We start from the raw sequence: 111,675 nt of genomic DNA on the forward strand, positions 1-111,675 counted from the left end.
CACGCCACAAGCGTGTCGGGTTCGATTTCGTCACAGATAAAAACAAACAGGTGACGCATGACCGTTGTAAAAACGCTGAATTCCTGGTGCCTGCGCTGGGGTTTGATCGGCGCTGCTTGAGATCCGATTCGAGCGGCAACGTCTAACGAACATCATCAAACCTTGCGTGAGACCCTTTTCATGAGTGGACAAAACTCGCATTCGGGCGAGCTGAAACGCGGCCTGAAAAATCGCCACATTCAACTGATCGCCCTCGGTGGCGCGATCGGTACCGGACTGTTCCTCGGCTCGGCGGGGGTGCTGAAATCAGCCGGCCCGTCAATGATCCTTGGCTACGCCATCTGCGGTTTCATCGCCTTCATGATCATGCGCCAGTTGGGCGAAATGATCGTTGAAGAGCCGGTGGCCGGTTCCTTCAGCCACTTTGCCCATAAGTACTGGGGCGGTTTCGCCGGTTTCCTCTCGGGTTGGAACTGCTGGATTCTCTACATCCTGGTGGGCATGTCCGAGCTGACTGCAGTCGGCAAGTACATCCATTACTGGGCCCCGGACATCCCGACGTGGGTGTCGGCGGCGGCGTTTTTCATCCTGATCAACGTCATCAACCTGGCCAACGTCAAAGTCTTCGGCGAGGCCGAGTTCTGGTTTGCGATCATCAAGGTCGTGGCCATTGTCGGCATGATTGCCCTGGGCAGCTATTTGCTGGTCAGCGGCCATGGCGGGCCGCAAGCGTCGGTGACCAACCTGTGGTCCCACGGCGGGTTCTTCCCCAACGGCGTCAGCGGCCTGGTGATGGCCATGGCAATCATCATGTTCTCGTTCGGTGGCCTGGAAATGCTCGGTTTCACCGCCGCCGAGGCCGACAAACCGAAAACCGTGATCCCCAAGGCCATCAACCAGGTGATCTACCGGATCCTGATTTTCTACATCGGTGCGCTCGTGGTGCTGTTGTCCCTGACGCCTTGGGACAGCCTGCTGACCACGCTCAACGCTTCCGGCGATGCCTACAGCGGCAGCCCGTTCGTGCAGGTGTTCTCGATGCTGGGCAGCAACACCGCGGCGCATATCCTCAACTTCGTGGTGCTCACCGCCGCGCTGTCGGTGTACAACAGCGGCACCTACTGCAACAGCCGTATGTTGCTGGGCATGGCCGAGCAGGGCGATGCGCCTAAGGCCTTGTCCAAGATCGACAAACGCGGCGTGCCGGTGCGTTCGATCCTCGCCTCGGCGGCGGTCACACTGGTGGCGGTGCTGTTGAACTACCTGGTCCCGCAGCATGCGCTGGAGTTGCTGATGTCGCTGGTGGTCGCGACCCTGGTGATCAACTGGGCGATGATCAGCTACTCGCACTTCAAGTTCCGCCAGCACATGAACCAGACCCGCCAGACGCCGCTGTTCAAGGCGCTGTGGTACCCGTACGGCAACTACATCTGCCTGGCGTTCGTGGTGTTCATCCTGGGCGTGATGTTGTTGATTCCCGGCATCCAGATATCGGTCTATGCGATTCCGGTGTGGGTGGTGTTCATGTGGACGTGCTACGTGATCAAGAACAAGCGCAGTGCCCGGCATGAACTGGCTGTGGCGGCTGCTGCCAAGTAAGCAAGCCTGAAATACAACAAACCCGGCCAAGTGCCGGGTTTGTCGTTTCAAGCCAGGCACAAATCCTGTGGAAGCAAGGTCTGTGGGAGCACGGCTTGCCCGCGATGCAGTCACCGCGATTTGTCGATAGACCGCATTGTCGTTCATCGCGGGCAAGCCGTGCTCCCACAGACCAGTTCCACAGACCAGCTCCATAGGTCGGGCTCTCACAAGCCTCATTCCAGCGGTTTCGGTTATCCTGTGGGTCCTGATACCGGACACTTTCCATGCTGGCGATTTCCAACACCGTGCACATCCCGGACGCCGAGATCGAGCTGACGGCCATTCGCGCCCAGGGGGCAGGGGGGCAGAACGTCAACAAGGTCTCCAGCGCCGTGCATTTGCGTTTCGACATTCCGGCCTCGTCGCTGCCCGAGTTCTACAAGGAGCGGCTGCTGGCCCTGCGCGACAGTCGCATTACCAGCGACGGTGTATTGATCATCAAGGCCCAGCAATACCGCACGCAGGAACAGAACCGGGCCGATGCCCTGGAGCGCCTGACTGAACTGATCCTCAGCGCCACCAAGGTCGAAAAGAAGCGCCGCCCGACCAAGCCGACCCTGGGTTCGAAAAAGCGTCGCTTGGAATCCAAGACCAAACGCGGCTCGATCAAGGCCGGGCGCGGCAAGGTGGACTTCTAGCTTTTCTCCCGTTCCTGGCGATGCCTCGGCGCCTGTCGGTACAGGTAGACGCTCAATGCCAACCCGCCCAAGGCCGCCAGTGCGGCGAACAGAAAGATCGAGGCAAAGCCGAAGCCCGCGGCAATCGCACCGGCCAGCGGTCCGGTGATCCCCAGCGACAAATCAATGAACAGCGAATAAGCGCCCACCGCCGCGCCGCGGCTGGAGGCCGGCACCAGGTTGACCGCTTCCACGCCCAGCGCCGGAAACACCAGGGAGAAGCCCAAACCGCTCAACGCCGCGCCCGCGAGGGCCCAATGGGCATCCGGAGCGAGCCACAACAGCAGCAGGCCCAGGGCTTCCACCGACAGGCAGGCAATCGCCACGCGAAAGCCGCCCAGACGGTTGATCAGGTTGCCGAACAGCAGGCGCGCGCCGATGAAGCTGGCGCCGAACAAGCTCAGGCACAGCACGGCGTTGTCCCAGTGCTGGGTGGCGTAGTACAGGGTGATGAACGTGGCGATGGTGCCAAACCCGATGGAGCCCAGGGCCAGGCCGCAGCCGTGTGGCAGCACACGTCCCAGCACGTGCATGAACGGCAGGCGTTCGCCAATGACGATGGGCGCGGCGGTTTTGCGCCAGGCCAATGCCAACCCCAGCAAACCGAGCAAGATAATGCTCACGCCCATGCTCCACAGTCCCAGCGCATTGACCAGCCACACCCCCAGCGGTGCGCCAATCGCCAACGCGCCGTAACTGGCGATACCGTTCCAGGAAATCACCTTGGCGGTATTCGCCGCGCCGACCCGGCCGATGCCCCAGCCAATCGAACCGGAGCCCACCAGGCTTTCCGCGCTGCCGAGCACCAGGCGACCGATCAGCAGGCTGATCAGGCTGAACGTTGGCAGGTGGGCTGTCCAGGCAGACACCAGCATGAACACGCCGCTCAGCCCGCAGCCGGCGAGGCCGAACATCACCGCACGCTTGCTCCCCAGGTTATCGATGATCCGCCCTGCATAAGGACGACTGAGCAGGGTGGCCAGGTATTGCACGCTAATCACCAACCCGGCGATCACCGCGCCGAAGCCCAGTTCGCCGTGGACGAACCCGGGCAACACGGCCAGGGGAATGCCGATATTCAGGTAGCCGATAAAGGTGAACAGGACGATGGAAACGACTTGCAGCGTGACCGCCAGGGGGCGCTGGGAATCTGACATGGGAAAGAGGTCCGCGGAGCAGCAGGATAGATAGGCTGCTTATGATAACGGCGAGCGCGGGGTCAAGGCGGGGAAAAGTAAAACTATTTGCCCAATGGTGGCTCAGCTGTCGCTCTCACCGCTGACCAAGTGTGTGGTGACCAGTGCGGCGATGGCGTTTTCTTCGCTGCCAAAGCGCGCCAGCAGGGCCGCTTGTTTCTCGGCCGGAAGGCGGGTCCAGATCTCGACCATTTTCTCGGCAGTGCCGATCAGCACACTGGCCTGGGCTTCGCTGAATGGAGGGGTGTCATTGGTCATAGAGGGCTCGGGATTCAGGCAGTGTGGAAAACGCATCTTAGCGCTTTCCACACGGTCTGGTGGTGCGGGTCAATCAGTCTTCGCTGTCGGCCTGGCGGCGTTCAGTGGCTTCTTTGGGCTCGGGTTGCTGGACGTCTGCTTGCCCCCCGGCTTGTAGCGTGGTCGTCTGCTCAGTGTCGTGCAGGCTAGGGAAGGGGAGATTAGGGATCTCATGCATATCGCGCTCCTCGCAAAGTCTGTGGATAGATCTGGTAGATCCGCGCTTTTACAAAGCCTTTGCAGGATACAGCAGGAGAAATGACAAAAAGACTTTTAAATCCCGTCGGGCCGACAAAAGGGATTGTCTAGACACGTCATGTTCAATAGTCACGTCGCTTGCGAAATGCCCAGCGGCCGGCAATCAACGTGAAGGTCGCCACCAGTGCCACCAGGATCCAGAAGCCTTCGGGATCGCTGGCCAGCGGTACGCCGCCGACGTTCATGCCGAAGAAACCGGCAATGATGTTGATGGGCAACGCCAATACCGTCACCACTGTCAGGGTGAACAGGGTGCGGTTGCTCTGTTCGTTGAGGTTGGCGGCGATTTCTTCCTGGAGCAGCTTGATCCGTTCGCTCAACGCGGTGAGGTCGTTGATGATCAGGGCGAACTCCTCGGTGGATTTGCGCAGTTCCTTGACGTCTTCTTTCTGCAACCATTGCGGCGGACGGTTGAGCAGACGTAGCAATGAACCCGGCTCCAGGGCCAGCAAGCGCTGCAGGCGCACCAGTACCCGGCGGTTGCTGCCCAGCTCGGCGCGGTTGGTGGACAGCCGCGAGGACAGCAACTGATCCTCGACCTGGTCGACACTCAGGCTGGTCTTGCGCACGATCTGGGTCAGCACTTCGCCCTGATCGCGTAGCAAGTGCACGAGTAACTCCACTGGCGAGCGAAAGCATTCGCCGGCCTTCACCGACGAGCGCAGCTTGTCGACCGAGTGCAGGGGTTGCAGCCGCGCGCTGACGATCAATCGACTGTGCACGCAAACCCATAATGTGGAGACATCCGAGGACACCAGGTTGCTGAGGTTGAACACGACATCGTTCACCACGGCCAGCAACGCCGAGTCGACATGCTCGATGCGGGTCGAGCGCGAGCCTTCGTGCAAGGCTTCGAAAAACTCCTGGGGCAGGGCCAGGTGACTTTTCATCCAGCGCTCGCAGGCGGCATGAGCCAGGTTCAGGTGCAGCCAGAGGAACTCATCCGAGTCTTGCGGGTGTTGCAGGCACCGTAAGGCCTGGGCCGAATCGATCTCCTGCCCGCGTGCGCCGGGGCGGAAACGAAACCCGTAAAGCAGGCCAAACAGGTCCGGATCACGGTGGCTTTGGTCGATGCTGTGGTTCATGACGTCTCGCTGGCGGGAAGTGCCCGTCGCGCCTACAGGCTCACTTGAGCGCCATCTTCGCAAGTTTTCTTGATGGTTTTGTGACCGTTCCATTCGCACCGCCAAGCTGGCGCTACCGGCAGTCGCCAAGGTTCAAGAATGTCCCAGGCAGGCCGATGGTATGTGCGTACCCCTCCCTGCGATGCGGTGTGTTGCGACATGGAGGTCGGGACGTCGTTCCGTTGTTTTTGCTTAGAGATTGCTCCCTATGATTTTACAGAAGTCCCTTAGAGCCCAGATTCTTGCCCTGTTGAGCGGCAGCCTGCTGGCGATGTTGCTGATCGCTCTGGCGTCCTTTCATTTCCTTTCCAATGGTGTCCAGAACTATCGCAACCTGATCGATGGACCATTGCGTGCCTCGCAGTTGATTGACGAGGCCAACCTACAGTTCAAGGTGCAGGTGCAGGAATGGAAAAATGTCCTGCTGCGCGGCAAGCAGACGGCGGACCTGGATAAATACTGGAGGCAGTTCGAGGAACGTCAGCGTGAGGTCCAAGACATCCTTGGCCAATTGAGCGGGCATGAAGGTGTGCCGGCGCCAATCAAGACCCGCATCGTGGCCCTGCGCGATGAGCATCGTCAGTTGGGCGCGGCCTACCAAAAAGGCCGTGACGCATTTGTCGCCTCCGGTGGCGATTCGGCGGCGGGCGATGCGGCGGTAAAGGGCATGGACCGTGCTGCCAGTGAACAGATGAGTGCGCTGGTGGTGGAGCTGCGCAAGCTGGGCATCGAGGAGTCGACGCTGATCAGCGCCGGCGCCGATCGCACGATTATGCTGGGCACCGTGATCATGCTGGTGTCGGGCGTGCTGATTGGGTTGTTCAGCCTGTGGCTGGTCAATCGCAACCTGGTTCAACCGATCCGTAAACTGATCGACTACGTGACCCGACTCAGCCATGGGCATTTCGCCGAGCGTGTGACGAGCAACCGTCAGGACGAGCTGGGCAATCTGGCGGTAGCGGCCAACACGTTGCGCGATTTCCTTGCCGAAACCTTTAGCCGCCTGCAACGCAGTGCCACGGAACTGGACGGTGCCAGCGGTGAGCTCAATGCCATTGCCCGCTTAATGGGCCAGGGCACCAGCGAGCAATTCGAACGCACCGATCAGGTGGCGACGGCGATGACCGAAATGTCCGCCACAGCCCAGGAAGTGGCACGCCATGCCGTCGATGCCGCGCAGGCGGCCGATGATGCCGATCAATCGGCGCAGCAGGGCGGGAAGGTCATGCAGGGGACCATCCACACCATCACCCGGATGCGCGGCGAGATCGCCAACACGGCCAAGGTCATCCGTCAGTTGGAAACCGACAGCGGGCGCATCGGCAAGGTGTTGGAGGTGATCCGCGGGATCGCCGAACAGACCAACCTGTTAGCCCTCAATGCTGCCATCGAAGCCGCGCGGGCCGGGGAGGCGGGGCGCGGTTTCGCGGTAGTCGCCGATGAGGTGCGCAGCCTGGCCCAACGCACGGCCTCGTCGATCATCGAGATCAACCAGATTATCCAGACCGTACAAACGGGTGCGGTGGACGCGGCCCATGCCATTGAGAGTGGGCAGTCGCGCAGCGAAGAAAGTGTGGAGCAAGTGACCCAGGCCGGTGTGATGCTCGAACGCATCACCCAGGCTGTCGAAGCGATTCGTGACATGAACCGCCAGATCGCCACCGCAGCCGAAGAGCAGACTTCCGTGGCCGAAGACATTTCCCGCAACCTGACTGAAATCACCTGCATTGCCAGCACTAACCTGGACAATGTGCAGCGCACCGAAGCCGCCAGTCGGGATTTGCACGGTTTGTCGGGACAGTTGAATGAAGTGACGGCGAGGTTGAGTGCCTGACGGTCGTTCGCGACAGGTATCGATAAATGCAAAAGAGCCGCGCAACCCTAAGGTTGCGCGGCTCTTTTTTACTGATGGATCAAGTGTCTTGCTTGTTGCTCAAGACTTTGCCGGTCGAGGCATCGAAATCAACATCGAACTCTTTGCCGTCGGCTGTTTTCAATTCGACTTCATATTCATAGCCGTTGAAGTGGTTATCCAGGTCGGTGTCGGTGATGGTGGCGCCCGGGTGCAACTTCAGGGCTTCTTCGTTCATCGATTCAAGGGACTTGATCTTGTCGTCCTTGACCAGTTGAGAAATTTGATCGACGCGAACATCCGCCTGGGCCAGGCCAGCAGTCAGGGTCAAGGCAACAGCGGTAAACAGGGCAGTCAACGTTTTCATGAGATCTTTCCTTGGTGTCGTTAAGGGTGAGTCGTTTTAAGTGGGTTCAGATTAACTGTGGCAACTTAATTCACCCTTAATTCGAAAAAACCTGAAGCAAGTTGCCTGGCAACTGTCTTGCGACTCAGTAGCCGTTCTTTTCCAATAGTTGCACCACGCTGCCTGTCTCGGGACGCTGGAGGTACTTGAGCAGTTCACTGGCACGGTTGGTGAAGATGCCATCGACGCCGGCATCCATCACTTTCTTGAAGTCCACAGGTTCATCCGCGGTGTAGACATGTACCAGCAAACCTTGGTCATGGGTGTACTGGTTCATCCATGGCTGCACCAGGTCCGCGTAACTCTGGCTGCCGCCGTGGGTCAACATCGCCGAAGGACCGGTGCCGATGGCGCCGTGGGCCTTGGCATACTGGACCCACTGCTCGAATTCAGCCTTGTCCTTGGGTTCTTGCTTGGCGTAATAGGCGGCCTTGTCCGTTTCGCCGGACTGGGCAAAAGGTACCTTGGACTTGGGCTCGATGTTGCCTTCGCCCACCCACAACAGCAGGATCTTCGGCACCTTTGGCATCTCTTTGTGCAGCAGTTCGAGACTGCTCTTTTCAAAGGTCTGCAAGACCACTTTGCCCTTGCCCTGGCCGACCCCCGTGGCCCGCTTGGCCAGTTTTGACCCGGCCGGGCTCAGCCAACCACGGTCCTGCAATTTGTCCTTCAGGTCGCGCTCGATATCGGGGAACAGCTTCGGCTCCTTGGTTTCGATGTACAGCCCGGGTTTTTGCTGCGGGTTGCCCTCGGCGATATTGATCACTTCATCGAGGGTCAGGATTTTCAAGCCCACGAACGAAGGCCGCGCGCGGTCCGGGTAAGCGGTGTTGAACCAACTGCCGGCATCGAGGGTTTTGAGCTCCGCCATGGTGAATTCGTTGGCGGTGCTGTCCTTGCGCTCGGGGAATTTGACCGCGACATCCGTGGTGCGCAGCAAGCTGTCGTCATGCAGGACGAACAGCACGCCGTCCTTGCTGCGTTGCAGGTCCAGTTCCAGGTAGTCGGCGCCCAGGTCGCGGGCCAGCTTGTAGGCGGCAGCGGTTGCTTCCGGCGCGTCGAACGAGGCGCCGCGGTGAGCGATCACGGCGGGATGAGGAATCCCCTGGAGGGCCGCCAAAGCCTTGGGGCTCGGGGCCTCGGAGGCCTGTGCCTGACCGAAGCCGAGCAACAGGCTCAGCATCAACGCACTGCGGATGAAGGTGACAGGCATGCTCGAGATCCTTTCGTAGGTTTTGCAAAGAGCTATCTTTTAGCAACTGAACGCAGGCGGCGCTATCGTCATATCGACATAAATATGTGTAAAGCAGATTTTTCCCACGCATTTTCGGGATGCTTTGCAGTACCCTTGGCGCACCAGTTTCCCCGGCAGAGGGAAACCTGAAACCATCGTTCACTTGCCTTGTGTGTAAACCATTGATCAGACGTCCTGCGAGACGCATCCGTGAGGTTTACCATGCGCACCACTTCGACATTCATCTGCCAGGCCGCCGACCAGCTCAAGGGCTTTGTTGGCCTGAACCGCAAGACCGGCCAATACATCGTACGTTTCAGCGAAGACGCCTTCGGCATGGACGTGGCCGACGACGGCATCATCCCTACCTGCGAATTTGTCTGGGCTCCCGTGGCGGACGGCACCATGGCCCTCAAACGCGAGCGGATCCAGTTGCTGCTGGACCAGCACATCGACGACCGGATCAACCTCTGCGAACCCTTGCGGGTGTACATGGCCCGCAGCGACCTGCCGGAAATCGTGGCGGTGCGGCAGTTGGTGGCAGGCTGAGCCTCAATCTTGAATTGAACAGAGATCCTGTGGGAGCGAGATTCAGTGTGGGAGCAAGGCTTGCCCGCGATGGCGGCGGCACATTCAACATCGCAGCAAGCTGACCCACCGCTATCGCGAGCCAGCTCAGCTCCCACAGGGGATTTGTGGTAACCGCCGGCCCTCCACAGGTTTTGTATCCTGGCATCAGGTTTGGCGGCGGAACGCATAATCGCGTTCGACCTTGCACACCCTCGTGTGGCAATGGGCATACCAGGTGGAGCGGCCGCGCTCGCGGATCGCGCTGTGTTCGGGATGCTGCTTCCAGGCCAGGATCGCTGCTTCGCTGTTCCAATAGGACACGGTGATGCCCAAGCCATCTTCGCCGCGCGCCGATTCGACGCCGAGAAACCCCGGCTGCTCTCGAGCCAAGACCAGCATGCGCTCGGCGGCTTCGGTGTAACCTTGGTCCCCCTCGGTGCGCAGGGAGGTGAAAATCACGGCGTAGTAGTGGGCGCTCATGGCGTTGTCCTGGCGCATGCTTTGACAAACGCGCTGACCAGCGGCGGCACGCGCCCTTCCAATGCGGCACGTTCAGGTTGGAACAGCGTGGCGACAAAGAACGGATGGCCCTGCAGCTCCACTGCGCGCAGGCCGCCGGCGGAGTCCCGGGCCACGGCGTGCAGGCGCTGATTGAGTAAGTCCTTTTCAAAATCCGGGTTGACCCCGAAGCGGCAATGGTAGCCCTCGAATACCATCTGGGTTCCATAAGCCTTGGTAATCAACGAGTCCGCATCGAGCTGGAGACTGTCGATGGTTTCGATCAAGGCACAGCTCAGCGGCGTCAGCAACGCCCGTTCAGCCTCGGGATCGTTTTCGCCATGGGCGGCATCGACCCACCCCCTCACGTTGCGGGCGTATTCCAGCACGGCATGTTGAAAACCACCGCAGGTGCCTAGGAAAGGGCGACGCTGTTCGCGGGCAAAACGAATCGCCTGCAAGGCGCCGGTTTCGTTTTGGTAGGGACTGCCCGGCACGCACCAGATACCGTCGAAGCCCTCTAGCACAGCGTTGTCGGCGATCAGCGGCGTTGCCAGCCAGTGGACGCGAATGTCATGGCCGGTTTGCCCACCGGCCAGTTCAAGTGCGACGGGGATCGCGCGGTGAGCGGTGATGTGTGGGTCGTGGTCGCCGACCAGGGCGATGTGTAAAGGACGCTGTTTTTCCATGAGAGACTCGCCGCTTGTTGATTCCTGGTCGCCACTATAGATTGGCGTTCACGCAATCAATATTGGCGTTTATCCAAGTGATCAATGCAGCAGCGCACTATCGTCTGGACTATTCCGACTTGTCCCTGATCCTGGCACTGGTCCGTGGTGGCTCACTGGCCCGGGCCGCTCGGTTGCTGCAGGTAGACGTGTCCACGGTATTTCGTTCGGTACGTCGACTGGAGGCGGCCCTGGGCCAGCCCTTGTTTGAAAAAAACCGTTCCGGGTACTTGCCCACGAGCCTGGCCCAGGCACTGGCCGAACAAGCCGAGCGCGCCGAACAGGCGTTGGAGGCGGCGCGGGTGGGTGTGGAGCAGGGCGGTGAGGTCATCAGCGGGACGGTGCGCCTGACGTGCAGTGACTCGGTCCTGCAAGCCTTGTTGCTGCCTGCACTGGCGCGCTTCATGCCTGCGTATCCGGCGCTGGCCCTTGAGCTGAGCACCTCGAACGACTTCGCCAACCTGAGCCGCCGCGATGCCGACATTGCATTGCGTCTGACCCGTACACCGCCGGAACATCTGGTCGGTCGAAATCTGGGCAATGTGGCTTACCGGGTATGTGCCAGTACCACGTATCTGCGCTCGGTGGATGCGAATGACCTGGCCGCCATGACGTGGATCGCACCGGACGATTTCCTCCCGGATCACCCTACGGTAGCCTGGCGCCGCCAGCATCTACCCGGCGTGGTGCCCGCCTATCGCTGCAACAGCATGCTCTCGGTCACCGAACTGGTGCGAGCCGGCTTGGGGGTGGCGGCGCTGCCGGACTTTCTGGTCGAGGAACACCAGGGCCTGATGCCCTTTGGCGAACCGCTGGAGGGTTATGACACGGCCCTGTGGCTCCTGACCCGTCCGGACTGCCGGGCCTTGCGTTCGGTGGTGACCTTGTTCGAGGAGTTGGGGCGCAATCTGCGGTGGGGCTGACCCTCAGACTTGGTAACGGCTCAGGAACATGTCGAGGGCAGATTCGATCACCCGAGTCTGCTCATCCTGGGGCAGGCTGGGTTGCCCCATCGAAACCTGCGGCCAGAAGGCGAACGTCTTGAGCAGCCCATGCATTTGCTGGGCGGCAAATGCCGGCTCCCCGGGTTTCAACCGGCCATCGGCCTGGGCTTGGCGAATCCAGGCCGTCAGGCCTTCTTCACGCTGGCCCATGCGCGACACCATGTCCTGGGCTCGCTCGGGGGAATGAATGGTCGCGGCGATGGCGATGCGCGCCAAGTCGAGAAAGTTCTCGTCCGCCAGCATGTTCAGTTTGGCTTGCAGCAACGTTTGAAGCTGTTCCCGCAGCGGCTTTTGCGGGCTGTAGGGCATGTCCTGTTCTGCGGTAATGCTGTTCCATAACCGGTTGAGAATTTCGGCAAACAACGCTTCCTTGCTCGGGAAATGGTTATACACCGTGCGCTTCGATACGCCGGCAGTCGCCGCGATCTTGTCCATGCTGGTGATCTCGAAACCGCTGCTACGGAATTCAGCAATCGCGGCCTGGAGGATGGCTTCGCGTTTTCGCTCGGTAAGGCGCTGCGGTACGGTCATGGGCAATTCGTCGGTTGAGATGATAGAGCTTACACTCGGCAGTTTACTTGCTCCCGGGATTCATGCAATCTAGAAACTACACCGAGTGGTGTAGTTTTTAGTCCGGCGGCTGAGCGTGCATGCAACGGCCATCCAGCGTCCCACAACGGCGAAGCGCAATTGCGCCGACGCCCTTGGAGTTATCGCACCATGACCATTCCCTCTCTTTCGACCGACAATCCGTCCACCCAGGACGCATCCCGGCATGAACAGGGCAAGTATCGCAATCATGCCTTCACCCCTCGGGAAGGCTTTGGCACCACCCTGCGCATCATCTGGAACATGATCTTCCACAAGCCGCGCACCACTCGGCCTTCGGGCGCCATCGAGGTTCAAGCGCTGACGCGCGCCGCGCTGCTGGCGGCGCCGAACAACAGCGTATTCCGTCTCGGCCATTCCACTCTATTGCTCAAGCTGCGGGATAAATTCTGGCTGACAGACCCGGTGTTCTCCGAGCGTGCCTCACCTGTGCAGTGGGCCGGCCCTAAGCGTTTTCATCAGCCGCCCATCAGCCTGGAGGAATTACCGCCGATCGAAGCAGTGATTCTTTCCCACGATCATTACGACCACCTCGATCGTCAGGCCATCCTCAAGCTGGCGGCCAAGACTCGCCACTTCCTGGCCCCCCTTGGCGTGGGCGACACCCTGATCAAATGGGGCGTCGACGCCAACAAGGTACGTCAGTTGGACTGGTGGCAAGGTACCGAGGTGGACGGTATCGAGTTCGTTGCGACACCTTCCCAGCATTTTTCCGGGCGCGGCCTGTTCGACAGCAACAGCACCTTGTGGGCCTCATGGGTGATGATTGATGGCGCCACACGAATTTTCTTCAGCGGCGACACTGGCTACTTCGACGGTTTCAAACGCATCGGCGAACGATATGGCCCCTTTGACCTGACGCTGATGGAAACCGGTGCCTATGACGTCGATTGGCCCCACGTCCACATGCAGCCAGAGCAGACCCTGCAGGCTCATATCGATCTCAAGGGCCGTTGGCTGCTGCCGATCCACAACGGTACGTTCGACCTGGCGATGCATGCCTGGTATGAACCTTTCGATCGCATCCTGGCCCTGGCCTGGGAACGCAATGTTCACATTGCCACGCCGCAAATGGGCGAAGCATTCACCCTGACGCAGCCGCAACGTGGCCGCGCCTGGTGGCTAGACGTGGAGCCCTCGGCGTACCAGGATCAGGCCGGTATCGCCTAGCACTCACAGGGTTGGCGTTATTCAATCATTGCGTAGTCGGAGCGCCCCATTGGGTCCGGTGTCGCGCCCTTGATGTTCATGCCCCGCCCTGGTGCGAAGCCGGGGAAGAACACCAGGCCCTCGGCCTCCAGGCGAAAGGCCAGGGCCAGGCGAGTGACATCGAGCAACTCGCCACCGGTCTCGAAGCGGCGGATGGCCTGGACCGAAACGCCGGATTGGTGGGACAGTTCCTCGACACTCCAGCCCAGCATGGCTCGGGCCTGTGCACTGTGAGCAGGGGTGAATTGATAGACAGCGATGCGTTCCAGGGTGGTTTTGATTGCGAGAGAGGCCATGGGGTGCTCCAAAGCTGTTGGATTTAAAAATACTGTGTTTTTGTACAGTTGTTTTGAATCCCGATCAATCTCATTTTTTGATCAATGACCGGCGGTCTTCTCCAGCCAGGCGCTCGGGGCGTGACCCAGTACGCGACGAAACATCGTGGAGAATGCCGCGGGGCTGTCGTAGCCCAGATCCAGGGCTATGCGCGTCACCGAATCCCCTTCGGCCAGACGGGCCAACGCCGCCATGACACACGCCTGCTGCCGCCACTGGCTGAAACTCAGCGTGGTTTGCCGACTGAACAGGCGATTGAATGAGCGCAAGCTGACAGGTAACTGCGCCGCCCATTGCACGGGCGAGGCATGGGCGTCTGGGCGTTTCAGAAATGCCTGGCACAGACCGAGCAGGCGCGGGTCTTGGGGCAGTGGAAGGTGCAGGGGCAGATGGGCGCTGCGCAGCAGCTCGTGCAGCAGCAGATCGATCAGCGCACAATCGCGCCCAGCCTCGTCGTAATCCGGTGCAAGTTCCACGGCTTCCATCAGCAACTGGCGCATCAGGGGCGACACGCTGATGACCTGGCAACGGGTGTCCATGGCCGTTACGGCGGCCGGTTCGATATACAAACTTCGCGTGCTGACGCCCAGCATCAGCACCTCATGGGCAACCCCAGGCGGGATCCACACCGCCCGTTGCGGCGGCACCACCCAATTGCCGTCCGCGGTGCTGACCTGCATGACTCCGGTGGCGCCGTAGAGCAACTGCGCACGCCGGTGGGTATGGCGCGGCAACCGATGACCGTCGGGGTAATCCGTGCCGATAGCCACCACTGGCCGTGGCGTGTCGTCCAGCAGGTCAATCGAAACATTGCGCATCGAGCGGTATCCAACGATTGGCGTAAACGCAAACATTATTGGCTTACTTGCTGAAGCAGGCCAAGCCCCATCGCTCTATCGTCGGCCTCTCTCAATTAACGGATGCTGCGCGATGTTCTACCTCTTGCTGGCACTTTTCGGCTGCATGACTGGCGTCACCGCCGTGTTGTTCGGCTTCGGCGGCGGATTCGTCGTGGTGCCCTTGCTATACCGCATGCTCACCGCCAGCCACGGCGCTGACGACCCTATCGGCCAATCGGCGATGCACATCGCCGTGGCCACCTCGACCTGCGTGATGATCGTCAACGCGCTGATCGCCACCGCCAAGCATCACCGCGCCGGTAACCTCATTCGCCACTACCTGTGGCCGTTGGGCGGCTTCATCGGCCTGGGCGCTATCGTCGGAGCTGTTGCCGCGATGTGGGCGAGTAGCGAAGTCATTCGCTATGCCTTCATCGTTTATCTGGGCGTAGCCATTCTGGACTGCTTGTTCAGACGCGGTTTTCTGACACAGTCTGACGCTGTAATCCCACGGCGATTGGGCAGGGCAGAGGTATCAGCAGGCGGCATCAGCATCGGCGCCATCGCCACTTTTCTGGGCGTGGGTGGAAGTGTCATGACGGTGCCATTGTTGCGCCGTTGCGGGCTGAATATGTCGCGCGCAACGTCCATGGCTAACCCGCTGAGTTTGCCGGTTGCGGTGGCCGGGACGTTGACTTACATGGCCATGGCCGGGTTTACCGAATTTGATTTGGGGCCGTGGTTTGTCGGTTACGTCGACTTGATGGCCTTCGCTGTGCTGACACTCGGCGCGTTAGTGGGGATTCGTCTGGCAACGCCATGGATCGGACGGATACCGGATGGGCTTCACGCTTGGGTCTATATTGGATTGTTGGTCAGTGTGATGCTGGGCATAGCTATAAAATAAATCGCTGCATGGTGTTGCTCGATAGCGCTACAGCTAGCCTGAGGCGAAGTCACTTATCGGCCAATCCCGGGGCCTCCCGAATAATAAAGTGATCCAAGTTCTCGATATTGGCACTGAACACCCCGAACGTTTCTTCGGGGTTCTTCTTGCTCGGCACCTGCTTGAACTCCGGCGTCACGCCATAAAAGAAGCAATACAACGGCGCGTCACTGTCGACGGCATGCTTGATCTCTTCCAGGAACGCTTTGCGCTTGCGGTAGTTATCGATCAGCTTCTTGCTCAGGTAAACGTTGACCGAGTAAGGCTTCTTCTTCGCCTCGTCCGGTTGTTTGAACCAGACCTTGGGTTCGAAATCGATGCGAAAGCTTTGCGTGTAATCCTTGATCTCCTTGATCTTGCCCCAGTAGATCAAGCCCTTGTTGTCCTGCAAATACTCGATCTTCTTGAAGAACGATCCATAGGGCGCCGTGTGTTCGACAATCTTCAACAGCTTGCGCTTGAGCAGGTCCTTGTCCGCGAAGTTCGACACAAAACACTCCACCGGGTGGGCGAAGACGCTGGTCTTGTCGGGTGTCGAGTCTTGGACGGAATGAGCGTCATCACCGTGGGACGATAGGGTGGGCGACGTAGGCCGAGTCGCTGTTTCAACATCCTTCGGCAGATCGGACGGTTTACGCACGTACTGACGTCGAGTCAGCAACAGCTCCGATGGAAAATGCTCTTCACGGTCGTCATCCGTTTCCACCTCGCCACTCTGCGCACCCAACCCCGGCGTTTTCGGACTGACGTAAGGACAGCCCTCGATATGCCGGGTAGTTGGCTGATTCTTGAAATGTGGCGTGCGGATGTAATTGACGTTCTTGGCGTTGAACGTCGTCAGCCGATTGTCCTCATCAAACGCCGCCCGACAGGCATCGTTGGGGCACTGAAAGCGCTCCTTGACCGAATCGAAGGCCATGGTCTCGTCGAAATTCAGATCCCGAACGTCATAGATCGAAAGCTTGGCATCGAGGCTGAGGCAGTAGGCGGTGTCGAATTTCATCGGGGCTCGGGTCCATGAGAGGAAGTGTATTAATACCGAAGGACGCGGCGGGCTGCACCCAAAGTTTCAACACACCACAAACCCCCTGTGGGAGCGAGCCTGCTCGCGATTCCCAAAACCAACCCCGCCATCAAGCCTGCCACCCACCTGCGCCCTGATATCAACCTGTGGCGGGGGGCTTGCTCCCGCTGGGCTGAAGCAGTCCCCGTTCGCAGCCGTGCAGGTCTCGTCGAACGCTCGCATAGTGGCCTTGTCGATAGCGCTGATTTTCAACAGCGCTTCAACCTGGTAATGACGGCCTCGATCCAGCATCAAAGCACGCAGTCATAGGTGCGGATGTTCTGCCTCAGCGCCGCCAGAAACGAGAAGGCATTTTCCACCCGCTCGCCCTGGAACCCGTGGTAATAGTTTTCCGGCGTCAGTACGGTGCCGGCGCCGCGTTTGTTGTCGGGGTGCAGGCAGTAGGGGATCGAAAGAAAACTGCTGTCGAAGGCGCCGAGCAGGGCTTCGGACAAGTTGCTGTCGTGGGCCAGCGCGCCTTCGATCAGGCGTTTCGCGCCGCGCAGGACGCGCCCGTGTTCCTGGGAGTCGAACGGAATCTGTGGTAAGACGCCGTCGGTGTTCAGGCAGTAGTCGCAGTACTCGAGCGCCGCGATATTTTCCTCTATCCGAGGAATGCGCCTTGATTCCACCGGTGTCTTGATGATCACGCGCTGCACACCCGTGGCGCGGATCATGGCCAGCGCATCGCCAGTGATTCGGCAAAAACCGCCAAGCGAGCGCGGGAAGAACCCCATGAACACATAACCGACAAAGTGATAGCTGCCCGGTGCAAAATATTCGGCCGCGAGTTGTTGGAGGGCCGTCACCGCCGCACGATCCTGCACCGGCGAGGTGCCTTGAGCGTAGGAGAACGACAGCGTCTTGATGCCATGGGCGCGCAAGAACAACCCTTCAAGAATATTGAGCGCCACCAGAATCACTGGGTCGCACATCTGCCCCATCATGCAGCCGGCGAAGCTTTCGATGTGACTGTTGTCGACGCCGCTGGACAGCACCTGACAGGCTTTCTCCCAGTGACCGAACGCCTCGCGCAACGGCGTGCGACTGTACGGCAGGCAATAGGAAATCGGCCCGCCCTCGGTGGTGGGCAGACCGACTTCGACCATGCGCTTGAAAATGTGCAACGGGTCGGGTGAACCATGACGAACCTGCACCGGCAGGCGGTAGTGCGCATCAATCTGATCGATCATGGCACGGGTCTGCGCCAGCGGATGGTTGACGATCGGATAACCGTTGAGCATCGATTCGCTGTCGATGGCCCGTTGCGCGGCCTCAAGATTGTTTACTCGGGTGAACGCATCAAGCGTGATGGTGCACACTGTATTCGCCCGGCTCGCTGCGGTGGCTTCCAGACCGGCTTGCATCCTGGCTGGGTCACTGAAGCCCATTCGCGGCTGGAGCACCGGGCCATGCGCGTTGAAGCGTTCAAGAACATGGGTGTTGAAATCGATCATCCTGATCTGCCTTTGTCTGCGAATCGGTAGGGGCTACGGGTCAGCGAGCGACCCGTTTCTCCACGTAATGTTCTGGATACAACTGGGCAGACACCAGTTCCTGAAAGGCATCGAAGCTGTTGGCCACGCTGTCGTCGAACACCTCATCGAAACCTGCGGCGCGCAGTGTGTCGCTATGTCGGGCAATGGTCTGGGGATCGTTTTCGGTGCAGATCTTGCCGCCGATATACACCCCGTCGGTGTGTTTGGTTTCGCTACGAATACGCCGCGCGAGTTCAGCGCCTTCGATGTAGCCATGGCCATTGACCGTGCTGACGACAACCATGGCGCTGGCGTGGCGGTTGAGCCGCGCGATCACCTCATCCATGGGCGTGTTCGGTCCCAGGTTCTCGACGTTGTAGCCAATGTCGGTGAGCAGGAACTCCATGAACACCAGATTCCAGCTATGGGAGTCCGAAGGTGCGGTGGTGAGCAGAGCGGTTTTGCTGAAAGTCATCGTTAAATCCCTTTTAAGTGGCTGTCCTGGTTGCGTAGTACGGGAGCGCCCGCTGAAAGTTGCGAAAGTTGGTGGTCACCGAGTTGATGTAGCCCCAGTTGTCGGCGTAGTTCGTGGGAAAGGGTTTGGAACCTTCGATCCTGTCGCGTTCGCGGGCAGTAATGTAGTTCGGCCAGTCTTTGGATCGTGGGCGCCGATGATGAAAGTCGTGGCACGGTGTATCGCCGACCATCACAAACATCCGGACAAACAAGTGGAACGCCAGCATCTTGATCAGCCAGACGCTGATATGGGCGAAGCGTCGAACAGTTCCCGCACCTTCGGGTATGCGCAGTTCTTCGCCGATAAATACGCCGGTGGTGCTCTCGCAAATGAAGTCGATGCCGCGTCGTTCCAGCACGTCCACGCTGGGCCAGGTGTGCTCGGCCGCCAGGCGAAATGTGGTGCTGATGTGGTAGCCGGCGAAGATCGGAATCACCCACGCCACGATGAACAGATCGAAATGCCCCAAGGCTGCCGACAGCAGCGCAAGGCCCGCCCAGAAGACCAGCGTCAATCCTGCAACTCGGCGGTTTGCAGCCGTGGCGGTGCCTTTCAATCGGCCCCAGCACGAGCGCAGCACGGCCAGTGGCGACAGCGCGGTCGAGACCAGTTTGGTCCACAGGGTGGCGATGCTGTCGGACGGTTTTAACCCCACCACACTTTGCAGGTAGGAGAGGGTGTCATCGTCATCGGTCAGCAGCGTTTTCGAACTGTGATGCAGAGCGTGTTCGCTCTTGTAGATATCGAAGGGTTTGAGCATCAGGACGCCGGAAATGATCCGGCCGACGGTCATATTGGTCTCGCGCGATTCGAAGACCATGTCATGGGCGCAGTTGTGGCAGATCATCACTTGCATCTGCTTGATGCCACCGGTGGCCAGGACAAAGCCCAGCAGCCACAGCGCAATGCTGGCCTGCGAATAACCGATACCGGCCAAGAGCGCGCCGCCGGCTATTAATCCCGCCGACACAACGATATGGTGGAACGGCTTCAGAGGACGGACTTTATCGAGATCTTCGGGCAGAGGCTTGGCTGTCAGCCAACTCAGAAACGGCTGCATGAACCCTGGAAGGGCGCGCATTGAGTTACGTATCATCCATGTTTCCTCTAGGGTTTTGCTCCATGCAAAAACTGTAACGTGGCCTCTGGATATTTCGAATAGAAATAGGTGGGGATTGACTTTCCATTTTTGGGTATGTCATCGACATGGATTGGGATGATCTGAAGGTTTTTATCTTCGTCGCTAAATCGAACAACGTGACCGAGGCCGGAATCTCGCTCAAGGTTTCGGCCTCGACGGTGTCGCGCAAGATCGCGGCGCTTGAGGAATCGCTCGGTACGGTATTGTTTTCGAAGAAGACTAACGGCTACTTCCTGACTGAAGCGGGAAGGGCATTGTTGCCATTGGCACTGGAAACGGAGGAGCGTTTCAAACTGATCGAGCGGCAGATGTCGCAACCGGGTGATCGGATGGCGGGACAGGTGCGCATTGATTGTCCGGAACTCATGGGCACGCACTTGATCATTCCGCAACTCGCGGCATTTCATGATCAGCACCCCGAGATCAGCTTCGACTTCATTAATTCGGCGGTGTCGTCGAAACTCACACAGAGCCACAGCGATATCATTATCCGCTTGCGCAGACCGGAGAACGGTAACTTCACCATGCGTCGGGTCGGGACACTGATGCAGGGGCTTTTCTGCTCCCAGGCTTATGCCGATGCCAACGGTCTGCCGGCCGAACCCGCCGACCTCAAGCACCACAGCCTGATCGGCTGGACCGAAGAAATGTCGTATATGCCGCTCGCCCAATGGTTGAACGAAATGGCCGGAGACCAGAGGCTGTGGATGCGCGTTTCAAACCTGAATGCGCAGCTCAAGGCCGTCGAGGCCAATCTGGGGATTGCCGCGTTACCCGTCTATGTCGGACATCAGTCCGGTCTGTGCCAGGTATTGGCCAATCGCCCTGCGCGTAGCTCGGAAATCTGGTTGCTGCGCAATCAGGCGACCCAGGGTGTGAGCCGCGTTGATCGAGTGGTGGAGTATCTGACGGAGCTGTTTCACGGCAAAGCGGTCGCCTGCACTGACGGCCGTCTTACCGCCAGGTCATGGCACCAGAATCAATGAACCCTGGGTTTGGCGGTATTGCATGACGCAGTGGGTCTGGGCAGCCAGCACGAGGGGAAAGTGCGTTATTCGCGGCAAACGAATCGCGCCGCTGGACACCGCTTGCAGCACCCGCGCGGCCGCGCGGGTCAATTCAGCGTTGTCGCCGATGTAATGCTTCAACGACGGCCGCGTCACATGCAGCGAGCCCATTTGCCCGAGGCGGGACAGGTTGAAATCCGTCACGTCGCCCGAAGCATTGCCAAACAACACGAGGTGGCCGCGCGGGCGCAAACTCGCCAATGACAGCTCTACGGTATCTTTGCCGATGGAGTCGAACACGACATGGGCGCCTTTGCCACCAGTCAATTCACGGATCAATCCAAGTGTATCTGGCGCTTCGGCGTCGAGGGCCGCGATGCACCCCGCATCCAGAACCTGGCGGCGTTTGGCTTCGGTCGAAGCGAGACCTATCACGCGCACCCCGCGAGCGACCAGCCAGCTTGTGGCAATGCTGCCCACGCCGCCCGCCGCCGCGTGCCATACCACAAAGTCACCAGGCGCCAGCGGCACGCAGCGATGCGTCAGATATTCGGCCGTCAGCCCTTTGAATACGACGCCTGCCGCGACTTCGCTCGGCACGTCATCGGGCAGGCGTATCGCCCGCGAAGCGCGAACGACCGCGTGACCGGCGTAGCTGCCGGTCGAGCTGTCGACGAAGGCCACTCGATCACCAATGGCCAAGCTTTCCACCTGCGATCCACATTCGACGACACGCCCCGCACCTTCCATGCCCAAGCCCCTGGGGAAGGCTGAGCCATCGTCCAGCGCGCCGGAGCGCCGGTGCAGGTCGATGAAATTCACGCCGGCGGCCTCGATGGCCACAGTGATTTCTTCAGGGCCGGCAGTACGCAGCGGGTATTTGCGCAATTCCATGACGTCGGGTGTGCCGGGGGCGGCGAAGACAATTCCGTGGGTCTGGGTCATGGGAGCCTCCTTAAAGCGGGCCGATGCGCAGGAAAATCCATACAGCAACCGCTATCAGCATCAGGCCGAACGCAGCGTTCTGAAACATCAGCCATTTGGGGCGCGATTGGATCAGTTTCTGTACGGTCGACCCCATCGACACCCAGATGACGTGCGAGAAGAAGTTCAGCGAAATCAGCGCCGCACTGAGGATCAACACGACAGTGCTGCTGGTCTCGCCGGAAGGCATGAACGTGGAAAACATCACCAGCAACATCACGATTCCTTGCACGTTGCCCAGTTGTACAACAATGCCGTCCCGAAATTGCAGGTGCATGGCCTTGTCGGTGGGCGCCTTCAGTGGACGACGCAGCATGCGCACACCGAGCCACAAGATGTAGAAACTGCCCACCACTTGCAGCGCCCATACCAGCGTCGGATTGTTAGTCAGCGTGTGATAAAGGCCTAAGCCGACCAGTACGGCGATCAGGAAGTAGGTCATGTCGAGCCCGACGATAAACCGCACCGAACGACGCACACCGCTTTGCGCACCCGACGTCGCCACCATCAAGTTGCCAGGGCCTGCACTCAGGGTCAGCGGCACCATGGTCGATAGCCAAAGCAACCAGTTGATGCTGAAAATTTCTTGCATGTTGTCTTCCTTGAATCAAAACGCGGATTTAACTCCAGCAAGTCTAATTCGCAGTTGCTCCTAAGGTTATAGCGAAGAGCGCAAGGCGGTTTCTCATAAATGGGGGAAGGGTGGTAGGGAGGGGGGTGAGCTGCTCGCGATTCCCAAAAACAACCCAGTCATCAAGCCTGCCACTCACCCGTGACGAGGGGATTTATCCCCGCTGGCTGCGGCCCCTTTTACGGTTCCAGCCTGAAGTAATCGGTATCATAATGCCGGTTATAGCCTGGCCTTCCAGCTAACCGGCAATATATTGCCGAAACAACCAATAGAGTTTCGATGAAAGAGAACACGGGTGAACGACGCAGGGTGATCATCGACGACATCGTCATGCAACATGTGACATAGCGGCGCGAGCCCGACGTAGAGGATGTAAGAAAAATCCCAACTAGCTATTTCTCCACACAGAGTTGCAAATGTCCTTAGACAGTACGCGGTTCTATGTTCGGCGGTTAGCTACTACGTTGGGCGTTTCTTAGGCACCTGCGACTAAGATAAGTAACGAGGCGATACGGCGTCAATGCGGAAAGATTCTGAGTTTTTCGTAGGGCAGAGGTGGCGTGCCTGTCCTGAAGTTAAACGCGGCTTTGGTTCCGTTGAATACAAAAAACCCCGTTTTCACGGGGTTTTTAGTTACGCGTGGAGCCTAGGATTTTTCTTTCGAATCAATCCCAGCTCAAAGCCCCACCCGTCTGATACTCAATCACGCGCGTCTCAAAGAAGTTCTTCTCTTTCTTCAAGTCCATGATCTCGCTCATCCAAGGGAACGGGTTAGTCGTCCCTGGGTACTCTTCCTTCAACCCAATCTGCGACAAGCGACGGTTAGCGATGAACTTGAGGTAGTCCTCCATCATCGCCGCGTTCATGCCCAACACGCCGCGAGGCATGGTGTCGCGGGCGTATTCGATTTCCAGTTGGGTCCCTTGCAGGATCATCTGGGTCGCTTCTTCCTTCATCTCGGCATCCCACAGGTGTGGGTTTTCGATTTTGATCTGGTTGATCACGTCGATGCCGAAGTTCAGGTGCATGGATTCGTCGCGCAGGATGTACTGGAACTGCTCGGCGACGCCGGTCATTTTGTTGCGGCGGCCCATGGAAAGGATCTGGGTGAAGCCGCAGTAGAAGAAGATGCCTTCCAGGACGCAGTAGTAAGCGATCAGGTTGCGCAGCAGCTCTTTGTCGGTCTCCGGGGTGCCGGTTTCGAACTTCGGATCGGAGATCGAACGGGTGTATTTCAGGCCCCAAGCGGCTTTTTTCGCGACCGATGGGATCTCGTGGTACATGTTGAAGATCTCGCCTTCATCCATGGCCAGCGATTCGATGCAGTACTGGTAGGCGTGGGTGTGGATCGCCTCTTCGAACGCCTGGCGCAGGATGTACTGGCGGCATTCCGGGTTGGTGATCAGGCGGTACACGGCCAGGACCAGGTTGTTGGCAACCAGGGAGTCGGCGGTGGAGAAGAAGCCCAGGTTGCGCATCACGATGCGGCGCTCGTCGTCGGTCAGGCCTTCCGGGGTTTTCCAGAGGGCGATGTCGGCGGTCATGTTGACTTCTTGCGGCATCCAGTGGTTTGCGCAGCCGTCCAGGTACTTCTGCCAGGCCCAGTCGTATTTGAATGGCACGAGCTGGTTGAGGTCGGCGCGGCAGTTGATCATGCGCTTTTCATCGACGGCGACACGGGCGGAGGCGCCTTCGAGTTCGGCGAGGCCTTCGGCAACGTCGAGTTTGTCGAGGGCGGCCTTGGCGCGAATGATCGCGGCCGAGTCGCTGGCCGTCACGGCCCGTGCTTCGAGGGCGGCGGCACCGCCGGCGCTGTCGAGGCGGTCCATGTTGGCTTCAGAAGCGTGGCCGGCGTTGGCGCCTTTTACAGCAACTTCGCCGTCTTCTTTGTCGAATTCGTCCCAGCTCAGCATGACGTGTCGTCTCCTGCGTGAGGGCCAGATGCCCGATAAAGGCCTACTGGCCGCGGTGGATCTTGGAAAAATCGTTTGTTGCAGCAGCTGACGCAGGCAATAAACAGAAAAATGTACGGGTCATTCCAGAGCGGCTGTGAACGCGAGGAGGCGATTGGCCTCTGCGTGGGCTCCAGGTTGGCGTGACCCCCTGTAAGGGGATATTGCAGGCCCGTTTAAGGCGGCATTATAAGGACTTTTTTGCCTACGTGCTGCGGCGAAATGGCTCACAGAAGGGCGAGTGGGCGGCATATCCGCGTGGGAGCGAGGGTTTACAAGGCTTTGGCCGCTGAAGATTTTTTTTGTATGGGTCGGATCTCGATTTTTTTTGATCAAAAAACGAGCATTTTCTGCATGTTTACACTACATGTTGTGTTTGCGGAGGGTTTTCGGCAGTTATAGACACAACCAGGCCCGGTCGAAACCGGGTGCTGGAAAATGTCAGTAATGATCAAACGATGCGGGCTGAGCGGGTGCGATCGTAGCCATCGGCGGCAAAGGTAGCAGAACCGGTGCGGTCGTAGCCGTCTTGCGTGACGGTGGCGGAGTCGGTGTGGTCGTAACCGTCTTCAGCGACTGCGCTAGCGGTGCGATCAAATCCGTCGGCGGCGAAGGTGTTGGTGGCCAGCACGGACAGGGTCAGGGCCAGGATCAGTTGGGTTTTCATGGTGGTTGCTCCAAATTCCGTTATCAAGTCAATCAGCCGTTGGAGCAGCCGTTGCCCATGACGCTGTAGCGCAGGATGTGGCGCTGGCCCTTGGAATCGTCGTATTCCATCTTCGCCGGGACCACTTCGCAGACGTTCGGGATCTCGCTCATGGAGATGACTTTGGCGATGTCCAAGTGGGTGGAGTAGGTGTACTCCTCAATGGTCGGTTTTTGCTGTGCGACATCGGCCGGGGCCTCGTCTGCCATCGCGGTGGCGCAAAGGCTGCCGAGGACCAGGACCCATAAAACTTTCATCTAATTCACCTTTCTTGAAGTCGAGAGGGGGCACGCAACCTTTTTGGGGTTGCGTGTAGAGCTGATTTTGGAAGTTTGATTAACGGCCTTCGTGGGGGCTGTGTTGCGCTAATCGTGTTTGCCGGTTGGCGAGGTGGATTTTAGGAGGTGAGGGTGAGGGTAAACAGGCTCGGTTTTGATAAACACTGTTGGTTGATCTGGTAATAATCGTCGTAGGAAGCGGTGGCTGGCTGTTACATCAAGCATTGATACTGACTGACATACCGCCATCGCGAGCAAGCTCGGCTCCCACAGGTTTGGCTCTGACGCAGGAACATGCTGGCAGGCAGGGCCTGCACGTTAGTACCGACATTTTGTAGGGCCTTGTTACTACCATCGTCGAATGGTTCTATAGGCCCGCCCCGGGCTACAACGGGACCATACAAAAACAACTATTCACCGAGGTAAGAAAGATGAGTGCGGCTTCTGTGTATCCCGTTCGTCCCGAGGTTGCGGTCAATACGCTGACTGACGAGGCGACCTACAAGGCCATGTACCAGCAGTCGGTCGTCAACCCGGACGGCTTCTGGCGCGAGCAGGCCAAGCGCCTCGATTGGATCAAGCCTTTCACCACGGTGAAGCAGACTTCCTTCGACGATCACCATGTCGATATCAAGTGGTTCGCCGACGGCACCTTGAACGTTTCCTACAACTGCCTCGACCGTCACCTGGCCGAGCGCGGCGATCAAATTGCGATTATCTGGGAGGGCGATGACCCTGCCGAGAGCCGCAACATCACCTATCGCGAGCTGCATGAAGAAGTCTGCAAGTTCGCCAACGCCCTGCGCGGCCAGGACGTGCACCGCGGCGACGTGGTGACCATCTACATGCCGATGATCCCTGAGGCCGTGGTCGCGATGCTGGCCTGTGCCCGGATCGGTGCGGTTCACTCGGTGGTGTTCGGCGGTTTCTCGCCTGAGGCACTGGCCGGGCGGATCATCGACTGCAAGTCCAAAGTGGTGATCACTGCCGACGAAGGCGTTCGCGCCGGCAAAAAGATCCCGCTCAAGGCCAACGTCGATGACGCGCTGACCAACCCGGAAACCAGCAGCATCCAGAAGGTTATCGTGTGCAAGCGCACCGGTGGCGGCATCAAGTGGAACCAGCACCGCGACATCTGGTACGAAGACCTGATGAAGGTGGCTGGCACCGTTTGCGCGCCGAAGGAAATGGGCGCCGAGGAAGCGCTGTTCATCCTCTATACCTCCGGTTCCACTGGCAAGCCCAAGGGCGTGCAGCACACCACGGCTGGCTACTTGCTGTACGCGGCGCTGACCCATGAGCGGGTGTTCGACTACAAGCCGGGCGAGGTCTACTGGTGCACCGCTGACGTGGGTTGGGTCACCGGCCACAGCTATATCGTCTACGGCCCGCTGGCCAATGGTGCGACCACGCTGCTGTTCGAAGGCGTGCCGAACTACCCGGATATCACCCGGGTGGCCAAGGTCATCGACAAGCACAAGGTCAGCATTCTCTACACCGCGCCGACCGCCATCCGCGCGATGATGGCCTCGGGCACCGCCGCTGTCGAAGGCGCTGATGGCAGCAGCCTGCGCCTGTTGGGTTCGGTGGGCGAGCCGATCAACCCGGAAGCCTGGGACTGGTACTACAAGAACGTCGGCAAGGAGCGTTGCCCGATCGTCGACACCTGGTGGCAGACCGAAACCGGTGGCGTGCTGATCAGCCCATTGCCAGGCGCTACGGCATTGAAGCCAGGTTCGGCCACGCGTCCGTTCTTCGGTGTGGTGCCGGCGTTGGTGGACAACCTCGGCAACCTGATCGAAGGCGCTGCCGAGGGCAACCTGGTGATCCTCGATTCATGGCCAGGCCAGGCGCGTACGCTGTACGGCGACCATGACCGTTTTGTCGACACCTACTTCAAGACGTTCAGTGGTATGTACTTCACCGGTGACGGTGCGCGTCGCGACGAGGATGGCTATTACTGGATCACCGGTCGGGTGGATGACGTGCTCAACGTGTCCGGCCACCGCATGGGCACGGCCGAGATCGAGAGCGCCATGGTCGCCCACCCGAAAGTCGCCGAAGCGGCGGTGGTCGGTGTGCCGCATGACATCAAGGGGCAGGGCATCTATGTCTATGTCACCCTCAATGCCGGCGAAGAAACCAGCGAGGCCCTGCGCCTGGAACTGAAGAACTGGGTGCGCAAGGAAATCGGTCCGATTGCTTCGCCGGATGTGATCCAGTGGGCGCCGGGGCTGCCGAAAACCCGCTCCGGCAAGATCATGCGCCGCATCCTGCGCAAGATCGCCACGGCGGAGTACGATGGGTTGGGTGATATCTCCACCCTGGCCGACCCGGGCGTGGTGGCGCATCTGATCGAGACGCACAAGACCATGAACGTTGCCTGACAGTAGCGTGTAGCACTGAAAAGCCCCGCCCGGCATTTGCCGAGTGGGGTTTTTTTATGTGCTGAGTGGCATGCACCTTTGTGACTAGGAAGCTTGCTCCCGCTCGACTGTACCTTGTAGGCGCAATGTAGGCGCTATGTAGGAGCTGTCGAGTGCAACGAGGCTGCGATCTTCCCCCAGGCACTTGAGTCGCAAGCGAAAGATCAAGATCAAGGTCAAAAGATCGCAGCCTTCGGCTGCTCCTACCCCCCCAGCGGGAGCAAGCGTTCTCACCACAGATTCGGCGGATGAATAAATATCGGCGTTTAAAGTAGGAGGTGTCTGAACGTTACCGGTGTTTCGAAATGTGTAACCAAAGGCGCCGCAACGGGGCGATGTGAAACGCCAAGCCCCGTTACAGGGCCGCTCCAGGTCTCTCTCAAAATAAGCCGACACGCTGTGCTTGCCGGATTAGAAGGGTTTGCGAATAATGGGCCCGCTATTTGCAGCATGGATCGGTTTCCCTTCTTTTGCTCTTGCATGATTTTGCGGGGCTGTCAATGCGTTCGGGCAGCTTTCTCGGTGCTTCTGTAATTTGTTGTCGCATTGAAGAAATATCGGCTTCGGGCCTGTCGTTAGAATGCCGATCACTCGCTCGTCGTGGCTTGCGTTGAATTAACCGTGAGCTTCCTAGGACGCAGTACCAACGTTCGTTTCACTCATTCGCATATTGGGCTGTTGCTCACTCTGCCGTTTTTGCCCTTTACCGATGGAGTCCCAAGATGAAGAAACTTGTGCTGCTTGGCGCCCTGGCACTGTCCGTGCTGTCGCTGCCGACATTCGCCGATGAGAAGCCCCTGAAGATTGGTATCGAGGCGGCTTACCCTCCGTTCGCCTCGAAAGCTCCGGATGGCAGCATCGTCGGTTTCGACTACGACATCGGCAATGCGCTGTGCGAAGAGATGAAGGTCAAGTGCGTGTGGGTCGAGCAAGAGTTCGACGGCCTGATCCCGGCGCTCAAGGTCCGCAAGATCGACGCGATCCTGTCGTCCATGTCGATCACCGAAGATCGCAAGAAGTCGGTTGATTTCACCAACAAGTACTACAACACCCCGGCCCGTCTGGTGATGAAGGCCGGTACCCAGGTCAGCGACGGCCTGGCCGAGCTCAAGGGCAAGAACATCGGCGTGCAGCGTGGTTCGATCCACGAGCGTTTCGCCCGTGAAGTCCTGGCCCCGCTGGGTGCCGAGATCAAACCATACGGTTCGCAGAACGAGATCTACCTGGATGTGTCTGCCGGCCGCCTCGACGGCACCGTGGCAGACGCTACGCTGTTGGATGACGGCTTCCTCAAGACCGATGCTGGCAAGGGCTTCGCATTTGTAGGTCCGGCCTTTACCGACGAGAAATATTTCGGCGACGGTATCGGTATCGCGGTTCGCAAGGGCGATGCCCTGAAAGACAAGATCAATGGCGCGATCACCGCCATCCGCGAGAACGGCAAGTACAAGCAAATCCAGGACAAATACTTCGCTTTCGACATCTACGGCAAGTAACGACGTCCCGCCACTCGTGCGAAATGGCGCAAGCAACAGGATCTCTGCGGTTTGCGCCATTTTTTCATCCCACTTTCGAGGACCTGAATCATGTTGAAAGGCTACGGGGCTGTCATCCTCGATGGCGCATGGTTGACGCTTGAGCTCGCCTTGTCGTCCATGGCCCTGGCCATCGTTCTGGGGTTGATCGGCGTTGCGTTGCGCCTCTCTCCGGTGCGTTGGCTGGCGTGGCTGGGTGACCTGTATGCCACGGTCATTCGCGGTATTCCCGACCTGGTGCTGATCCTGCTGATTTTCTACGGTGGCCAGGACCTGCTCAACCGCGTAGCGCCGATGCTCGGCTATGACGACTACGTCGACTTGAACCCGCTGGCGGCCGGTATCGGCACCCTGGGCTTCATCTTCGGCGCGTACCTGTCGGAAACCTTTCGCGGTGCCTTCATGGCGATTCCCAAGGGGCAGGCTGAAGCAGGCATGGCATACGGCATGAACGGGTTCCAGGTGTTTTTCCGGGTGTTGGTGCCGCAGATGATTCGCCTGGCGATTCCGGGCTTCACCAACAACTGGCTGGTGTTGACCAAGGCTACCGCGCTGATTTCGGTGGTGGGCCTGCAAGACATGATGTTCAAGGCCAAGCAGGCGGCGGATGCCACGCGCGAGCCTTTCACCTTCTTCCTCGCGGTGGCGGCGATGTACCTGGTGATCACCAGTGTCTCGTTGCTGGCATTGCGTCACCTTGAGAAGCGCTACTCGGTAGGCGTAAGGGCGGCTGATCTATGATCTTCGACTACAACGTCATCTATGAAGCCTTGCCGCTGTATTTCGGTGGCTTGCTGGTCACGCTGAAGCTGTTGGCCCTGTCGCTGTTCTTTGGCCTGCTGGCGGCATTGCCCCTGGGGCTGATGCGGGTGTCCAAGCAGCCGGTCGTCAACATGACCGCCTGGCTCTACACCTACGTGATCCGCGGCACGCCGATGCTGGTCCAGCTGTTCCTGATCTATTACGGGCTGGCGCAGTTCGCGATCGTGCGCGAAAGCTTCCTCTGGCCGTGGCTGTCCAGTGCAACCTTCTGCGCGTGCCTGGCGTTCGCCATCAATACCAGCGCCTACACCGCCGAAATCATCGCTGGCAGCCTGCGGGCCACGCCCAACGGCGAGATTGAAGCGGCCAAGGCCATGGGCATGTCGCGCTACAAGCTGTATCGCCGGATCCTGTTGCCATCGGCCTTGCGCCGGGCGCTGCCGCAATACAGCAACGAAGTGATCATGATGTTGCAGACCACCAGCCTGGCATCCATCGTGACGCTGATCGACATCACGGGTGCCGCGCGCACGGTGAACGCGCAGTACTACTTGCCGTTCGAGGCCTACATCACAGCCGGCGTTTTCTACCTGTGCCTGACCTTTATTCTGGTGCGCCTGTTCAAACTGGCCGAGCGCCGCTGGCTGGGTTACCTGGCCCCGCGCAAGCACTGATAACGCATCGATCCGATCGACTGCTCAACGACTGACGTTTTGTGAGAACCGACCGCATGTACAAGCTTGAAGTCCAAGACCTGCATAAACGCTATGGCAGTCACGAAGTGCTCAAGGGTGTGTCCCTGAAAGCCGCCGCTGGCGATGTGATCAGCATCATCGGCTCCAGTGGCTCCGGCAAGAGTACCTTCCTGCGTTGCATCAACCTGCTTGAGCAACCCCATGCTGGCAAGATCCTGCTCAACAATGAAGAGTTGAAGCTGGTCGCCGGCAAGGACGGCGCGTTGAAGGCCGCGGACCCCAAGCAACTGCAGCGCATGCGTTCGCGGCTGTCGATGGTGTTCCAGCATTTCAACCTGTGGTCCCACATGACGGCGCTGGAAAACATCATGGAAGCGCCGGTGCATGTACTGGGTGTGGCCAAGGCTGAAGCGCGGGAGAAGGCCGAGCACTACCTGAACAAGGTCGGCGTGGCCCATCGCAAGGACGCCTACCCGGGCCACATGTCCGGCGGCGAGCAGCAACGCGTGGCGATTGCCCGTGCGCTGGCGATGGAGCCTGAGGTGATGCTGTTCGACGAGCCGACCTCGGCCCTCGACCCGGAACTGGTAGGCGACGTGCTCAAGGTGATGCAGGCCCTGGCCCTGGAAGGCCGGACCATGGTGGTGGTCACCCACGAAATGGGCTTTGCCCGTGAAGTGTCGAACCAACTGGTGTTCTTGCACAAGGGCATCGTCGAAGAAAGTGGCAACCCGCGCGAAGTGCTGGTCAATCCGCAATCCGAGCGCTTGCAACAATTTCTGTCGGGCAGCCTCAAGTAATCGCTCCCGTTACGCACCTGATTTGGGTCATGCTGCGCACCGCGCGCCAGATGGTCTAATTTGGTTGCAGCCGCTTTTGGCTTTAACACTGTTTTCGCTTCGGATTGCCCGCCATGACTGCCCATCGAATAGGTTTCCTGATTTGGCCCAGCACTAAAGCCTTGACGCTGGCGCTGGCCGAGGAGGCCTTGCGTGTTGCTCAGCGGGTGCATCCGGATGTGGTCTACGAGCTGTCGTTCTTGCAAGCCGAACCGTCGGCCGGCGGTGCTTGGCAACTGCCGGGCGAGCCCTGGGCCGGTAAGCTCGAAGGCTTCCAGAAGCTGTTCCTGCTGGCCGATGAGCCGCCGACTGCGCTGGCCTCGCCCCTGAGCAGTGCCCTCAAGCAACTGGTGCGTGCCGGTTGTGTGATCGGCGGTTTGTCTGCTGGTGTCTATCCCTTGGCCCAACTGGGTTTGCTCGACGGTTACCGTGCCGCCGTGCATTGGCGCTGGCAGGACGATTTCTCCGAGCGCTTCCCCAAGGTCATCGCCACCAGTCATTTGTTTGACTGGGACCGCGATCGCCTGAGCGCTTGCGGTGGGATGTCGGTGCTCGACCTGTTGCTGGCGGTGCTGGCTCGCGATCACGGCGCGGAACTGGCCGGTGCGGTGTCGGAAGAGTTGGTGGTCGAGCGCATTCGCGAGGGCGGCGAGCGTCAGCGCATCCCGTTGCAGAACCGCCTCGGCTCCAGCCATCCAAAGCTCACCCAGGCGGTGCTGCTGATGGAAGCCAACATCGAAGAACCGCTGACCACCGACGAGATCGCCCAGCATGTGTGCGTATCCCGTCGACAACTGGAGCGAATCTTCAAGCAATACCTCAATCGCGTGCCCAGCCAGTATTACCTGGAGCTGCGCCTGAACAAGGCTCGGCAGATGCTGATGCAGACCAGCAAGTCCATCATCCAGATCGGCCTATCCTGCGGCTTCTCCTCGGGGCCACACTTCTCCAGCGCCTACCGCAACTTCTTCGGCGCCACGCCGCGGGAAGACCGCAACCAGCGACGCAGCAGCAGCCCGTTCGAATTGTCCTCGGTGCCGTCCGAGCGCGGGTAGGGCAGGCACAACCCCATCCTGTGGCGAGGGGATTTATTGTGGGAGCAGGACTTGTGGGAGCAAGGCTTGCCCTCGATACAGGCGACGCGGCCCTTGGTGAACCGAGGCGCCTGCATCGCGGGCAAGCTTTGCTCCCACAGATATATTCCTCGCCGCACGTAGATGCCGGCACCTCAAACCCCTTGGCAACGTTTAAACTGCGCCTTTGCGACGCTATTTGTCGCATTGCCGTAAACCCGTGAAAAACGTGGGTTGGCGCTATAAGAAGTTGTCGCTTGGCGGCAAGGCCGGGCTGAAAACTGTCCTTACAATCCTTACCAAGCCCGCCAGTTCCAGGCGGGTGTTCCTCATCAGGAGACTCCGATGTCCGTTGAGCAAGCCGCGGTACAACGCGCCGATTTCGACCAGGTTATGGTTCCCAACTATGCACCTGCAGCCTTCATACCTGTGCGTGGCGCCGGTTCCCGCGTATGGGACCAATCCGGTCGTGAGTTGATCGACTTTGCTGGCGGTATTGCAGTCAACGTACTGGGCCATGCCCACCCGGCGCTGGTCGGTGCACTGACCGAACAGGCTAACAAGCTGTGGCACGTGTCCAACGTCTTCACCAATGAGCCGGCCTTGCGCCTGGCTCACAAACTGGTCAACGCGACCTTCGCCGAGCGCGCGTTCTTCTGCAACTCCGGCGCCGAAGCCAACGAGGCCGCCTTCAAGCTGGCCCGTCGCGTCGCGTTCGATCGTTTCGGCAGCGAGAAGTACGAAATCATCGCCGCGCTCAATAGCTTCCACGGTCGCACCCTGTTCACCGTCAACGTCGGCGGGCAGTCGAAGTACTCCGACGGTTTCGGGCCTAAAATTACCGGCATCACCCACGTTCCTTACAACGACCTGGCCGCTTTGAAAGCGGTCATTTCGGACAAGACCTGCGCCGTGGTGCTGGAACCGATCCAGGGCGAGGGCGGTGTGCTGCCGGCCGAGCAAGCCTACCTGCAAGGCGCCCGCGACCTGTGCGATGCCCACGACGCATTGCTGGTGTTCGACGAAGTGCAGACCGGCATGGGCCGCAGCGGTCACCTGTTTGCCTACATGCATTACGGCGTGGTCCCGGACATCCTCACCAGCGCCAAAAGCCTGGGCGGTGGTTTCCCGATTGCGGCGATGCTCACCACCGAAGCGCTGGCCAAGCACCTGGTCGTCGGTACCCACGGCACCACCTATGGCGGTAACCCGCTGGCCTGTGCGGTGGCCGAAGCGGTGATCGATGTGGTCAATACCCCTGAGGTGCTCGCGGGTGTCAAAGCCAAGCATCACAAGTTCAAGGCTCGCCTGGAGCAGATCGGCGAGAAGTACGGCCTGTTCACCCAAGTGCGCGGCCTGGGTCTGCTGATCGGCTGCGTGCTGAACGATGCCTGGAAAGGCAAGGCCAAGGACATCTTCAACGCCGCCGAACAGGAAGGGCTGATGATCCTGCAGGCCGGCCCGGACGTGATTCGCTTTGCCCCGAGCCTGGTGGTGGAAGACGCCGACATCGACGAAGGCCTGGATCGTTTCGAGCGGGCCGCGGCGAAGTTGACCCAAGCCTGATTTCAGCCTTGACCGGCTCCAGTGTGGGAGCCGGGCTTGTGTGGGAGCAACGCTTTGCTCCCACACACCAGCTCCCGCATTTGAGTCTGTAGGGACGTTGGCCCCGGTATTTTTTTCTCTGTGTATCGACCCAAGGGTCGACCCATTTATTTCAAGTTAAGGAGTGACACCATGCTGGTGATGCGCCCCGCGCAAATGGCTGATCTGGGCGAGGTACAGCGTCTGGCTGCGGACAGTCCGATCGGTGTCACTTCCTTGCCGGATGACGTGGAACGCCTCAGCGACAAAATCGCCGCAAGCGAAGCCTCGTTCGCCGCCGAAGTCAGCTTCAACGGTGAAGAGAGCTATTTCTTCGTCCTTGAAGACATCACGACTGGCAAGCTGGTGGGCTGTTCGGCCATCGTTGCTTCGGCCGGTTATTCCGAACCGTTCTACAGCTTTCGCAACGAGACCTTCGTTCACGCCTCCCGTGAGCTGAAGATCCACAACAAGATCCACGTGCTTTCCCAATGCCACGACCTGACTGGTAACAGCCTGTTGACCAGTTTCTACGTGGTGCCGGAGCTGGTGGGCTCGCCGTGGTCGGAGCTCAATTCCCGCGGTCGCCTGCTGTTCGTCGCCAGTCACCCGGAACGGTTTGCCGATTCGGTGGTGACCGAGATCGTTGGCTACAGCGATGAGAATGGCGACTCGCCGTTCTGGGATGCCATCGGTCGCAACTTCTTCGACCTCAACTACGCCGCCGCCGAGCGCTTGTGCGGGCTGAAAAGCCGGACTTTCCTCGCCGAGCTGATGCCCCATTACCCGATCTACGTGCCGCTGTTGCCGGACGCCGCCCAGGAAGCCATGGGCCAGGTCCATCCGCGGGCGCAGATCACCTTCGACATCCTGATGCGCGAGGGTTTCGAGACCGATCACTACATCGACATCTTCGACGGTGGCCCGACCCTGCATGCCCGTGTCTCGGGCATCCGCTCGATTGCCCAGAGCCGCGTGGTGCCGGTCAAGATCGGCGAACCGGCCAAGGGTGCTGGCCGCCAATACCTGGTGGCCAATGCCCAATTGCAGGATTACCGCGCCGTGTTGCTCGAGCTCGATTACGCGCCGGGCAAACCTGTGACGCTGGACATGGAAGCGGCCGAAGCCTTGGGTGTTGGCGAGGGTGCCAGCGTGCGCCTGGTAGCCGTATAACGCTTTACAGCTGAGTTTGGCGGGTGGCGTGAGCGACCCGTTTGAGGAGATAGCATGATCGTTCGTCCCGTACGCAGCAGCGATTTACCCGCTCTGATCGCCCTGGCCCGCAGCACGGGCACCGGCCTGACCACCCTGCCGGCCAACGAAGAGCGCCTGGCCCATCGGGTCGGCTGGGCCGAGAAAACCTTTCGTGGCGAAGCCGGGCGCGGTGACGCGGACTACCTGTTCGTGCTCGAAGACGACGACGGTCGTGTGGTGGGCATTTCCGCCATCGCCGGTGCCGTGGGACTGCGTGAGCCCTGGTACAACTTCCGGGTTGGCCTGACGGTCAGCGCTTCCCAGGAATTGAACATCTATCGGGAAATTCCGACCCTGTTCCTGGCCAACGACCTGACTGGCAATTCCGAGCTGTGCTCGCTGTTTCTGCATGCCGATTTCCGTAGTGGCCTCAACGGCCGCATGCTCGCCAAGGCGCGGCTGTTGTTCATTGCCGAATTCCCACAGTTGTTCGGCAACAAGATCATCGCTGAGATGCGCGGCATGTCCGACGACAATGGGCGTTCGCCGTTCTGGGAAAGCCTGGGCAGGCACTTCTTCAAGATGGAATTCAGCCAGGCCGATTACCTCACCGGGGTGGGCAACAAGGCGTTCATCGCCGAGCTGATGCCCAAGTTCCCGCTGTATACCTGTTTCTTGTCCGAAGATGCCCGGGCCGTGATCGGCCAGGTTCATCCGGACACGGAACCTGCATTGTCGATGCTCAAGAGCGAAGGTTTCAGCTACCAGGGTTATGTCGACATCTTCGACGCCGGCCCAGCGGTGGAATGCGAAACCGGCAAGATCCGCGCGATTCGTGACAGCCAGGCGCTGGTGCTGGCCATCGGCACGCCGGGCGATGATGCCACGCCGTTCCTCATCCATAACCGCAAGCGCGAAGACTGCCGCATCACCGCTGCACCGGCGCGCTTTGCCGCCGGCACACTGGTGGTCGATCCGCTGACCGCCAAACGTCTTCAACTCAACGTCGGTGATCAGGTACGTGCCGTCGCGTTGTCTGCTGCCCGGGAGTCGAAATGATGAACTCGCTGTACATCGCAGGAAGCTGGCAGGAAGGCCAGGGTGACCTCTTTGAGTCGTTGAACCCGGTGACCCAACAGGGAGTGTGGGCGGGCAACGGTGCCACGGCCGCGCAAGTCGAGTTGGCGGTGCAGGCCGCGCGCCAGGCGTTCCCGGATTGGGCTCGGCGCTCCCTGGATGAACGCATCCAGGTGCTGGAAGCCTTTGCCGCGGCCCTGAAAAACCACGGAGACGAACTGGCCCATTGCATTGGTGAAGAAACCGGCAAGCCGTTGTGGGAAGCGACGACCGAAGTGACCAGCATGGTCAACAAAATCGCCATTTCGGTGCAGAGCTACCGCGAGCGGACCGGCGAGAAGAGTGGCCCGCTGGGCGACGCCACTGCTGTACTGCGCCATAAGCCCCACGGTGTGGTGGCGGTGTTCGGCCCCTACAACTTCCCGGGCCATTTGCCCAACGGCCACATCGTGCCAGCGCTGCTGGCCGGCAACAGTGTGCTGTTCAAGCCGAGCGAGCTGACGCCGAAAGTCGCCGAACTGACGGTCAAGTGCTGGGTCGAGGCGGGTCTGCCGGCGGGCGTACTGAACTTACTGCAAGGCGCGCGGGAAACCGGTATCGCCCTGGCGGCGAACCCAGGCATCGACGGGTTGTTTTTCACCGGCTCCAGCGGCACCGGCAATTTGTTGCACCAACAATTTTCCGGGCGTCCGGACAAGATCCTCGCGCTGGAAATGGGCGGTAACAACCCGCTGGTGGTGGATGAGGTGGCTGACGTCGATGCGGCGGTCTACACCATTATCCAGTCCGCTTTCATTTCTGCCGGGCAGCGCTGCACCTGTGCGCGCCGTTTGCTGGTGCCGGAAGGCGCCTGGGGCGATGCCTTGCTGGCGCGCCTGGTGGCGGTCAGCGCAACCCTTGAGGTCGGTGCTTTTGACCAGCAACCGCCACCGTTCATGGGCTCGGTGATTTCCCTGGGCGCGGCGAAGGCGCTGATGGATGCGCAAAACCATTTGCTGGGCAAAGGCGCCGTGCCGCTGCTGAGCATGACCCAGCCGCAGGCCCAGGCCGCATTGTTGACGCCGGGTATCCTGGACGTGACGGCCGTGGCCGAGCGGCCTGATGAAGAGCTGTTCGGGCCGTTGCTGCAAGTGATCCGCTACCAAGATTTCGCAGCGGCAATTACCGAGGCCAACAATACGCAATATGGCCTGGCCGCCGGGTTGCTGTCCGATTCCCAGGAGCGCTATCAACAGTTCTGGCTGCAAAGCCGCGCCGGTATCGTCAACTGGAACAAACAGCTGACCGGTGCCGCCAGCAGCGCGCCGTTCGGCGGTGTCGGCGCCTCGGGCAACCATCGCGCCAGCGCTTATTACGCGGCCGATTATTGCGCGTATCCGGTGGCTTCCCTGGAGGCTCCAAGCCTTGTCATGCCGGCTGGCCTGACCCCCGGCGTGCGCATGTCTTGAGACCGCCATCGTGGGCAAGCCTTGCTCCCACAGGGGCTATGCAAAACCTGTGCGAGTAAGCCTTGCTCCCATAGGGGCTATGCAAACACTGTGGGAGCAAGGCTTGCCCGCGATGGCCGCGCCGCGGTGTTTGATGAACCGTTACTTGATGCCTATAAAAAACAGATTCTCGTGGAGCCTCGCTGATGAAATCCTATGAAGTCAACTTTGACGGTCTAGTGGGGCCGACCCATAACTACGGCGGGCTCTCGTACGGCAACGTCGCGTCTCAGAGCAACAGCCAGCAGTCCTCCAACCCCAGGGAGGCGGCGTTGCAGGGCCTGGCGAAAATGAAAGCGCTGATGGACATGGGGTTCCAGCAAGGTGTACTGGCGCCACAGGAACGTCCGGACGTGGCCGCCCTGCGCCGGCTGGGTTTTGCCGGCAGCGATGCCCAGGTCATCCAGCAGGCCGCAAAAGAAGCAATGCCGCTGCTGGTGGCCAGTTGCTCGGCCTCCAGCATGTGGGTGGCCAACGCCGCCACGGTCAGTCCGAGCGCCGACACAGCCGATGGTCGCGTGCATTTCACCGCCGCCAACCTGAATTGCAAATACCACCGCAGCATCGAACATCCGACCACCAGCCGTGTGCTGGGGGCGATGTTCGCCAACCAGCAACACTTCGCCCACCACGCCGCCTTGCCGGCGGTGGCGCAGTTCGGCGACGAAGGCGCGGCCAACCACACCCGTTTTTGCCGCGCCTACGGCGAGGCCGGTGTCGAATTCTTTGTGTTCGGTCGCAGTGCCTTTGACACCCGCTATCCCGCGCCGCAGAAATACCCGGCGCGTCAGACCCTGGAAGCTTCCCAGGCGGTTGCCCGTCTGCATGGGCTGAGAGAGGAGGGCGTGGTGTACGCCCAACAGAACCCATCGGTGATCGACCAGGGAGTGTTCCACAACGACGTGATCGCAGTGGGCAATGGCGAAGTGCTGTTCTATCACGAGGATGCGTTTCTCGAGACCGACAAGATGCTGGCCGAATTGAGCCGAAAACTCGCTAAGGTTGGTGGGAAATTTCAATCGGTGTGCGTGCCGCGTTCGGCGGTCACCGTCGATGATGCGGTACGTTCCTACCTGTTCAATAGCCAGTTGCTGTCGCGTCCCGACGGTTCGATGCTGTTGATCGTGCCGGAAGAATGCCGTAGCAACGAGCGTGTCTGGCAATACCTGCAAGGCCTGGCGGGCGCTGGCGGGGTGATTCGCGAAGTGAAGGTCTTCGACCTCAAGCAAAGCATGCAGAACGGTGGCGGCCCGGCTTGTCTGAGGTTGCGCGTGGCGCTCAATGAAACCGAACTGGCGGCCGTCAACCCAGGGGTTATCATGACCGCGCCGCTGTACGATTCGCTGACCCAATGGGTCGAGCGGCACTACCGCGATCGCATGACTGAAAATGATCTGGCAGACCCGCAGTTGCTGCTCGAATGCCGTGCGGCACTGGATGAACTGACACAAATCCTTAAACTTGGCGCGGTTTATCCGTTCCAGATCAATTGAAAGCGCGCGCGACCTGACTACAGTCAAAGCAGGGCGCGTTGCCTTATCCCCAGACGAGAATGTAAAGACATGAGCGATACCCTGCAGCTGATCCTTGAAGACACCGACGGCACCCAACTGGAAACCTCCTGCACCCGCGTCGCGGTGATGTGGCAAGGCAAGGAGTTGTGGATCCAGCAGGATGGCCGCGGCCAGTTGCTGATCGGCGTCGATGTCGAGGAAGGGGACGAGGAATACGCCAACTTGTTGTTGCGTCCATTGGCGACCAACCTGGTCAGCCTGCAACTGGAAATGGAACCGGCGGACGTCGGCGACGATGACCATGTCCATGGCCCGGATTGCGGCCACGACCATTAAGGAACCGCGCTATGTTAGCCCTCGGCAAACTGCTTGAACTGACCCTCGCCGGTCGTGAACCGGCGGAGAAGACTCAACTGACTGTCGAAGGCGTACGGATGCGCTGGTTGAGCGAGGGCGCGCTGGAGGTCAAGCCGCCCGAAGCCCGGGATAACGGCCTGGACCTGATGCTGTCGGCGGGTATCCATGGTAACGAAACCGCGCCGATCGAGCTGCTCGACCGTTTGCTGCATGACATTGCCCGTGGCCATTTGAAGCCGCGGGCACGCATTCTGTTCCTGTTCGGCAATCCCGAGGCCATCCGGCGCGGGGAGCGTTTCGTCGAGCAGGACGTCAACCGACTGTTCAATGGCCGCCATGAGCTGAGCGGCGGTCCTGAGGCGCTACGGGCTTGCGAACTGGAGCGCTTGGCCGCCAGTTTCTTCTGTCAGCCAGAACGCAACCGCTTGCATTACGACCTGCACACCGCCATCCGCGGCTCGAAGATCGAGCAGTTTGCCCTCTACCCATGGAAAGAAGGTCGCCAGCATTCACGCCGTGAACTGGCACGCCTGCGTGCCGGGGGCATGGAGGCGGTGTTGCTGCAGAACAAGCCGTCTATCGTGTTCAGTGCCTACACCTATGAGCAGCTCGGTGCCGAGTCCTTCACCCTGGAACTGGGCAAGGCCCGGCCATTCGGACAGAACGACGGGGTCAACGTCAGCCTGTTGGAAACCCGCCTGCAACAGATCATCGAGGGCAACGAGCCGGAGCTGGATGAAGGGCTCGATGGCCTGCAGCTGTTCAGCGTGGCCCGGGAAATCATCAAACACAGCGACAGCTTCCGCCTGAACCTGCCAGCGGACATCGAGAACTTCTCGCAATTGGGGAAAGGCTACGTGCTCGCCGAAGACATCGCCCAGACCCGCTGGGTGATCGAGGAAGAGGGCGCCCGGATCATCTTTCCGAACCCCAAGGTCAAGAATGGCTTGCGGGCTGGCATCCTGATTGTGCCGGCGACTGACGAAAACCTAGCCTGACCCGAATTTAGACTCAATACATGCCCCCTGTGGGAGCGAGCAGGCTCGCTCCCACAGGGGGCACGGTGTCCAGGCTTAGACCGCTACCGCCCGCTGTTCGCTGCGGCGCAATGCCCGGGTCTTGTGCAGGGTATCGGCGCAGGTCTTCGCCGCTTCTTGGCCCTTGTGCACGAAATGCTCGAAGAAGAACTTCTGATGTTCTTCCCCTGCATGGAAATGATGCGGCGTGAGCACGACCGAGAACACCGGCACTTCGCTTTCCAGCTGGACCTGCATCAGGCCGCTGATCACCGATTGGGCGACGAACTCGTGACGGTAGATGCCACCGTCCACCACCAGGCCGGCGGCGACGATGCCGGCGTAGCGGCCTGACTTGGCCAGCAGCTTGGCGTGCAGCGGAATCTCGAAGGCGCCACCGACTTCGAAGAAGTCGATATCACTTTCCTGATAACCCTGGACGATCATTTCGGCGACGAAACCTTTACGGCTCTGGTCGACGATTTCCTTGTGCCAGCAGGCCTGGATGAACGCGACGCGCTCGCCCGGATGACTTTTGCTTTTGCTGTCGATTGCAGTGGGTTGCATGTTCTGGTTCCTGTTTGTGTGAAAAACAGGGCGTCATGAATCGAAGGGGATTCGAGGGTACGCCGCGTACAAGACAGTCGCAGTCGGCCCTTGGGGTAGCAATCCCGTTCTCTCTTCATCCGGACTATGACCGTCGGCCCCGGAATCACACCGGGTCTGCTGACCTTGTCGCTACACCCCAAAAAGCGGTGTACCACCAAGCGCTCGCGGGCTATGCACGTTGCGTGCAATTACCGCCGGTGGGGAATTACACCCCGCCCTGAGAACGTTTTGCCGCCACGCTGTGTGACGGCGGACAATTTTTAACACATAACCCCTTGTGGGAGCGAGCTTGCTCGCAATGGCGGTGAAACAACTTGCATCGCTGCTGAATGTGCCGCCGTCATTGCGAGCAAACTCGGCCCACAGGGAGGGAAGAATCCGTTGGTCCGTGTCGTCTTTTCCTTCGACTGGTCTTGATTATTCCTCGCCATGACCGCAGTAATTACCCTTCGAAAGGGAATTCCCCTCCACCTGAACCCGAGGCCAGATTCATGAGTGTTATCGATCTTCGCAGCGACACGGTCACCCAACCTACCGCCGGCATGCTGGATGCCATGACCTGTGCGCCTACCGGCGATGACGTGTATGGGGAAGACCCGACCGTCAATCGCCTCGAAGCCGAACTGGCCGCGCGCCTGGGCTTCGCCGCTGCGCTGTTCGTGCCCACGGGAACCATGAGTAACCTGTTGGGGTTGATGGCTCATTGCGAGCGTGGCGACGAATACATCGTCGGCCAGCAGGCCCACACCTACAAATACGAAGGCGGCGGTGCGGCGGTGCTCGGTTCGATCCAGCCCCAGCCCCTTGAAGTGCAGGCAGACGGTTCCCTGGACCTGGCGCACGTCGCCGCGGCGATCAAGCCCGATGACTTCCACTTTGCCCGCACCCGCCTGCTGGCCCTGGAAAACACCATGCAGGGCAAGGTGCTGCCACTGGAATACCTGGCTCGGGCTCGGCGTTTCACCCAGGAACATGGCCTGGCCCTGCACTTGGACGGGGCGCGGTTGTACAACGCTGCGGTTAAGCTGAATGTCGATGCTCGGGAGATCACGCAGTACTTCGATTCGGTGTCGGTGTGCCTGTCCAAGGGCCTCGGCGCGCCAGTGGGCTCAGTCCTGTGTGGCAGCGCCGAACTGATCGGCAAGGCTCGCCGGCTGCGTAAGATGGTCGGCGGCGGCATGCGTCAGGCCGGGATTCTCGCGGCGGCGGGGCTGTACGCCTTGGAGCATCAGGTCCAGCGCCTGGCCGATGACCATGCCAATGCCCAGCGGCTTGCCGAGGGTTTGCGTGCGGCCGGTTACGAGGTCGAGCCGGTGCAGACCAACATGGTCTACGTGCAAATGGGCGAGCGGGCCGAGGCGATCAAGGCCTTTGCCGATGAGCGGGGCATCAAGCTCAGCGCGGCGCCACGCCTGCGAATGGTGACGCACATGGACGTGAGCGCGGCGCAAATCGACCAGGTGATCGCCGCTTTCGTCGAATTTCCCCGCCACTGAGCCGCCAACCGGGCCAATTGACAGTTTCTATCGCATAAACACGCTGTACCCCACGCGAAGGGCCGATATAATGCGGCCCTTTGCCGTTGCTTCGTCTGTTGACGTTTTGCACAGGCCTTTGGCCGCAGCCTCCGTGGAAGAACCTAATGAAAAGCGCAGAAATCCGTGAAGCCTTCCTTCGCTTCTTCGAAGAACAAGGCCACACCCGAGTAGCCTCCAGCTCTTTGATTCCGGGCAACGACCCGACCCTGCTGTTCACCAACGCGGGGATGAACCAGTTCAAGGACTGCTTCCTGGGCCAGGAAAAACGTGCCTACACCCGTGCGGTGAGTAGCCAGAAGTGCGTGCGTGCCGGCGGCAAGCACAACGACCTGGAGAACGTCGGTTATACCGCTCGTCACCACACGTTCTTCGAAATGCTGGGTAACTTCAGCTTCGGTGACTATTTCAAGCGCGACGCCATCACCTTCGCCTGGACCTTCCTGACCTCCGACAAGTGGCTGAACCTGCCCAAGGAAAAACTCTGGGTAACGGTCTACGCCACCGACGACGAAGCCTATGACATCTGGACCAAAGAAGTCGGTGTCCCGGCTGAGCGCATGGTGCGCATTGGCGACAACAAAGGCGCGCCTTACGCCTCCGATAACTTCTGGACCATGGGCGACACCGGCCCGTGCGGCCCGTGCACCGAGATTTTCTACGATCACGGCGCCGACATCTGGGGTGGCCCACCCGGCTCGCCGGAAGAAGACGGCGACCGCTACATCGAGATCTGGAACAACGTATTCATGCAGTTCAACCGCACCGCCGATGGCGTGTTGCATCCGCTGCCAGCGCCGTCGGTCGACACCGGCATGGGCCTGGAGCGGATCAGTGCGGTGCTGCAGCACGTTCACTCCAACTACGAAATCGACCTGTTCCAGAGCCTGCTGAGTGCGTCCGCCCAGGCCATCGGTTGCACCAACGACAACCAGGCGTCGCTCAAAGTGGTGGCCGACCACATCCGTTCCTGCGGTTTCCTGATTGCCGACGGTGTGCTGCCTTCCAACGAAGGTCGCGGTTATGTGCTGCGCCGGATCATCCGTCGCGCCTGCCGTCACGGCAACAAGCTGGGCGCCAAGGGCAGCTTCTTCTATCAGATCGTCGCTGCGTTGGCGGCCGAGATGGGCGAGGCCTTCCCGGAGCTCAAGTCCCAGCAGGCGCACATCGAGCGCGTGCTCAAGGCTGAAGAAGAGCAATTCGCCAAGACCCTGGAGCAAGGCCTGAAGATCCTCGAGCAGGACCTGGCCGAGCTCAAGGGCAACGTGGTACCGGGCGACGTGGTGTTCAAGCTGTACGACACCTACGGTTTCCCGATGGACCTGACCGGCGACATCGCCCGCGAACGCAACCTCACCCTCGACGAGGAAGGTTTCGAGCGCGAGATGGACGCCCAGCGGGTGCGTGCGCGTTCCGCCAGCGCCTTCGGCATGGACTACAACAACCTGGTCAAGGTTGAGGTAGCCACCGAGTTCACCGGCTATGCCGGCACCAGCGGTTCGGCCAAGATCGTTGCCATCTATAAGGACGGGCAATCGGTCGACGTCCTGAGCGAAGGCCAGGAAGGCGTGATCGTGCTGGACAAAACCCCGTTCTACGCTGAGTCCGGCGGCCAGATCGGCGACAGCGGTTACCTGCAGGCTGGCAGCTCGCGTTTCGATGTGCGTGACACCACCAAGACCGGCGGCGCCTTCCTGCACCACGGCGTGCTGGCGTCGGGCAACCTGATGATCGCCGCCCCGGTGACCGCCCATGTCGAAGCCGACGTTCGGCATGCCACGTCGCTCAACCACTCGGCCACACACTTGCTGCACGCAGCGTTACGCCAGGTGCTGGGTGAGCATGTCCAGCAGAAGGGTTCGTTGGTGGACAGTCAGCGCCTGCGCTTCGACTTCAGCCATTTCGAAGCCATCAAGCCTGAGCAACTCAAGGCGCTGGAAGAGATCGTCAACGCCGAGATTCGCAAGAACTCCCCGGTGGAAACCGAAGAAACTGACATCGAAACCGCCAAGCGCAAGGGTGCGATGGCGTTGTTCGGCGAGAAATACGGCGACAACGTACGCGTACTGAGCATGGGCGACTTCTCCGTTGAACTGTGCGGTGGTATCCACGCCAACCGGACCGGCGACATCGGCCTGATGAAAATCATCAGCGAAGGTGGCGTGGCATCCGGCGTGCGCCGGATCGAGGCGGTCACCGGCGCGGCGGCCCTGGCGTACCTCAGTGCGGCTGAAGAACAACTCAAGGAAGCGGCAACCCTGATCAAGGGCAACCGCGACAATCTGATCGACAAGCTGTCGGCTGTGTTGGAGCGCAACCGCCTGCTGGAAAAGCAACTCGAGCAGTTGCAGGCCAAGGCCGCCAGCGCCGCGGGCGACGATCTGTCGGCCCAGGCCGTGGACGTCAAGGGTGTGAACGTGCTGGCCGTGCGTCTGGACGGCCAGGATGGCAAGGCGCTGCTGGCGTTGGTCGATCAACTGAAAAACAAACTCGGCCGCGCAGTGATCCTGCTCGGCAGTGTCCATGAGGAAAAGGTCGTTCTCGTCGCAGGCGTGACCAAAGACCTGACTGGCCAACTCAAAGCCGGTGATTTGATGAAGCAAGCCGCTGCGGCAGTGGGCGGCAAGGGCGGTGGTCGTCCGGACATGGCGCAAGGCGGTGGTACCGACGTCGGCGCACTGGACGCGGCACTGGCCCAGACCGTTGCATTTGTAGAACAGGGTATTTAAGGCGGCGCCGCGGGCTCGTGGTCTAGTCACGGGTCCGGTCGCTGTTGAGTGATTATTGGGCGCCCTTCATGGGCAGAGGCGGCTTTGAAATGGCTTTGATCGTACAGAAATTTGGAGGCACCTCGGTCGGCACTGTCGAGAGAATCGAACAAGTCGCCGACAAGGTTAAGACATTCCGCGAGGCGGGCGATGACCTGGTGATCGTGCTGTCGGCAATGAGCGGCGAGACCAACCGTCTGATCGATCTGGCCAAGCAAATCAGCGGCGACCAGCAACCGGTTCCGCGTGAGCTGGACGTGATCGTTTCCACCGGCGAGCAGGTGACCATCGCCTTGCTGACCATGGCGCTGATCAAGCGTGGCGTGCCGGCGGTGTCCTATACCGGCAACCAGGTGCGTATCCTGACGGACAGCGCGCACAACAAAGCGCGTATCCTGCAGATTGACGACCAGAAGATTCGCGGCGACCTGAAGGCTGGCCGCGTTGTGGTCGTCGCCGGTTTCCAGGGCGTGGACGAGCAGGGCAACATCACCACCCTTGGCCGTGGCGGCTCCGATACCACGGGCGTAGCGCTGGCAGCGGCCCTCAAGGCTGACGAATGCCAGATCTACACCGATGTGGACGGTGTCTACACCACCGACCCACGGGTTGTGCCTGTGGCCCAGCGCCTGGACAAGATCACGTTCGAAGAAATGCTGGAAATGGCCAGTCTCGGCTCGAAGGTGTTGCAGATCCGGGCGGTCGAATTCGCCGGCAAGTACAACGTTCCGCTGCGCGTTCTGCACAGCTTCAAAGAGGGTCCGGGCACCCTCATTACTATTGATGAAGAGGAATCCATGGAACAGCCGATCATTTCCGGCATCGCTTTCAACCGCGATGAAGCCAAGCTGACCATCCGTGGCGTGCCAGACACCCCCGGCGTGGCGTTCAAGATTCTCGGCCCGATCAGTGCCGCGAATGTCGAAGTCGATATGATCGTGCAGAACGTCTCGCACGATAACACCACTGACTTCACCTTCACCGTGCACCGCAACGACTACCAGTCTGCCGAAGCGATACTGAAAAAAACCGCTAGCGAGATCGGTGCCCGGGAAGTGGTTGGCGATACCAAGATTGCCAAGGTCTCGATCGTCGGTGTCGGCATGCGCTCCCACGCAGGCGTGGCCAGCCGCATGTTCGAATCCCTGGCCAAGGAAAGCATCAACATCCAGATGATCTCTACCTCGGAAATCAAGGTTTCCGTGGTGATTGAAGAGAAATACCTGGAATTGGCCGTGCGCGCCCTGCACACGGCTTTCGAACTCGACGCGGCTGCTCAGCCGAGCGAATAAAGCGTTGTCTGAAGGGCGCGGCTGGACCGCGCCCTTTGTTTTTCTGAATGGCGCGTTCCAAAACTGTTCTTTTGCCCGCGCTGGTCAATACTAGGCCTGTAGGCTTCGACCGTTTCGGTTGTAGGTCCAATGCCTTTTTTTTTCAGACTGTTGTCCCTTAAGTGAATTGCGTGAGGAGAAAGGTATGCTGATTCTGACCCGTCGGTGTGCAGAAAGCCTGATTATTGGTGATGGCGAAATCACCGTGACCGTGCTCGGCGTCAAAGGAAACCAGGTGCGTATCGGCGTCAACGCCCCGAAAGAGGTTGCTGTACACCGCGAGGAAATTTACCTGCGTATCAAGAAAGAGAAGGACGACGAACCAAGCCATTAATTTTTATCGATTTTTATGTTTGCAAACGGGGATGAAGGTGGTTAATATACGCCCCGTGTTGCGGAGAGCTGGCCGAGTGGCCGAAGGCGCTCCCCTGCTAAGGGAGTACACCTCAAAAGGGTGTCGGGGGTTCGAATCCCCCGTTCTCCGCCATTATTCGTTTAGTGCGTCAAAACCTGGCTTGTTCAGTAAGTGATTGAAAATACTGAAAAAAGCGCTTTACAAAAGGAATTGACGGCCTATAATGCGCGGCAACAAATGCACTCGTAGCTCAGCTGGATAGAGTACTCGGCTACGAACCGAGCGGTCACAGGTTCGAATCCTGTCGAGTGCACCATTTAAGAGTTGTTTGCAGTGATGCAAATAACTTGGCTTCAACCAGTTGTGATCTGGTATAAAACCACAACCTGCACTCGTAGCTCAGCTGGATAGAGTACTCGGCTACGAACCGAGCGGTCACAGGTTCGAATCCTGTCGAGTGCACCAAACACCAAAAAGCCCGCGTTTAACGCGGGCTTTTTGCTGTCTACGATTTGCCTTTCACGCATCCCCTCTCATCGAACACGACCTCTGCGCTGCGACCTTTCTTCGCTTTGTAGGTATACCGTGTGCTCGAATTGCGAACTTTGATCGAGTCTGGCTTGCCCAGGGCGCTCTCTACGTCCTGTTGGCTCATGCCTGGGATGATGCGTCGCTTCAGGATGGCGTCGCGGCGTTGCCTGGCATTGATGAGGTTCCCGCAGCGGTCCTGGAACTGGCCAACCACGGTCGGTTCCTTGCGTGTGGTTTTGTTGCTGGATGTTTGCCAGCGCTCCGCTTCGGGCAGCATCGCCTCGGTCGTCGGTTCAATCGAACCTGGGCGGTACGGATGGATCTGTTGTAGCGACAGCGCTTCTCCCGGGGCGCAGCTCAGGGTCGTGAAGGTGACGTGTCCTGCGATGTTTTCGCAGCGATGCACGGTCTGCCCGGCAGCCCATAAAGGCAGGCAGGGCAAGCAGGCGAGCAGGAACAGGCAGTGGTTGAGGTGCATCCGGTCGTCCTCCTTGACGGTGCAGAAGAGAAGGGTAGTCGCCGTATTTCGGCCGTGGCGTGTGTTTTCTTTTCTGGATAAGTCGTCGTAAAGGGACAGGCTCACCCAGTGTTCAGGTTTGTCTCGCAAGCGCTTGTTCTTGCCATGATTTTTTAGCGTTTTAAAGCGTCAAGCGGTGTATGATTGCGCCCGTCAGCCCCGCCGGGGCTTTGGAATATCTCCATGGACTTACCCAGTAGTTACTCAATATTTAGTTTTGCCAATCATGAATTGACTGATTGATCCTTCCGGCGTGCTCCACTGCTGGGAGTGGAGTTCGCCTATGACCCAAGTAGATGTAAAAAAAACGCAGGAAAGCCTTCAGGATCGCCTCGCTCAAGTTATTGAGCTGCTGCAACGCCAGCGGGTCGTCGAAGACCTGACGCATCGCCAGGAAGGTCCGCATCATGACCGGGTCGAGAACCTGGTCCACCGGCAGAATCTCGTCGAGCTGCAACGCAAGCTCGATGACCTGCACTCCGCCGACGTCGCCTACATTCTTGAAGCCTTGCCCCTGGAAGAACGTCTGACGGTCTGGCAGTTGGTCAAGGCTGACCGCGACGGTGACATCCTGCTCGAAGTGTCGGACTCGGTTCGGGAAACCCTGATCGCCGACATGGATGATCACGAGTTGCTGGCGGCGGCCAAGGAAATGGACGCCGACGAACTCGCCGACCTTGCGCCCGAACTGCCACGGGACGTTGTCCACGAACTGATGGAAGCCCTCGACGGCCAGCAGCGCGAGCGTGTGCGCTCGGCGTTGTCCTACGACGAGGAGCAGGTCGGTGCGCTGATGGACTTCGAGATGGTGACGATCCGCGAGGATGTCAGTCTTGAAGTGGTATTGCGCTACCTGCGTCGCCTCAAGGAACTGCCCGGGCATACTGACAAACTGTTTGTGGTCGACTACGACGGCGTGCTCAAGGGTGTTCTGCCCATCAAGCGTTTGCTCGTCAACGACCCGGAAAAACAAGTGGCCGAGGTGATGGCCAGCGATCCGGTAAGCTTTCACCCGGACGAAGATGCCTATGATGCGGCTCAGGCGTTCGAGCGTTATGACTTGATTTCGGCGCCGGTGGTCGACAAGAACGGCAAGCTGATCGGTCGTCTGACCATCGATGAAATGGTCGACTTGATTCGTGAGGAAAGTGAAAGTGAAGTCCTCAACATGGCCGGTCTGCGCGAAGAAGAAGACATCTTCGCCTCGGTCTGGAAGTCCCTGCGTAACCGCTGGGCCTGGTTGGCGATCAATCTGATCACAGCGTTTGTTGCCTCCCGGGTTATCGGCCTGTTCGAGGGCTCCATCGAGAAGCTGGTGGCGCTCGCGGCGCTGATGCCCATCGTTGCCGGTATCGGTGGCAACTCCGGTAACCAGACCATCACCATGATCGTCCGTGCCATGGCGCTGGACCAAGTCAGTACCGGCAATACATCGCGATTGATGCGCAAGGAACTGGCTGTGTCCCTGATCAATGGCGTAATTTGGGGTGGTGTGATTGGTGTAGTGGCTTATCTGCTCTATGGCAGCTGGTCGTTGGGGGTGGTCATGACGGCCGCGATGACGCTCAATCTGTTGTTGGCGGCATTGATGGGGGTCTTGATTCCCATGACCCTGGCCCGCATGGGGCGTGACCCTGCCATGGGCGCCAGTGTGATGATCACGGCCGTGACTGACAGTGGCGGGTTCTTCATTTTCCTGGGACTGGCGACGATTTTCCTGCTCTGAGTCGCTCATCAGGAAACCCGCCTGTTTGGCGTAATACTGTCCACTTGGAAAAACGGCGCTTCTTTCAGAAATGGGAAGCGCCGTTTTTTTGGGTCTTCTTTTGTGGTTTGCGGGCGTCGAGATCGAGAGCTCAAGGCAAGAGCAACCGGCAGCTCCAGTCGTTATGCAACGGCACCGCCGCTATCGCGAGCAGGCTCGCACACAATGGAATTGGAGTACAGTCGGGTGAGCCGTGCTGGGGCATAAAGCGTTTTGCTTACTGTTGCCTGGGCCGGCATTCCGGCTTCTCAAAAGTGAGCCGCTGTAAAAGCGGAACCGCCAGTAGCCGTTACCGCAGCAACGGATATACACACCAATCTAAACCCCTATACGGCAGATCAAAATCTCCCAGCACTGGCCTGTTTGGCGGTTTTTTCATCACGCAAAACCCTCCGTGCATCACCGCATCAACGCCAGTCGTACAGCCAGTAACACAAAGGCTGCCGAGAATAGCCGGCGCAACCACTGCAACGCGGATGGGCGCTCCAGAACATGGCGGCGCATCGATGCGCAGAGCACGCCATAGATGACGAAGACGGCAAAGGTAATCGCCATGAAGATGAAGCTCAGTTGCAGCATGCGCCACATGGCATCCGTTTCTCCTGGTGCGAGAAATTGCGGTAGAAAGGCCAGGAAGAAAATCGACAGCTTTGGATTCAGCAGGTTGAGCAAGATGCCCGAAAAAATCACCGCGCTATTCGAGCGCGGAGTCTTGTGCGGATCAATATGCAAGGCCCCGTGGCGCTGGAGCGTGCTCCATGCCATCCACAGCAGATAAGCGACGCCAAGGTACGTGATGATCTTGAAGGCCAGTGGGCTGGTGTGCAGCAGTGCAGCGAGGCCTGTGATGGCTGCCAGCATGTGCGGCACGATCCCCAGGGTGCAACTCAATGCAGCTACCACGCTCGCGCGCCAGCCCCGGTCCAAGCCGGCTGCAACCGTATAGACCACGCCAGTGCCAGGCGAAGCTGCCACGATCAGGGAAGTGACAAAAAATTCGAGGTTCATGCGACGCCGACCTTGGCAGTTATGAAGTCTTCAGCTTGCCTGCGATGAGGAGGTGCGTCTTGAACGAAATTGCAGGTCGTTACGGGTGTCCTTGCCGGGCGTACATGCCTGGTGAGAATCCAAAGCTGCGTACGAAGCATCGGGTCATATGGCTTTGATCGGCGAAACCGCTGGCCAGGGACGCATTGGCCAGCGGCATGCCGGCAGCGATCAGTTGTCGGGCTCGGTGGATGCGTCGTTGCAGCAGATAGGCGTGGGGTGTCAAGCCGGTCAGGCGCGTGAAGGCGCGTACCAGTTGAAAGCGGCTTAAATCGGCCTCCCTGGCGAGCAAGGCAAGTGATATGGGTGACTGTGGATCGTCGTCGATCAAGGCTTTTGCACGGTTTGCCGCGACCTCCGGCAAAGGCGATATCGGCATGGAGCGATCCAACAAATGTTCGAGCAAAAGCGCGAGCGTTTCTTCGATCTTCAGGTGATCGCCAAGCTTCTCGGCTTGAGCGATGGCTTGGTACAAAGTGCGGAACAATGCTGCCGCACGCGGGCTTTGCAGTACCGGATAAGCAAACTCCTGGGCGCAGATGCCCCCATCGTTCGCCATATCCTTGAATGCCTGCGCAATCAACGGCGGGTCGAAATACAGCATCTGCCAGCGACGCGTCCCGTTTCCGATCGGGGCGCCGTCATGCACTTCGGCCGGATTGACTGATATAAGGTCGCCAGCAGATGCTTCTACCTGGCCTCGGCCGCTGGCTGAACGTTGCGCCCCGTGCACAAGCAAGCCAATGCCAAAATGTTCGTGCATATGCCGGGCAAACGTTCGATCTGAATCGGCCTCGACGATGTCCACGCCCAGCCCTGCGATTCTTTGAACCTTGAATGCGTGCGCGGTCATGCAGGCCTCCATGCCCAGGCTTTGTAGCGGATCAATTTAGCATCACTGCCATGGATCGGCAGTGGTGTTGGTTCGATGGCTCTGATAAGTGCTTGAAAAGCAGGCTTGGGCCAAACGCCGGGCAAAAAAAAGCCAGCGCAAGGCTGGCTTGAATATTTGGGGCTATCAGGTCGCGTCTGCGGCCATTTCTGCGTCATGGGCAATCAGCGAAACGAGGGCGTTCTGCTGGCGGTGGGAGAGTTGTCGGAAGCGTTGAAGCAGTTCGCGCTCATGCAATGACAGCTCAGGGCTGTCCAGGCGCATGCTCAACTCTTCACCCAGCGCGCCTTCCTGAATAAGGCTTTGCTCAAGACGCGCGATGATTTCAGAGTTCATGCTGCGGTGATGATTGCGAGCCACTTCGGCAATGCGTTCCCGCATTCCGTCTGGCAGACGTACGACGAACTTGTCAGCCGTACGGCTGGAATAAATTGCCTGTTTCAATGGGCGCATATATTTAACCGGTTAGTTCAGGGGAGCGGTTCTCGGGATTGGCCGCAGGATGTCGATAGGACAAGCTCCATTGCCAAATGTTCAACCTGAATTGTTAAGAGGCCCGCATCATGCCTCAAAATTGCCAGATCATTGGCGCCAATTCTGTGACAAATTCTGATCCGGGTAAAGGCGTTCTGCCAGTACCCTTCATCAAAAAATGCGGACTGGTTGGTAAAAAACAACAGGTTCGCATCTGTGACCGTAGGATTGTGTCTATGTGCCATACCGTCTGGCGGATAACGGAAATGGACAAAAAAGCGTACCGTCCCTGTCTTGTACAGGATAGTGGCAAATGGCCGATTTACTAGGATTAAGCGAGCCGGAGCAGATGAATGGCGGCCACGCACGGCGTCCAGGATCTGTCAGCCTTATAGGGAGTAGTTTTTGCCTACACTTAAAAAGCCATGGGTGACATGACAAACGCTGGGCAGGTCGTTAACATGCACGCCGTCCCGCGCACCACCTCTCTCGTGGTCGACTTGTGTCTCAGTAGCTCAATTGGATAGAGCATCCCCCTCCTAAGGGGAAGGTTGGCAGTTCGAACCTGCCCTGGGACACCATATAACTCAATGCCTCCAGCCTTTTTTCCTCTTCCATGATTCTATTCGTGACAGCAGGGTGGCAGCAGAAAGACGAAAAGAGTCGGCGCCGCCGTCGAAGTTGTCATCATCGGAAGAAGTAAATCTTCACCGGTATCAAACCTTCGACATACCGTGTTGCTACCAATAGCAACAATCAATCAGGCTTCGGCTTGCTGGGTGTACGGCCCGACCCTACACTCCCATCATGATAACGACCTTCCAGCACAAAGGCCTCCGGGACTTCTTCGAAACTCAGACGACCCGAGGCATTCAGGCCGACCACGCTGCTCGCCTGACGCGCATCCTCGGTGCTCTGGACGTTGCTATCAAGCCAAGTGATATGGACATTCCAGGCTATCGCTTGCACCAACTCAAGGGGAACCTGGCGGGTTTCTGGTCGGTCACAGTTTCAGGCAACTGGCGTGTGATCTTCCGATTCAATGGCTCTGACGTTGAGCTGTTGGATTATTGCGATTACCACTGACAGGAGGGTAATGACTATGCCTATGCACAATCCGCCCCACCCTGGGGAAATATTGCGGGAAGACGTTCTTCCCGCTCTGAAAATGAGCGTTGGGGACCTGGCTGAACATCTTGGGTATTCACGCACGCACTTCTCTACTGTCCTTCATGGACATACCGGGATCAGCGCTGAAATGGCCTTCCGCTTGGAAATGGCCGGTTTGAGCAGCGGTCGCCAGTGGCTGGCTATGCAGTCTGCCTACGATCTTTGGCAGGCGAAGAACCGGGAGCACCCGAACATCACTCGACTCGAAGTCGCGTGACAGGTACAGAATAACAAGCCTCGCAGTTGCGGGGCTTTTTTCATTCTCCACTTAGGCCGTGGCCAAGTCCCTGATCCGTAGCACTGTTGCAGTCGAGCAGTTGGCGTGTCGAGCAGTTGCGCGAAAAACAAAGGCCTGCGGTGAGTAATTCTCGAATGCGTTCATGAAGGTCGACTTCAATCGGAGGCCCTTGGTAATTGCCGGCGGCTTTCGCTTTCTCAATAATTTGGGCCTGGCGCTTACTCCACTCTCGTAACCATGGGTGCAAGGTGGGTGCAATTTTCACTCTAAGTCGTCAATTCCACCGATTGCGCTCATCAAATGATATTCACCATTAAAACCGTGAAGCTCAGATAGGTAGCCGAGCAAATTCGATAAATTGCGATAGGCGTCGTTGATCCACGCTTTGTTGAGTTCTGTATACCATTTGGGCTGGAAGGAGCCTTCTTCCATGTAGGCTGCTGCGTCCTCCCTCAAGTCGAAGCACGGCCCTCTAGTCGTCTCTGGCTTCCCGTGAGCGAGATGGTCGCGGATCTTGAAAATGCGCGTGGCGAACTGCAGAGGCGGGCGGCTCCAGTCTGGTGTTGCTCCTGCAAAGGAATGCAATAGGGTGATCTTTGTTTTCCAAGGTAGTCTTTCTAGCTCTGTCCACCTTGGGATGACCTCGCAACCAAGGGTATTCAGATATCCTTCGATCGTGAAAGCCAGAAATACTGCCGGCGGGATGATGTGATCGGGCGAGTCGGGGTGAGACTTGAGGTTACGCATCATCGCATGGAGTACTCCCAAGTTAGTGCTGTGGGCAAACACAGTCTGGTAGGGCTGATATTTCATGCTTTCCTCGACCGCTCGTTCTGTTCTGTCAGTTTGTCGCGAATCTTGAGCACGGTGGTTGTTGAGCAGCTCGCGTGTCTCGCGACAGCTCTAATCCCCAGACCGGCAGCAAGCAATTCTCTTACCCTTTTGTGTAGGGTCTCATCCACTGGCCGGCCTTGATACTTGCCGGCAGCTTTCGCCTTCTCAATACCCTGAGCCTGGCGTTCGCGGCGCTGCTCGTAATCCTTGCGGGCGATGGCGGCCATCATTTCCACCAGCATCGAGTTGATCGCTCCCAGCATTCGCCCGGTGAACTCGTCGCCCTTGGTGTCCTGCATCCCCTGGTGGCTTGTTGGCAGGTCGAGCGCGACGATGCGCAACCCCTTGGAATCAATCGCAGCCTTGAGCTTCTGCCAGTCCTCTACAGGAAGGCGTGAAAGGCGATCTATCGACTCCACCAGCAACACGTCACCCTTGCGCGCATCTTTGAGCAGGCGCAGCAGTTCAGGCCTGTCTGCGGTCGCGCCGCTGGCGTTCTCCAGGTACACGCTTGCAATGGCCTTGTCGTGATCGGCGGCGAACTGCTCGAGTGATTCGCGGGCGCGGCCGGCGTCCTGCTCTTCGGTCGATGCTTGGAGGTATGCGCGAATGAGCGTGATGGGTGCCTGTATCAGTTAGGGTGTTCTCCTAACACTGTTTCACTTTGGGTGTTACTTATCAGGCGAAATGGCTGAAAAAGGCGAAATCTGCCCGTATCTGGATAGGCATACCGTTGGCACCGGATATCAATACGTTTATGACGCAGATTACCCGGCTCATTTCGCCGCTATCCGGCAGCGATTGTGAAGGGCCGGTTTTGGACGAGCCTTCAGTAACCTTAATGGTTACCAACTCAACTCTGTGAACACCGAGGCGACGAAGGGCTTCCAAATCCGCTAAAAGGACCGTTCCTGGCAATATCAGTACGCCAAGCACGTTTCCAGCGAGATTTACTATGCGAAGACTCAACGGCTATTTTCCTGAGCTTGTCGCTTGACGAATGCTTCTAGGGTTTTCACTCGTACCAGCCTTCGTCTCCCCAATTTGAATGTCTGAATCTCCCCGTTGTTAATCATTTCATAGAACACCCTGACAATCTCCTCGCCACGGGGTCTGCGTTTAGCTGATCCTCCGCACTCGGTTTTCCCTACAGCTTCCCCTTAACGGAACGCCATCGCCTGCCGATAACCCGATGAGCCCGTTTCTCTCCAACGTTTCGGCTCGCAATGTGCGTCACGACACAGCCAGGCCAAGCGGGCGCTGAAATCCCTTGAACGTTGCTGGTTGGTGGCTATCATCTGCGCGCCTCGGGGTTGTGACACGGCGTTTCGTTGTTCTGCCATTGGGTTATTTTCTTACTTGCCTGGACATCCTCGATGCTGGCGTACCACCAAAAAAGTTTTCTGATCGTCGATGATTTCTCGGATTTCCGCAGTTCGATCCGCTCCATGCTGCGTGAGCTGGGCGTCAAGGACGTGGACACCGCTGACACCGGTGAAGTGGCGCTGCGCATGTGTTCGCAGAAACGCTATGACTTCATCCTGCAGGACTATCACCTGGGTGATGGGCGCAAGAATGGCCAGCAGGTGCTGGAAGACCTGATGGTCGAGAAGTTGATCAGCCATGAAAGTGTTTTCCTCATGGTGACCGCCGAGACCAGCCAGGCGATGGTGCTCAGTGCCCTGGAGCACGAGCCGGATGCGTACCTGACCAAACCGTTCAACCGCTCCGGCCTGGCCCAGCGGCTGGAGCGGCTCGAGCAGCGCAAGACCCTGCTCAAGCCGATCCTGCAAGCCCTCGATCGTGGCAAGCCGATGGAAGTGCTCAATGCCTGCATCGCCCTGTGCAAGCAGGATCCGCGCTACGGGCCGTTGTGCCTGCGTTATCGGGCCGATGCGTTGCGCGACCTGAATCAGAACGAGGCCCTTGAGCGACTGTACAACTCCATCATCGCGGATCGCCCGTTGCCGTGGGCCTATGCGGGGCTGGGCAAGCTGATGTTCAAGCGCGGCCAGGTGGGGCAGGCCAAGGCCGTTTATGAAAAGGCCCTGAAAGTCTTTCCGATGATGCCGGCGTTGTACGACGGCATGGCCGAAGTGTTGATGGCCGAAGGTGACACCAAACAGGCGCAGCACGTGCTGGAAGAGGCGGTGCGCCTGTCGCCGCTGGCGGTGCGCCGCCAATCGTTGTTGGGCAAGCTGGCGATGACCAACGAAGACTACGACACGGCCTCCCGGGCTTATCGCCAGGCGGTCGGGCAGGGCGCGCAGTCGCGCTTCAAGGACCCGGAAAGCAACCTGGGCCTGGCCCATGCGTTGATCAGCAAGGGCAGCGAAAAAGGCCTCGATACCCGGACCCGGCTGGAGATCAACACGACCCTCAGCGCCGTGGCGAAGGAGAACCTCAACGACCCCGGGCTCCAGGTCCGGGCGCGGCTGATGAAGGCCACCAGCCTGCTGCTCAACGATGCCGAAACCGCCGAGAAACTCACCGAACAGGCCTTGCAGCGTCTCGATGGCATGGAGCAGTTCATGAGCGCCGAGGCTGCGTTGCTGGTGGCCAAGCAGTTGCAAATGCTTGGCCAGACCAACGCTGGCGAGTCGATGCTCAAGAACTGCGCGGAAATCTACGGTGATGACCCGACGGTGATGAAGGGCATCGCCAAGCTCACCGACGATCCGAACATCCTCAATCAAGGCAATGCCGCCGCCGAGTTGAACCGCGAAGGCGTGCGGGTCTACAAGACCGGCGCGTTGCCGCAGGCGCGGGAGCTGTTCCGCCGCGCCCTGAAGATGCAACCGAAGAACATCAGTATTGCCCTGAACATGGCGCAATCGCTGCTGCATGGCACCGACACCAGCGTGGAGTCGCAACTGCTGCAGGAGTGCCGCGCCTGCCTGAAACTGGTGGGCATGATGCCCGACACCGATGCGCGTTTTGCGCGTTATCAAAAACTGCGAAGCAAGGCATTTGGCGATGAATGACAGCGAACAGGCCCTCGATTTTTCCACGGTGATCGCGTCGACCGTGCACGACATGAAAAACTCCCTGACCTTGCTCATGCAAGCGCATGGGCAATGGCTCGAGCGTTTGCCCGAATCCGCGCGGCAAACCTCGGAGCAGGGCGTCATCGAGTTCGAGTTCGCCCATCTCAATGGCCTCATGGTGCAGTTGTTGGGGCTGTACAAGCTCGGCGTCAACCAGTTGCCGCTGCACCCGGCCTACCATGAGCTGGATGATTTTATCGAGGCCCAACTGGCCGGCCATCAGGACGTGTTCCGCAGCCGTGGGATCATGGCCACCTACGATGTCGATCCGCTCAGCCCCTTGGGCTTCTTCGACCGCGAGCTGGTGGCGTCGGTGCTCGACAACTGCATCAACAACGCCATTCGCCATGCGCGCCAGGCGCTGCTGATCAGCGTGAGTGACGAAGCCGGGCAACTGGTGCTGACCATCAACGACGACGGTGAAGGTTACCCGCCGCAGATGATCGAGCGTCAGGCCGAGTATGTGCAGGGCATCAACCACAGCAGCGGCAGCACCGGGCTGGGCCTGTACTTCGCCGCGCGGATCGCCGCACTGCACCAGCGCGGCGGTGTGAGTGGGCGCACCGAGATTGCCAATGGCGGTGTGTTGGGTGGTGGGGTGTTCCGGCTTTACCTGCCCTGAACATGCCCTCCATAAATACCCCTGTCACCACCAATCCCCTGTGGGAGCGAGCCTGCTCGCGATGGCGTCGGCTCAGCCAATATAGAGTTGACTGATGCACCGCTATCGCGAGCAGGCTCGCTCCCACAATGTATTCCAAGGCTTGTTGTTTATTTTTTCAGGTGCTTGATATTCCGAACAGCCGAAGCCTATTTTGGGCGGGTTGCCGTTCGCGGCTTGCACATAACAAGGATTGCGTCATGACGACCGATGGCCAGTGTTCACTCGCGCAGCGACTGACGGGCATTGATGAGATTGAATGTGTCACGCCGGATTTGAATGGCGTGCCGCGGGGCAAGGTAATGACCGCTGAGGGTTTCCTCGAAGGCCGGCGGCTGCAGTTGGCGCGGGGCGTGCTGCTGCAATGCATCATGGGCGGTTATCCGCCACCGCGTTTCTACGGCAGCGACGACGGCGACCTGGCGCTGGTGGCCGATCCGAAACAAATCCACCGCCTGCCCTGGAGCCAACAGCCCCGAGCCCTGGCGATCTGCGATGCCGACGAGTTGACCGGTGAAAGCTCCCGGCTCTCGACGCGCGGCCAGCTCAAGGCCGTTGTCTCTCGCTATGCGGCCCTAGGCCTGGCGCCGGTGGTGGCGACCGAACTGGAATTCTTCGTGTTCGCCCCCAATCCGGACCCGACCCTGCCGTTCCAGCCGCCGATGGGCCTGGATGGACGTCGCGAAGACGGCCATTCGGCGTTCAGCATCAGCTCCAACAATGGCCTGCGCCCGTTCTTCAGTGAAGTCTATGCCTGCATGGCGGCGCTGGGCTTGCCTCGCGACACCTTCATGCATGAAATGGGCGTGAGCCAGTTCGAGATCAATCTGTTGCACGGCGACCCTTTGTTGTTGGCCGACCAGACCTTCCTGTTCAAGCACCTGCTCAAGGAAGTGGCGCTCAAGCACGGTCTGGCCGTGGTCTGCATGGCCAAGCCCCTGGCCCACACGCCGGGCAGTTCGATGCACATCCATCAGAGCGTCGTCGAGGCGGACAGCGGTCGCAATGTTTTCAGCGACGAAGCGGGTGAACCGACGGCGACTTTCCGGCACTTCATTGGTGGGCAACAGGCATGCCTGGCGGATTTCACCGCGTTGTTCGCGCCGAACGTGAACTCCTACCAGCGCCTGTGCCATCCGTTCGCTTCGCCGAACAACGCCTGTTGGTCCCATGACAACCGTTCGGCCGGGTTGCGGATTCCCGCCAGTTCGCCGGTGGCCCGGCGGGTCGAGAACCGCTTGCCGGGAGCCGATGCCAACCCCTACCTGGCGATTGCCGCCAGCCTGGCCGCCGGGCTGTATGGGATTGAACATCGCCTGGAGCCGAGCGCGGCGATCCAGGGCGAATTCGAAGTGCCGAATAATCTGTCGCTGCCATGTACCTTGCATGCCGCCTTGGAGCGTCTGAAGCGTAGTCATCTGGCGAAGGAACTGTTCGGTACGGAGTTCATCGAAGGTTACATCGCCTCCAAGACCCTGGAGCTGACCAGCTTCTTCGATGAAATCACGCCCTGGGAGCGGCGTGTCCTCGCGGCCCAGGCATAACGAAACGTCGCATTCGGGCTATCTTCAACAGGTAGCCCTTACCCACCTCAAGGAGCCGCTCGGAACGCCGATGCGCCAAATCTGGAAACCTTTTCGAGCGCTTTATTTCGCCTCGCTGATGATGTTGATCGGCTCGGGCCTCTTGAGTACTTACCTGGCCTTGCGCCTGGCCGCCGACCATGTGGATAGCCTCTGGGTCGGTGCGCTGATGGCCGCCAACTATTTCGGCCTGGTGCTGGGTGGCAAGATCGGCCACCGGCTGATCGCCCGCGTCGGGCACATCCGCGCCTATTCGGCCTGCGCCGGGATCGTCGGAGCGGCAGTGCTGGGTCATGGCCTGGTGAACTGGCTGCCGGCCTGGATCGTGCTGCGGATGATTGTCGGCCTCGGGATGATGTGCCAGTACATGGTCATCGAGAGCTGGCTCAACGAGCAAGCCGATGCCAAGCAGCGCGGCGTGGTGTTCAGCGGCTACATGATTGCCTCCTACTTGGGCCTGGTGCTGGGCCAGTTGATTCTGGTCATGCACCCGGGGCTGGGGCTTGAGCTGTTGATGCTGGTGGCGCTGTGCTTCGCCTTGTGCCTGGTGCCGGTGACACTGACCCAGCGAATTCACCCGGCGGCGCTGCATCCGGCGCCTATGGAGCCGCGCTTCTTCATCAAGCGTGTGCCACAGTCATTGATTACGGTGCTGGGCTCCGGATTGATCGTGGGCTCGTTCTATGGCCTGGCGCCCCTGTATGCCTCTCAGCAGGGGCTGTCGACCGAGCAGGTTGGTCTGTTCATGGGTAGCTGCATCTTCGCCGGTTTGCTGGTGCAGTGGCCCTTGGGCTGGCTGTCCGATCGATATGACCGGGCGCTGTTGATCCGCTGTTTTGCGCTGGTTCTGACGATCTGTGCGTTGCCATTGGCGATTCTTCCGGCGGTGCCGCTGGAGGTGCTGTTCGTCGCGGGGTTCTTCTGTTCGCTGGTGCAGTTCTGCCTGTATCCGCTGGCGGTAGCGTTTTCCAACGACCACGTCGAAGCTGATCGAAGGGTGTCCCTGACCGCGATGCTGCTGGTGACCTACGGCGTGGGGGCCAGCATCGGGCCGCTGGTGGCCGGCGTGCTGATGAAGATGCTCGGCAGTCAGATGCTCTACGGCTTTTTTGCTTTCTTCGCCTTGGTGCTGGTGTGGCGGATCCGGCCGAAAGCGGTGACCAACCTGCATCAGGTCGATGATGCACCGCTGCATCACGTGGCGATGCCGGACAGCATGTCGAGCTCGCCTTTGGTGGCGTGTCTTGATCCACGGGTGGATGAGCAGGTGGTGCAGGAGCAGATGCAGGCGCCGGCCAATCCGGAGGTGGAGCCTGAGTCGGCCACTGAGACTGCGGCCGAGGCTGAAACTGAAACTGAAACCGAGGCACCTGAGACGCCGAGTTTTACCCAGGCCAGGCCTTGAGGCAGGCATAAAAAAACGGGCAGTCACCGCAAGGGACTGCCCGTTTTTCATGGCTGGAAAATCAAATGTCGTCTTTATCGAAGCGCCGGGCTTCTCGTTGCAGCTGGTAGACGAACCGCTCGACCTGCCGTTGCACCAGGCCACTGATGTTGTGGAAGCGTACACCGGCAAATGTGGTGTTGATCCTTTCTTCGAAATGCAGGTAACGCAGCTCGACTGGCGCGCTCATGTTGCCAAAAGGCAGGGCTGCGATGAAACGCTCATACACCTGGCCCAATTGCAGGCGCTCCGTGATGTCGCCGTCGAAGCGCAACTTGCAGCCGGTGGCGGAGATGTCCAGCAGCTTGCCATCCACGGGGGACTTGAGCTTTTCGCCGCCCAGTTCAACGTTCACCAGTTGTGCCAGTTTCAGGGCGGCGCGGAAGGCGTTGCGACGTTGGTGGTAGACCACTTCGTCGGGGAGGGCGCCGCGATAGCAGCGGCCGTCGCTGGATTCCTCGATGGTCAGTGGGCCCTTGCCATCCCATGCGATACGCACGCCGTCATGGAAACCCTCGACACGAAACGGCTCGCCGGCCAGCAGGAAGCGCTCGCCGTCCCGGGGAATCATTTCATCCAGGGCGATGGAATGGGTCTCGCGATCGACGTTGACCAGATAGCTCTGGAAGCGCTGGCTACGTTCGTGGAAGGTAATGATCAGTGGGTCGTGGCTCTCTTGCAGCATCCGCAGGTTGCCGGAGATTTCCAGGGGCGTGGTGAGGACCTTGGGGGGCTGCGGAGCATCATCCGCGTTTGAGGCATTGAACACGGTGAGTCAATCTCCAGGCAAAATACGACTACGAATGGCCGGTATTTTGCCAGCATGTATCGCGCGTTGATAGGGCGAAGGCATTGTTCGTTTCATGCCTGGCTGAGCGGGCGGTGCTTGACCATTTTGGCGGTCGAGCCGCGAGCGTCATACAGCGTCGGGATCTCGCCACCGTTGAGAATGCGCAACTGGTTGGCGGTGGCGGCCTGCTGCATCAGGATCGACTGGCCGTTGCGAGCGTTGGTTGCCTGGCATTGGGCGAGCAGGTCGTTGAGTGCTTTGCTCTGGGACAGCAACTGATCGCCGATCGCCGACTGGCCGGCCAATTGCTCGAGGCCGTCATGGCTGGCGGGCAGATTAAGGCTGGCGAGGATCTCGCTGCGTTTGCGGCCATGCTGGTCAAGCAAGATGATCAGTGCCTGTTTCTGCGCCAGGATATTCTCCAGCAGAGGCATGTCACGACCGTGCAATGCCACGGATTCGGCCTGCAACAACTCCAGCAACTGTTGCGCTGGAACAAAGTCGTCGGTGATCAGTTGCAATAAATGAGTGTCGTGCATGGCTGGCCTTGGGTCTTAAGCGTCCAAAAGCCTGGCGCAGGCGTTGGCCTAGCGCTGGGCTTCGAAATTGAGCAGTTTGCTGGCTACGCGGTTGCTGTCGACTTTGTAGCTGCCATCAGCGATTGCTGCTTTCAACTCAGCCACGCGGGCGTTGTCGACGACAGGTTGATCGCGCAGCTTGTCAGTGACCTTCTGCAACTGCTGAGCCTCATTGCTGAGGTGTACCGACTCCCCGTTGCTGACCTGTTCGGCTGGTGTAGGCAGCGGCGCGGATTTACCGGCTTCGACGGTTTCCTTGGCGGCGCTGGTACGCGTAGTACCTGTCAGTGGTGAAGAGCTGTTTAAACGATTGAAATCGATGACCATGGTAAAAAACCTCTGGGTATTTGGACGCTTGCCATGTTTTCGGCCATCCCCAAAAAAACTTTAGGCTCATTTATTCAATGAGCATGCGCACGTCTGCGCTTGCCTTTGCGTAAGGCACAGTCTAGGGAACACCGGGATCAAGCGCCAGCTTTCTACCTCCTCTACCAGATCGCTACATCGCCACTTCCACTTGGCCCGGGGCCATCACCTGCGCCTTGATCACGCGCTGGGAGTTGAGGTTCTTTACCCGTATCTGTTCACGCATGCCGCCGTTGGACAGGGCCTCGCCGGGCATTCGCACGGCTAGGGAGCCGCTGCGGGCGGTGATGACGACTTGGTCGCCCTTGCGGACCACCTCGGCCTGCTCCAGGTGCACCAGTGTCACGGTCTGATCGGCGACCATTGGTCGGACAAGTTTCTGCCCGATGGCCTGGTCGACGGAGGTCAGGAAGCCCTGGTTGATCTGGCTGACGTCCCGTTCGCGCAACATCACGTCCTGGGGCTCGACGATTCCGGCCCGCTTGAGCGGACGAGTGGTGGTGACAATTTCCCGAAACAGGCGCACTTGAGCGGGCACGAACACCGTCCAGGGCGCGGCGCTGTCGCAACGAACCTTCACCGTGACGCGACCCAAGGGGCGGGATGGGCTCTCCAGTGAAGCAGTCAATTCCTTGTCGCACATTGGCATGCGTAAACGTGGATCGATCTGGTTGACTTCGATTTCGTAGCGACCTTCCGTTTGACTGGTAGCCAGATAGTCTTCTACGGTGAATTCAAGAAAGCCCTGAGTGACGCCGATAAGGAGATCAGGCAAGGTAACCGGAACAGCAGCAAGGGCAGGACCGCCCGAAGTGAACAGGCAGACAGCCAGCAGTGCACCGAGCCCGTGGCGGCAGTGAGTGGTCAGGCGTCGAGAAAATGTCGTTTGTGCGTTCATGCCGGTTCAATAGCAAGCCCCGTGCCGTTTAGTGATGAATGCGCGTCGGAAACATTAGCGTTAGGTAGGAGTCAGGGCATGGCGGGAGTAATGGATTCGGTAAACCAGCGTACTCAGCTGGTCGGTCAGAATCGCCTGGAGCTGTTGTTGTTCCGTCTCGACGGCCAACAAATGTATGGAATCAACGTATTCAAGGTTCGCGAGGTGCTGCAATGCCCCAAGCTGACCCTGATGCCCAAGTCCAGCCCCGTCGTGTGCGGTGTGGCCAACATTCGGGGAGCGACCATCCCGATTCTCGACCTGGCGATGGCGACCGGTTCCGGTCGTCTGCTGGACCAGAGTAATCCGTTTGTGATCATCACCGAGTACAACACCAAGACCCAGGGTTTCCTGGTCCGCTCGGTGGAGCGCATTGTCAACATGAACTGGGAAGAAATCCATCCACCGCCCAAGGGCACCGGCCGCGATCACTACCTCACGGCAGTGACCCGGGTCGATAACCAGTTGGTGGAAATCATCGACGTGGAGAAGATCCTCGCCGAAGTGGCGCCCACACCGGAAGCGATCTCCGCGGGTGTGGTGGATGCCGAAACCCAGCACAAGGCGATTTCGCTGCGGGTGCTGACCGTCGATGACTCGTCGGTGGCCCGCAAGCAGGTGACCCGTTGCCTGCAAACGGTCGGCGTCGAGGTGGTGGCGCTGAACGACGGACGACAGGCGCTGGATTACCTGCGTAAGCTGGTCGAGGAGGGCAAGAAGCCCGAGGAAGAATTCCTGATGATGATCTCCGACATCGAGATGCCGGAGATGGACGGGTACACCCTGACGTCGGAAATTCGCAGCGACCCGCGCATGCAAAAGCTGCACATCATCTTGCATACTTCGTTGTCCGGGGTTTTCAACCAGGCGATGGTCAAGAAGGTCGGCGCCGACGATTTCCTGGCGAAATTCCGTCCCGATGACCTGGCTTCCCGGGTCGTCGAACGGATCAAGGCAGCAGAATAAAGAATAATAAGGTCGGGCGCGTTGTGCGTCCGGCAAGTCAACACGATGAAAGAGGCGGTATTTTGTCTACGGGTAATTTGGATTTCGAACAGTTCCGGGTCTTCCTGGAAAAAGCCTGTGGCATTTTGCTTGGTGAAAACAAGCAATACCTGGTGTCGAGCCGTCTCAATAAATTGATGGAGCAACAGGGCCTGAAATCGTTGGGCGAACTGGTCCAGCGCATCCAGACCCAGCCGCGCAGTGGTTTGCGCGAGATGGTGGTGGATGCCATGACCACCAATGAAACCCTGTGGTTTCGCGACACCTACCCGTTCGAGGTGTTGAAGAACAGGGTGTTGCCGGCGGCCATCAAGGCCAGCCCGGGCCAGCGTCTGCGGATCTGGTCGGCGGCCTGTTCGTCGGGGCAGGAACCCTATTCGCTGTCGATGTCCATCGATGAGTTCGAGCGGTCCAACCTCGGCCAGTTGAAAGGCGGCGTGCAGATTGTCGCCACTGATCTGTCCGGGACCATGCTCAATAACTGCAAGACCGGCGAGTACGACAGCCTGGCCATCGGCCGGGGCCTGTCACCGGATCGCCTGCAACGTTACTTCGATCCGAAAGGGCCGGGCAAATGGGTGGTCAAGGCACCGATCAAGAGCCGGGTGGAGTTCCGCTCGTTCAACCTGCTGGACAGCTACGCCAGTCTGGGCAAGTTCGACATCGTGTTTTGCCGTAACGTACTGATCTACTTCTCCGCCGAAGTGAAGAAAGACATCCTGCTGCGCATTCACAGCACGCTCAAGCCGGGCGGCTACCTGTTCCTCGGCGCCTCCGAGGCGTTGAACGGTTTGCCGGATCATTACCAAATGGTCCAATGCAGTCCGGGGATCATCTACCAGGCGAAGTGATTGGCTTGGGTTGTCAAAAAACGGGAGCCCCACGGGGCTCCCGTTTTTTTTGCCTGCCGGTTTCTTCCAGTCCACCACTGCTTCCTGTGGGAGCGAGCCTGCTCGCGATGCGGTACTCCTGGCGACATCAATGTGGACTGACACACCGCTATCGCGAGCAGGCTCGCTCCCACAATGAAACGCATTTGTCCTGCAGAAGCGGCAGAAAAGCGGCAGCCTGCGGAAACCAGTTGCCGCTTTTCTGGCATTGCCGCTTTGCCGCAGCCTGCAAAGCCCCGGTTTATGGGGTTTTTGAAAATGGCACGACGCTTGCTTTAGCCGTCGTACGTACATTCTGGTCACCCAAAGGTTTCCGACATGAGCATCAGCTTCGATAAAGCGCTCGGTATCCACGAACAGGCCCTGAGCTTCCGCGCCCAGCGTGCCGAAGTCCTGGCCAACAACATCGCCAACGCCGACACCCCGAACTACAAGGCGCGGGACCTGGACTTCTCCAAAGTGCTCGCCGAGCAGAACGAGAAGACCAAGAACGGCCACTTCGCCTTGAACATGACCAACAGCCGTCATATCGAAGCCGAAGGCTTGGGCAATGGCGATGAATCGCTGATGTATCGCACGCCGATGCAACCTTCGATCGACCAGAACACCGTCGACGCTCAACTGGAACAGTCCAACTACGCGGAAAACTCCGTGAACTTCCAGGCCAGCTTCACCCTGCTCAACAGCAAGTTCAAAGGGCTGGTATCGGCCCTGCGCGGAGAGTAAGCCATGTCGATCGCTAGCGTATTCAACATTGCCGGCAGTGCCATGAGTGCCCAGACCACTCGCCTGAACACCGTTGCCAGTAACATCGCCAACGCCGAGACCGTTTCGTCGAGCATCGATCAGACCTACCGCGCCCGCCACCCGGTATTCGCCACCATGTTCCAGGGCGGCCAGTCCGGCGGCAGCGACTCGCTGTTCCAGGAGCAGGACGCGGCCGGGCAGGGCGTGCAGGTGCTTGGCGTGGTCGAAGACCAGAGCAACCTCGAAGCCCGTTATGAGCCAAACCATCCGGCCGCAGACGCCAAGGGTTATGTCTACTACCCGAACGTCAACGTCGTCGAGGAAATGGCCGACATGATTTCCGCCAGTCGTTCGTTCCAGACCAACGTCGAAATGATGAACACCGCCAAAACCATGATGCAGAAGGTCCTGACCCTCGGTCAGTGATAAGGGGCGATTCACATGAGCGTCACCAACACTACCAGCGGTTTGAGCCTCAACGAGATTTTGGCCAACTCCTCGGTCAAGACCGCTAGCACCAGCGATGGCCTGTCCTCGGCGACCGGCACGGCCGCCGGCAAGAAGGAGCTGGGCAAGGATGCATTCTTGCAATTGCTGGTCACCCAGCTGAAAAACCAGAACCCGCTGGAACCGCAGGATAACGGCGAGTTCGTTGCCCAACTGGCACAGTTCAGCAGCCTGGAAGGCATCACCACGCTCAACGAGACCGTGAGTGGCATCGCCGGCAACTACAACTCGTCCCAGGCCCTGCAAGCTTCGTCGCTGGTAGGCCGCTCGGTCATCGCCCCGGGCGACAAGGCCGTGGTCGATACCTCCAAGAGCCTCAACGGCACGGTGGTGGTACCGACATCGGTGTCCTCCGTCGCCGTCAAGATCGTGGACAAGGACGGCAAGACCGTTCGCACCATTGACCTGGGCAGCCAGAACGCTGGCAACTCCGCTTTCATCTGGGATGGCAAGAACGACGCGGGCACGACGCTTGAGTCGGGCACCTACACCTTTGCTGCCTCAACCACCATCGATGGCAAGGCTACGTCGCTGATCACCAACCTGCCGGCCACGGTCAGCAGTGTGACCATCAGCCAAACGGGCGGTGAACTGATGCTCAACCTGGCCGGGCTGGGCAGCATCGCCCTGTCCAAAGTACAAACTATTGGTATGTAGAGCCGACTAACCGGCAAAAGGAGTCAACATGTCTTTCAACATCGGCCTTAGCGGTCTCTATGCAGCCAACAAACAACTGGACGTGACCGGCAACAACATCGCCAACGTGGCGACCACCGGTTTCAAATCGTCCCGCGCGGAATTCGAAGATGTCTACTCGGCTACCAAGCTGGGCTCGGGCAGCAAGACCGTCGGCAACGGCGTGCGCCTGGCCAACGTCTCCCAGCAGTTCGGCCAAGGTGATGTCAATAACACCGGCAACGTGCTGGACATGGGTATCCAGGGCCAGGGCTTCTTTGTCCTGAGCAACGACGGGTCGCTGAGCTACACCCGTGCCGGTACCTTCAAGACCGACAAGGAAGGCTTCATCACCAACAGCGACGGCACTGCGCGTTTGCAGGGCTATGGCGTGGATGCCAATGGCAACATCCTCAACGGTATTTTGACCGACCTGCGCATCGACACCTCCAACCTGCCGCCGCAAGCGACCAGCCTGGTTTCGTCGACGATTAACCTGAATTCGACGGCGACGCCGATTGATCAGGCTGATCCTGCCTTGGCGTTCGACCCGACCGATACGGCCACGTTCACCAAGCAATTCACCACCCCTGTCTACGATACCCAGGGTAACCAGCACTCCATGGACCAGTACATGGTCAAGACTGGCGCCAACACTTGGGATGTCTACACCCTGATCGATGGCCGTAACCTGGATGGCAGCGCGCCGGTCGCCCCAAACGCTCCGGTTCCCTCCACGATGAGCTTTGATTCGAGTGGCAAGCTGGTGCAAGTCAGCACCCCGCCTGCGACCGTCAACAACGATCTGGTACTGACCGGTTGGGTGCCAGGCACTGTCACCAACGGCGTATGGACCGCTAACGGCGCCGGTTCGTCGACGATTACGGTGTCCATGGCCAACACCACCCAATTCAACGCCGACACCGCCCGGTCGATCCCGGCCCAGAACGGTTACGCCACTGGCCAGATCACTAACCTGACCATCGACGGCAGCGGTGTATTGCTGGCCAACTTCAGCAACAACCAGACCAAGCCGATCGGTCAGCTCGCCCTCGCCAGCTTCACCAACGAGCAGGGCCTGCAGCCGGTAGGCGGCACCAGCTGGAAAGAGACCTTCGCCTCGGGTATCCCGGGCTACGATGCTCCACAAACCGGCACCCTGGGTTCGATCGTCTCCAACTCCCTGGAAGAGTCCAACGTCAACCTGACCAACGAACTGGTCGAGCTGATCAAGGCGCAAAGCAACTACCAGGCGAACGCCAAGACCATCTCCACCCAGAGCACCATCATGCAGACCATCATTCAGATGGCTTGATGTCGATGGTTGTTTGAAGGCTGCACAAGGAGCCCCTCGCATGAGGGGCTTTTTATTGTGCTGCCCGTCCCAGCCTCGTCGCGAGCAAGCCCGCTCCCACAGGGTTATGTGTACGCAGGTCTACACCCTGCTCGCGATGGCGCCGGGACAGGTGCTACTTTCCTCCAGGCAAAAGAAAACCCCCGATAAACCAGCGGTCTATCGGGGGTTTCTTTAGCAAGCGCCTTGCAGCACCCACCCGCTCAGCTTATTGGCAAGCTTCGCAATCCGGCTCGTCGATCGCGCAGGCCTTTGGCACTGGCGCAGGACCGGCTGGAGCAGCCAGGACCGAATCGTCACCGTGGTTGCCGCCGCTGGAAACAGCGTTCAGCTTGCCGGTGTTGATGGTCGACTTCTCGGTGCTGGTGGCGGCCAGGGCACGGAGGTAGTAAGTGGTTTTCAGGCCACGGTACCAAGCCATGCGGTAGGTCACGTCCAGCTTCTTGCCCGAAGCGCCGGCGATGTACAGGTTCAGCGACTGAGCCTGGTCGATCCACTTCTGGCGACGACTGGCCGCGTCGACGATCCACTTGGTGTCCACTTCGAAGGCTGTTGCGTAGAGCTCTTTGAGCTCTTGCGGGATGCGTTCGATCTGCTGCACCGAACCGTCGTAGTACTTCAGGTCGTTGATCATGACCGAGTCCCACAGGCCGCGGGCCTTGAGGTCGCGAACCAGGTACGGGTTGATCACGGTGAATTCGCCCGACAGGTTCGATTTCACATACAGGTTCTGGTAGGTCGGTTCGATCGACTGCGACACGCCAGTGATGTTGGCGATGGTGGCGGTCGGTGCGATGGCCATGATGTTGGAGTTACGGATGCCTTTCTGCACACGGGCGCGAACCGGTGCCCAGTCCAGGGACTCGTTCAGGTCAACGTCGATGTACTTCTGGCCGCGCTGGGCGATCAGGATCTGTTGCGAGTCCAGCGGCAGGATGCCCTGTGACCACAGCGAACCCTGGAACGTCTCGTAGGCGCCACGCTCGTCGGCCAGGTCGCAGGAAGCCTGGATCGCGTAGTAGCTGACCGCTTCCATGGACTTGTCGGCGAACTCGACCGCGGCATCGGAACCGTACGGGATGTGCTGCAGGTACAAGGCGTCCTGGAAGCCCATGATGCCCAGGCCGACCGGACGGTGCTTGAAGTTGGAGTTCTTCGCTTGCGGCACCGAGTAGTAGTTGATGTCGATCACGTTGTCGAGCATGCGCACGGCGGTGTTCACGGTGCGTTGCAGCTTGGCGGTGTCCAGCTTGCCGTCGACGATATGGTTCGGCAGGTTGATCGAGCCCAGGTTGCAGACTGCGATCTCATCCTTGTTGGTGTTCAGGGTGATCTCGGTGCACAGGTTCGAGCTGTGGACCACGCCGACGTGCTGCTGCGGGCTGCGCAGGTTGCACGGGTCCTTGAAGGTCAGCCATGGGTGACCGGTTTCGAACAGCATCGACAGCATCTTGCGCCACAGGTCTTTGGCCTGGACGACTTTGAACAGCTTGATCTTGTTGTACTCGGTCAGGGCTTCGTAGTACTCGTAGCGCTCTTCGAAAGCCTTGCCGGTCAGGTCGTGCAGGTCCGGTACTTCGGACGGCGAGAACAGGGTCCACTTGCCATCGTCGAAGACACGCTTCATGAACAGGTCAGGGATCCAGTTGGCGGTGTTCATGTCGTGGGTACGACGACGGTCATCACCGGTGTTCTTGCGCAGCTCGATGAACTCTTCGATGTCCATGTGCCAGGTTTCCAGGTAGGCACAGACCGCGCCCTTGCGCTTGCCGCCCTGGTTGACCGCGACCGCGGTGTCGTTGACCACTTTGAGGAACGGCACGACGCCCTGGGATTTGCCGTTGGTGCCCTTGATGTACGAGCCCAATGCGCGAACCGGAGTCCAGTCGTTGCCCAGGCCACCGGCGAATTTCGACAGCATGGCGTTGTCGTGGATGGCGCCGTAGATGCCCGACAGGTCATCTGGCACGGTGGTCAGGTAGCAGCTCGACAGCTGTGGACGCAGGGTGCCGGCGTTGAACAGGGTTGGAGTCGAGGCCATGTAGTCGAAGGACGACAACAGGTTGTAGAACTCGATCGCACGGTCTTCGCGCTGCTTCTCTTCGATGGCCAGGCCCATGGCCACGCGCATGAAGAAGATCTGCGGCAGTTCGAAACGCACGCCATCCTTGTGGATGAAGTAACGGTCGTACAGGGTTTGCAGGCCCAGGTAGGTGAACTGCTGGTCGCGCTCGTGGTTGATCGCCTTGCCGAGTTTTTCCAGGTCGAATTCGGCCAGGACCGGGTTCAGCAATTCGAACTCGATACCCTTGGCAACATAAGCTGGCAACGCCTTGGCGTACAGGTCGACCATTTCGTGGTGGGTCGCGCTCTCGGCGACTTCAAGGAAGCTCAGGCCTTCGGCACGCAGGGTGTCCATCAGCAGGCGGGCGGTTACGAAGGAGTAGTTCGGCTCGCGCTCCACCAGGGTCCGCGCGGTCATCACCAAGGCCGTGTTGACGTCCTTGAGTGCAACGCCGTCATAGAGGTTCTTCAGGGTTTCGCGCTGGATCAGGTCGCCATCGACTTCTTCCAGGCCCTCGCAGGCCTCGGTGACGATGGTGTTCAAGCGGCCCATGTCCAGCGGCGCCAGGCTGCCGTCGGCGCGGGCGATGCGGATCGAAGGGTGAGCCAGCACCGGGGCGTCAGCCGGGGTGCGGATGGCGCGCTCCTTGGCGCGCGAATCACGGTAGATTACGTAGTCGCGGGCCACTTTCTGCTCGCCGGCACGCATCAGGGCCAGTTCGACCTGGTCCTGGATTTCTTCGATGTGGATGGTGCCACCCGACGGCATGCGACGCTTGAAGGTTGCGGTGACCTGTTCGGTCAGGCGGGCCACGGTGTCGTGGATTCGCGACGAAGCGGCAGCGGTGCCACCTTCAACTGCGAGGAACGCTTTGGTGATGGCGACGGTGATCTTGTCATCGGTGTAAGGAACGACAGTGCCGTTACGCTTGATCACACGCAGTTGGCCCGGCGCGGTGGCGGACAGATCCGGGCTCGAATCGGCGGCCAGCGGCGCGGTGCCCTGCGGGTTCTCGCGAGTTGTGTCGGTGTGCATGGGTGTCTCCACGTTCTCTATGTTTGTTTGGGCACCATCACGGTACCCACCGTTCCGTCCTGAAGCACTACAACCGACTGGCGCCGGGCATAACAACTTCGGGACAGTAGGAAGCCGGCGTTTAATGCCGCTCCCATCCGAAGTTCTCAGGTTGCGAGCGAGGCTCGAAACCGGGTTGCCGGGGTGGCAGCAATTGACTGCAACACCCGTACCGTTTCGGTCGTTTTCGACCTTCAAACAGTTGCCATCCGCAGGGGCGGTCTGGGCTTGGGGAAATGCGGTGTTTCAGCTGGACAGAAGCAAGAAAAGCGCTTGAATTCTCTGCCCGACTTGTGTTTGGTTTTTGGCCTGAAACCCTACATGTAGGGTTTTTTACGCGGCGGGCTACAAGATAATGCGTTTTGGGGGGGTATGCAACGTACTACCTGTGGATAAGCCTGTGCGTAATTTGTGTGCGAAACGTGGAATGGCTCTGTAGGCCGCGACCTAGCTGGAGTGGACCTTTTTTCATCGATTTCGACGATCCGAAAACCGCCCGGTGATTTTTGCGGGCGCGGACATTACCACATTAAAGCCAGCCGATCGAAACGCATTTGTCCGCTTGTTTTCTGCGCAGGTGACGTTTATACAATCGGCCCATGCGTGGGTGTGTTTATCCTCCTTTAACATGACAAAAAGATGGGGGAAGCTGTTTCTGAATAGTTGAAACGGGCACTTTGTGGCCAGAGATTGCTCCCGCTCAAGTGCGATGTAGGAGCGATGTAGGAGCGTGTAGGAGCTGTCGAGTGCAACGAGGCTGCGATCTTTCCCCTGCCACTTGAATCTCAAGCGAAAGATCAAAAGATCAAAAGATCGCAGCCTTCGGCAGCTCCTACAAAGCCCAGCGGGAGCAATCTCTGGCCACAGGTTTGTGCTGATCCTTCCTTTTATATTCACAGCAAGACGAGGCCCCAGTGGAACAAGAAGCCTGGCAGGTATTGATCGTCGAGGATGACCAGCGTCTGGCCGAGCTGACCCAGGAATACCTCGAAAGCAACGGGCTGCGTGTCGCCATCGAAGGCGACGGCGCGGTGGCGGCGGCGCGAATTATTGCCGAGCAGCCGGACCTGGTGGTCCTCGACCTGATGCTGCCCGGCGAAGATGGCCTGAGCATCTGTCGCAAGGTGCGCGAGCATTATGACGGGCCGATCCTGATGCTCACCGCCCGCACCGACGACACCGATCAGATCCAGGGCCTGGACCTGGGCGCCGATGATTACGTGTGCAAGCCGGTTCGCCCGCGATTGCTATTGGCACGTATCCAGGCCTTGCTGCGGCGCAGCGAACCGGAGCCGAACGCCGCGCCAAAGCAGCGACGCTTGCAATTCGGCCCGCTAGTGGTCGACGACGCCTTGCGCGAAGCCTGGTTGCAGGGCAGCGGTATCGAGCTGACCAGCGCCGAATTCGACCTGCTGTGGCTGCTGGTGTCCAATGCCGGGCGCATCCTGTCCCGGGAAGAAATCTTCACCGCCCTGCGCGGTATCGGTTATGACGGCCAGGACCGTTCCATCGATGTGCGCATTTCGCGCATCCGCCCCAAGATCGGTGACGACCCGGACCATCCAAGGCTGATCAAGACCATTCGCAGCAAAGGCTACCTGTTCGTTCCTGAAGCCTGTGTAGACCTGGCGCCGTGAATTCGATTTTCCTGCGTATTTATGGCGGCATGTGCGCGGCACTGGTGCTGGTGGCGGTCCTCGGCGTACTGGCCCTGCACCTGCTCAACCAGACCCGCAGCGAGCAATACCGCGAGCGCCTGGCCCACGGCACGTTTTCGTTGATGGCCGACAACCTGCGGCCGATGAACGACACCGAACGGCACCGGGCGTTGCTGGTATGGGAGCGGCTGCTGGGCATTCCGCTGGCGTTGCAGACCTTCGCCCAGACCGACCTCGACCTCGGCCAGCGCACCCGCGTATTGCGTGGCCAGGCGTTGGTCGAGCAGACCGGGCCGCATGCGGCAAAAGTCTATCGGCTGGTCAATGATGCCGAGCAATTGATGTTGGTCGGGGAAGTCCAGCAGATCAGCGAACAATTGGCCCGCGCGACCATTTACCTGTTGGTCGACGAGCTGGTGCGCTATCCGGTGGCCGAACAACCCAAACGGCTGGCGCAACTGGCGCAGGAAAAGGGCTTTGGTTTCGACCTGCGACTCATGACCGCCGAGCAGGCGGACATGGACGAAGACCAGCGCCGTCGTGTGTCCGAGGGCGATACGGTGATGGCGTTGGGCAAGGGCGGCGACTCCATTCGGGTCTTCGCCGGCATGGTCGGCACGCCGTGGGTGCTGGAGATCGGTCCGTTGTACCAGATGAACCCTTATCCGCCACAGTGGCTGGTGCTGATCGCGGCGCTGGGCTTGAGCCTGATCGGGTTGATCGTCTACCTGTTGGTGCGCCAATTGGAGCGACGCTTGCGTGGCTTAGAGTCGGCCGCCACCCAGATCGCCCAGGGCAGCCTGGAAACCCGAGTGCCGGCCCGAGGTGCCGACTCGGTAGGGCGACTGGCCGCGGCGTTCAACGGCATGGCCGAGCACCTGCAACAACTGTTGGCGATTCAGCGTGAGCTGGTGCGGGCGGTGTCCCACGAATTGCGCACCCCGGTGGCGCGCTTGCGCTTCGGCCTGGAAATGCTTGGCAGCGCCAGCACGCCCCAGGCCCGGGACAAATACCTGGCGGGCATGGATCACGACATCGAAGACCTGGATCGGCTGGTGGACGAAATGCTCACCTACGCGCGGCTGGAGCAGGGTTCACCGGCCCTGAATTTTCAGCGGGTGGACCTGGATGCGCTGGTCAATAAAGTGATCGATGAGTTGGGGCCGTTGCGGGCCGGGATCACGGTCGAACGCGGTCTATGCCTGTCGGCCGCCGATTGTGATGGCGCCTGGGTCGAGGCCGAGCCACGTTTTCTGCATCGTGCGCTGCAGAACCTAGTGGGCAACGCGATGCGCCACGCCAGTTCCCAGGTCACCGTCAGCTACCAGGTGGGCCAGTTGCGCTGCCGGGTGGATGTGGAAGACGACGGGCCCGGCGTGCCGGAAGCGGCATGGGAGCGGATTTTCAAGCCCTTCCTGCGCCTGGACGATAGCCGCGCCCGGGCTTCGGGCGGCCATGGGCTGGGGTTGTCGATCGTGCGACGGATCATCCACTGGCACGACGGTCGGGCGCTGATCGGCAAGAGCAAGAGCCTGGGCGGGGCGTGCTTCAGTTTGAGTTGGCCGAGGCATCAGGACAGGTCTTGATAGGTGTGGTGCCTGATCGACCGCCATCGCGGGCAAGCCTCGCTCCCACAGCAAACCACACTTAAATGAGGGCGCACTGACCTGTGGGAGCAAGGCTTGCCCGCGATGAGCCCCTAAAAAAGCAGCACAACTCTCAGGCCCTGATCCCCACCAGACTCAATAGCTGCCCATCCTTTACCCCAAACTGCGCCTGCAGCTCACTGCCATGGCGCCACTCGCTCGACAGGTCAGACAGCAGGCGCAGGCGCACCTGTCCATCGTGTGTCCAATCCAGCACCTCGGCATGCTCGAAATAAAAGCGCTGCCTGACGATGGGGTACAGCGCCTTGAACAGGCTTTCCTTCACTGAAAAGGTCAGGGTCACCAACAGGGCCCGGTCATCGCGCGCGAGTTTGGTCATGCGCTGCAACTCTGGCGAGGTGAGGATTTCACCGGCCAGGCGTTCGGCGCGCTCGGGGTCGAGCAGGTTTTCCACGTCCATGCCTAGCCCCTGCCAGTGATCTTTTTTCGCGACGATGGCTGCCGCCCGACCCGTGCTGTGGGTGATCGAACCGCTGACATGCGCCGGCCACACCGGGGCACGGTCTTCGCCGATGGCCGGCACGCAGGCCAGGCCGTCGAGCCGCTGCAAAGCCGCCCGGGCGCAGATCCGTCCGGCCAGAAATTCTGCCTGGCGCTTGGCTACCGAGCGCTGGATGCTCGCCGGGGGGACGATGGCACTGTTGGGGAAGTCGGCGCCCACCAGCAACAACGGGTCGAAGCGGGTGCTCAGCAGCACCGTATTGGGCAGGGCATCGGGTAAGAGCCAATGTTCATCCAAAGGCGTGCAGCAAGCGGGCAGGGTAGGGAGTGTATTCATGCCAGGCATTTTGCCGGGTTGGCTGGAGGCTGGGTAGTGGCGCAGAAAACCGATCGGTTCTGTTGGCGAGGGCGCTTGCACCCGCCGGGCTCTTTAAGCGCTGCGTAGGAGCTGTCGAGTGCAACGAGGCTGCGATCCTTCCCCAGACGCTTGATTCCCAAGCGAAAGATCAAAAGATCGCAGGCTTCGCCAGCTCCTACAGAGCGTGACGTACTCAAGCGAGAACAAAAGCCCCCTGCCACAGGGCTATTTCAGCCGAAGATTTTCTTGAAAAACTTCTGCATATCCGCCCACGACTGCTCATCGGCCTCTTTGTTGTAGCCAATGTCCGGCCCGCCATGCTCGCCGTGGCTCAAGCGATCGGCATCGGGGTTGCTGAAGCCGTGCTTGGCACCTTTGAGGTTGACGAATTCATAGTCGGCGCCGACCTTGTCCATCTCACTCTTGAACGCGGTGACGTTGTCCTGGGTGACCATGCTGTCCTGGGCGCCATGCTCGACCAACACCTTGGCCTTGACGCTGCCAGGCGTTGCCGGGGTGTTGGTCACCAGCGCACCGTGGAAGCTCACCACGCCGGCCAGCGGTACACCCTGGCGCGCGGCATCGAGGACCACCTTGCCGCCGAAGCAGTAGCCGATGGCGGCGAGTTTGTCCGGATCGGTCTGGGGTTGTTTCTTCAGCAGGTCGAGACCGGCCTGGAAGCGGGCACTGGCCGCCGCGCCGTCCTTGAGTGCCGCCTGCATGAAGGCCATGGCGTCGTTGGGGTGCTCGGTGTTCTTGCCGTCGCCGTACATGTCGATGGCCAGGGCGCTATAGCCCAGGCCCGCAAGATCCCGGGCGCGGCGCTTGGCGTAATCGTTCAACCCCCACCATTCATGCACCACCACTACACCCGGGCGCGGGCCTTTGACGGCGTCGTCATACGCGTAATAACCGATCAGCTTGGTGCCGTCGGCACTGGTGTAGGGGAGCTCCTGGGTTTGGATGGCGGCGTGGCTCATGCCGCTAATGGCCAGAAGTACAACAGCAGGCAGCCTGCGCATGACGGATCTCCTTATAAAAGTGGTCCGCACAGATTAGCCGATTCATTCAGCGCAGGTTCAGAGAACGTTCAAGGAGGGTTCAGGGATCGCTGGGTAAGGTGACGGCGACTTCACAAAACATCAACGCTGCAAAGGAACTTGACCATGCCTGCTATGAAAAAACTGCTGTTGGCTTTCACCGTGCTGGGCGCCAGCGCCCTGGCTCAGGCCGATGACAACTTCGCTAGCCTGACCCTCGGCCAGACCAGCGACAAGGTGAACAAATCCGACGCCTTGAACAGTGCCCTGAACCACCCGAACGCCGACGGCGTCATCGGCAAGGACGCCACGTATGGCCTGCGACTGGGCAAGCAAAACGACCAGGGCCGCTACTACGCCACCTATGACAACGTCTCGGGCACCCACAACGGCATCAAGCTGCGCCAGGAAAACCTGCTGGGCAGCTACGATGTGTTCTATCCGGTCACCAGCAGCACCAAGCTGTTCGGTGGCGGCACGCTGGGCCTGACCAAGCTGACCCAGAATTCCCCCGGCTTCAGCCGCGACAGCGACATCGGCTACGCCGTGGGCTTGCAGGGCGGCGTCCTGCAACAAATTACACAAAACACCTCGGTTGAACTGGGTTACCGTTACCTGCGCAGCAACGCCAGCACCGAGATGAGCACGCACGGTGGCAGCAAGGTTGGTTCGCTGGACCTGACCAGCAGCGCCCAGACGTACCTGTCCGCCAACTACACGTTCTAAACGGTCGACGGTGAGCGTATCCAGCCGGGTCAGTCGAAGACGATCCGGCGCCTTTCGTTGAGGTGCGCGGCACTGGATTGTTTGATTTGCCCGGAGAGAGGCTCCATGAAGTTACTGGTCGTCGAAGACGAAGCGCTGTTGCGTCACCACCTGCAAACCCGTCTCACCGACAGCGGCCATGTGGTGCAGGCCGTGGCCAACGCCGAAGAGGCCTTGTACCAGGTCCGGGAATTCAACCATGACCTGGCGGTGATCGACCTGGGCCTGCCGGGCATCAGCGGGCTGGAACTGATCCGCCGGCTGCGTTCACAGGACAAGACGTTTCCGATCCTGATCCTCACCGCCCGCGGCAACTGGCAGGACAAGGTCGAAGGCTTGGCCGCCGGTGCCGACGACTACGTGGTCAAGCCGTTTCAGTTCGAAGAGCTGGAGGCCCGGTTGAACGCTTTGTTGCGCCGCTCCAGTGGTTTCACCCAATCGACCATCGTTGCCGGTCCGTTGCTGCTGGACCTCAACCGCAAGCAGGCGTCTCTCGATGAGGAGCCGCTGGCGTTGACCGCCTACGAGTACCGCATCCTCGAATACCTCATGCGTCATCACCAGCAAGTAGTGGCCAAAGACCGTTTGATGGAGCAGCTTTACCCCGATGACGACGAGCGTGATCCCAATGTCATCGAAGTGCTGGTCGGGCGCCTGCGCCGTAAACTGGAAGCCCCGGCCGGCTTCAAGCCCATCGACACCGTGCGTGGCATGGGTTACCTGTTCAACGAGCGCTGCCAGTGATTCGTTCGCTTCGCCTGCGGTTGATGCTGGCCGCTATGACCCTGGCGGTGCTGTTCATGCTGGCCTTGTTGCCGGCCATGCAAGGCGCGTTCAGCCTGGCGTTGCAAGACTCCATCGAGCAACGCCTGGCCTCGGACGTGACCACGTTGATTTCCGCCGCCCGAGTGGAAAACAACCGCTTGAAGATGCCGACGCAGTTGCCCGATGAGCGCTTCAACCTCGCCGATGCCCGCCTGCTGGGCTATATCTATGATCGCGAGGGGCGGCAGGTGTGGCGCTCGAAGGCCACCCAGGAAGAGAACATCAATTACACGCCACGCTATGACGGCCAGGGCAATCAGTTCGCGCGCATTCGCGAGAACAACGGCCAGGAGTTTTTTATCTATGACGTCGAGGTCAAGCTGCTCGGCGGCCAGAGCGCGGCGTTCAGCATCGTCACCCTGCAACCGGTGCGCGACTACGAAGTGACCCTGCAGGGGCTGCGGGACAATCTCTACCTGGGCTTTGGCGCGGCCCTGGCGGTGTTGCTGGCGCTGTTGTGGATCGGCCTGACCTGGGGCCTTCGGGCCCTGCGGCGCCTGAGTCAGGAGCTGGACGAAATCGAAAGCGGGACCCGGGAAAGCCTCAGTACTGAGCATCCCCGGGAACTGCTGCGCCTGACCGGCTCGCTCAACCGCTTGCTCTACAGCGAGCGGGAGCAGCGCAGTCGTTATCGTGACTCCCTCGATGACCTGGCCCACAGCTTGAAAACCCCGCTGGCGGTGTTGCAGGGCGTCAGCGAGGACATCGCCCGGCGCCCCGAGGACCGTGGACAGGCTTGGGTGCTGCAATCCCAGATCGAGCGCATGAGCCAGCAGATCGGCTATCAGTTGCAGCGCGCCAGCCTGCGCAAAAGCGGGCTGGTGCGCCATCAGGTACGTTTGCGCCCGGTGCTGCAAAGCCTGTGTGACACCCTGGACAAGGTCTATCGCGACAAGCGGGTCAATGTCCGTTTCGATCTGCCGGAGCACTGCCATGTGCCGATCGAACAGGGCGCTTTGCTGGAGATGCTCGGCAACCTGCTGGAAAATGCCTATCGACTGTGCCTGGGCGAAGTGCGCGTCAGCGTGCATCAGACCCTCGGCGGCGCGCAGTTGAGTGTCGAGGACGACGGGCCGGGTGTGCCACCGGATCAACGTGCGCGGATTCTCCAGCGGGGCGAGCGACTGGATCGCCAGCATCCGGGCCAGGGGATCGGGCTGGCCGTGGTCAAAGACATCATCGATAGCTACGGCGCCAAGTTGACCCTGGGGGATTCAGAGCTGGGCGGGGCGGCGTTCCGGATTCATTTTCCGGTGGTTTGACTGGAATATTTTCGCTGTGTGCGGGCCCCTGTGACCAGAGATGCTCCCGCTGGGCCTGTAGGAGCTGTGTAGGAGCTGTCGAGTGCAACGAGGCTGCGATCTTTCCCCAAACACGTGGAGGAGAGTTTCAAGCGAAAAGTCAAAAGATCGCAGGCTCCGCCAGCTCCTACAACGCAGCCCAACGGGGATAAATCCCCTCGCCACAGGGGGCTGCACCCCCGCAGAAACTGGATGTCACCACTCAGTTCTCCAACTCCCGATAAGCCCCCGGCGTCAGCCCCGTCCACTTCTTGAACGCCCGGTGAAACGCCGACGGTTCGGAGAAACCCAACTGCTCGGCGATCTGTTGCAACGACAAGTCCGCACGCCCCAAGTGGTAGATGGCGATATCCCGCCGCAGTTGATCCTTGAGTTCCTGGAAGCTGGTGCCTTCCTCACGCAAATGCCGGCGCAGGGTTTGCGGGCTGATGTGCAAATGGCCGGCGACGTTGTCCAGGTCGGGCCAGCGGGCGGTGTCGCGGCTGAGCAGGCGGCGCAGTTGGCTGCTCAGGCTGTGACCATCGTCCGGGCGCGACAGCAGGTCGGCGGGGGAGCGTTCGAGGAAATGCTTGAGGGTGCGTTCGTCCTGTAGCAGCGGCATGTCCAGGTAGCGGCTGTGGAACAACAGACTGCTGCTGCGCGCTTCGAACACCAGAGGACAGGGAAACAGTAAGTCGTATTCGGCACCGTGGGCGGGTTTGGTGTAGCCGAAGGTCACCTGTTCCAGGCCGATCCGCTGGCCGATCAGCCAACTGGCAAGGCGATGCCAGACTACCAGCAAGCTTTCAGTCAGGAAGTGATCCGGGTCCCACAGCGTCGAATCGTCCAGCACCAGCCGCACTCGCTCGCCTTCGGCCTCCAGCGTCAGGCTCGGCGCGTCGGGGAACAGGCTGTAGAACAGCAAGCCGCGTTGAAGGGCCTTGCCCAAAGTCCGACAGTGGATCACCGCGTGACACATCATGGCAAACGTCCCGGGTTTACTCGCAGCCCTGCCGAATCCCAGGTATTCGTCCTCCAATGCCAGCCATAGCGCCTGCAACAGGCGAGCGAACTGCTCGGGCGCAATCCGCGCGCGCGGCTCATCCAACAGCTCTGGGCTGATCCCCAGCTGTTGCAGCAGAGGAAAATAGTCGAAGCCTTGCCGACGCGCGCCGCCCAGGGCGGCGCGGGCGAAGTGGCTGGCGATCGTGCGTTGGCGCATGGCTGAAGTCCGTCCGTTATGCGGGCGATGGTAGCAGGGCGCTGGGGCTCGGCAAGGCGGATATCCGCCAAATCCCGGAGTGAGAAACTCCCTGTGGGCGGAAATCCGCCACATTCCATGCCCGTGTTTAACCCGTGAATAAACCCAGGGCCCTTCTGCAATAACGCTTGTAGGGGAGGGGCTGGAAAATGGCACGCGCCTTGCGATAGAGCACCCAGGTCTGCCGCGTGCAGCCGACAAAAAACAAATCCCTCCAGTGCAGGAGGGTTCGCAATTGAGGTGCCGTGGACGACAGGTGGAAGTCGTCATGCGGGACTCTTGAGGAAGGTTTGCCCATGACGACTCGTCAGCCACTGTACAAATCCCTGTATTTCCAGGTGATCGTAGCCATTACCATCGGTATTTTGCTCGGCCACTTCTACCCGCAGACCGGTGTTGCCCTCAAACCATTCGGTGACGGGTTCATCAAGCTGATCAAAATGGTCATTGCCCCCATCATCTTCTGTACCGTCGTCAGCGGCATCGCCGGCATGCAGAACATGAAGTCGGTCGGCAAGACCGGCGGCTTCGCGCTGCTGTATTTCGAAGTTGTTTCCACCATCGCCCTGCTGATCGGCCTGGTCGTGGTCAACGTCGTGCAACCGGGCGCCGGCATGCACATCGATGTGTCGACCCTGGACACCAGCAAGATCGCCGGTTTCATCTCGGCTGGTAAAGACCAGAGCATCATTGCCTTCATCCTCAACGTGATCCCGAACACCATCGTCGGCGCGTTCGCCAATGGCGACATCCTGCAAGTGCTGATGTTCTCGGTGATCTTCGGTTTTGCCCTGCATCGCTTGGGTGCCTACGGCAAGCCGGTGCTGGACTTCATCGATCGCTTCGCCCACGTGATGTTCATCATCATCAACATGATCATGAAGCTAGCCCCCCTCGGTGCCTTCGGTGCCATGGCCTTCACCATCGGCGCCTACGGGGTCGGTTCGCTGGTGCAACTGGGCCAGCTGATGATCTGCTTCTACATCACCTGCGTGGTGTTCGTGCTGGTGGTGCTGGGTGCCATCTGCCGCGCCCACGGCTTCAGCGTCGTCAAGCTGATCCGCTACATCCGTGAAGAACTGCTGATCGTGCTGGGCACTTCCTCGTCGGAATCGGCGCTGCCACGCATGCTGATCAAGATGGAGCGCCTGGGTGCCAAGAAGTCGGTCGTAGGCCTGGTGATCCCGACTGGCTACTCGTTCAACCTCGACGGTACTTCGATCTACCTGACCATGGCCGCGGTGTTCATCGCCCAGGCCACCGACACCCCAATGGACCTGACTCACCAGATCACCCTGCTGCTGGTGCTGCTGCTGTCGTCCAAAGGTGCTGCTGGTGTGACCGGTAGCGGTTTCATCGTACTGGCGGCCACCCTGTCGGCCGTGGGCACCTTGCCGGTGGCCGGCCTGGCACTGATCCTGGGTATCGACCGCTTCATGTCCGAAGCCCGTGCCCTGACCAACCTGGTGGGCAACGCTGTCGCCACGATCGTGGTTGCCAAGTGGGTCAAGGAGCTGGACGAAGACCAGTTGCAGACCGAACTGGTTTCAGGTGGCCGTGGTATCTCCGACGTCCGTGAAGAAGACGATCAGGTCGCAATGGGCGAAATCTCGGCGTCCGCTGCTCTGAAATAAGCCTCAGGTTGCAATGAAAACCCGCTTCGGCGGGTTTTTTCATGGGCCCGGGTTCTCAAGGCTGGCGCGACTCCTTTGTGGCGACGCGGGGCTGTGGGAGCAAAGCTTGCTCGCGAAACAGGCGTCTCGACTCCTGAAAGACCGCATCGCCTGCATCGCGGGCAAGCCTGGCTCCCACAGAGAGTGGGATAATTCCCCTCGCCACAAAGGCGTCGCGCCAGCCTTGAGCGCAATGGTCATCCCCCGTGACACCTGCGGTAATTGCCCCATCACCCGCCCCTGCCTAGTCTTTCACCATCACCCCCCCGGAGATCGCCCATGCAAGGTCCACTGGCATCGCTCAAGGTCCTGGACTTTTCGACCCTGCTGCCCGGCCCGTTCGCCTCGCTGTTGTTGGCGGACATGGGGGCCGAGGTGCTGCGCATCGAGTCGCCGACCCGTCAGGACCTGTTGCGGATATTGCCGCCTCACGATCAGGGCACCTCGGCCAGCCACGCCTACCTCAATCGCAACAAACGCAGCCTGGCCCTGGACCTCAAGCAGCCGGAAGCGTTGGCGGTGGTCACGCAATTGCTGGAGGACTACGACATCCTGCTGGAACAGTTCCGTCCCGGCGTGATGGAGCGACTGGGCCTGGGGTACGAGGCCTTGAAGTTGATCAATCCGCGGCTGATCTATGTGTCGATCACCGGCTACGGCCAGACCGGGCCCTACAAGGACCGCGCCGGTCACGACATCAATTACCTGGCCCTGGCGGGACTGGCCAGCCACACCGGCCGTGCCGACAGCGGTCCGTTGCCGCTGGGGATCCAGGCGGCGGACATTGCTGGTGGTTCGTTGCATGGGGTAATCGGGTTGTTGGCGGCCGTCATTGCCCGCCAGCAGACCGGGCAAGGCCAGCACCTGGACGTGAGCATGACTGACTGTGTGTTCAGCCTCAACGCCATGGCCGGTGCCGGTTATCTGGCCTGCGGTGTCGAGCCGGGTTGGGAAAACCAGATGCTAAACGGCGGCAGCTTCTATGACTATTACCGTACCCGCGATGGTCGCTGGATGTCGGTGGGCAGCCTGGAGCCGGCGTTCATGCAGGCGTTGTGCGAGGCCTTGGGGCGGCCGGAACTGGCGGCCCAGGGGTTGTCGCCCAAGCCTGAACAACACGCCGTTAAGCAGGCGCTGCAAGCCGAGTTTGAAAAACATGATTTTGTCGAGTTGTGCAGCCTGTTTGCAGGAATAGATGCCTGCGTCGAGCCGGTGCTGAGCCTGGAGGAAGCTGTTGGGCATCCGCAGTTACAGGCTCGGGGGCTGGTGACACAGGTGCCCCGGGGCGATGGTTCGAGCCAGGCGCAGATGGCTTGTCCGTTGAGATTTTCCGAAGGGTTGCCCGAGCCTCGGCATATTGGCGCGGGGGTGGGGGCGCATACGGACCAGGTGTTGGGGGAGTTGGGGTTTAGTGTTGAGCGGATTGCTCAATTGCGTGATGCCGGGGTGGTTGTGTAGTGCCCTTTAGGGATCCATGTACGACGCAAATCCCCTGTGGGAGCGAGCCTGCTCGCGAAGGGGCCGGCCCAGACACCACAAAGTCTGCTACTCCACCCTGGTCTCCCCACTGAACACCAAGGTATTGCGACAGCTACGGCACAAATACCGCCGCCCCTGGCGCACCAGGCTGTGGCGCTGGGCCGAGAACGGGAAGTCGCTGCCGTCGCAGGGGCATTTGTAGATGTAGCGGGTCACGCTGCGGCGTTTGATTTCGTAGGTGTGGCAGCGGTTGGGCGGCAGTTCGTACACCCCGCGCATGATCAGTTGCCATTCCTCGCCATGGGGCTGGATGCGTTCGCCAAACAGTTGATGGGCGATCAGGTGCGCGACTTCATGGGCGACGGTTTGCTTGAGGAAGTCTTCGGCGTTTTCCCGGTACAACTGTGGATTGAAGCGCAGCAGATTCTCATGCAGGTGCGCAACACCGGCCTTCTGGCCACGCAATTTGAAGCTGACCACTGGGCGTTTGAAAGGACGTTTGAAAAAGGATTCGGCTTGTTGGTAACACTCTTCGACGCGGGTATTGAGTTGCTCGAGCATGCTTTACGGGTCTCCAGAAGCCCGAGTATGCCGCAAGCGTCGGCCGTTGCGAATCGTCCAGACGCCCAGTGGTCATTTCGAGCGGCTCAAACACAGGAAGGCCGCCTTGCGGCGGCCTGTGTCGGCAGATCCTGTTTTTTTATTGGAGGGTGCTATCGGGACCGTTTCAATCCTTCAATTGGTATAGACCGGGCCGACGCCCAGCCCCCAGACGATGACCGTGAACGCCATGATGGCCACCAGCACCACCAGGCCGACGGCGAGCACCGAGCTGGAAAACAGAAAACCTTCGTCCTGGGGAATGTTCATGAATGTTGGCAAACCCACATACAGCAGGTAGACCGTGTAGCAGATCGCCGCCGTGCCGACGATCATCCCCAGCCACATGTGCGGGTAGAGCGCCGCGAGGCCGCCGATGAACAACGGTGTCGCAGTGTAGGTGGCGAACGCAACGCAACGGGCCAGGCTCGGATTGGCGTCATAGGTGCGGGCCATCCAGTGGATGAAGGCACCCATCACTGCGACACCGCCCAACATGGCCAGGTACGACATGACGGTCATCCATAGCGCACTTTCCTGCGTGAGCATAACCGGTGCACGATTGCCGATGACCCATCCCACCTGCGTGGTGCCGATGAACGCCGATATCGCGGGAATGGCCGCCAGGATCAGCGTGTGGGTGAGGTACATGTGGCTGATGCTTTCCTCCTGATCGCCACGGATTTCTTTCCATTCTTGATCAGGGTGGGTAAAGAGCCCCACGACATGATGGATCATAGTCAGTCACTCCTTTGTTATTGCCATCGCCCCCCAACGGAGCGCCTACGGGCCAAATGGCCGGGTAAGTAAAGGTCTGTAAGTGTGTGCGACCTTATGTCGCAGTATAGAAAGGAGTCACCGCAAGGGGGATGGGGAGCTTAGAGCAAATCGCGCTGTAGGCGAGGGTGTTAATCGCCGATGAGTCTGTACACAACCCTTGGAAAAAAAATCACCTTGTGACGAGGCGATTGTGGGAGCAAGGCTTGCCCGCGATGGAAGCGATGCGGTCTTTCAGAAACCGAGGCGTCTGTTTCGCGAGCAAGTTTTGCTCCCGCAATCCCTGACCACAACAGGGGTGCATCAACCCTTCGCCGAAAGCCGGTTTTTGCGTAAAATGCCGACCTTTCGTCACACCTCACGGATTTCGCGTCATGGGCACTCTTACGGTCAACCAGAACAAACTGCAAAAGCGCCTGCGCCGCCAGGCCGGTGAGGCGGTCGCCGATTTCAACATGATTGAGGACGGCGACAAGGTCATGGTCTGCCTGTCCGGTGGTAAGGACAGTTACACCTTGCTCGATGTGTTGATGCATCTGCAGAAGGTTGCGCCGATCAAGTTCGACATCGTCGCGGTGAACATGGACCAGAAGCAGCCCGGGTTCCCCGAGCATGTGCTGCCGGCCTACCTCGAGTCGTTGGGCGTGGCATATCACATCGTCGAGAAAGACACCTATTCGGTGGTCAAGGAACTGATTCCCGAAGGCAAGACCACCTGTTCGCTGTGCTCGCGCCTGCGGCGCGGAACGCTCTACACCTTCGCCGACGAGATCGGTGCAACCAAAATGGCCCTGGGGCACCATCGCGACGACATCGTCGAGACCTTCTTCCTGAACATGTTCTACAACGGCTCGCTCAAGGCCATGCCACCCAAGCTGCGGGCCGACGATGGGCGCAACGTGGTGATCCGCCCGCTGGCCTATTGCAGCGAGAAAGACATCCAGACCTATTCGGATTTCAAGCAATTCCCGATCATCCCCTGCAACCTCTGCGGCTCCCAGGAAAACCTGCAGCGCCAAGTGGTCAAGGAGATGCTCCAGGACTGGGAGCGCAAGACCCCGGGCCGTACCGAGAGTATTTTCCGCGGCTTGCAGAACGTCATTCCGTCGCAACTGGCGGACCGCAACCTGTTCGACTTCACCAACCTGCGCATCGACGAAAACGCCACGCCACGGTTCGTCAACGTGGTGAACCTCTGACGTTCCCAGCCGTTTTCATTTTCGACCCCAGGAGAGGGCATGCGCGATTACAAGTGGCTGCACGAGTACTGTCTGAACCGCTTCGGTTCGGCGGCTGAACTGGAAGCCCACCTGCCGGTTCCCAAGACCCCGGCGCAACTGCGTAAGATCAGCGACGACCGCTACCTCTCGACCCTGGCGCTGCGGGTGTTCCGCGCCGGTCTCAAGCACAGCCTGGTGGACGCCAAGTGGCCGGCCTTCGAAGAGGTGTTCTTCAAGTTCGACCCGGAGAAAGTCGTGCTGATGAGCGCCGAGCACTTGGAGCGGTTGATGCAGGACGCGCGGATCATTCGCCACCTGGGCAAGCTCAAGAGCGTGCCGCGCAACGCGCAATTGATATTGGACGTGGCCCATGAAAAGGGCAGCTTCGGCGCGCTGGTCGCCGATTGGCCGGTGACCGACATCGTCGGCCTGTGGACCTACCTGAAAAAGCACGGCCATCAACTGGGCGGCCTGTCGGCGCCGCGCTTCTTGCGGATGATGGGCAAGGACACCTTCGTACCCAGTTATGACGTCGTGGCCGCGCTCAATGCCCAGGAGATCATCGACAAGGTCCCCACCAGCCTGCGGGACCTGGCGACGGTGCAGAATGCCTTCAACCAGTGGCATGAAGAGAGTGGCGCACGGCCGATGAGCCAGATATCGATGATGCTGGCGTATACCGTCAATCATTGAGACCGCGTCGCGCCCATCGCGAGCAGGCTCGCTCCCACAAGGGGCCTGTGAGCGTCGCAGATCTCCTGTGGGAGCGAGCTTGCTCGCGAAGGCGGCCTATCAGGCGACGCAAGGCTCGCCTTCTCCCGCCAACCGCCGATTCAACTGAAACCGCCACCGCACATACAACAACGCCGAGCAGAACACCGCCACGCTCGCCGCCATTTCCAGCACGCCGAACAGTTGCCGGTTCGGGTCGTAGGCCGCCAGTGCGCCCTTGATGAAGTACAGGTTCACCACAAAGCACATCCACGAGTGTCCGCGGGCGCTGCCGGTGAGCATGCCGGGCGCGAGTATCAGCAGCGGCACCAGTTCGATCAGCAGAATCACCCAAGGGCGCGCGCCGTGCAGGTCGGCGATCAGCAGGTAGTAGGTGCAGAGCAACCCCACCAGGCCGAAAAAGCACAGCAGACTGAGGACGCGGGCGATGCGTACGCGCGGTTCCAGCCATTGGATCGAAGGCAGGATCTTCGGCTTCTTAGCCACGGCCGTTCTCCAGCAACAGGGCGGTTTTCGCCAGGCGTAAACCCAAGGCGCGGCACAGGGCGACTTCATGTTCGTTCAAGCCGCTTTTACCGTCGGCCCCGGCGTGATGGCTCGGGCCGTAGGGTGTGCCACCGCCCAGGGTGTCGATCAGGGCCGATTCGCTGTAGGGCAGGCCAGTGATCAGCATGCCGTGGTGCAACAGCGGCAGCATCATCGACAGCAGGGTGGTTTCCTGGCCGCCGTGCAGGCTCGCGGTGGAGGTGAACACCCCGGCCGGTTTGCCCACCAGCGCGCCGGTCAGCCACAGGTTGCTGGTGCCGTCGAGAAAATACTTGAGTGGCGCGGCCATGTTACCGAAACGGGTCGGGCTGCCCAAGGCCAGGCCGGCACAGTTCTTCAGGTCATCGAGGCTGGCGTAGAGCGGGCCTTGCTCAGGGATGTCCGGCGAAACCGCTTCGCACTCGGCAGAAATCGCCGGCACCGTACGCAGCCTGGCTTCCAGCCCGGCCTGCTCGACACCACGTGCGATCTGCCGGGCCATTTCGTTGGTGGAGCCGCTGCGGCTGTAATACAACACCAGGATGTACGGCGTGGTCACGGCAGGATCTCCAGGATTTTCTCTGGCGGACGGCCGATCATGGCCTTTTCCCCGGCTTCCAGAATCGGCCGTTCCATGAGCTTCGGGTGGGCGGCGATGGCCGTGATCAACTGGGCCTGACTCAGGCTGTCGTCGACCAGGTTCAGCGCTTTGTACTCGTCCTCGCCGGTGCGCAGCAATTGCCGGGCGGTGATGCCGAGCTTGCCCAGCAGGCGTTCCAGTTGCGCGGCGTCGAGCGGGGTTTCCAGGTAGCGGACCACGGTGGGCGTCAGGCCACGGGCCTCCAACAGTTCCAGCGCACCGCGGGATTTCGAGCAGCGCGGGTTGTGATAAAGCGTCAGATCGGTCATGAGCGGGTCGCATCTTGCGTAAGGTGACGGCTATTCTACTGTGCCGCGAAGCCCCTAGCACCTGAGAGAGGCGACGGGTCGCAGCAGGGTTCACATTCAGACAAGGATTGGCACATGGCAAGGCGATTGACGGCGGCACTGACATTCATCGGCATTTTGTTGCTCGCTGGCTGCGGGAACGACTACGGGGTGGACCAGAACGGTCAGGCCATTGCCTCGCAGCGGCTGGACAAACAGTGGGTGGTCCTCAACTACTGGGCCGAGTGGTGCGCGCCGTGCCGTACCGAAATCCCGGAATTCAATGCCTTGGCCGAACAGCTCAAGGGCCGCAACGTTGGTGTATTCGGGGTCAACTTCGACCAGGTGCAGGGTGAAGAACTCAAGAGTGCCAGCGACAAGATGGGGATTCGCTTCACGGTGCTGGCCCGGGATCCGGCCGAGATCTTCGACCTTCCTCGCAGTGAAGGGCTGCCGGTGACGTACATCATCGATAACCAGGGCAAGGTGCGCGAGCAGATGCTGGGGGAGCAGACGGCGGCGGGGGTGATGGCCAAGCTTGAAGCGTTGCAGGCGCCGTAGGAGCTGTAGGAGCTGTCGAGTGCAACGAGGCTGCGATCTTGTCCAAAACAATTGAATCTTGAGCGAAAGATCAAAAGATCAAAAGATCAAAAGATCAAAAGATCAAAAGATCGCAGCCTTCGGCAGCTCCTACAGCGCAGTCCAGCGGGAGCAGTCTCGCCTCAGCCCTCTTCCAGCCACCAACGCAGCGGCTTGCCCTGGGCCGGCCAGAAGCGTATTTGCTCGACGGGCGAGATGTCCCAGCGTTCGACCTTTTCCAAGGCCTGCAAGAAGCGCGTCTCTTGCTCCATCACCGCCGGGGCACAGAGTTTGCGCGTGCTGCCGATCTTGCCGAAGCTCAAGCGGTGGCCTTCCAGGGTGTAGGGCGCGAACCAGTGGTTGCAGCCGCCGTTGCCATAGGCGCGACCGTCATCCCCAAGGGTGATGGTCAGGTGGCTGTAGTCCATCAATGGCCGCTCGCCGATCCACTCCAGGATGTAGCTGCGGTTATGTTGCAGCTGCACAGGATCAGCGGCACACCCCATCAAGCTCATGCCGATCGACGCGAACAGAGCCAAATGTTTCATCAGGCGGCTTCCTGGCATTGCGGGCACAGGTGTTTTTCACCCACGGAGGTCCAGCCCAGTTCGGCGATCCGTGCGGTGGCGGCCGGTTTCTCGGCCTTGACGCCGAGCTTGGCATCGACGGCGAATTCGAAGTTCAGTTCCTTGGCGCAAGCGTCACAGCTGACCTTCCAGGTATGGATCGCCAGTTCGCCGAATACCGGGCCGGTGGTCATGGCTGTCCATTGACCCATGGGCTTGAGCAGGTGCCGCACGGTGTCCACGGTCAGGCGCATGGACAAGTCCTTGCTGCCCTTGAGCGTGACGAGCAACACATCGTTGGCCTGGATCGAACCGCCATTGCCGGTGACCTGGTAGCGGCCCGGCGCCAGCGCGCGGACTTCGGTCAAGGTGTGCTGCGGGTTCATCAGGGTGTAGCGGAAATCGTGTTCGGCCATGGGTCCTCCAAATAGGCGTGACATGCTAGCACGGGGCATGGCTTTGGATGCTCCATAAGGGATCTGACCGACGAAACTCCATCCCTGTGGGAGCCGGCTAAAAGTTTAGCTGTCTACCAGGTTTTGCGGCGTGCCGGCCGCCCAGGCGGCGATGTTGTCCAGGGTGGTCATGGCAATCGCTGCCAACGCTTCATGGGTCAGGAACGCCTGGTGGGCGGTGACAATCACATTGGGAAAGGTCAGCAGCCGTGCCAGCACGTCATCCTGCAGGGGCAGGTCGGAGCGGTCCTTGAAAAACAACTGGGCCTCTTCTTCGTAGACATCCAGGCCGAGGTAACCCAACTGGCCGTTTTTCAACGCCTCGATCAAGGCCGGTGTGTCCACCAGGCCGCCGCGCCCGGTATTGATCAGCATGGCGCCGCGTTGCATCGCGGCAAGTGATTGGGCGTTGATCAGGTGTCGGCTTTGATCGTTGAGCGGGCAATGCAGGCTGATGATCTGTGCCTGCGCGAGCAGCTCGGCCAAGGGCAAGTAGCGGGCGCCCAAGGCTTCGACCTGCGGGTTGGGGTAAGGGTCATAGGCCAGCAACTGGCAGCCGAAGCCGGCCATGATCCGCGCGAACGTAGCGCCGATCTGCCCGGTGCCGATCACCCCGACGGTCTTGCCCACCAGGTCGAACCCGGTCAGTCCATGAAGGCTGAAATTGCCGTCCCGGGTGCGGTTGTAGGCGCGGTGCAGGCAGCGATTGAGGGCCATGATCAACGCTACGGCATGTTCAGCCACGGCATGGGGCGAGTAGGCCGGCACCCGGACGATGCTTAAGCCCAGGCGTTGGGCGGCAAGCAGGTCGACGTGGTTGTAGCCGGCCGAGCGCAGGGCGATCAGTCGCGTGCCACCTTCGGCCAGCCGCTCCAGCACCGGGGCGCTGAGGTCATCATTGATGAAGGCGCACACCACTTCATGGCGTTCGGCCAGGGCCACGGTGTCGAGGTTCAGGCGTGCAGGCTGGAATTGCAATTGAAGGCCGGCGGGCGCCGGGGCGTTGCTGAAACTGTCGCGGTCGTAGGTCTGGCTGCTAAAAAAAATCACGCGCATGGCGGCCTCCTGGCAAAAAATAAGCCCGTAGGAGCTGTCGAGTGAAGCGAGGCTGCGATCTTTACGCTGACGATTGAGTCGCAAGCGAAAGAACAAAAGATCGCAGCCTCGCTTCGCTCGGCAACTCCTACGGTCCGGGATCGGAACGTGGATTTTCAGCGAATCCGTCGCCCAGGATCTTGCTCTGGATCAGGCGCTGATACGCGCCTCGCTGGCCAGGCGGTTGATGGCCCGCTCCAATTCTTCCAGGGCGGCGGCGGCCTTGGGATCCTGTTGCTTGAGCAGGGTTTCGCTGCGCTGGCAGGCCGCCCGCAATTGCGGTACGCCGCAGTAGCGGGTGGCGCCGTGCAGGCGGTGGACGCGTTCGATCAGGGCGCTGTGATCGTTGGTCTCGGTGGCCAGGCGGATCGCTTCGCGGTCGGCTTCCAGGGAGGCCAGCAGCATCGCCAGCATGTCCGCCGCGAGGTCGGCCTTGCCGGCGGCCAGGCGCAGGCCTTCTTCGTGATCGAGCACCAGCAGTTCGCTGCCGTCCTGGGCGTCGCCGCTGCGCTCCGGTGACTGGTTGCGTAGGGCCAGGCCAGTCCATTTGAGCACCACCTGGGCCAGTTGCCGCTCGCTGATGGGCTTGGTCAGGTAATCATCCATGCCGCTTTGCAGCAGGGCGCGCTTTTCGTTGGCCATGGCGTGGGCGGTGAGGGCGACGATCGGCAGCGGCGTGCAGTGCCGCTCGCTTTCCCACTGGCGGATCGCCTCAGTGCTCTGGCGACCGTCCATGCCGGGCATCTGCACGTCCATCAAGACCAGGTCGAAGGTTTCCTTCTGTACGGCCTTGACCGACGCATAGCCGCTTTCCACGGCCAGCACCTTGGCGCCCATGTCTTCGAGCAGGGTCTGCACCAGCAGTAGGTTGGCCGGGTTGTCATCCACGCACAGCACTTTCGGGGCTCGGCTGGAAACCGGCTCGTGGGGTTCGTTGCGGGTCGGGCGGGGGGTGGCCAGGTCGGAAAGCGAGCGGCGCAACTTGCGAGTGCAGGCCGGCTTGGCCTGGAGCTGGCTGTGAGGGTTGGGCACCGAGAGGTGGTACAGGGTCTGTTCGGTGGTGGGGCACAGCACAAGTACTTTGCAGCCCAGATGCTCAAGGTCCCAGATGTGTTGGTTGAGGCGCTCCGGAGGCATGTCGTTGCTGGTGACGCCCAGCACGGCCAGGTCGATCGCCTGATCGGTCTGGTGGGCGACGGTAATGCCGTTGGTCAGGCTTTCCAGGGTGTTGAACGGCGTCACTTGCAGGCCGCAGTCTTCGAGCTGGTGCTGCAAGGCTTGGCGGGCCAGTTCGTGATTCTCCAGCACCGCCACACGCCGGCCCAGCAACGGTGGGCCGGGCAGGTCCTCGGCATCATCTCGGGCCTTGGGCAGGCGCAGGCTGATCCAGAACTCCGAGCCTTCGCCCGGTGTGCTGTCGACGCCGATCTCACCGCCCATCTGTTCCACCAGGCGCTTGGAAATCACCAGACCCAATCCGGTGCCCCCCGGTTGCCGCGACAGCGAATTGTCGGCCTGGCTGAATGCCTGGAACAGCGCTCGCACATCCTGGTTGGACAGGCCAATACCCGTGTCCTGGATGCTGATGCGCAACTGCACGCTGTCTTCGTGCTCGTCTTCGAGCATGGCCCGGGCGACGATGGTGCCCTCGCGGGTGAACTTGATGGCGTTGCTCACCAGGTTGGTCAGGATCTGCTTGAGGCGCAGCGGATCGCCCACCAGCGACAGTGGCGTGTCCCGGTAGACCAGGCTCACCAGTTCCAACTGCTTGGCATGGGCGGAGGGTGCGAGGATGGTCAGGGTGTCTTGCAGCAGGTCCCGCAGGTTGAACGGAATGCTGTCGAGTACCAGCTTACCGGCCTCGATCTTCGAAAAGTCGAGGATCTCGTTGATGATCCCCAACAGGCTATCGGCGGATTTCTCGATGGTGCCCAGGTAATCGAGCTGGCGCGGAGTCAGTTCGCTTTTCTGCAACAGGTGGGTAAAGCCGAGGATACCGTTGAGCGGCGTGCGGATTTCATGGCTCATGTTCGCCAGGAATTCGGATTTGATCCGGCTCGCTTCCAGGGCTTCCTTGCGGGCCAGGTCCAGCTCGATGTTCTGGATCTCGATGGTTTCCAGGTTCTGGCGCACGTCTTCGGTGGCCTGGTCGATGCTGTGCTGCAATTCTTCCTGGGCGTTCTGCAAGGTACTGGCCATGCGGTTGATGCCCGAGGCCAGCTCGTCCAGCTCCTGGCTGCCTAGCGGCGGCAGGCGGGTCTCCAAGTGACCGTCTTTGAGTTGCGCCACGGCCTGCTTGATCTGGCTCAGTGGGCGGTTGATCGTGCGGCCCATGCGCAGGGCCAGCAGCGCAGTCAGGCACAGGCCGGCGGCGATCAGCAGCAGGCTGGCGAACATACTGCGATAGCCGCGCAGCAACATGCCGCTGTGGGACAACTCCAACTCGACCCAGCCCAACAGGCGGTCGGCTTCTTCGGGAATCAGTTCGCCCGCCAGGTTGCGGTGCTTGCCGAATACCGGCAGCAGGTAGCGCGTGGCGTCGTTGCCGGTGCGTTGCAGTAGCTGCGTGCTGTTGCCCTCCGGCGCCCGGTTGAGCATGGTCGGGCCGGCGTGGGCCAGCGGTATGCGGTCGGGGGCGAGGAAGGTTACGGCGCGCACGTCCGCCTGTTCGAGGGACTGGGTGGCGATGCGCTCCAGCAGATCGGTGTCCTGGCGGCTCATGGCCGGGGCGACCAGCGGGGCCAGTTGTTCGGCGATCATCTCGCCACGTTGCAGCAACTGGGCGTGCAGGTCCGATTGCTGCATCCAGGTGAAATAGCCGCCCAGGACCAGCGCCATCAGGCTGGTCGGCAACAGGGTCAGCAACAGCACGCGGCCTTTGATTCCCAGTTTCTTGAGCACACTTGTCTCCTGCATCCAGCGTCTGATTGAGCGGTGCGCGCATCCGGCACGCATTACCTGCGCAGTGTAGCGATTTGCGGGCGGGGGATCTTTGTAAAAATGGTGTCTGCTGTGCATCGGTTCGACCGGAGGCTTGTTGCAGTGGGATCTGCAATCGCCTAGGAAAGATCCGATAAAAAATCTCATTCCTACAGATTTTTATGTGTTGCGAGGAAAGAACTTCCCTTGTGAGGTAACAAGTACTACAGAAGTGGCAGATATGACAGTTAGATGGAGCGGATATGGAGGAAGCAGCAGGTTGGCTACGTCTCTATAACTTCTCCCTGTTCGGATACGTTCCTGTCGTCCTGGGGCTGCGTTGGGTCAGGTAACGCCCCATAAGTCATCGAGCGCGGCCTCCATGGCGAGGAAGCTTGCTCTCACCGGGGCGCAACTTTTATCTCCAGCTTGAGCGGCGCAGCCAGGCTGTCAATGGATTTACGGAAGTCGACGGGGTTGGGGGGGATAGACTTTTCGACTTGGGTGTCGGGTCGATCATGGCGGATGGGCTTCAGAAGGGGATCGGGAGCGCAGCATTTCGAGATCAGATGGAGGGGTTGAAGGCGTGGTTTTAACTTTATGTATAGATCAACGATAAAATCTTGGCGCAGGGACAGGCCTGGTCACCCAGCTAGCCGTTGACCACGGCCGGGTGCGATGGCCAATTCGCGTTTTCCAATCGAGCTAGGAGAGTCGAGGAGGAGGCTTTCGGCGGGGAGGGCGCTCCAGTCCCAACCCCTCGAACGTGTTAGATCCTCTCCTACTCCCGACGCAGATCACGTGCCCGCTCACCCTCCCCAGTCACCAGCCACACTTCACTGACACTCAGCAACCGTGCCAATTGCGCCATCCGCAACCGAGGCACACCCCGCACGCTCCAGTTCGTCAGGCATTGAGGGCTAACACGCAGCACCTCGGCAAAAGCCGACGGGGCGATGTCGTACTCTTCCAATAGGTTGCGCAAGCGTTGCCCGCAGGCCTGTCGGGCGCTGGTCTGTGGATCTTTTTGTTTCGCGTTGACCATCGTTATTGCTCTGCATCTTGCTCGTACGTTTAACGGTGCGACTGTAAAGAACACGGTGTAAAACCAGATAGCCTTGACCGCTTGGTTACCAATACAAAAGGAACGAACCCACAAACAGACCGGAAGAGTGCTTACAGGCGGTGCTTACAACAGATATGCATGCACGATTTGAGCGTTCAGATCTGTAGGAAAAGGATTGTGTGGAATACAGAAGCGACTACGTGGGGCTTGAGCATCATGCGCAAGCGAGGATCCGGTGGCGAGTGGGCAAGCTCCCTGCAAAGCAGCACACGCCTCGCTTATTCCCATAAGCCATAAGCCCCTTACTTTGCGTGATATGGCCTCGCCAGGTTTGCCGGTATGATAGGCGCCCCCGCAGTCCGGATTGCGAATACGCCATGACTCTGCAGTACCCAACCATCGCCGATTGCGTCGGCAACACTCCGCTGGTCCGTTTGCAACGCTTGCCCGGCGTGACCACCAATACGCTTTTGCTCAAGCTCGAAGGGAATAACCCGGCGGGTTCGGTCAAGGACCGGCCGGCGTTGTCGATGATCACCCGTGGCGAATTGCGCGGGCAGATCCGGCCCGGGGATACGCTGATCGAGGCGACCTCCGGCAACACCGGTATTGCCCTGGCGATGGCGGCGGCGATCAAGGGCTACAAGATGATCCTGATCATGCCCGACAACTCCAGCGCCGAACGCAAGGCGGCGATGACGGCCTATGGCGCCGAGTTGATCCTGGTGACTCAGGAGGAGGGCATGGAAGGCGCCCGGGACCTGGCCGAGCGCATGCAGGCCGAGGGCCGTGGCAAGGTGCTGGACCAGTTCGCCAACGGCGACAACCCCGAGGCCCACTACACCACCACCGGCCCTGAGATCTGGCGCCAGACCGACGGCACCATCACCCACTTCGTCAGCTCGATGGGCACCACCGGCACCATCATGGGCACCTCGCGCTACCTCAAAGAACAGAACCCCAGCGTGCAGATCATCGGCCTGCAACCGATGGAAGGCTCGGCCATCCCCGGCATTCGTCGCTGGCCCGAAGAGTATCTGCCGAAGATCTATCAAGCCGAGCGCGTGGATCGCATCATTGATATGGCCCAGAGCGAAGCCGAGGACGTGACCCGTCGCCTGGCTCGCGAAGAAGGCATCTTCTGCGGCGTGTCTTCGGGCGGTGCCGTGGCGGGGATGCTGCGCCTGTCCAAGGAAGTTGAAAATGCGGTGATCGTCGCGATCATCTGCGACCGTGGCGACCGTTACCTGTCGACCGGCATTTTCGACGCGCCCAACTGATGGCCAAACAAGAAAGAGGCTTGCGCTTCCAGCCCAGCGGCGGAAGCCGGGCCCCGCAAGTGCCCACCGGTAAAAAGCAGCGCTTGACCATTGAGCGCCTGGCCAACGATGGCCGTGGCATCGCCTTTGTCGAGGGGCGCACCTGGTTTGTCATCGGCGCCCTGGCCGGCGAAGAGGTCGAGGCGCGGGTGCTCGGTGCCCATGGCAAAGTGGTCGAGGCACGCACCGAGCGGGTGTTCCTGCCCAGTGAGCTGCGGCGTGCGGCGCCGTGTGTTCATGCCGGTCGCTGCGGCGGTTGCAGCGTCCAACATTTGCCCCATGACGAACAACTCGCCCTGAAACAGCGCATGCTCGCCGAGCAGTTGTCGCGGGTGGCCGGGGTGGTGCCAGAGGAATGGGCCGCACCCCTGAGCGGGCCGGAGTTCGGTTATCGGCGTCGCGCCCGGGTGGCGGTGCGCTGGGACCAGAAGGCGAAAAAACTCGAAGTCGGTTTCCGTGCCGTCGGCAGCCAGGACATCGTTGCCATCGGTGATTGCCCGGTGCTGGTACAGCCCTTGCAGCCGATCATGAGCCGCCTGCCGGAGATGCTGCGTCGCTTGAGCAAACCCCAGGCGCTGGGGCATGTGGAATTGTTCGCCGGTTCGTCCCTCGCGGTATTGCTGCGCCACATGGCGCCGCTGTCGGAGGCCGACCTGACGATCCTCAAGGACTTCTGCGCGTTCCATGAAGCCCAGTTGTGGTTGCACGGTGAAGGTGAGCCGCAACCGGTCGAGCCCGGGCAGGCCCTGGGGTTTCGCCTCGATGCCTGGGACCTTGAGCTGGCGTACCGGCCGGGGGACTTCATCCAGGTGAACGCCGGGGTCAATGAAGCGATGATCGCCCAAGCCTTGCAATGGCTGGCGCCGCGCCCCGAGGAACGGGTGCTGGATCTGTTCTGCGGCCTGGGCAATTTTGCCTTGCCGCTGGCCCAAAGCGTGCATCAGGTAGTGGCCGTCGAAGGCGTGCAAACCATGGTGGATCGTGCGGCGGCCAATGCCCTCAGCAACAATTTGAATAACACGGCCTTTTTTCAGGCCGATTTATCCCAGCCTCTGGCGGATGCCGAATGGATCGGCGAAGGCTTTTCTGCGGTACTCTTGGACCCACCCCGTGACGGTGCTTTCGAGGTGGTGCGCAAGCTGTCGTCCCTGGGTGCCAAGCGGTTGGTTTATGTTTCGTGCAACCCGGCAACTTTGGCCCGGGATACGGTCGAACTGATCAAGCAGGGCTACCGGTTAAAACGTGCCGGGATTCTCGATATGTTTCCTCAAACGGCGCATGTCGAGGCCATGGCGTTATTTGAAGCGAGCCAGGATGGCTCGTCCGATTGACCCGTTCGTGCCAACCCGCCACGGCCCTGGACGCAAGCACGGGCATGAAGGTCAGCGAAATTGACGCATTGAATCTGCGTCGTAGGGAAGGTAAGTAAAGATGGTACAGGTGAGAGCACACCAGCCGATCAACACCGACGGCAGTATCAATCTCGAGGCTTGGCTCGATCATGCGGTCAGCGTCGACATGGCACTGGATCGCGAAGCCTTGAAGGCCGCCTGCGAGTTCGCTCGCGAGGCGGAGCAGCAACACAACGCGGGGAAGAACCTGTGGTCCGAAGGCACCTCGAGTTTCCAGACGGGCCTGGAGATCGCCGAAATTCTCGCTGACCTCAAGCTCGACCAGGACTCCCTGGTGGCGGCGGTGCTGTACCGCGGCGTGCGCGAAGGGCAGATCCAGCTCCCGGTGGTCAGCCAGCGCTTTGGCACCGTGGTGGCCAAGTTGATCGACGGCGTGCTGCGCATGGCCGCCATCAGCGCCAGCCTCAGCCCACGCCAGTCCATGGTGCTGGGCACCCAGGGCCAGGTGGAAAACCTGCGCAAGATGCTGGTGGCGATGGTCGACGACGTGCGCGTCGCGCTGATCAAGCTGGCCGAACGCACCTGCGCCATCCGTGCAGTGAAGTCTGCCGATGACGAAAAACGCAATCGCGTCGCCCGGGAGGTGTTCGATATCTATGCACCCCTGGCCCACCGTCTCGGCATCGGTCACATCAAGTGGGAGCTGGAGGACCTGTCCTTCCGCTACCTGGAGCCCGATCAATACAAGCAGATCGCCAAGCTGTTGCATGAGCGACGCTTGGATCGCGAGCGCTTCATCACCGACGTGATGACCCAGTTGCGTGAAGAGTTGCAGGCCACCGGCGTGGTAGCCGACATCAGTGGCCGGGCCAAGCACATCTACTCGATCTGGCGAAAAATGCAGCGCAAGGGCCTGGAGTTCAGCCAGATCTACGACGTTCGCGCCGTTCGCGTACTGGTCCCGGAAATGCGCGACTGCTACACCGCCCTGGGGATCGTCCACACCTTGTGGCGGCACATTCCGAAGGAGTTCGACGACTACATCGCCAACCCCAAGGAAAACGGCTATCGCTCGTTGCACACCGCTGTGATCGGCCCCGAGGGCAAGGTACTGGAAGTGCAGATCCGCACCCATGCCATGCACGAGGAAGCCGAGCTGGGCGTCTGCGCCCACTGGAAATACAAGGGCACCGACGTCAAGTCCGGGTCCAACCATTACGAAGAAAAAATCTCCTGGCTGCGCCAGGTGCTCGAGTGGCATGAGGAACTGGGTGACATCGGCGGCCTGGCCGAACAGCTGCGGGTCGACATCGAGCCGGACCGGGTCTATATCTTCACCCCCGACGGTCACGCCATTGACCTGCCCAAGGGCGCGACGCCGCTGGACTTCGCCTACCGGGTCCACACCGAGATCGGCCACAACTGCCGTGGCGCCAAGATCAACGGGCGGATCGTGCCGCTCAACTACAGCCTGCAGACCGGTGAACAGGTCGAGATCATCACCAGCAAGCACGGTACGCCGAGCCGCGACTGGCTGAACCCGAACCTGGGCTACATCACCACCTCGCGGGCGCGGGCGAAAATCGTCCACTGGTTCAAGTTGCAGGCTCGCGACCAGAACGTCGCCGCCGGCAAGACCTTGCTCGAGCGTGAACTCGGTCGCCTGGGCCTGCCGCAGGTGGATTTCGACAAGCTGGCCGAAAAAGCCAACATGAAAACCGCCGAGGACATGTTCGCCGCCCTCGGTGCCGGCGATTTGCGCCTGGCGCAGTTGGTCAACCTGGCCCAGCAACTGGTGGAGCCGGAGCGGGGCAATGAGCAACTGGAGCTGATTCCACGCAAGGCCACCGGCTATAAGCCAGGCAAGCGCGGCGATATCCAGATCCAGGGCGTGGGCAACCTGATGACCCAAATGGCCGGCTGCTGCCAGCCATTGCCGGGGGATGCGATCGTCGGCTACATCACCTTGGGCCGTGGCGTGAGCATTCACCGCCAGGACTGTGCCTCGGTGCTGCAACTGGCCGGTCGCGAGCCGGAGCGGATCATCCAGGTCAGTTGGGGCCCGGTGCCGGTGCTCACCTACCCGGTGGACATCGTCATCCGCGCCTACGACCGATCCGGCCTGCTGCGTGACGTCTCCCAGGTGTTGCTGAACGAGCGGATCAATGTGCTGGCGGTCAACACCCGTTCGAACAAGGAAGACAACACCGCGCTGATGTCCCTGACCATCGAGATTCCGGGGCTGGATGCGCTGGGGCGGTTGCTGGGGCGGATTTCCCAGTTGCCGAACATCATCGAGACCCGGCGTAACCGGACGCCAGGGTGATCGCTGGCCATTAATGTGGCAGCGGGCTTGCTGGCGAAGGCGGAGTGTCAGTCGACATCAACGTTGTTTGACACACCGCGTTCGCCAGCAAGCCCGCTCCCACAGGGTTTTGTGTGATGAGACAAACTTAATGTACAGCCTCGAAGACCTGCTCCACCTGATGAACCGCCTGCGGGATCCGCTGTACGGCTGCCCGTGGGACATCAAGCAAACCTACGCCACCATCGTTCCCCATACGCTTGAAGAAGCTTACGAAGTGGCCGATGCGATCGAGCGTGGCGATTTCGATCACTTGCAGGGCGAGTTGGGCGACCTGTTGTTCCAGGTGGTGTATTACAGCCAACTGGCCCGGGAGGAAAACCGCTTCGAATTCGCCGGCGTGGTCGACAGCATCACCCGCAAGCTGATCCGCCGCCATCCCCATGTATTTCCTACCGGTGACCTGTATGCGCCCGTGGACATCCCGCGCCTGAGCGAAGAACAGGTCAAGCAGCGCTGGGAAGAAATCAAGGCAGAGGAACGGGCCGAGAAGGCTTCGGTGCCCGAGCAGTTGTCATTGCTCGACGATGTGCCGGGGGCGCTGCCGGCGTTGTCCCGTTCGGCGAAGCTGCAAAAGCGTGCGGCTCAGGTTGGTTTCGACTGGCCAGGCCCGTTGCCGGTGCTCGACAAAGTCCGGGAGGAATTGGACGAAGTGCTCGAAGCCATGGCCGACAACGATCCGGTGGCCATCAGCGACGAGATCGGTGACCTGCTGTTCAGCGTGGTGAACCTGGCGCGCCACCTCAAGGTCGACCCGGAAACCGCCCTGCGTGGCGCCAATGGAAAGTTCGAGCGGCGGTTCCGATTTATCGAACAGGCATTGCGCGACACCCACCGTCCCATGGAAGATTGCACCCTCGAAGAGTTGGACGCCTTGTGGGGCGAAGCCAAACGTCAGGAAAAGAATTTGCCCAGCTGTGGCTGAGGCCGTTGCCTAAGTGAGTAAGCACCATGAGCCTTTCCCTTCGCGACCAGTTGCTCAAAGCAGGGCTGGTCAACCAAAAGCAGGCCAAGCAGGTCGGCAAAGAGAAACAGAAGCAGCAACGCCTGGCCCATAAAGGCCAGATCGAACTGGATGATTCCCAGCAGCGCGCCGCCCAGGAGGCCATGGCCGAAAAGGTCAAGCGCGACCAGGAGCTCAACCGGCAGCAGCAGGAAAAGGTCGAGCAGAAGGCCCGGGCCGCGCAGATCAAGCAATTGATCGAAGTCTCGCGTCTGCCGAAGCTGACCACCGAGGACTATTACAACTTCGTCGACGACAAGAAGGTCAAGCGCATCTCTGTCAATACGCTGATGCGCAACAAGTTGAGCAGTGGCTCCCTGGCGATCGTCCACCACGCCGGCGGCTACGAAGTGATCCCGCGCGAGGCTGCCCTGAAGATCCAGGAACGCGACCCCAAGCGCATCGTCCAGCTCAACACCCAGACCGAAGAAGTGGATGCCGATGATCCGTACGCGGCGTATCAGATTCCTGATGATTTGATGTGGTAAGCCGGGCGCAATGCCATTGAGCTGAAACACAAAACCTGTGGGAGCGAGCTTGCTCGCGATAGCGGTATATCAGTGACAGAGATGTTGGCTGATGCCCCGCTATCGCGAGCAAGCTCCCCACAGGTGTTTTGTGTGGTTCAGGATTGCGCGGTCTCCCGCGAACGCTGCCGCTCCTCGCGCTCCAGCTCAGCCTTGTAGCTATGGGCGTCCGTCTCGGAGTGGAACATCCCCACCAGCAAATCCTGTTGATGCACGTCCCAAATCCGGATGCCGGCGGCAATGCCTTCATGGGACATATGGGCGTCGTCGCGTTCAGTTACTTTCACAGTCATCTTGCAAGCTCCAATCTCTGTTATCTGCAGCAAGGCGTGTGCAGGGCTTTGTTATAGATTTGGATAGTGTGCTAAGTAAATGCCTCGGTTCGTTAAGAAGTTTTCATGCAAAGCGCAACAATCCTGCAGGCCAGACGGTGCGCGGCATTCGGTCGCAGGGGGAGCTCATGAAAAATATTTCATGTTGCAGCGGCAACTTGAGTGAACGCAAAACCCCTGTGGGAGCGAGCTTGCTCGCGAAGAGGCCAGCCCAGGCAACAACAATTCCCCGCAAAACGAAGGCTCAAGCCGTTGCACCAAGCTCGACGAATGGCATGCCTGCAAGAGATTTTTTTAAACGTACCTGTCAACTCTGACAGTTACCTCATTCCCCAAAAACCTGTCTATTTCTATCCAACGCGGTGCGACGGGATGTGTTTGGGTAATCTCTGACGGAAAATTGAGTTGCGTTGTCGTTTGGCGTTCCCCGCAGCCCTGAATTGAACCCGGGTCTATTAGCTTTAAGAAGGGCGCTTAGTACTTGTTTTTTATCTTTATCGATAGTGTTTGGCTTCTGTATGTTTCAATATTTTTAAAGTTTCTCTTCGGTGAGAGCGAGCCTTGATGGCTGCAATCAATGTCACCGCTAACTGACACACCCCTATCGCGAGCAAGCTCGCACAGTGGGTATGTGGCGGGCTTGAAAACCGGGCAACAAAAAGCCCCGCATGGGCGGGGCTTCTTGTTGTCGGCGTCGATTAGCTGCCTTTCACAGCCTTGCCGTTGACCGTGCCGTCCAGGAGCATGATGTTGTACTCCTTGCCGTCGGTCTCGACCTGTTGCAGGCGCACCAGCAGGTAGTCCCAGTCCTTGGCGAACCAGAGCACGGTGATGCGCTTGCTTTGTGTCGGGTCGCGCACGCGCTCGACCTTGATCGCGTCGATCTGGCCGGCCTTGGTGTCGACCTTCTCCGAACCCAGGACGCGGAAGTCATAGGTATCGACTTCGCCATCATCGACGACCTGATAGCTCATGCTTTTCTTGCCGGCTGCTACGTCGTGCTGCAGGGCCAACTGGTAAGTGGATTTATCGACCATGCCACGGTTGAGCGGCAGCTTGACCGCGTCACCGCGATCGGTGCCGGTGACCATCTTGGTATTCCAGTCGAAGTCCAGGTCGGCCTTCTTGGCCTTGCCCAGGCCGCCTCGTTCGAAGTGGTACGACTGTGGCAGCAGGGTGTCCTTGTCCAGGGTCAGGGTGCTTTCTTCGGTCAGGCTGGCGATCATCATCGAAGCCTTGAAGCTCAGCTTCCAGGTGCCGTTGGCTTCCTTGGTCAGGTTGCGCTCGGCGGTGCCGCTCATGGGCAACTGTTTCCAGTCGGCGGTGTAGCTGGCGGAGAACGGTTGAAGTTCTGCGGCCTGTGCCAGGGGCAAGGCAAGCAGAGCGCAAGCGAAGAGCAGGGCGCGACGCATAAAATCTCCTAGTATCGAATCAAATGGCCGCTGGCGGCGAGCAACTGGCCGTCCAGTGAGGCACCGCGATCGTCGAGGGTCAGCCTTCCTTCGGCAAACCAACGCACGGCCATCGGGTAGATCTGGTGCTCGCGGGCGTGAACCCGTTGCGCCAGGCTTTGCGGCGTGTCGTGCAACTCTACCGGTATTACTGCCTGTACGACCAGTGGTCCGCCATCGAGTTCCTCGGTGACAAAGTGCACAGAGCAGCCATGCTCCGTGTCTCCGGCCTCCAGCGCGCGCTGATGAGTGTGTAACCCTTTGTATTTGGGCAGCAGCGAGGGATGGATATTGAACAGGCGGCCCTGGTAGTGACGCACGAAGCCAGCGCTGAGGATGCGCATGAAGCCAGCGAGTACCACCAGTTGCGGATTGAAGGTGTCGATTTGCTCGATCAACGCGGCGTCGAAGGCTTCGCGGCCCTCGAACGCCTTGTGATCCAGAACGCGGGCGTCGATACCCGCCTCCTTGGCGCGTTGCAGGCCGTAGGCATCGGCGCGGTTGGAAATCACCGCGCGGATACGGACCGGGCTGTCGCCGGTCCGCGTGCTGTCGATCAAGGCCTGCAAGTTACTGCCGGTGCCGGACAGCAGCACCACCACGTCACAGGTTGAAGACATCAGTGCGCCTTAAGGTTTTTCAGCTCGACCTGTGCAGCGCCTTCGGCCGCCGTAGCGATCTGGCCGATGACCCAAGGCTGCTCGCCAGCTTCACGCAATACGTTCAGGGCCGTCTCGACGTGCTCCTGGGCCACGCAGACGACCATGCCCACGCCGCAGTTCAGCACGCGGTGCATTTCGGTTTCATCGACATTGCCTTTCTCTTGCAGCCAGTCGAACACCGCCGGGCGGGTCCAGCTCGCCACGTCGACCACGGCCTGGGCGCCTTTGGGCAGTACACGCGGGATATTGTCCAGCAGGCCACCACCAGTGATGTGGGCCATGGCCTTGACGGTGCCGGTGTCCTTGATCAGCTTGAGCAGCGGCTTGACGTAGATGCGGGTAGGGGCCATCAGCAGGTCGGCCAGTGGCTTGCCGTCGAGCTGGGTGTTTTCGATGTCTGCACCCGAGACTTCGATGATCTTGCGGATCAGTGAATAGCCGTTGGAGTGCGGGCCGGAGGACGGCAGGGCGAGCAGGGCATCGCCAGCGGCGACTTTCGAGCCGTCGATGATCTCGGCCTTTTCCACGACGCCGACGCAGAAGCCGGCCAGGTCGTAGTCTTCGCCTTCGTACATGCCAGGCATTTCCGCGGTTTCGCCGCCGACCAGGGAGCAGCCGGACAGTTCACAGCCGGCGCCGATGCCGGTCACGACCTGGGCGGCGGTGTCGACGTTGAGCTTGCCGGTGGCGTAGTAGTCGAGAAAGAACAGCGGCTCGGCGCCGCAGACCACCAGGTCGTTCACGCACATGGCCACCAGGTCGATGCCGATGCTGTCGTGCTTGTTCAGGTTCAGGGCCAGGCGCAGCTTGGTGCCGACGCCGTCGGTGCCCGAGACCAGGACCGGTTGCTTGTAGCCGGCCGGGATCTCGCAGAGGGCGCCGAACCCCCCCAGGCCGCCCATGACTTCCGGGCGCGCAGTGCGCTTGGCGACGCTCTTGATGCGTTCGACCAATGCTTCACCGGCGTCGATGTCTACACCGGCGTCCTTGTAGCTCAGGGAGGGTTGCTTGCTCATGATCCAGGCCTTTAGGGGGGGGATTTCTGGGTAACGACCGACGCCGGGGCCATTGAATAACCGTTGTACGAATTATTCCGGGAGCCCAGCCATTGCCGGTCTGCGAAGGCGCGCGATTTTATCAGGCTTGAGGGGCAGCGGCCATCCTCGCGCCGACGGGCAGGGACATATCCACGGAAAAAAACCGATATTTCTTATATTGGTACTGCGCAACGCCTCTGTATAAGGTGTAGCGGTAACCGGTTATGGTGATGACCGTGCGAAACTTTCACCAGGTGTGTGAATGTTTTGCCGGGTGCTGTGGTCACAGCCATGCTCAATCTTCTTCACACGGCCTGTTCCAGCCGTTATGTCCGGGAATCTTCCATGCGTTTGTTCAAATTCTTGTCCGTGAGCTGCTTGTCGCTGGTCAGCCTGGCGAGCCATGCCGAAACCGTCAATGCCCTCTATCAAGTGCTCGAGCCGGTCACCAGCCAGGCACCGGAGGAGCGCAACCAGGCGACGCTGCGTGCCCTGGATACGTTGGTGCAGCGCCTGACTGGCGACGCGAAGGCGGCCCAGAATCCAGGCTTGGCGGCTATCCGCCAGGACCCGCAACAGATCATTCTTCAATATGGCTACGACGCCGGTCCACCGGAAAGCCTCAAGGTGGACTTCGACCCGGCGAGCACCGACCGCGCATTGCGCTCGGCAGGGTTGTCGCTGTGGAGCGCGAACAGGCCATCGATCCTGGGCTGGTGGCTGAACGACTCGGTCGAGGGCTCCAGTCTGGTGGGTGATGGCCAGGCCAGCGCCACGCTATTGCGGCGTGCCGCCCAGCATCGGGGCCTGGCCTTGCACCTGCCGCTGGCGGACTTGAGCGAGCAAATCGTTGCCACCGCACCGAACCTGGAAGGCAGCGACCCGGCGCCTTTACGTGATGCCTCGGAGCGCTACGCGACAGACGCCTTGCTGGCGGTCCACGCCAAGGAAGAGGACGGGCAGTGGCAGGGGGCTTGGCGCCTGTGGCTGGGGGATCAACGCGAGCAGGGCACTGCCCAGGGTGCCAATCCTGCGGCCCTGGCCGACGCGGTCATGCTCGCGGTGAACCAGCGCCTGGCGCCACGTTTCGTCACCAAGCCGGGCGTGGCCACTGAGCAACTGCTGGAAGTGCAGGGCATGAACCTGGAGCGTTACGCGGCGCTTGGGCGTCTGCTCGAGCCGTTCGACGGGCAGTTGCAGTGGGTTGAAGGCGACCGGATCGTCTATCGGGTCAACGGCAGTGCCGAACAACTGAAGGCGCAGTTGGCCCTGGCGAAACTGCAGGAGATCCCGCCCGGCGAGGCCGTCGCGCCAGTGCCAGTGGCGCCGCCCGCCGCCGATGGCTCGGCCCCGGTTGCAGCGCCTGTGCCGGAGCCGGCAGCCAATCTGCGCTTCCGCTGGTAGGTTTTCTTTCTTTTATATAGCTAGGAGTGGTTCATGGGCGATACGCGGCGTTGGTTCTGGTTGGGCGGGGTTGCCCTGCTGATTGCGCTTATCTATTTGCTGCATCCGATCCTGACGCCATTCCTGGTTGCGCTGCTGCTGGCCTATCTGTTCGACCCGGTGGTGGATCGCCTGGAAAAACTCGGTCTGTCGCGAACCTGGGGCGTGGTGGCGGTGTTTGCGCTGTTCACCTTGATTGTGGGTGCACTGTTGCTGGTGCTGATCCCGATGCTCGCCAAGCAACTGCTGCGCTTGTACGAATTGGTGCCGCAGATGCTCGATTGGTTGCAGCACAGCGCGGTGCCGTGGGTGCAGTCGAAGCTGGGGTTGGCGGACGGTTTCTGGAAGTTCGACAAGGTCAAGGCGGCCATCAGCGAGCACATGGGGCAAACCACCGACATCGTTGGCGTGGTGTTGAGCCAGGCCACGGCCTCGGGCCTGGCGTTGATCGGCTGGCTGGCGAACCTGGTGCTGATTCCAGTGGTGGCCTTCTATCTACTGCGAGACTGGGACCTGATGATGGCGAAGATTCGCAGCCTACTGCCGCGTCATCGAGAAGAACGCATCATGACCCTGACCGGCGAATGCCATGAAGTGCTGGGGGCGTTCGTGCGCGGGCAACTGCTGGTGATGGTAGCCCTGGGCTTCATCTATGCGGCTGGGCTGATGCTGATAGGGCTGGAGCTGGGGCTGTTGATCGGCTTGATCGCCGGGCTGGCGGCCATCGTGCCGTACATGGGCTTTGTGATTGGCATTGGCGCGGCTTTAGTTGCCGGGTTGTTCCAGTTCGGCGGCGACCTGTACCCGATGGTGGGCATCGTCGCGGTGTTCATGGTCGGCCAGGCCCTGGAGGGCATGGTGCTGACGCCGCTGCTGGTGGGCGACCGCATTGGCCTGCACCCGGTGGCGGTGATCTTCGCGATCCTGGCGGGGGGCGAATTGTTCGGCTTCACCGGGATCCTGCTGGCGTTGCCGGTGGCGGCGGTGATCATGGTGCTGGTGCGGCATATGCACGATCTGTACAAGGATTCGGACATCTACAGCGGCGTCGAAGACCCTGGCCTATAGGGTAAATAGCAGGCGGTGTGTCAGGGAAACTGACGCTCCGCGCCCATGCCGCTGCAAACCTTTGATTTTGCTCGTGGTCCGGCGCATTGTGCGGTCCGCGTCACGGGTATAAACTTTGCGCACTTTACACAGAGGCCACTAACGGTTCCCGAGGAACTGTTCAGTCAGCATGAAACCGATTCAGCTGCCCCTAGGTGTGCGTCTGCGTGATGACGCCACCTTTATCAATTACTACCCAGGCGCCAATGCCGCTGCACTCGGCTATGTTGAGCGGCTTTGCGAAGCCGACGCCGGCTGGACCGAAAGCCTGATTTATCTGTGGGGCAAGGACGGGGTAGGGCGCACGCACCTGTTGCAGGCCGCGTGTCTGCGGTTCGAGCAATTGGGCGAACCTGCGGTCTACCTGCCGCTGGCCGAGTTGCTCGACCGCGGCGTTGAAATTCTCGACAATCTCGAACAGTACGAACTGGTTTGCCTGGATGATCTCCAGGCCGTGGCCGGCAAGGCTGATTGGGAAGAAGCGCTGTTTCACCTGTTCAATCGGTTGCGCGACAGCGGTCGGCGTTTGCTGATCGCCGCGTCGACGTCGCCTCGGGAGCTGCCGGTGAAGCTGGCGGACCTCAAGTCTCGTCTCACCCTGGCACTGATTTTCCAGATGCGCCCGCTTTCCGACGAAGACAAACTCCGCGCCTTGCAGCTGCGCGCTTCCCGGCGCGGCCTGCACCTGACCGACGAAGTCGGGCATTTCATCCTCACCCGTGGTACCCGCAGCATGAGCGCGTTGTTCGAACTGCTCGAACGCCTCGACCAGGCCTCACTCCAGGCCCAGCGCAAGCTGACTATTCCTTTTTTGAAAGAAACATTGGGCTGGTAGAACCGTTGCTGGTAGTGGCTCATGGCCTGCTCTGGACGTGGCGAAACCCGCGGTCCTGCTGGGCGGCAGGCCACGTGACGTTCAAAATGGGCATAAGCGCTTAGATGTAAACGTAAAACCGAGAAGTCACATTTGCATCGATTGAATTTGCAAATGAGGTTGATAGAAGGCATAGTCCCGCCATCTTTACTACTTCAGCCACGGTCGTGCCCATGCTAAATCGCTTCGCACCCCTCGTGCCTCTCGCACTTGTTACCCTGTTGTTTGGTTGCGCTGCCCACTCTCCAGTGACTCAGCAAGAGCAACAACCACAGGTCAAGAATACCGTTAATACCGTTACCGCCCAGTCTTCCTCCGTTGCGTTCCAGGAAGAAATGGCCTCCGACAAAGAGCTCGCAGCCTTCGCCGGTAGCAAGCCTTACCAGCTTCCAGTACTGGCCGACAGCATCCTGGAGCGCGGTATGTCGTTGATCGGTACCCGCTACCGTTTTGGTGGTACCTCTGAAGCCGGCTTCGATTGCAGCGGTTTCATCGGTTATCTGTTCCGCGAAGAGGCCGGTATGAACTTGCCGCGTTCCACTCGCGAAATGATCAACGTGAACGCCCCACTGGTGGCTCGCAACGAACTTGAACCCGGTGACCTGCTGTTCTTCAGCACCAGCGGTCGTCGCGGTCGCGTCAGCCATGCCGGTATCTACCTGGGCGACAACCAGTTCATCCATTCCAGCAGCCGCCGCAGCGGTGGGGTGCGGATCGACAACCTGGACAACAGCTACTGGAGCAAGACCTTCATCGAAGCCAAGCGCGCCCTCGCCATGGCCCCGACTGTTGTCACTGCTCGCAAGTAAGCACACAGTTTATAAGGCAAACTTAAAGTCTTACTTGAAGTTTGCCTTATAGCCGCTAGAATCCTTGATCATTGATTGATGGCAATCCGCCTGCGTACTCCGCAGGCGCATTTGTTTTCATGCACACGGCAGAAAAGCCGCATCCAGATCAGGATTGTTCTGCATATGTCGACGTCGGCCCGCCTCGCTCTCATGTTTCTTGCCGCGCTGCTCAGCGCGTGCGCCAGCCGCACTCCGCCGCCTGCTCCAGTGCGAGTTCCAGTGGTCTTTACCCCCTCGCAACCCTTTTCCCCGGTTGCCGAAGATGTGCTCTTCCGGGCGCTTGGCCTGGTGGGCACACCTTATCGTTGGGGCGGTAATACACCGGATTCGGGTTTTGACTGCAGTGGCCTGATTGGCTATGTGTACCGCGACGCTGCCGGCATTTCCCTGCCGCGTTCCACCCGCGAGATGATCGGCATGCGTGCCCTGGATGTTGGCAAGGAAGCCTTGCAGAGCGGCGATTTGATTTTCTTCGCCACCAACGGCGGCTCCCAGGTCAGCCATGCCGGGATCTATGTCGGTGAGGGACGTTTCGTTCACGCGCCGGCCACGGGGGGTACGGTCAAGCTCGATAGCCTGTCCAAGGCCTATTGGCAGAGGACTTACCTGAGCGCCAAGCGTGTGCTGCAGCCGGAGCATCTGGCGCGCAATCCCTGAGTGGTTGTTGTCCTGGTCTGTGGGAGCAAGGCTTGCCGGCGATGAAGGCGATACGGTCTTTCAGAGATCGAGGTGCCTGTTTCGCGGGCAAGCCTTGCTCCCACAGATCGGGCGGTGCACACACGCAGGTGTGCCGGCCTTATTTACCTGACACGCGCCATATCTTGTTCCCCACATCATCGGCCACCAACAACCCACCCTGCTTGTCGATCACTACGCCCACTGGCCGCCCCTGGGCTTTTTCGTCGGCGTTCAGGA

General features: G+C 60.0%; 109 protein-coding genes, 4 tRNA genes, 2 pseudogenes and 1 riboswitch (1 of these 116 cut by a window edge). Of the genes and pseudogenes, 63 read left to right on the forward strand and 52 right to left on the reverse strand.

The window, feature by feature from the left end:
• Positions 1-180 precede the first annotated feature (180 nt).
• A complete protein-coding gene (locus AACY31_RS09670; protein ID WP_339475350.1) occupies positions 181-1,599 on the forward strand; it encodes an amino acid permease in 1,419 nt (472 codons plus the stop codon).
• Between the two features lie 266 nt (positions 1,600-1,865).
• Positions 1,866-2,279, forward strand: coding sequence for an alternative ribosome rescue aminoacyl-tRNA hydrolase ArfB (arfB, locus tag AACY31_RS09675; RefSeq protein ID WP_013694088.1), 414 nt, complete (start codon positions 1,866-1,868; stop codon positions 2,277-2,279).
• Here the strand turns inward: arfB and AACY31_RS09680 are convergent.
• The 4 genes from AACY31_RS09680 to AACY31_RS09695 all read right to left on the reverse strand — a co-directional run bounded on the left by AACY31_RS09680 (position 2,276) and on the right by AACY31_RS09695 (position 5,154).
• Entirely contained in the window at positions 2,276-3,475 is a 1,200-nt protein-coding gene (locus AACY31_RS09680; protein WP_339504371.1) for an MFS transporter, read from the reverse strand. The two genes, arfB and AACY31_RS09680, sit on opposite strands and share 4 nt — an antisense overlap.
• A 102-nt stretch (positions 3,476-3,577) precedes the next feature.
• Positions 3,578-3,808, reverse strand: coding sequence for a hypothetical protein (locus AACY31_RS09685; protein ID WP_339475344.1), 231 nt, complete (start codon positions 3,806-3,808; stop codon positions 3,578-3,580).
• Between the two features lie 37 nt (positions 3,809-3,845).
• On the reverse strand, positions 3,846-3,989 hold the full coding sequence (locus AACY31_RS09690; RefSeq protein WP_339475342.1) for a hypothetical protein: 144 nt from the start codon (positions 3,987-3,989) through the stop codon (positions 3,846-3,848).
• 142 nt (positions 3,990-4,131) lie between these two features.
• Positions 4,132-5,154 carry a transporter gene (locus AACY31_RS09695; protein WP_339475340.1) on the reverse strand — a complete coding sequence of 341 codons (1,023 nt, stop codon included), beginning with the start codon at positions 5,152-5,154 and terminating at the stop codon, positions 4,132-4,134.
• A gap of 829 nt (positions 5,155-5,983) precedes the next feature.
• Between AACY31_RS09695 and AACY31_RS28885 the strand changes: the two are divergent.
• Positions 5,984-6,142: pseudogene (locus AACY31_RS28885) on the forward strand (HAMP domain-containing protein); the annotation flags it as partial.
• A 117-nt stretch (positions 6,143-6,259) separates the two neighbouring features.
• On the forward strand, positions 6,260-7,027 hold the full coding sequence (locus AACY31_RS28890) for a methyl-accepting chemotaxis protein (protein WP_445261532.1): 768 nt from the start codon (positions 6,260-6,262) through the stop codon (positions 7,025-7,027).
• 79 nt (positions 7,028-7,106) lie between these two features.
• Here AACY31_RS28890 and AACY31_RS09705 read toward each other — a convergent pair whose 3' ends face one another.
• Positions 7,107-7,412: a PepSY domain-containing protein gene (locus AACY31_RS09705; RefSeq protein ID WP_339475337.1), complete on the reverse strand. Its 306-nt coding sequence runs from the start codon at positions 7,410-7,412 to the stop codon at positions 7,107-7,109.
• A 124-nt stretch (positions 7,413-7,536) separates the two neighbouring features.
• A complete protein-coding gene (locus tag AACY31_RS09710; RefSeq protein ID WP_339475335.1) occupies positions 7,537-8,664 on the reverse strand; it encodes a glycerophosphodiester phosphodiesterase in 1,128 nt (375 codons plus the stop codon).
• Positions 8,665-8,907: 243 nt separating this feature from the next.
• On the opposite strand from AACY31_RS09710, the gene AACY31_RS09715 reads away from it, so the two are divergent.
• On the forward strand, positions 8,908-9,234 hold the full coding sequence (locus AACY31_RS09715) for a DUF2025 family protein (RefSeq protein WP_339475332.1): 327 nt from the start codon (positions 8,908-8,910) through the stop codon (positions 9,232-9,234).
• A 186-nt stretch (positions 9,235-9,420) separates the two neighbouring features.
• Here AACY31_RS09715 and AACY31_RS09720 read toward each other — a convergent pair whose 3' ends face one another.
• Positions 9,421-9,735 (reverse strand): antibiotic biosynthesis monooxygenase family protein, encoded by a 315-nt coding sequence (locus tag AACY31_RS09720; RefSeq protein WP_339475330.1) that lies wholly within the window; start codon positions 9,733-9,735, stop codon positions 9,421-9,423.
• Positions 9,732-10,442 (reverse strand): CTP synthase C-terminal region-related (seleno)protein, encoded by a 711-nt coding sequence (locus AACY31_RS09725; protein WP_339475328.1) that lies wholly within the window; start codon positions 10,440-10,442, stop codon positions 9,732-9,734. The genes AACY31_RS09720 and AACY31_RS09725 overlap by 4 nt, the downstream gene beginning before the upstream one ends.
• A 14-nt stretch (positions 10,443-10,456) precedes the next feature.
• Here AACY31_RS09725 and AACY31_RS09730 point away from each other — a divergent pair, with 14 nt between their 5' ends.
• The gene (locus tag AACY31_RS09730; RefSeq protein WP_339475326.1) at positions 10,457-11,404 is read left to right on the forward strand and encodes a LysR family transcriptional regulator; all 948 of its coding nucleotides are present in this window, start codon (positions 10,457-10,459) and stop codon (positions 11,402-11,404) included.
• 3 nt (positions 11,405-11,407) lie between these two features.
• On the opposite strand, the gene AACY31_RS09735 is transcribed toward AACY31_RS09730, so the two are convergent.
• Positions 11,408-12,016 carry a TetR/AcrR family transcriptional regulator gene (locus AACY31_RS09735; RefSeq protein WP_339475324.1) on the reverse strand — a complete coding sequence of 203 codons (609 nt, stop codon included), beginning with the start codon at positions 12,014-12,016 and terminating at the stop codon, positions 11,408-11,410.
• A 189-nt stretch (positions 12,017-12,205) separates the two neighbouring features.
• On the opposite strand from AACY31_RS09735, the gene AACY31_RS09740 reads away from it, so the two are divergent.
• Positions 12,206-13,264: an MBL fold metallo-hydrolase gene (locus AACY31_RS09740; RefSeq protein ID WP_339475321.1), complete on the forward strand. Its 1,059-nt coding sequence runs from the start codon at positions 12,206-12,208 to the stop codon at positions 13,262-13,264.
• Between the two features lie 17 nt (positions 13,265-13,281).
• Here the strand turns inward: AACY31_RS09740 and AACY31_RS09745 are convergent, their stop codons facing one another.
• Positions 13,282-13,599, reverse strand: coding sequence for a helix-turn-helix domain-containing protein (locus AACY31_RS09745; protein WP_339475319.1), 318 nt, complete (start codon positions 13,597-13,599; stop codon positions 13,282-13,284).
• An 81-nt stretch (positions 13,600-13,680) separates the two neighbouring features.
• Complete coding sequence (locus AACY31_RS09750) at positions 13,681-14,457, reverse strand: AraC family transcriptional regulator (RefSeq protein ID WP_339504372.1); 777 nt, start codon at positions 14,455-14,457, stop codon at positions 13,681-13,683.
• A 112-nt stretch (positions 14,458-14,569) separates the two neighbouring features.
• Between AACY31_RS09750 and AACY31_RS09755 the strand changes: the two genes are divergently transcribed.
• Complete coding sequence (locus AACY31_RS09755; protein ID WP_339475314.1) at positions 14,570-15,385, forward strand: sulfite exporter TauE/SafE family protein; 816 nt, start codon at positions 14,570-14,572, stop codon at positions 15,383-15,385.
• Between the two features lie 49 nt (positions 15,386-15,434).
• Here AACY31_RS09755 and AACY31_RS09760 read toward each other — a convergent pair whose 3' ends face one another.
• The 4 genes from AACY31_RS09760 to AACY31_RS09775 all read right to left on the reverse strand — a co-directional run bounded on the left by AACY31_RS09760 (position 15,435) and on the right by AACY31_RS09775 (position 19,578).
• The gene (locus AACY31_RS09760) at positions 15,435-16,427 is read right to left on the reverse strand and encodes a hypothetical protein (RefSeq protein ID WP_339475312.1); all 993 of its coding nucleotides are present in this window, start codon (positions 16,425-16,427) and stop codon (positions 15,435-15,437) included.
• Between the two features lie 311 nt (positions 16,428-16,738).
• A complete protein-coding gene (locus AACY31_RS09765) occupies positions 16,739-17,944 on the reverse strand; it encodes a methylaspartate mutase (protein WP_339491623.1) in 1,206 nt (401 codons plus the stop codon).
• A gap of 40 nt (positions 17,945-17,984) precedes the next feature.
• Positions 17,985-18,440: a cobalamin B12-binding domain-containing protein gene (locus AACY31_RS09770; RefSeq protein WP_339504373.1), complete on the reverse strand. Its 456-nt coding sequence runs from the start codon at positions 18,438-18,440 to the stop codon at positions 17,985-17,987.
• Positions 18,441-18,453: 13 nt separating this feature from the next.
• Entirely contained in the window at positions 18,454-19,578 is a 1,125-nt protein-coding gene (locus AACY31_RS09775; protein ID WP_339504374.1) for a fatty acid desaturase, read from the reverse strand.
• A gap of 110 nt (positions 19,579-19,688) precedes the next feature.
• Here AACY31_RS09775 and AACY31_RS09780 point away from each other — a divergent pair, with 110 nt between their 5' ends.
• The gene (locus AACY31_RS09780) at positions 19,689-20,609 is read left to right on the forward strand and encodes a LysR family transcriptional regulator (protein WP_057448656.1); all 921 of its coding nucleotides are present in this window, start codon (positions 19,689-19,691) and stop codon (positions 20,607-20,609) included.
• On the opposite strand, the gene AACY31_RS09785 is transcribed toward AACY31_RS09780, so the two are convergent.
• The 5 genes from AACY31_RS09785 to AACY31_RS09805 all read right to left on the reverse strand — a co-directional run bounded on the left by AACY31_RS09785 (position 20,589) and on the right by AACY31_RS09805 (position 25,160).
• Positions 20,589-21,575, reverse strand: a complete 987-nt coding sequence (locus tag AACY31_RS09785; protein ID WP_339475306.1) for a quinone oxidoreductase family protein — start codon at positions 21,573-21,575, stop codon at positions 20,589-20,591. The two genes, AACY31_RS09780 and AACY31_RS09785, sit on opposite strands and share 21 nt — an antisense overlap.
• A gap of 10 nt (positions 21,576-21,585) precedes the next feature.
• Positions 21,586-22,206, reverse strand: a complete 621-nt coding sequence (locus tag AACY31_RS09790; RefSeq protein ID WP_207965725.1) for a LysE family translocator — start codon at positions 22,204-22,206, stop codon at positions 21,586-21,588.
• Between the two features lie 704 nt (positions 22,207-22,910).
• Positions 22,911-24,158: a ribonucleotide-diphosphate reductase subunit beta gene (locus tag AACY31_RS09795; RefSeq protein WP_339475302.1), complete on the reverse strand. Its 1,248-nt coding sequence runs from the start codon at positions 24,156-24,158 to the stop codon at positions 22,911-22,913.
• Between the two features lie 490 nt (positions 24,159-24,648).
• A complete protein-coding gene (locus AACY31_RS09800; RefSeq protein ID WP_339475300.1) occupies positions 24,649-24,864 on the reverse strand; it encodes a hypothetical protein in 216 nt (71 codons plus the stop codon).
• A 32-nt stretch (positions 24,865-24,896) separates the two neighbouring features.
• Positions 24,897-25,160 (reverse strand): DUF2790 domain-containing protein, encoded by a 264-nt coding sequence (locus AACY31_RS09805; protein WP_339475297.1) that lies wholly within the window; start codon positions 25,158-25,160, stop codon positions 24,897-24,899.
• Positions 25,161-25,612: 452 nt separating this feature from the next.
• On the opposite strand from AACY31_RS09805, the gene acs reads away from it, so the two are divergent.
• The 13 genes from acs to astE all read left to right on the forward strand — a co-directional run bounded on the left by acs (position 25,613) and on the right by astE (position 40,722).
• Complete coding sequence (gene acs, locus AACY31_RS09810) at positions 25,613-27,568, forward strand: acetate--CoA ligase (protein ID WP_339475294.1); 1,956 nt, start codon at positions 25,613-25,615, stop codon at positions 27,566-27,568.
• Positions 27,569-28,329: 761 nt separating this feature from the next.
• Positions 28,330-29,103, forward strand: a complete 774-nt coding sequence (locus tag AACY31_RS09815; protein ID WP_014339812.1) for an ABC transporter substrate-binding protein — start codon at positions 28,330-28,332, stop codon at positions 29,101-29,103.
• 90 nt (positions 29,104-29,193) lie between these two features.
• Positions 29,194-29,883, forward strand: a complete 690-nt coding sequence (locus tag AACY31_RS09820; protein ID WP_339475289.1) for an ABC transporter permease — start codon at positions 29,194-29,196, stop codon at positions 29,881-29,883.
• Positions 29,880-30,578, forward strand: coding sequence for an ABC transporter permease (locus AACY31_RS09825; protein WP_339475286.1), 699 nt, complete (start codon positions 29,880-29,882; stop codon positions 30,576-30,578). The genes AACY31_RS09820 and AACY31_RS09825 overlap by 4 nt, the downstream gene beginning before the upstream one ends.
• A 56-nt stretch (positions 30,579-30,634) precedes the next feature.
• A complete protein-coding gene (locus tag AACY31_RS09830) occupies positions 30,635-31,399 on the forward strand; it encodes an ABC transporter ATP-binding protein (protein WP_018612663.1) in 765 nt (254 codons plus the stop codon).
• Positions 31,400-31,512: 113 nt separating this feature from the next.
• Positions 31,513-32,493 (forward strand): GlxA family transcriptional regulator, encoded by a 981-nt coding sequence (locus AACY31_RS09835; protein ID WP_339475282.1) that lies wholly within the window; start codon positions 31,513-31,515, stop codon positions 32,491-32,493.
• Positions 32,494-32,856: 363 nt separating this feature from the next.
• On the forward strand, positions 32,857-34,077 hold the full coding sequence (locus AACY31_RS09840; protein ID WP_339475280.1) for an aspartate aminotransferase family protein: 1,221 nt from the start codon (positions 32,857-32,859) through the stop codon (positions 34,075-34,077).
• A gap of 171 nt (positions 34,078-34,248) precedes the next feature.
• Positions 34,249-35,268 carry an arginine/ornithine succinyltransferase subunit alpha gene (gene aruF, locus AACY31_RS09845; RefSeq protein ID WP_339491618.1) on the forward strand — a complete coding sequence of 340 codons (1,020 nt, stop codon included), beginning with the start codon at positions 34,249-34,251 and terminating at the stop codon, positions 35,266-35,268.
• Between the two features lie 54 nt (positions 35,269-35,322).
• The gene (gene astA / locus AACY31_RS09850; protein WP_339475278.1) at positions 35,323-36,348 is read left to right on the forward strand and encodes an arginine N-succinyltransferase; all 1,026 of its coding nucleotides are present in this window, start codon (positions 35,323-35,325) and stop codon (positions 36,346-36,348) included.
• The gene (gene astD / locus AACY31_RS09855) at positions 36,345-37,814 is read left to right on the forward strand and encodes a succinylglutamate-semialdehyde dehydrogenase (protein WP_339475276.1); all 1,470 of its coding nucleotides are present in this window, start codon (positions 36,345-36,347) and stop codon (positions 37,812-37,814) included. Before astA ends, astD begins: the two co-directional genes overlap by 4 nt.
• A 185-nt stretch (positions 37,815-37,999) precedes the next feature.
• Positions 38,000-39,346 (forward strand): N-succinylarginine dihydrolase, encoded by a 1,347-nt coding sequence (gene astB / locus AACY31_RS09860; RefSeq protein WP_339475275.1) that lies wholly within the window; start codon positions 38,000-38,002, stop codon positions 39,344-39,346.
• 69 nt (positions 39,347-39,415) lie between these two features.
• Positions 39,416-39,703, forward strand: coding sequence for a hypothetical protein (locus tag AACY31_RS09865; protein WP_003178862.1), 288 nt, complete (start codon positions 39,416-39,418; stop codon positions 39,701-39,703).
• A gap of 11 nt (positions 39,704-39,714) precedes the next feature.
• Positions 39,715-40,722 carry a succinylglutamate desuccinylase gene (gene astE / locus AACY31_RS09870; protein WP_339475273.1) on the forward strand — a complete coding sequence of 336 codons (1,008 nt, stop codon included), beginning with the start codon at positions 39,715-39,717 and terminating at the stop codon, positions 40,720-40,722.
• 75 nt (positions 40,723-40,797) lie between these two features.
• Here the strand turns inward: astE and AACY31_RS09875 are convergent, their stop codons facing one another.
• Positions 40,798-41,307: a 6,7-dimethyl-8-ribityllumazine synthase gene (locus tag AACY31_RS09875; protein ID WP_339475272.1), complete on the reverse strand. Its 510-nt coding sequence runs from the start codon at positions 41,305-41,307 to the stop codon at positions 40,798-40,800.
• Positions 41,308-41,409: 102 nt separating this feature from the next.
• Positions 41,410-41,578: riboswitch (FMN riboswitch) on the reverse strand.
• 262 nt (positions 41,579-41,840) lie between these two features.
• On the opposite strand from AACY31_RS09875, the gene ltaE reads away from it, so the two are divergent.
• The 7 genes from ltaE to AACY31_RS09910 all read left to right on the forward strand — a co-directional run bounded on the left by ltaE (position 41,841) and on the right by AACY31_RS09910 (position 47,803).
• Positions 41,841-42,845, forward strand: coding sequence for a low-specificity L-threonine aldolase (gene ltaE, locus AACY31_RS09880; protein ID WP_339504375.1), 1,005 nt, complete (start codon positions 41,841-41,843; stop codon positions 42,843-42,845).
• A gap of 146 nt (positions 42,846-42,991) precedes the next feature.
• Positions 42,992-45,613, forward strand: a complete 2,622-nt coding sequence (gene alaS / locus AACY31_RS09885) for an alanine--tRNA ligase (protein WP_339475268.1) — start codon at positions 42,992-42,994, stop codon at positions 45,611-45,613.
• Between the two features lie 89 nt (positions 45,614-45,702).
• Positions 45,703-46,944, forward strand: a complete 1,242-nt coding sequence (locus AACY31_RS09890; protein WP_339475265.1) for an aspartate kinase — start codon at positions 45,703-45,705, stop codon at positions 46,942-46,944.
• A 184-nt stretch (positions 46,945-47,128) separates the two neighbouring features.
• Positions 47,129-47,317 carry a carbon storage regulator CsrA gene (gene csrA / locus AACY31_RS09895; RefSeq protein ID WP_003178872.1) on the forward strand — a complete coding sequence of 63 codons (189 nt, stop codon included), beginning with the start codon at positions 47,129-47,131 and terminating at the stop codon, positions 47,315-47,317.
• A 62-nt stretch (positions 47,318-47,379) separates the two neighbouring features.
• A tRNA-Ser gene (locus AACY31_RS09900) sits at positions 47,380-47,470 on the forward strand.
• A 107-nt stretch (positions 47,471-47,577) separates the two neighbouring features.
• Positions 47,578-47,654, forward strand: a tRNA-Arg gene (locus AACY31_RS09905).
• A 72-nt stretch (positions 47,655-47,726) separates the two neighbouring features.
• A tRNA-Arg gene (locus AACY31_RS09910) sits at positions 47,727-47,803 on the forward strand.
• Between the two features lie 40 nt (positions 47,804-47,843).
• Here the strand turns inward: AACY31_RS09910 and AACY31_RS09915 are convergent.
• A complete protein-coding gene (locus AACY31_RS09915) occupies positions 47,844-48,347 on the reverse strand; it encodes a cell envelope protein SmpA (protein WP_339475261.1) in 504 nt (167 codons plus the stop codon).
• A 322-nt stretch (positions 48,348-48,669) separates the two neighbouring features.
• On the opposite strand from AACY31_RS09915, the gene mgtE reads away from it, so the two are divergent.
• Positions 48,670-50,112 carry a magnesium transporter gene (gene mgtE / locus AACY31_RS09920; protein ID WP_339475259.1) on the forward strand — a complete coding sequence of 481 codons (1,443 nt, stop codon included), beginning with the start codon at positions 48,670-48,672 and terminating at the stop codon, positions 50,110-50,112.
• A gap of 438 nt (positions 50,113-50,550) precedes the next feature.
• Here mgtE and AACY31_RS09925 read toward each other — a convergent pair whose 3' ends face one another.
• From AACY31_RS09925 to AACY31_RS09935, 3 genes are all read right to left on the reverse strand, one after another.
• Complete coding sequence (locus AACY31_RS09925; RefSeq protein ID WP_339475257.1) at positions 50,551-51,159, reverse strand: LysE family translocator; 609 nt, start codon at positions 51,157-51,159, stop codon at positions 50,551-50,553.
• Between the two features lie 79 nt (positions 51,160-51,238).
• The gene (locus tag AACY31_RS09930) at positions 51,239-52,063 is read right to left on the reverse strand and encodes an AraC family transcriptional regulator (RefSeq protein ID WP_339475255.1); all 825 of its coding nucleotides are present in this window, start codon (positions 52,061-52,063) and stop codon (positions 51,239-51,241) included.
• Between the two features lie 153 nt (positions 52,064-52,216).
• Entirely contained in the window at positions 52,217-52,543 is a 327-nt protein-coding gene (locus tag AACY31_RS09935; RefSeq protein WP_003204761.1) for an Arc family DNA-binding protein, read from the reverse strand.
• Between the two features lie 525 nt (positions 52,544-53,068).
• Here AACY31_RS09935 and AACY31_RS09940 point away from each other — a divergent pair.
• From AACY31_RS09940 to AACY31_RS09950, 3 genes are all read left to right on the forward strand, one after another.
• Positions 53,069-53,145: transfer RNA gene (locus AACY31_RS09940), tRNA-Arg, on the forward strand.
• 226 nt (positions 53,146-53,371) lie between these two features.
• Entirely contained in the window at positions 53,372-53,650 is a 279-nt protein-coding gene (locus AACY31_RS09945; RefSeq protein ID WP_095137130.1) for a type II toxin-antitoxin system RelE/ParE family toxin, read from the forward strand.
• A gap of 16 nt (positions 53,651-53,666) precedes the next feature.
• The gene (locus AACY31_RS09950) at positions 53,667-53,951 is read left to right on the forward strand and encodes a HigA family addiction module antitoxin (protein ID WP_281460140.1); all 285 of its coding nucleotides are present in this window, start codon (positions 53,667-53,669) and stop codon (positions 53,949-53,951) included.
• A 51-nt stretch (positions 53,952-54,002) separates the two neighbouring features.
• Here AACY31_RS09950 and AACY31_RS09955 read toward each other — a convergent pair.
• The 4 genes and pseudogenes from AACY31_RS09955 to AACY31_RS09970 form a co-directional block, all read right to left on the reverse strand.
• A pseudogene (locus AACY31_RS09955) lies at positions 54,003-54,192 on the reverse strand (recombinase family protein); the annotation flags it as partial.
• A 41-nt stretch (positions 54,193-54,233) separates the two neighbouring features.
• Positions 54,234-54,785 carry a hypothetical protein gene (locus AACY31_RS09960; RefSeq protein ID WP_339475251.1) on the reverse strand — a complete coding sequence of 184 codons (552 nt, stop codon included), beginning with the start codon at positions 54,783-54,785 and terminating at the stop codon, positions 54,234-54,236.
• Positions 54,782-55,426, reverse strand: a complete 645-nt coding sequence (locus AACY31_RS09965) for a recombinase family protein (RefSeq protein ID WP_339504401.1) — start codon at positions 55,424-55,426, stop codon at positions 54,782-54,784. The genes AACY31_RS09960 and AACY31_RS09965 overlap by 4 nt, the downstream gene beginning before the upstream one ends.
• Before the next feature lie 58 nt (positions 55,427-55,484).
• A complete protein-coding gene (locus tag AACY31_RS09970; RefSeq protein ID WP_339504376.1) occupies positions 55,485-55,775 on the reverse strand; it encodes a hypothetical protein in 291 nt (96 codons plus the stop codon).
• Positions 55,776-56,182: 407 nt separating this feature from the next.
• On the opposite strand from AACY31_RS09970, the gene AACY31_RS09975 reads away from it, so the two are divergent.
• From AACY31_RS09975 to AACY31_RS09990, 4 genes are all read left to right on the forward strand, one after another.
• Positions 56,183-57,790 carry a response regulator gene (locus AACY31_RS09975; protein ID WP_339475244.1) on the forward strand — a complete coding sequence of 536 codons (1,608 nt, stop codon included), beginning with the start codon at positions 56,183-56,185 and terminating at the stop codon, positions 57,788-57,790.
• Entirely contained in the window at positions 57,783-58,475 is a 693-nt protein-coding gene (locus AACY31_RS09980; RefSeq protein ID WP_339504377.1) for a sensor histidine kinase, read from the forward strand. The genes AACY31_RS09975 and AACY31_RS09980 overlap by 8 nt, the downstream gene beginning before the upstream one ends.
• A 341-nt stretch (positions 58,476-58,816) precedes the next feature.
• The gene (locus AACY31_RS09985) at positions 58,817-60,058 is read left to right on the forward strand and encodes a glutamine synthetase family protein (protein WP_339475707.1); all 1,242 of its coding nucleotides are present in this window, start codon (positions 58,817-58,819) and stop codon (positions 60,056-60,058) included.
• 70 nt (positions 60,059-60,128) lie between these two features.
• Positions 60,129-61,502 carry an MFS transporter gene (locus AACY31_RS09990; RefSeq protein WP_339504378.1) on the forward strand — a complete coding sequence of 458 codons (1,374 nt, stop codon included), beginning with the start codon at positions 60,129-60,131 and terminating at the stop codon, positions 61,500-61,502.
• Positions 61,503-61,563: 61 nt separating this feature from the next.
• On the opposite strand, the gene AACY31_RS09995 is transcribed toward AACY31_RS09990, so the two are convergent.
• From AACY31_RS09995 to flgA, 4 genes are all read right to left on the reverse strand, one after another.
• Positions 61,564-62,310, reverse strand: coding sequence for a flagellar brake protein (locus AACY31_RS09995; RefSeq protein WP_339475238.1), 747 nt, complete (start codon positions 62,308-62,310; stop codon positions 61,564-61,566).
• 92 nt (positions 62,311-62,402) lie between these two features.
• Positions 62,403-62,870 (reverse strand): flagella synthesis protein FlgN, encoded by a 468-nt coding sequence (locus AACY31_RS10000; RefSeq protein ID WP_339475235.1) that lies wholly within the window; start codon positions 62,868-62,870, stop codon positions 62,403-62,405.
• 48 nt (positions 62,871-62,918) lie between these two features.
• On the reverse strand, positions 62,919-63,236 hold the full coding sequence (gene flgM / locus AACY31_RS10005) for a flagellar biosynthesis anti-sigma factor FlgM (RefSeq protein WP_339475233.1): 318 nt from the start codon (positions 63,234-63,236) through the stop codon (positions 62,919-62,921).
• Between the two features lie 172 nt (positions 63,237-63,408).
• Positions 63,409-64,173 (reverse strand): flagellar basal body P-ring formation chaperone FlgA, encoded by a 765-nt coding sequence (flgA, locus tag AACY31_RS10010; protein WP_339475230.1) that lies wholly within the window; start codon positions 64,171-64,173, stop codon positions 63,409-63,411.
• Between the two features lie 78 nt (positions 64,174-64,251).
• Here flgA and AACY31_RS10015 point away from each other — a divergent pair, with 78 nt between their 5' ends.
• The 6 genes from AACY31_RS10015 (at position 64,252) to flgE (ending at position 69,351) form a co-directional block, all read left to right on the forward strand.
• Positions 64,252-65,178 carry a chemotaxis protein CheV gene (locus AACY31_RS10015; protein WP_339491611.1) on the forward strand — a complete coding sequence of 309 codons (927 nt, stop codon included), beginning with the start codon at positions 64,252-64,254 and terminating at the stop codon, positions 65,176-65,178.
• Positions 65,179-65,240: 62 nt separating this feature from the next.
• Positions 65,241-66,068 carry a protein-glutamate O-methyltransferase CheR gene (gene cheR / locus AACY31_RS10020; RefSeq protein WP_339475226.1) on the forward strand — a complete coding sequence of 276 codons (828 nt, stop codon included), beginning with the start codon at positions 65,241-65,243 and terminating at the stop codon, positions 66,066-66,068.
• A 357-nt stretch (positions 66,069-66,425) separates the two neighbouring features.
• On the forward strand, positions 66,426-66,833 hold the full coding sequence (flgB, locus tag AACY31_RS10025) for a flagellar basal body rod protein FlgB (protein ID WP_003204732.1): 408 nt from the start codon (positions 66,426-66,428) through the stop codon (positions 66,831-66,833).
• Between the two features lie 3 nt (positions 66,834-66,836).
• The gene (gene flgC / locus AACY31_RS10030; protein ID WP_053147275.1) at positions 66,837-67,280 is read left to right on the forward strand and encodes a flagellar basal body rod protein FlgC; all 444 of its coding nucleotides are present in this window, start codon (positions 66,837-66,839) and stop codon (positions 67,278-67,280) included.
• Positions 67,281-67,295: 15 nt separating this feature from the next.
• Positions 67,296-68,018 carry a flagellar hook assembly protein FlgD gene (flgD, locus tag AACY31_RS10035; RefSeq protein ID WP_339475221.1) on the forward strand — a complete coding sequence of 241 codons (723 nt, stop codon included), beginning with the start codon at positions 67,296-67,298 and terminating at the stop codon, positions 68,016-68,018.
• A gap of 28 nt (positions 68,019-68,046) precedes the next feature.
• Positions 68,047-69,351: a flagellar hook protein FlgE gene (gene flgE / locus AACY31_RS10040; RefSeq protein ID WP_339475220.1), complete on the forward strand. Its 1,305-nt coding sequence runs from the start codon at positions 68,047-68,049 to the stop codon at positions 69,349-69,351.
• Positions 69,352-69,598: 247 nt separating this feature from the next.
• Here flgE and AACY31_RS10045 read toward each other — a convergent pair whose 3' ends face one another.
• Complete coding sequence (locus AACY31_RS10045) at positions 69,599-72,490, reverse strand: ribonucleoside-diphosphate reductase subunit alpha (protein WP_339475218.1); 2,892 nt, start codon at positions 72,488-72,490, stop codon at positions 69,599-69,601.
• A 953-nt stretch (positions 72,491-73,443) separates the two neighbouring features.
• On the opposite strand from AACY31_RS10045, the gene AACY31_RS10050 reads away from it, so the two are divergent.
• Both AACY31_RS10050 and AACY31_RS10055 read left to right on the forward strand, forming a co-directional pair.
• Positions 73,444-74,166: a response regulator transcription factor gene (locus AACY31_RS10050; RefSeq protein WP_339504379.1), complete on the forward strand. Its 723-nt coding sequence runs from the start codon at positions 73,444-73,446 to the stop codon at positions 74,164-74,166.
• Positions 74,163-75,773: an ATP-binding protein gene (locus tag AACY31_RS10055; protein ID WP_339475216.1), complete on the forward strand. Its 1,611-nt coding sequence runs from the start codon at positions 74,163-74,165 to the stop codon at positions 75,771-75,773. Before AACY31_RS10050 ends, AACY31_RS10055 begins: the two co-directional genes overlap by 4 nt.
• 133 nt (positions 75,774-75,906) lie before the next feature.
• Here the strand turns inward: AACY31_RS10055 and AACY31_RS10060 are convergent, their stop codons facing one another.
• Positions 75,907-76,632: a 4'-phosphopantetheinyl transferase family protein gene (locus AACY31_RS10060; RefSeq protein ID WP_339504380.1), complete on the reverse strand. Its 726-nt coding sequence runs from the start codon at positions 76,630-76,632 to the stop codon at positions 75,907-75,909.
• A gap of 251 nt (positions 76,633-76,883) precedes the next feature.
• Positions 76,884-77,675, reverse strand: coding sequence for a dienelactone hydrolase family protein (locus AACY31_RS10065; protein WP_339475212.1), 792 nt, complete (start codon positions 77,673-77,675; stop codon positions 76,884-76,886).
• A gap of 144 nt (positions 77,676-77,819) precedes the next feature.
• Between AACY31_RS10065 and AACY31_RS10070 the strand changes: the two genes are divergently transcribed.
• From AACY31_RS10070 to AACY31_RS10080, 3 genes are all read left to right on the forward strand, one after another.
• Positions 77,820-78,419: a hypothetical protein gene (locus AACY31_RS10070; protein ID WP_339475209.1), complete on the forward strand. Its 600-nt coding sequence runs from the start codon at positions 77,820-77,822 to the stop codon at positions 78,417-78,419.
• 105 nt (positions 78,420-78,524) lie between these two features.
• Entirely contained in the window at positions 78,525-79,202 is a 678-nt protein-coding gene (locus tag AACY31_RS10075) for a response regulator (RefSeq protein WP_339475206.1), read from the forward strand.
• Entirely contained in the window at positions 79,199-80,545 is a 1,347-nt protein-coding gene (locus tag AACY31_RS10080) for an ATP-binding protein (protein ID WP_339491608.1), read from the forward strand. The genes AACY31_RS10075 and AACY31_RS10080 overlap by 4 nt, the downstream gene beginning before the upstream one ends.
• Positions 80,546-80,786: 241 nt before the next feature.
• Here AACY31_RS10080 and AACY31_RS10085 read toward each other — a convergent pair whose 3' ends face one another.
• The gene (locus AACY31_RS10085) at positions 80,787-81,785 is read right to left on the reverse strand and encodes an AraC family transcriptional regulator (RefSeq protein ID WP_339475202.1); all 999 of its coding nucleotides are present in this window, start codon (positions 81,783-81,785) and stop codon (positions 80,787-80,789) included.
• 335 nt (positions 81,786-82,120) lie between these two features.
• On the opposite strand from AACY31_RS10085, the gene AACY31_RS10090 reads away from it, so the two are divergent.
• Together AACY31_RS10090 and AACY31_RS10095 are read left to right on the forward strand one after the other, a co-directional pair.
• Entirely contained in the window at positions 82,121-83,458 is a 1,338-nt protein-coding gene (locus tag AACY31_RS10090) for a dicarboxylate/amino acid:cation symporter (protein WP_339475199.1), read from the forward strand.
• A gap of 318 nt (positions 83,459-83,776) precedes the next feature.
• Entirely contained in the window at positions 83,777-84,955 is a 1,179-nt protein-coding gene (locus tag AACY31_RS10095) for a CaiB/BaiF CoA transferase family protein (protein ID WP_339475197.1), read from the forward strand.
• An 87-nt stretch (positions 84,956-85,042) separates the two neighbouring features.
• On the opposite strand, the gene AACY31_RS10100 is transcribed toward AACY31_RS10095, so the two are convergent.
• Both AACY31_RS10100 and AACY31_RS10105 read right to left on the reverse strand, forming a co-directional pair.
• Positions 85,043-85,537, reverse strand: a complete 495-nt coding sequence (locus AACY31_RS10100; protein ID WP_003204703.1) for a SprT family zinc-dependent metalloprotease — start codon at positions 85,535-85,537, stop codon at positions 85,043-85,045.
• 174 nt (positions 85,538-85,711) lie between these two features.
• The gene (locus tag AACY31_RS10105; RefSeq protein ID WP_214509565.1) at positions 85,712-86,314 is read right to left on the reverse strand and encodes a Yip1 family protein; all 603 of its coding nucleotides are present in this window, start codon (positions 86,312-86,314) and stop codon (positions 85,712-85,714) included.
• A 413-nt stretch (positions 86,315-86,727) separates the two neighbouring features.
• On the opposite strand from AACY31_RS10105, the gene ttcA reads away from it, so the two are divergent.
• Positions 86,728-87,552 (forward strand): tRNA 2-thiocytidine(32) synthetase TtcA, encoded by an 825-nt coding sequence (gene ttcA, locus AACY31_RS10110; RefSeq protein WP_339475190.1) that lies wholly within the window; start codon positions 86,728-86,730, stop codon positions 87,550-87,552.
• A gap of 39 nt (positions 87,553-87,591) precedes the next feature.
• The gene (locus AACY31_RS10115; RefSeq protein WP_339475187.1) at positions 87,592-88,266 is read left to right on the forward strand and encodes a DNA-3-methyladenine glycosylase I; all 675 of its coding nucleotides are present in this window, start codon (positions 87,592-87,594) and stop codon (positions 88,264-88,266) included.
• Between the two features lie 99 nt (positions 88,267-88,365).
• Here the strand turns inward: AACY31_RS10115 and AACY31_RS10120 are convergent, their stop codons facing one another.
• Genes AACY31_RS10120 through arsC form a run of 3 tightly spaced genes read right to left on the reverse strand, consistent with a single transcriptional unit; the run spans position 88,366 to position 89,739 of the window.
• Positions 88,366-88,791 carry a DUF2069 domain-containing protein gene (locus AACY31_RS10120; protein WP_339475184.1) on the reverse strand — a complete coding sequence of 142 codons (426 nt, stop codon included), beginning with the start codon at positions 88,789-88,791 and terminating at the stop codon, positions 88,366-88,368.
• Positions 88,784-89,389 (reverse strand): NAD(P)H:quinone oxidoreductase, encoded by a 606-nt coding sequence (wrbA, locus tag AACY31_RS10125; RefSeq protein WP_339475181.1) that lies wholly within the window; start codon positions 89,387-89,389, stop codon positions 88,784-88,786. The genes AACY31_RS10120 and wrbA overlap by 8 nt, the downstream gene beginning before the upstream one ends.
• Entirely contained in the window at positions 89,386-89,739 is a 354-nt protein-coding gene (gene arsC / locus AACY31_RS10130; RefSeq protein WP_339475178.1) for an arsenate reductase (glutaredoxin), read from the reverse strand. Before arsC ends, wrbA begins: the two co-directional genes overlap by 4 nt.
• A gap of 114 nt (positions 89,740-89,853) precedes the next feature.
• On the opposite strand from arsC, the gene AACY31_RS10135 reads away from it, so the two are divergent.
• Positions 89,854-90,318, forward strand: a complete 465-nt coding sequence (locus tag AACY31_RS10135) for a TlpA disulfide reductase family protein (RefSeq protein ID WP_339491605.1) — start codon at positions 89,854-89,856, stop codon at positions 90,316-90,318.
• A gap of 161 nt (positions 90,319-90,479) precedes the next feature.
• Here AACY31_RS10135 and AACY31_RS10140 read toward each other — a convergent pair whose 3' ends face one another.
• The 5 genes from AACY31_RS10140 to AACY31_RS10160 form a co-directional block, all read right to left on the reverse strand.
• The gene (locus AACY31_RS10140) at positions 90,480-90,884 is read right to left on the reverse strand and encodes an META domain-containing protein (protein WP_339475173.1); all 405 of its coding nucleotides are present in this window, start codon (positions 90,882-90,884) and stop codon (positions 90,480-90,482) included.
• Positions 90,884-91,318, reverse strand: coding sequence for a hypothetical protein (locus AACY31_RS10145; RefSeq protein ID WP_339475171.1), 435 nt, complete (start codon positions 91,316-91,318; stop codon positions 90,884-90,886). Before AACY31_RS10145 ends, AACY31_RS10140 begins: the two co-directional genes overlap by 1 nt.
• Positions 91,319-91,423: 105 nt before the next feature.
• Positions 91,424-92,413, reverse strand: coding sequence for a 2-hydroxyacid dehydrogenase (locus tag AACY31_RS10150; protein WP_339475169.1), 990 nt, complete (start codon positions 92,411-92,413; stop codon positions 91,424-91,426).
• A gap of 189 nt (positions 92,414-92,602) precedes the next feature.
• Positions 92,603-95,353, reverse strand: coding sequence for a response regulator (locus tag AACY31_RS10155; RefSeq protein ID WP_339491603.1), 2,751 nt, complete (start codon positions 95,351-95,353; stop codon positions 92,603-92,605).
• Positions 95,354-96,152: 799 nt separating this feature from the next.
• A complete protein-coding gene (locus AACY31_RS10160) occupies positions 96,153-96,416 on the reverse strand; it encodes a hypothetical protein (protein ID WP_339504382.1) in 264 nt (87 codons plus the stop codon).
• A gap of 398 nt (positions 96,417-96,814) precedes the next feature.
• Between AACY31_RS10160 and cysM the strand changes: the two genes are divergently transcribed.
• The 5 genes from cysM (at position 96,815) to AACY31_RS10185 (ending at position 102,964) form a co-directional block, all read left to right on the forward strand.
• Positions 96,815-97,717 carry a cysteine synthase CysM gene (cysM, locus tag AACY31_RS10165; RefSeq protein ID WP_339475165.1) on the forward strand — a complete coding sequence of 301 codons (903 nt, stop codon included), beginning with the start codon at positions 96,815-96,817 and terminating at the stop codon, positions 97,715-97,717.
• Complete coding sequence (gene rlmD, locus AACY31_RS10170) at positions 97,717-99,087, forward strand: 23S rRNA (uracil(1939)-C(5))-methyltransferase RlmD (protein ID WP_339475164.1); 1,371 nt, start codon at positions 97,717-97,719, stop codon at positions 99,085-99,087. The genes cysM and rlmD overlap by 1 nt, the downstream gene beginning before the upstream one ends.
• Positions 99,088-99,187: 100 nt before the next feature.
• The gene (relA, locus tag AACY31_RS10175; protein ID WP_339475163.1) at positions 99,188-101,434 is read left to right on the forward strand and encodes a GTP diphosphokinase; all 2,247 of its coding nucleotides are present in this window, start codon (positions 99,188-99,190) and stop codon (positions 101,432-101,434) included.
• Positions 101,435-101,564: 130 nt separating this feature from the next.
• Positions 101,565-102,398 carry a nucleoside triphosphate pyrophosphohydrolase gene (gene mazG / locus AACY31_RS10180; protein WP_339475161.1) on the forward strand — a complete coding sequence of 278 codons (834 nt, stop codon included), beginning with the start codon at positions 101,565-101,567 and terminating at the stop codon, positions 102,396-102,398.
• 26 nt (positions 102,399-102,424) lie between these two features.
• Entirely contained in the window at positions 102,425-102,964 is a 540-nt protein-coding gene (locus tag AACY31_RS10185; protein ID WP_053124301.1) for a DUF2058 domain-containing protein, read from the forward strand.
• Between the two features lie 137 nt (positions 102,965-103,101).
• On the opposite strand, the gene AACY31_RS10190 is transcribed toward AACY31_RS10185, so the two are convergent.
• The 4 genes from AACY31_RS10190 to purM all read right to left on the reverse strand — a co-directional run bounded on the left by AACY31_RS10190 (position 103,102) and on the right by purM (position 106,464).
• Positions 103,102-103,296, reverse strand: a complete 195-nt coding sequence (locus tag AACY31_RS10190; RefSeq protein ID WP_053186517.1) for a hypothetical protein — start codon at positions 103,294-103,296, stop codon at positions 103,102-103,104.
• 737 nt (positions 103,297-104,033) lie between these two features.
• Positions 104,034-104,747, reverse strand: coding sequence for a DUF3108 domain-containing protein (locus AACY31_RS10195; protein WP_134925419.1), 714 nt, complete (start codon positions 104,745-104,747; stop codon positions 104,034-104,036).
• 8 nt (positions 104,748-104,755) lie between these two features.
• A complete protein-coding gene (gene purN / locus AACY31_RS10200; protein WP_339475154.1) occupies positions 104,756-105,406 on the reverse strand; it encodes a phosphoribosylglycinamide formyltransferase in 651 nt (216 codons plus the stop codon).
• Complete coding sequence (gene purM / locus AACY31_RS10205) at positions 105,406-106,464, reverse strand: phosphoribosylformylglycinamidine cyclo-ligase (protein ID WP_339475153.1); 1,059 nt, start codon at positions 106,462-106,464, stop codon at positions 105,406-105,408. Before purM ends, purN begins: the two co-directional genes overlap by 1 nt.
• 366 nt (positions 106,465-106,830) lie before the next feature.
• Between purM and AACY31_RS10210 the strand changes: the two genes are divergently transcribed.
• The 5 genes from AACY31_RS10210 (at position 106,831) to AACY31_RS10230 (ending at position 111,417) form a co-directional block, all read left to right on the forward strand.
• The gene (locus tag AACY31_RS10210) at positions 106,831-107,889 is read left to right on the forward strand and encodes a DUF2066 domain-containing protein (protein WP_339475151.1); all 1,059 of its coding nucleotides are present in this window, start codon (positions 106,831-106,833) and stop codon (positions 107,887-107,889) included.
• A gap of 33 nt (positions 107,890-107,922) precedes the next feature.
• Positions 107,923-108,996 (forward strand): AI-2E family transporter, encoded by a 1,074-nt coding sequence (locus AACY31_RS10215; protein ID WP_339475149.1) that lies wholly within the window; start codon positions 107,923-107,925, stop codon positions 108,994-108,996.
• Positions 108,997-109,165: 169 nt separating this feature from the next.
• On the forward strand, positions 109,166-109,870 hold the full coding sequence (gene hda / locus AACY31_RS10220; RefSeq protein ID WP_003178999.1) for a DnaA regulatory inactivator Hda: 705 nt from the start codon (positions 109,166-109,168) through the stop codon (positions 109,868-109,870).
• A 212-nt stretch (positions 109,871-110,082) separates the two neighbouring features.
• On the forward strand, positions 110,083-110,718 hold the full coding sequence (locus AACY31_RS10225) for a C40 family peptidase (RefSeq protein ID WP_339475146.1): 636 nt from the start codon (positions 110,083-110,085) through the stop codon (positions 110,716-110,718).
• A gap of 165 nt (positions 110,719-110,883) precedes the next feature.
• The gene (locus tag AACY31_RS10230; protein ID WP_339475143.1) at positions 110,884-111,417 is read left to right on the forward strand and encodes a C40 family peptidase; all 534 of its coding nucleotides are present in this window, start codon (positions 110,884-110,886) and stop codon (positions 111,415-111,417) included.
• A gap of 139 nt (positions 111,418-111,556) precedes the next feature.
• Here AACY31_RS10230 and AACY31_RS10235 read toward each other — a convergent pair whose 3' ends face one another.
• Positions 111,557-111,675, reverse strand: partial view of a PQQ-dependent sugar dehydrogenase gene (locus AACY31_RS10235; RefSeq protein WP_339504384.1) — the 3' end only. 1,192 nt of this gene lie beyond the right edge of the window; 119 of the gene's 1,311 nt are visible here — the last part of the coding sequence; its start codon lies beyond the right edge, outside the window; it ends in the stop codon at positions 111,557-111,559.

It is taken from the genome of Pseudomonas sp. RL_105y_Pfl2_101 (genome assembly GCF_963970585.1).
GTDB lineage: Bacteria > Pseudomonadota > Gammaproteobacteria > Pseudomonadales > Pseudomonadaceae > Aquipseudomonas.

Excerpts from the sequence above, each read along its gene's own strand:
- AACY31_RS10210 (WP_339475151.1), top strand. The coding sequence starts at position 106,831 with ATGCGTTTGTTCAAATTCTTGTCCGTGAGCTGCTTGTCGCTGGTCAGC.
- flgE (WP_339475220.1), top strand. The coding sequence starts at position 68,047 with ATGTCTTTCAACATCGGCCTTAGCGGTCTCTATGCAGCCAACAAACAA.
- AACY31_RS09745 (WP_339475319.1), bottom strand. The coding sequence starts at position 13,599 with ATGGCCTCTCTCGCAATCAAAACCACCCTGGAACGCATCGCTGTCTAT.
- AACY31_RS10060 (WP_339504380.1), bottom strand. The coding sequence starts at position 76,632 with ATGAATACACTCCCTACCCTGCCCGCTTGCTGCACGCCTTTGGATGAA.
- AACY31_RS09830 (WP_018612663.1), top strand. The coding sequence starts at position 30,635 with ATGTACAAGCTTGAAGTCCAAGACCTGCATAAACGCTATGGCAGTCAC.
- astD (WP_339475276.1), top strand. The coding sequence starts at position 36,345 with ATGATGAACTCGCTGTACATCGCAGGAAGCTGGCAGGAAGGCCAGGGT.
- AACY31_RS09680 (WP_339504371.1), bottom strand. The coding sequence starts at position 3,475 with ATGTCAGATTCCCAGCGCCCCCTGGCGGTCACGCTGCAAGTCGTTTCC.
- AACY31_RS10190 (WP_053186517.1), bottom strand. The coding sequence starts at position 103,296 with ATGACTGTGAAAGTAACTGAACGCGACGACGCCCATATGTCCCATGAA.
- AACY31_RS09835 (WP_339475282.1), top strand. The coding sequence starts at position 31,513 with ATGACTGCCCATCGAATAGGTTTCCTGATTTGGCCCAGCACTAAAGCC.
- AACY31_RS10230 (WP_339475143.1), top strand. The coding sequence starts at position 110,884 with ATGTCGACGTCGGCCCGCCTCGCTCTCATGTTTCTTGCCGCGCTGCTC.
- arfB (WP_013694088.1), top strand. The coding sequence starts at position 1,866 with ATGCTGGCGATTTCCAACACCGTGCACATCCCGGACGCCGAGATCGAG.
- AACY31_RS09725 (WP_339475328.1), bottom strand. The coding sequence starts at position 10,442 with ATGGAAAAACAGCGTCCTTTACACATCGCCCTGGTCGGCGACCACGAC.
- AACY31_RS09770 (WP_339504373.1), bottom strand. The coding sequence starts at position 18,440 with ATGACTTTCAGCAAAACCGCTCTGCTCACCACCGCACCTTCGGACTCC.
- AACY31_RS10075 (WP_339475206.1), top strand. The coding sequence starts at position 78,525 with ATGAAGTTACTGGTCGTCGAAGACGAAGCGCTGTTGCGTCACCACCTG.
- AACY31_RS09790 (WP_207965725.1), bottom strand. The coding sequence starts at position 22,206 with ATGCAAGAAATTTTCAGCATCAACTGGTTGCTTTGGCTATCGACCATG.
- AACY31_RS10000 (WP_339475235.1), bottom strand. The coding sequence starts at position 62,870 with ATGCACGACACTCATTTATTGCAACTGATCACCGACGACTTTGTTCCA.
- AACY31_RS09890 (WP_339475265.1), top strand. The coding sequence starts at position 45,703 with ATGGCTTTGATCGTACAGAAATTTGGAGGCACCTCGGTCGGCACTGTC.
- rlmD (WP_339475164.1), top strand. The coding sequence starts at position 97,717 with ATGGCCAAACAAGAAAGAGGCTTGCGCTTCCAGCCCAGCGGCGGAAGC.
- AACY31_RS09780 (WP_057448656.1), top strand. The coding sequence starts at position 19,689 with ATGGATTGGGATGATCTGAAGGTTTTTATCTTCGTCGCTAAATCGAAC.
- AACY31_RS09735 (WP_339475324.1), bottom strand. The coding sequence starts at position 12,016 with ATGACCGTACCGCAGCGCCTTACCGAGCGAAAACGCGAAGCCATCCTC.
- AACY31_RS09815 (WP_014339812.1), top strand. The coding sequence starts at position 28,330 with ATGAAGAAACTTGTGCTGCTTGGCGCCCTGGCACTGTCCGTGCTGTCG.
- mazG (WP_339475161.1), top strand. The coding sequence starts at position 101,565 with ATGTACAGCCTCGAAGACCTGCTCCACCTGATGAACCGCCTGCGGGAT.
- AACY31_RS09695 (WP_339475340.1), bottom strand. The coding sequence starts at position 5,154 with ATGAACCACAGCATCGACCAAAGCCACCGTGATCCGGACCTGTTTGGC.
- AACY31_RS09945 (WP_095137130.1), top strand. The coding sequence starts at position 53,372 with ATGATAACGACCTTCCAGCACAAAGGCCTCCGGGACTTCTTCGAAACT.
- csrA (WP_003178872.1), top strand. The coding sequence starts at position 47,129 with ATGCTGATTCTGACCCGTCGGTGTGCAGAAAGCCTGATTATTGGTGAT.
- flgD (WP_339475221.1), top strand. The coding sequence starts at position 67,296 with ATGAGCGTCACCAACACTACCAGCGGTTTGAGCCTCAACGAGATTTTG.
- AACY31_RS10135 (WP_339491605.1), top strand. The coding sequence starts at position 89,854 with ATGGCAAGGCGATTGACGGCGGCACTGACATTCATCGGCATTTTGTTG.
- aruF (WP_339491618.1), top strand. The coding sequence starts at position 34,249 with ATGCTGGTGATGCGCCCCGCGCAAATGGCTGATCTGGGCGAGGTACAG.
- AACY31_RS09705 (WP_339475337.1), bottom strand. The coding sequence starts at position 7,412 with ATGAAAACGTTGACTGCCCTGTTTACCGCTGTTGCCTTGACCCTGACT.
- AACY31_RS09785 (WP_339475306.1), bottom strand. The coding sequence starts at position 21,575 with ATGACCCAGACCCACGGAATTGTCTTCGCCGCCCCCGGCACACCCGAC.
- AACY31_RS09915 (WP_339475261.1), bottom strand. The coding sequence starts at position 48,347 with ATGCACCTCAACCACTGCCTGTTCCTGCTCGCCTGCTTGCCCTGCCTG.
- AACY31_RS10225 (WP_339475146.1), top strand. The coding sequence starts at position 110,083 with ATGCTAAATCGCTTCGCACCCCTCGTGCCTCTCGCACTTGTTACCCTG.
- AACY31_RS09985 (WP_339475707.1), top strand. The coding sequence starts at position 58,817 with ATGACCGCTGAGGGTTTCCTCGAAGGCCGGCGGCTGCAGTTGGCGCGG.
- AACY31_RS10215 (WP_339475149.1), top strand. The coding sequence starts at position 107,923 with ATGGGCGATACGCGGCGTTGGTTCTGGTTGGGCGGGGTTGCCCTGCTG.
- AACY31_RS09775 (WP_339504374.1), bottom strand. The coding sequence starts at position 19,578 with ATGATACGTAACTCAATGCGCGCCCTTCCAGGGTTCATGCAGCCGTTT.
- AACY31_RS09765 (WP_339491623.1), bottom strand. The coding sequence starts at position 17,944 with ATGATCGATTTCAACACCCATGTTCTTGAACGCTTCAACGCGCATGGC.
- AACY31_RS10045 (WP_339475218.1), bottom strand. The coding sequence starts at position 72,490 with ATGCACACCGACACAACTCGCGAGAACCCGCAGGGCACCGCGCCGCTG.
- AACY31_RS09930 (WP_339475255.1), bottom strand. The coding sequence starts at position 52,063 with ATGGAGGCCTGCATGACCGCGCACGCATTCAAGGTTCAAAGAATCGCA.
- AACY31_RS10070 (WP_339475209.1), top strand. The coding sequence starts at position 77,820 with ATGCCTGCTATGAAAAAACTGCTGTTGGCTTTCACCGTGCTGGGCGCC.
- AACY31_RS10090 (WP_339475199.1), top strand. The coding sequence starts at position 82,121 with ATGACGACTCGTCAGCCACTGTACAAATCCCTGTATTTCCAGGTGATC.
- AACY31_RS10185 (WP_053124301.1), top strand. The coding sequence starts at position 102,425 with ATGAGCCTTTCCCTTCGCGACCAGTTGCTCAAAGCAGGGCTGGTCAAC.
- AACY31_RS09840 (WP_339475280.1), top strand. The coding sequence starts at position 32,857 with ATGTCCGTTGAGCAAGCCGCGGTACAACGCGCCGATTTCGACCAGGTT.
- relA (WP_339475163.1), top strand. The coding sequence starts at position 99,188 with ATGGTACAGGTGAGAGCACACCAGCCGATCAACACCGACGGCAGTATC.
- mgtE (WP_339475259.1), top strand. The coding sequence starts at position 48,670 with ATGACCCAAGTAGATGTAAAAAAAACGCAGGAAAGCCTTCAGGATCGC.
- AACY31_RS10015 (WP_339491611.1), top strand. The coding sequence starts at position 64,252 with ATGGCGGGAGTAATGGATTCGGTAAACCAGCGTACTCAGCTGGTCGGT.
- flgA (WP_339475230.1), bottom strand. The coding sequence starts at position 64,173 with ATGAACGCACAAACGACATTTTCTCGACGCCTGACCACTCACTGCCGC.
- AACY31_RS09800 (WP_339475300.1), bottom strand. The coding sequence starts at position 24,864 with ATGAAAACCCAACTGATCCTGGCCCTGACCCTGTCCGTGCTGGCCACC.
- ttcA (WP_339475190.1), top strand. The coding sequence starts at position 86,728 with ATGGGCACTCTTACGGTCAACCAGAACAAACTGCAAAAGCGCCTGCGC.
- AACY31_RS09740 (WP_339475321.1), top strand. The coding sequence starts at position 12,206 with ATGACCATTCCCTCTCTTTCGACCGACAATCCGTCCACCCAGGACGCA.
- AACY31_RS10105 (WP_214509565.1), bottom strand. The coding sequence starts at position 86,314 with ATGATCCATCATGTCGTGGGGCTCTTTACCCACCCTGATCAAGAATGG.
- AACY31_RS09710 (WP_339475335.1), bottom strand. The coding sequence starts at position 8,664 with ATGCCTGTCACCTTCATCCGCAGTGCGTTGATGCTGAGCCTGTTGCTC.
- flgM (WP_339475233.1), bottom strand. The coding sequence starts at position 63,236 with ATGGTCATCGATTTCAATCGTTTAAACAGCTCTTCACCACTGACAGGT.
- astA (WP_339475278.1), top strand. The coding sequence starts at position 35,323 with ATGATCGTTCGTCCCGTACGCAGCAGCGATTTACCCGCTCTGATCGCC.
- astE (WP_339475273.1), top strand. The coding sequence starts at position 39,715 with ATGTTAGCCCTCGGCAAACTGCTTGAACTGACCCTCGCCGGTCGTGAA.
- AACY31_RS09950 (WP_281460140.1), top strand. The coding sequence starts at position 53,667 with ATGCCTATGCACAATCCGCCCCACCCTGGGGAAATATTGCGGGAAGAC.
- flgC (WP_053147275.1), top strand. The coding sequence starts at position 66,837 with ATGTCGATCGCTAGCGTATTCAACATTGCCGGCAGTGCCATGAGTGCC.
- purN (WP_339475154.1), bottom strand. The coding sequence starts at position 105,406 with ATGTCTTCAACCTGTGACGTGGTGGTGCTGCTGTCCGGCACCGGCAGT.
- AACY31_RS09685 (WP_339475344.1), bottom strand. The coding sequence starts at position 3,808 with ATGCGTTTTCCACACTGCCTGAATCCCGAGCCCTCTATGACCAATGAC.
- alaS (WP_339475268.1), top strand. The coding sequence starts at position 42,992 with ATGAAAAGCGCAGAAATCCGTGAAGCCTTCCTTCGCTTCTTCGAAGAA.
- AACY31_RS09670 (WP_339475350.1), top strand. The coding sequence starts at position 181 with ATGAGTGGACAAAACTCGCATTCGGGCGAGCTGAAACGCGGCCTGAAA.
- AACY31_RS09925 (WP_339475257.1), bottom strand. The coding sequence starts at position 51,159 with ATGAACCTCGAATTTTTTGTCACTTCCCTGATCGTGGCAGCTTCGCCT.
- AACY31_RS09865 (WP_003178862.1), top strand. The coding sequence starts at position 39,416 with ATGAGCGATACCCTGCAGCTGATCCTTGAAGACACCGACGGCACCCAA.
- AACY31_RS10140 (WP_339475173.1), bottom strand. The coding sequence starts at position 90,884 with ATGAAACATTTGGCTCTGTTCGCGTCGATCGGCATGAGCTTGATGGGG.
- AACY31_RS09990 (WP_339504378.1), top strand. The coding sequence starts at position 60,129 with ATGCGCCAAATCTGGAAACCTTTTCGAGCGCTTTATTTCGCCTCGCTG.
- AACY31_RS09960 (WP_339475251.1), bottom strand. The coding sequence starts at position 54,785 with ATGAAATATCAGCCCTACCAGACTGTGTTTGCCCACAGCACTAACTTG.
- arsC (WP_339475178.1), bottom strand. The coding sequence starts at position 89,739 with ATGACCGATCTGACGCTTTATCACAACCCGCGCTGCTCGAAATCCCGC.
- AACY31_RS09935 (WP_003204761.1), bottom strand. The coding sequence starts at position 52,543 with ATGCGCCCATTGAAACAGGCAATTTATTCCAGCCGTACGGCTGACAAG.
- AACY31_RS09690 (WP_339475342.1), bottom strand. The coding sequence starts at position 3,989 with ATGCATGAGATCCCTAATCTCCCCTTCCCTAGCCTGCACGACACTGAG.
- AACY31_RS10160 (WP_339504382.1), bottom strand. The coding sequence starts at position 96,416 with ATGGTCAACGCGAAACAAAAAGATCCACAGACCAGCGCCCGACAGGCC.
- AACY31_RS09805 (WP_339475297.1), bottom strand. The coding sequence starts at position 25,160 with ATGAAAGTTTTATGGGTCCTGGTCCTCGGCAGCCTTTGCGCCACCGCG.
- astB (WP_339475275.1), top strand. The coding sequence starts at position 38,000 with ATGAAATCCTATGAAGTCAACTTTGACGGTCTAGTGGGGCCGACCCAT.
- purM (WP_339475153.1), bottom strand. The coding sequence starts at position 106,464 with ATGAGCAAGCAACCCTCCCTGAGCTACAAGGACGCCGGTGTAGACATC.
- AACY31_RS10145 (WP_339475171.1), bottom strand. The coding sequence starts at position 91,318 with ATGGCCGAACACGATTTCCGCTACACCCTGATGAACCCGCAGCACACC.
- hda (WP_003178999.1), top strand. The coding sequence starts at position 109,166 with ATGAAACCGATTCAGCTGCCCCTAGGTGTGCGTCTGCGTGATGACGCC.
- AACY31_RS10085 (WP_339475202.1), bottom strand. The coding sequence starts at position 81,785 with ATGCGCCAACGCACGATCGCCAGCCACTTCGCCCGCGCCGCCCTGGGC.
- AACY31_RS09795 (WP_339475302.1), bottom strand. The coding sequence starts at position 24,158 with ATGCTGAGCTGGGACGAATTCGACAAAGAAGACGGCGAAGTTGCTGTA.
- ltaE (WP_339504375.1), top strand. The coding sequence starts at position 41,841 with ATGAGTGTTATCGATCTTCGCAGCGACACGGTCACCCAACCTACCGCC.
- AACY31_RS09750 (WP_339504372.1), bottom strand. The coding sequence starts at position 14,457 with ATGCGCAATGTTTCGATTGACCTGCTGGACGACACGCCACGGCCAGTG.
- AACY31_RS09875 (WP_339475272.1), bottom strand. The coding sequence starts at position 41,307 with ATGCAACCCACTGCAATCGACAGCAAAAGCAAAAGTCATCCGGGCGAG.
- AACY31_RS10115 (WP_339475187.1), top strand. The coding sequence starts at position 87,592 with ATGCGCGATTACAAGTGGCTGCACGAGTACTGTCTGAACCGCTTCGGT.
- AACY31_RS09820 (WP_339475289.1), top strand. The coding sequence starts at position 29,194 with ATGTTGAAAGGCTACGGGGCTGTCATCCTCGATGGCGCATGGTTGACG.
- cysM (WP_339475165.1), top strand. The coding sequence starts at position 96,815 with ATGACTCTGCAGTACCCAACCATCGCCGATTGCGTCGGCAACACTCCG.
- AACY31_RS28890 (WP_445261532.1), top strand. The coding sequence starts at position 6,260 with ATGGGCCAGGGCACCAGCGAGCAATTCGAACGCACCGATCAGGTGGCG.
- AACY31_RS09975 (WP_339475244.1), top strand. The coding sequence starts at position 56,183 with ATGCTGGCGTACCACCAAAAAAGTTTTCTGATCGTCGATGATTTCTCG.
- AACY31_RS09760 (WP_339475312.1), bottom strand. The coding sequence starts at position 16,427 with ATGAAATTCGACACCGCCTACTGCCTCAGCCTCGATGCCAAGCTTTCG.
- AACY31_RS09825 (WP_339475286.1), top strand. The coding sequence starts at position 29,880 with ATGATCTTCGACTACAACGTCATCTATGAAGCCTTGCCGCTGTATTTC.
- AACY31_RS09715 (WP_339475332.1), top strand. The coding sequence starts at position 8,908 with ATGCGCACCACTTCGACATTCATCTGCCAGGCCGCCGACCAGCTCAAG.
- AACY31_RS10095 (WP_339475197.1), top strand. The coding sequence starts at position 83,777 with ATGCAAGGTCCACTGGCATCGCTCAAGGTCCTGGACTTTTCGACCCTG.
- AACY31_RS10065 (WP_339475212.1), bottom strand. The coding sequence starts at position 77,675 with ATGCGCAGGCTGCCTGCTGTTGTACTTCTGGCCATTAGCGGCATGAGC.
- AACY31_RS09980 (WP_339504377.1), top strand. The coding sequence starts at position 57,783 with ATGAATGACAGCGAACAGGCCCTCGATTTTTCCACGGTGATCGCGTCG.
- AACY31_RS10100 (WP_003204703.1), bottom strand. The coding sequence starts at position 85,537 with ATGCTCGAGCAACTCAATACCCGCGTCGAAGAGTGTTACCAACAAGCC.
- AACY31_RS09755 (WP_339475314.1), top strand. The coding sequence starts at position 14,570 with ATGTTCTACCTCTTGCTGGCACTTTTCGGCTGCATGACTGGCGTCACC.
- AACY31_RS10195 (WP_134925419.1), bottom strand. The coding sequence starts at position 104,747 with ATGCGTCGCGCCCTGCTCTTCGCTTGCGCTCTGCTTGCCTTGCCCCTG.
- acs (WP_339475294.1), top strand. The coding sequence starts at position 25,613 with ATGAGTGCGGCTTCTGTGTATCCCGTTCGTCCCGAGGTTGCGGTCAAT.
- AACY31_RS10150 (WP_339475169.1), bottom strand. The coding sequence starts at position 92,413 with ATGCGCGTGATTTTTTTTAGCAGCCAGACCTACGACCGCGACAGTTTC.
- AACY31_RS09720 (WP_339475330.1), bottom strand. The coding sequence starts at position 9,735 with ATGAGCGCCCACTACTACGCCGTGATTTTCACCTCCCTGCGCACCGAG.
- flgB (WP_003204732.1), top strand. The coding sequence starts at position 66,426 with ATGAGCATCAGCTTCGATAAAGCGCTCGGTATCCACGAACAGGCCCTG.